Raw genomic sequence first — 100,034 nt, 5'->3', positions numbered from 1 at the left:
GATTATGTCGAACTTTATTGATGAAGCGGAGCGTCACGCCGAACTTTATGATGCTTACACCCCCCGTCGGCGTCTTATCCTCGACATAATTGAGGAATCTCGCCGGGGAGCTCCTGGCAATGGACATGTGTATGAAAGGCTCGATGCGATTGGCGCAAGCGAGTCAGAAATTCACTGGCTAAAACGTACCGGCCATTTTTTGCCAGGTCTTTAAATTTATCGGAATCAGGAATCAAAAAAGGGACAGATTTATTTTCAGTTGGGGCAGTACCCGTCTATTTCCCACTATCCGGCTTGATGTGATTGATTGAATCGATCGAAGGCCCCTGCTTAACTGAGCAAGGATTTCAATCACGACTATTTGATTCATCGTTGAGGGCGTGCTGGCGCTAGTGCTAGGATGCTTTTGACGTCTGGTATGAATGCTCTTATTGTCTGTTTTATGGTTTGCTAGACCAAGGGAGAGCATCGCATGACAGATGGGTTTATTGTGACGGAGAAAATTACCAAGCCAATGGATGTCGGCGCCCGATTTAGCTTTGTGGCGCGAGGTGCTGAGCGAGAAACATAGGATCCTGCTTGACGTGATTTTGGGAGGTTATTGACTGGTATCGGCTTCATTTAATTCGTCAACGAATCACTTGGAATGGAACGGGGGAATGAAACCGACAGTCATTGGAGTTGCGGAACCTAATGTTATAAGTTGTTACTTTGTACAGATATGCTGCGTTAAATGATCAAATATCCATGTGAATACTTTGGTTTTCGAAAGGAACAAAGAGCCGCCCTTTGCGGTAGAAAGCGCGCGCCTTGGGTCCTGGCAGCAACAATAATTGGTTCAGGCATGGCATTCATCGACAGTACCGTCGTTAACGTGGCACTTCCAGCATTGCAAGCTGACCTGCACGCGACTGTTATTGATGTTCAGTGGGTTATTGCAGCCTATGCGCTTTTCCTTTCCGCGCTTCTTTTGGTGGGTGGGGCGCTAGGTGATCAGTTCGGTCGCCGGCGAGTCTATGCTATTGGATTAGTGCTTTTTATGTCGGCCTCAGTATGGTGCGGGCTGGCACCGACTGTTACGCAACTGATTATTGCGCGGGCTGCTCAAGGAGTTGGTGGTGCGTTACTTGTTCCAGGCAGTCTCGCAATTATCACTGTTTCATTCAGCGAGGGGGAACGGGCAAAGGCTATCGGTACGTGGTCAGGTTTTTCAGCTATGACTACTGCATTGGGTCCATTGTTGGGTGGTTGGTTGATTGACCATGCTTCCTGGCGTTGGGTTTTTTATATCAATATCCCGATTGGGCTAATCGGACTTTTCATCCTATTCACGTTTGTTTCTGAAAGCCGTGATGAAAAGGGTACGGCGAAATTGGATAAATGGGGTGCGCTATTTGCGATTCTTGGCTTAGGTGGCATTGTTTATGGATTAATCGAGTCGCCTATCCTAGGTTTTGGTCATCCTTTGGTAATAGGCGCTATTTCCGGTGGTGTGATCGCGCTAATCGCGTTTTTGTATGTGGAAAAATACGCATCAGCGCCTATGATGCCGCTTACTCTTTTCCATTCACGCTCATTCAGCGGCGCGAATATTCTCACATTTTTCTTGTATGCGGCCCTGGGTGGGGTATTGTTCTTCGTGCCATTTAATTTAATTCAGGTACAGGGATACTCTGCCTTTGCCGCTGGCGCAGCATTCCTACCGTTGATTGTATTAATATTTTTCCTTTCGCGATGGGCCGGCACTTTGGTAGACCGGTATGGTGCGAAGCGTCCACTTATCGTTGGTTCAGGAATCGCCACCATTGGGTTTGCTTTGTTAGCTGTCCCGGATATGGATACAAGTTACTGGACAGGCTTCTTTCCCGCCTTTGTTATTTTAGGTTTCGGCTTGGCTGTTACAGTAACACCGCTGACAACACTCGTGATGGGCGCGGTAGAGGAGAGTCGCGCTGGGATTGCCTCAGGTATTAATAACGCTTTATCCCGGACTGCAGGATTACTTGCTATCGCAGTTTTTGGCATCTTTGCTTTGAACAGTTTTAACAGAGGGCTCGACGTTCGTCTCACTGAAATTAATGTACCGCCTAAGGTTGTACAGGCACTTGACGAGCAGCGTTTCAGGCTTGCTGCGGCAGAGATTCCTGTCAATATTGACAAGCAGCAGAGAACCGCTCTTCGGAATGCGATTGACGAATCATTTATTGATAGTTTCCGTTTACTTATGATCATTGCAACTGCATTGGCCTTTATTAGCTGGATAACTGCTATTCTGACAATAGAGGGTCAGCAATCAAAAGCAAGAACCCAGTTGATGTGATCGCTTGAAGCGGTTGAAGGGCATGTCGTCGCCGGGCAATGGCTTCAGTCGTGGCGCGTCGTCGAGTCTGCTGTGGCGACGCATTAGGCCTTTTACCGCATAGTAGCCATCCGACCCAAATATACCGGGTTGGTACCAGTAAAAGTCCACCAACTCCAATGGAGATAACCAGAAGCCAACGAACGAGAAAGGTGTATCCAATCACGCCAAACAGGTAAGTGATCGCGGCAGTGATACCTAAATAGCATAGGATGCGCGGAAAGACGCGACCGCGCAGTGCAAGCACACTTACGACAAGTAACCAAAAGCCGATGGCACCATAAGTTAAGAATCCATCGGGAACGTCAAGGGTAAGTCCCGCGATTACATTGACCGCCTCTTGCCATGCGGGTTCGGCTTCAGGATAAAAGGGAATAATCTTTCGGTCGAAGGCGACCTCCATGAGATGACTACGGGCGTTTACCGCAAACCCCAGCATGGTAAGTACACCTGACCAGCGCACCAACCCACGGTTTTGGGCAAATACACTGTGAAAGATCGCCGGAACCGCGGCAAGCCAGACGATTCCGCTTATCACCCAACACTAGTGAAACGCTAGATGAGTGAAAGGTTTCTGAGAGAGCACGCTCCAGAATTCATGGGGCGTAACGTCAGGGGGCGCTTGCAACTCCGGCGGCATAAGCAGTGCCGTTATTCAGGCAGCTAGATAGGTCGAACCGACTACGATCGCGGCGAAGCCACCGAGACGCATGACGCTTTCATCGGTAATTCTGTGCGCTGTGTCTCTCATATCTGTATCGTGTAAGCCCTCAAGCGCCACAAAGTTGGTGAGGAGACTGAAATTATCTATTTATTGCGGTTCCCAATGCATAGGTAAATTGTCGTTTACGTTGAACTTACCTTTTCGTTATTGTTGCGAATAGTTCATCCAAGTTGAAAAGAAAAAGCTGGGTAGCAACATTAACCAAGTCCTGCGAGCACTGGGCCTGAGCAAACGTTTTTGTTTGACACAACTCAAGCCAGAGCGGTGGCAAGTCACTCATCCTGCTTATCATACCGCCCTCTACATCAGGGGCAGCATACAGCACCTTGCGTACACCGGAGGTACTTAATCGTACTAAACACATCGGGCAGGGCTCGAGAGACGAATAGAACGTGTAACCCTTTAGACTGGTAAGTTTTGGATTGGCATCTTCAAAGTGATCCATCACTACCATTTCAGAATGCCGATCACTCCGAAAGTACGGGTTGAACACCTCGTTGTGTCCTTGTGCAACTACGTCACCACCCTCATCAATTAAGATGCCCCCAACACCAAAATTGCCTCCGTCGACAGCCTCTAACGCTAAAGCACAAGTAAGCCAAACATATGCATCATCTGAAAATTCCGAACTCGGTTGGTAACCCACGAGAAATGCCTTACAGCTATCGATAATTTCAGTTGTTGGTTTAATCCTCGACAAACGTCGTTTCCCAAAATTCTGGATTTTCTCGCTATCGCACGTCACAGTGGACCTCCTGGGTTCGCTTTTTAATTTTTGACTCAGTTATTCGAAGCGAAGAATATTGATATTGGAGTATGGCTTAAATATGTCAAGCTACTCATATCAAAGCTTGAGGGCGCTGGGGATTATATTTCGCTTGCCGGCGGGGCCCGGTTTTTCATTAATATATCCCGCTTGATGCAATTGATTGAAACGGGTGCGGGCCGTTGTAGGGAATCATTTTAAGTACTAGGACGGCCACAAAAATCTAGAAGAAATATAGCGAAATAATGAATCGCTCTACAATAATCGAAATCATTGATGTTCTTGCTTTTGTCGGTTTTTTATTTCTAGCTTCCACGGGGATATTGCTGCATTACATTCTGCCGCCCGGTAGTGGCCGATGGGCCGAGATTTGAGGGCTAAATAGACACGAATGGGGCGGTATTCATTTTTGGATAGCCACCTTGTTTTTTGTCTTGTTATCCGCGCATCTCAACGCGGGGGTTAAGAAAACGGGTATGAGCATCGCGCATCGCAAAAGCGATGTGTATGTCAGCATTTGTTTGTAATGTGCGGCGCACTGATGATTTGGGCAAACTTAATGCGTTTTGGGGGCAGATTTGTGACAAATGCGCTGATGATTGGTAGTGTCGTGGGTGCGATTATCGGGCTTTTGCACGCCCGGCACGCTTATATCCAACAGGTCAGCGAATTTCCACAAAAGCTTATTGAGCAGCCGGTAGCGGTTAGAGACAGCGCCGGCTCCGTTTTCAGTGGTCAGGCAGTGGGCTTGTGATTTGCGCGAAAGACCCCATATTTAAATGGACACGGACATTTAAGCGTGCCTCATGGTTGGGCACATGGGTAAAAATAGTTGTGGCTTTTGGCTAAGGCTCGTGTATAGTGGCCGCGTCGCAGTGCACTTCTTGTCGTGAATTCGGAAGTCCCTCCAGTTTTTTCTGCAGCTACTCCCGCATTTTCAGTTTCAGGAACGAACTGCAAAATATCGCAATTCAAATAAACAGAGGTATTTCCGTGATGACAGGTACAGTAAAGTGGTTCAGTGAGAGTAAGGGTTATGGGTTCATTACCCCCGAGGATGGCAGCAAGGATGTATTCGTGCATCACTCCGCCATCGAAGGTGATGGTTTCAAGACCCTGGCCGAGGGCCAAAAGGTAACGTTCGAAGTCGAGCAGGGCGCGAAGGGTCCGTCGGCAGTGAAAGTTCAGGCGGCCTAAGGGTCAAGTACTGCGCAAGCAGGTTTTAGACGAAGACCCCACCACCCGGTGGGGTCTTTTTTTTGTGGCCGAAAAAACAGGGGGACGGAACCAATGGGTAGATATTCTTTACGGGCGGTACCCGTCTCTACCTCTTATAGCGCGCTTGATTTAATTGGTTGAGCAAATGGGGGTGTTGTCTTTCACGGGCAACGCCCGCATCAGAGGCTCATTCAGCCCGCAGCGCATCGAGTGGGTCCATTCGCGCGGCCCGCATTGCAGGTGCAAGCCCGGCCACCAGGCCGACGGTGATGGCGAGTGCGAGCGCGGCAGCCACATAGTGCCAGGCGATTTCAAGCGGAAGGGCGGGGGCAATCAGTTTGACAGCATAGACAATAGCCAAAGTCACGGCTACACCTAAGATTCCTCCGATGCTTCCAAGGACGACCGCCTCGCCAAGAAATAGGCGAAGGATGTGGGCACGGTTTGCACCCAGCGCGCGCAGCAGGCCGATCTCTGAGACGCGCTCTGTTACGGCAATGGTCATGATTGTCAGGATCCCGACCATTCCGACAATCAGTGATATCCCGCCAATGGCAGCGACACCTGCCGTGAGGATATTGAGGATGGTATCCAAGACCTCGAGCATTTTGTCCTGAGTAATGATTGTAAAATCTTCATCGCCGTGACGCGCGATCAGCAGGCGCCTGATATTACTTTCGATGCGCTTTACTGTGGTGCCCGACCGATAAAGTAGATCGATTTCCATGAGGCTCTCGCGATTGAACATTTCCATGGTCTTGCTAATGGGAAGATAAATCGTGTCGTCCAGATCAAAGCCCAGCAGCTGGCCTTTTGGTTCCATAACGCCGATCACCCGGTAGCGATCGCCGCCGACGCGGATGCGCTGACCAAGTGGATTGTGGGTGCCAAATAGCTCATCGCGCATTTTTGAACCCAGTACGGCGACTGACCGTGCCCGGTGAAAATCATCTTTCGGAAGAAATTGGCCGGTGCTAACCGGAATCTGCCACACTCGTGGCACTTCCGAACTGACGCCAAATACTGTGGTTCGCCTTTCCCGCGCGCCATATTCAACGCTGGCATTACCCTGGACGAGGGGGACAACGGCGATGATATCGTCGAGTTCGTTTAACGCAGCGGCATCGTCCACGGATAGGGGCCGTACCGTACTAATGGTTGCGCCGGAGATGCCGAAGGTGGTGGTCTTTCCCGGAACGACGGCGACCAAATTTGTGCCGAACTGGGTGAACTCCGCCAATACAAACTGCCGCACCCCTTCGCCGATAGACGTCAACAGCACGACGGCGGCTATGCCCACCAGAATACCGAGCACGGTAAGTACCGAACGTAGTCGGTGTGCGATGATTGAACCGAACGTCAGTCTCAAGAGGTCCGCAAACCGCATGTTTGTTACCGTTTATTGAGCGCCGCAACGGGCTCCAAGCGTGCCGCGCGGAGCGCCGGCAGGACGCCGAACACAAGACCTGTCACCACCGCGATACCGACCCCGGCGGTGACAGCCCAGAGCGGTACGGACAGCGGCAATGCCGGATAGAGTTGCTGGATAACTAATGCCGAGGTGAGGCCGATGCCAAGGCCGATGAGTGCACCGGTAAACGACAACAAAAGGGCTTCGACAATAAATAAAGAGCGAATCTGGCGGGACGGGGCACCCAGTGCGCGCAGCAGGCCTATTTCCTGAGTGCGTTGGGCGACGGCGACCAACATGACATTCATGATGAGGATCCCGGCAACTGCCAGGCTGATGGCGGCGATGCCTGCGACGCCCAGCGTTATCCTATTCAGCACCTTGTCAAAGGTTGCGATCACACTGTCTTGCGTGATGATCGTGACGTCGTCTTCGCCCTCATGACGCTTCATAATGATGCGTCGAATGTCTTCTTTCGCGGCAGCGATTCGCGCTCCGCCTTGTGCCTCGGTGAGGACACGAAACAGCGAAGGATAATCAAACAGGCTCTGGGCGGATGCCACGGGAATAAACACGATGTCGTCGAGATCCAGACCGATGGAGACGCCGGTTTCCGCCAAAACGCCAATTACCCGAAAACGGCGGTTGCCGATCCGCACTGACTCGCCGACGGCCCTAGCTGGCCCGAACAGTTCCTCGCGGACTGTCTGCCCCAGTACGCACACGGCACGCCCTCGTTTGGGGTCCATTTCGGGGAGAAAACTGCCCTGCGCGGCTCGCAGATGGCGGATGTCCTTGATCGCCCGCGTGGAACCGATAATCGTTACTTCCCGCTCAAGTCCCCTATACGCAACCGGGGCCGAGCCTACCACGATTGGCGCAACCCGCTGAATGTTGGGGCTGCGGAGCAATGCCATGGCGTCGTCAATCGTCAGGTCACGCGGCGTCTCACCAAACAGCGGTGGGTGGCCACCCGTCGTTTCCGAGCGCCCCGGCAGCACGATCACCATGTTGGTACCGAGCTCAGAAAATTCACCCGTCACATAGCGTCGCACACTGTCTCCAAGGGTCGTAAGTAGGATGACAGCCCCCACGCCAATCGCAACCCCGATCAGGATCAACACGGTCCGGAAGCGGTGGGTGTCGATGGCCCGCAGCGCATAGCCTAGAAGATCAAAGATCCGCATCAGTGGGTCTCTGCCTGCGTGTCCTCGCTGATATGGCCGTCCACCATGTGGATCCGCCTTGTTGCACGGTCACCCAGTTCCGGGTCATGGGTCACCACTATTACGGTCACGCCTTTTTCGTGTAACTCCTCGAGCAGTTCGACCACCTGACGGCCTGAAGCACGGTCGAGGTTGCCGGTCGGTTCATCGGCTAATACAACTCGGGGCTGCATGATGGTTGACCGTGCGATCGCAACCCGCTGTCGCTGTCCGCCGGATAACTGATCAGGTCTGTGCTCTGCCCGGTCAGCAAGTCCGAACGCTTTAACGGTCTCCGCTATGCGGCGCTTGCGTTCCGTAGGCGGATACCCAGCCAGGATCAGTGGAATTTCGATGTTTTGGGCCGCCGTGAGGCGAGGGATCAGGTGAAAGAACTGAAAAACGAAACCAATGTTTTCACGGCGGATGCGGGCTAACTGATCATCTGTAAGCTCTGTGACATCCTGTCCACTCATGCGGTACCGGCCGGTGGTGGGATGATCCAGTAGGCCGATGAGGTGGAGCAGGGTGGATTTGCCGGAGCCTGAAGGGCCCATGACAGAGATATATTCGCCCTCATCGATCTCAAGGAAGATATCGGTCAGCGCATGCACCTCCTGGTCGCCCAGTTGGAAGTTCCTGCATATACCCTCGAGCTGAATCACGGCGATGCTGCATTTCCAACAGACACTTCGGGCGTGACTCTCGCGCCGGCTTTTACCCCTTCGCGGCCCACAGACAATACGATCCGGTCTCCTTCCTTAAGACCGGATGCGACTTCCGTAAAATCCCAGTTGGAAAGTCCCGGCTCGAACTCGCTCTCCACCAGCACGCCGGAGGCTTCATCGAACAGCAGCACCCGGTATCCCTCCAGTACCGCCTGTGTCGGAATACGCAGGGCGTTGTCCCGAGTCTCCAGGAAGATCTCGATATCCGCGCTGTAACCGGGCAGCAGGCCGTGCAGGTTTTGGGGATCGCTCAGTTCAACCTCGACCTCGACGGTCCGCGCCTGCTTTTCGATATCCAGTACATAAGGCGCGATGCGCCGGACAGTGCTATTACAACGGTGACGGTCCGGAAACGCATCCAGGATCACGCAGGCACGCATCCCGACCTCGATCGGGGGGGCATCCACTTCGTCAATCGGCGCCGAGACGTAAAGACAGCTTATATCGAGCAGCTCGATTGCGGGCAGGGTGGGGATGCCGGCCGGGGAAGGCGTTACGTATTCACCGATCTCTGTGTTGACTTCTGCTACGACTCCGGCAAAAGGGGCGCGGATGATGGTCCGCTCCACCGCCTTGCGGACGACGGCGATCCGGGCCTCGCTGACCCTTGCTGTAGCCCTTGCCGCTTGGCAGCCGGCCCGTTTGGATTCGGCGTCGGTGAACGCGAGATCAACTTTTTCTTCAGAGATCAGTTTATCTTTCACGAGCTTTTGTAGCCGTTTCAGCTCACGTTCCGCACCCGCCGCGCGGGAGCAGGCCTCCACAGTTCTTGCCTCGGCCGCCGCCTTTTGCGCCGTCGCATACGTTACTTCAGCTTTCAGGTCTTCATTCCAGATTTCCAGCAGGAGCTGGCTCTTCTCCACGCTATCGCCCTCAGATACCGTCAATGTGCCTACTTCGCCACCCGCCGCAGGGGCCAGCATGGAACGACGGCAGGCCTTCACTGTGCCGACCCGGGTGTTTGACACGGTCGCTTCCACAGGGCCTGTTTCGACCGTATAGAGGGCTACGGCGATTGGTTTCGGACGGGTAAAGTACCAGCCGGTGAAGACAAGCCCCCCGATAACAAGGAGAAATACAAGCAGCCGCCATCCCATGTAGAAAAGCCCTCAGCAGTGTGTTTGTAATACGGTGAGCAAGTTCATCGTTCTTCTCCAACCGCGCATGTTACCGTATCGAGCCCGGTATCGCAGTCGCCCGGATCGTAACCCAACTTGATGAGGCTATTCTCTGTATACTTGTGTATTCTTTCGATCATTTCTTAATCTTTAGAAAAATTTCAAACCGAAGATTGACGGAAATTCAGCACGGTGGCAACACGGGCAGTGCCTGGGTTATCTCTCACTATTCCGCTTGATGTAATCTTTGCGTCGAATTCGATAGCCTTAACTGCCAGCAAGGGGCGCTAATGGAGGAAAGGGCTGATGGTGTGTCGGTCGAAGGAATTTCAATGCATGTAAGAATGACTAAGTATCTCCTTGTCGCTACCTTGCTTGCGGCCCTATCCGTCGCTGCCCAAGAGGATCAAGCGTCGCTGGATGCGCAAGAGGAGCAAGTATCGCGGTTGATTACTGTCTTCAATGCGTATCTACGAGGCGACTTTGGGGTAGCGGCTGGGGGGTTAAGAGTATTGGCTCGCGATGGTGATCCATTCGCGCAAGCGCTCTTAGGGGATATGTACGCTGAGGGCAAAGGTGTCCGACAGGACAATGCGGAAGCGGCAAAGTGGTATCGAAAATCGGCTGAGGGCGGACACTATTACGGACAACGCGAGTTGGCGGAAGCGTACTTTTCCGGGCAAGGCGTGCCAAAGGATCCCATCGAGTCACTGAAGTGGAATCGTATAGCGGCAGAACAGGGTGATGAAGTGTCTCAATTCAGAGTCGGTATGCAATACAAGGAAGGCAATGGCGTGCGCCAAAACTATACCGAGGCAGCCAAATGGTTCGCCATGGCAGCGGAACGCGGGCATCCCCGTGCGCAGTTCCACCTGGGTATGGCGTACTATGAGGGGCTCGGCGTTTCACAGGATTATGTTGCGGCGGCGGCCTTGATCCGCAAGGCCGCCGAGCAAGGCGTTCTTGAAGCGCAAGGAGCGCTCGCGGATCTGTATTATCTTGGCGAAGGTGTTCCGCCGGACTACATAGCGGCTTACGCGTGGGCGCAGGTGGCCACAGCGCGTGGGAACAAGGCGGCCAAACAAGTGCGCGATCGGGTGGCATCGCAAATGACGCTTGATCAGCTCGAAGCGGCCGAGGAACTTGCGGCGGAACAGATTGAAAAATACGGAAGTGAATAACTGAAAATGAGTTTAAGCTATGGTAATTCCCTTAACTATCCCGCTTTAAATGATTAGATATATCGCATCATTGTGATGTCACAAAATTAATTGGATGCGTTGGGGCAATTGATGGGTCTTGCGTAGTGGGGCAAGAGCTTCAATCGCGTTCCACCCGTTTTTATCAGAAATGTCTTTATAGGTTTAGAAAATGTATATAGCCATGAATCGCTTTCAAATTGTTCGGGGGCAAGAGGAAACGTTTGAACAAATGTGGCGCAAGCGAGACACCTATCTTTATGAAGTCCCGGGTTTTCGCGAGTTCCATCTACTTCGAGGTCAAAGCGAAGACGCCTATACCCTCTACGCGTCTCATTCAATCTGGGATTCCCGTGAAGCATTTGAAGGTTGGACGAAATCTGAAAGTTTTCGTAAGGCTCACGCCCACGCTGGCAGGGCAAAAGGAGTTTATCTAGACCACCCTCGGTTTGAAGGGTTTGAGGTCATTTTAAGGCAAGGTGGCACTGCCTAATTACGGCATCGAGTAGGATGCTCGTCAAAGTACGTGCGAAGGAGACAACGGGATGAGCCGTCCACCTCCAAAGCGAGGATAGGACTTCGGAGATTGCCGGCTCAACCCTGCGTCTTCTGTCGCCCCGAAATCGGAAAAACAGTACTTCTAGAATGTACAATTCGTACATCCCCATCCTAACCACTTGGCATGATGTGATGGGTTAATGCGATGGAAGCGCTTGCCGTCAATGGCAAAGGGCTTTAATCGCTGCTTTTTGACTCGTCGTTCGCTGCACGACGCCGGTAGTGTCGCCAGCCGCATCGTAGCAGGCCGTGACGTCCCGACTTTTTCACGGACTTGAACTGGGTCTCATCTAAGACGCGGTTAAACCCTGCCGCGAGATCCCATTGATTGCGCATCCATGCGATACCGCCGAACAAGCGGACAGCCCAGTAGATGGGATACCTTTGCCAGGCTGGCACCGACAGTACACCCATTGCTTCCAACATAATGGCATCCGCAGCCGGCCGCGGGCGGTTTTGATACCAGTAGAGCCAGTCATGAATAACGGACGCATTGCCATATTTTCCCCATCTCGGTATGGCCCACCACAACATGCGTGGTACCGATGCGAAATCAGTCATAAATCCAATTGCCAGATCGACGGTGTCACCGCTCCCTTCTTCCCCTACGTCGTAGCCGAATGGCCGTAGAGTTACCCAGGTCTTCCCGTCAGCCATAGGTGAGACAACGAGAGCGTCTGTGAAACGACTCATGTCATTTCCATTTTTGTTGCACGTCTATCTTACAGCCTAACATGCCACTTGAGCCGCGCAAGGTAAAAGGGGACGATCCTATCTTTCACTATCCCGCATGATGTAACTGGTTGTCTCGATTGACGGGCCTGGCCTTTACCGGACAGGGGCATCAGTTGCTCCTTGTAGTGCGCAATTGATTGGGTACACTCGGTAGTGCTAGGATGATTTGGAAAATTTTGACGACAAAAAGGAGAATTACAACCTGATTCAAGCTAACAGCAGCCGTCGTCCTGCATCGACGAGAGATGACGCTAACAAAAAAGCACAGATCTGAGTATTAATATCTTGATAATATTTTCCCTTCTATCATCGGTTAGCAAGAAAACATAACCGGAGTGCATCAATGGGATTATTTGGAAACAGCAAAAAAGAGATTAATCGAGTTTCCAATATAATCCGCAAGAGGATTATGGAAATTGATGTAATCATTAAAGAACGTGATGTGAATGGATTGCGCGATTTGTTAAAAAAGGAGGGCATTCAATATCAAGACGATGATCGATGGGTTAACTGGATGTATCCCGAGCTTCCTGACTTTATGTTTCATTATAGAAAGAAGGAATTTCTTGTAGATGGAAGAATGGCCTATGCTGGCGTTCAAATTTTCGGAGGAAACACACTTAGATACTCAGTTCAAGCGCCAAGTAAAAAATCAGCAGCTGGGCCTGCTGCGAAACGGTCTGCTAAGGCGCTTAAAAAGGCTTTATCATCGCATCCAGAGTTTTACGACTTGGATAAAGCGAAGGAAGAATTCGATAAGTCACTGAAAGGCCACTAGTGTAGAATGAAAGGGTGACAGATTCATTTTCGCATGTTATCGGAGGTAGCTTATGAGTGTGGATGAAGCGAATGATAAACCGGTAATAGAGTTGTCAGAAAACGGCCCATATCTCGTAAAGAGACTGACGGCGTTCCGAAATTCGAAAGGCGATAAACTCCAGACTAAAGACGTAATTGCTCTTTGCCGTTGTGGCGGCTCAGCGAACAAGCCGTTTTGTGACGGAACTCATACTCGGATTAATTTTTCGAGTGAGAACCTATCGGATGGCAGCATGGATAAGCGTGATGATTATGCCGGCAAAAATATCACGATCCATGACAATCGAGGCATTTGCTCGCACGCCGGAAAGTGCACCGATGGCTTGCCTTCAGTATGGCGCATGAGGGTCGAGCCATGGATTGATCCAGACGGCGCAGACGTTGAAGCTATCGTTGAAACCATTAAGCAATGTCCATCCGGCGCACTGAGCTATTCCATTGAGTCGATTGAGTACCGGGATCAAGTTCGAGATCCAGCGGTATACGTATCAAAGGATGGCCCGTATCATGTGATGGGTGGAGTTGAACTCAAAGATGTACATCGTGGTGACGGAGCTTCGGAAGAACACTACACACTGTGCCGATGCGGTGGCTCGAAGAATAAACCGTTTTGTGACGGCACGCATTGGGACATCAAGTTTCACGACGATGGAAACTAACAGGCAGAAAAGGGACAGAGTTATCAATGGCTACAGGGTGGTTTCTATTTAATCCGTCTATCAATACCTGGGATGCGGGTAAAGACAGGTTTATCTTCTGCAATCCGTGCGCGTGCTGCATCGCAATCAGTCATCTGACTTGTGCTCTTCATAAGTCAAGGGGGTGCGTTGTATGTGTATGTCGTTGATTTTTTGCATATCTATTTGCTCCTTTTGAACCAACTGGCTGATTGGGAATCTAATTTTCCTGAGGTCTGGTTAGATTGGCAACTTTCTTGAGAGGCAGGGCAGGGAGTGCGTGCCGTGGATTGAAGGAGGAGGTTGCGATGGAAAGATTCCTAATCACGTTGCTAGCTGTACTGATTCTGCTCTGGGTTCCCGCGAGTTATGCGGGCGGTGGGCATCACGGCGGTTATCATGGTGGGTACTACGGTGGTTATGGCTATCACGGTGGGTATCACCGTGGTCATCATGGTTACCGTAGCAGCTTGTTCATTAGTTTTGCGCCTTATTGGGGCCGCCCTTACTATTACCCACCCTATTACCCAGCGCCTGTCACTGTGCCAGTGCTCGCTGCGCCCGCCGTTTATGTTGAGAAGGCGGAACAGCAGCAACCGTATTACTGGTACTACTGCACGGATCCGGAGGGGTACTACCCCTATGTCAAACAGTGTGCACCGGGGTGGATGCAGGTCGTCCCCCGGAGTCAGCCGCGCTAATGGGCTGGTGCTGTTGTGAGCAGTAATTCGATCCTGTCGACGATTGGAGCTACCGTCTTGATCACGGCCTGCACGACGCTACCCAGTGGGCCGAGTGTTGTGGTGATGCCGGGAACCGGAATAACATTCGACCAGTTCCGCGAAAACGATTTATTGTGCCGTGAGTATGCCCATGCGCAATCAGGGGGCAAAACACCCGAGCAGGCTGCTACGGAAAGTTTTCAGAAGAGCGCCCTGACCGGCGCGCTACTGGGAACCGCGTTCGGAGCTGCTGTCGGTGGAGCAGAAGGTGCTGCGATCGGGGCGGCTAGCGGGTTACTCGTTGGCAGTGCAGCAGGAAGCAACACCGGGCACGTTTCAGCCGGCGCGGTACAACAACGCTATGACACGGCGTTTATCCAATGCATGTATGCCAAAGGCAACCGGGTGCCCGTATCAGGCCAGTTGACCGAGGCTTCTATGCCCAATCCGTATCCGCCACCACCACCACCACTGGCATCTACTCCCGCGCCTGCACCCGATTTCTACCCACTGCCGCCGCCCGATTTCACCGGGATTCCGCCCGACTTCACGGGGCCTCCCCCGCCAGGATCGTAAGGGCAAGCTGGCTTTAACCGTCCTGCTGTACCTGCCTGTTCAAGCAAACGATCCCTTTGAATGGTAAAAGACGGTAAACGCGAAACGCCGAACTCAATGTCATTGGTTGATAGGCATATTTGCTGAACGGATCGCGTTTTCTGTCCAGGTATTACACGTATTGAAAGCATGGTATTTGCCCGTGGCAAGATAAAAACGACTGCCTGAATGGGGCCCGCCACTGACGACCGAAGACCTACCATATTCGTCCCTCTCGAAACTGTCACTGATATAGCGAACTAGATTGTCGAACTCGGCTTCGGAGAATTGGAGTGTCGTGACATTGCTGCCCCGGTAGTACTGCTCTGGGGGTGCTGGAATCCCAACGACATACAGGACGCTTAGCGTGGGCGTGAACAAAGCTCGCAATGCTAATGTCAGCGTGGGTTTCTTTGCTTGATAAAACGCTTGGTCACCCCAACCGAATTCCAGGTAACGTGCTCGTGGAAAATCATCCTTTTCGGGTAATGAGGTGCATGGTAGGTCGCTCTTTTTTATGATGATTCCGCTGTGTAAACCATGATCGACGATATAGATGTCCTTTAAAGGCCCCATCTCGGAAGGGAGATTTGCTTCTTCAGTAGTGACAGAACACGCTGCACATGCAATAAGTATGATGAGGAGAGAATATGGAGGTCGCACAATGGCTAACCCATCGGCTAAGGCGTCATCGTTCGCCGTTGCGTTTAGCGGCGGTTGAGTAGTTGATTGAATGCTGGGGGCAAAACACCATGTTCTGTAATGCATGGAGACGGTGTACTTTAATCCTATTTGTTGAAATAATAAATTAGGCCTCAAAAGTAGCTTCGCAGCCCCTAAAAGGGGAAAATGCGTTGTGATGAACTGGCAGGTGTATATGATTGTTTGTACTGATAACTCGCTCTATACGGGAATCACCAATAATGTCGAAAGGCGATTGGTTCAGCATGCAAGTCAGCGTGGTGCTAAGTATTTCCGCGGGCGTCAACCAGGGCAGGTGGTGTACCTTGAAAGTGGGCATACGCGCAGTTCGGCGACTCAAAGAGAGGTAACGATCAAGAAAATGCGGCGAGTTGCCAAAGATCGCCTGATTGCATCAGCGGCGAATGAAGCCCCTGTTGTGAGGGAATTTCTATCGGGGTTGGCGGTCTCAGTAGATAAGGCATTACAACCGGAGACACGATGAAAAGGCGAAACTTGCTGATAGGCCTGGCGGCCGCACCTATGGTAGTCATGGTGGCACGGTACGGGTTTGCTGAAAGGCGTTCGGGAAGCTCGGTCGACATCGAAGAGCTTCAGAAGAACTGGATGGAATATCTGCCGGAAGGTGCAGATGTGGCGCTTGCGAAGGCACCGCTGATGCGGCCGGACGAGGAGTGGGAGAACATTCTGACGCCGTCGCAATATCGCGTGCTGCGCGAAGAAGGCACCGAGGGCGCCTTCACGAGTCCGTTGAACGACGAAAAGCGGCCCGGTATCTATGTCTGCGCTGGCTGCAGCCTGCCGCTGTTCACTTCGGCGATGAAATACGACAGTGGTACCGGCTGGCCGAGCTTCGTTACTCCGATCCCCGGCGCATTCGCTACCAAGAAGGACTACATATTGCTAATACCGAGGACCGAGTACCACTGTGTGCGTTGCGGCGGCCATCACGGGCATATATTCAACGACGGACCGCCCCCCACCGGTAAACGCTGGTGTAATAATGGGGTGGCACTGAGTTTTATTCCCAAGGCCGCCAAGGCCTGAAAAATAAACGGCATTTTACTCCCACCTATCCCGCTTGATGTGAATCGTTGAAGCGGCTCGCCGTTCATCGGCAAGGGCTGCAATCGCGCTTCTTTATCACAAAAACCTTCGAGTTAGTTAACCAAACCGCTGCAACGGCGCCGGGCAGTTGGTCTCGCTGGGATGTCCGCATCCGCTAACGGGTGCTCCCAAGCGCAGGCTGATTGCATCTTGATGGCTTTCGTCAGCGGTTTGGGATCAGTGCTCAAATTCGGCTTCCCGGGATAAATACGCTGGAAAGCGAGGCCGAAATAAGATATAAATCTAATCATATTTATATGTTTCTATCATTGATATGGTCAATATCAGGCGCATCGATTTGAACCTCCTCGTGGCCCTGGATGCCCTTCTGGATGAGTGCAGCGTCACCCGGGCTGCTGAGCGCCTAGCCCTCACGCAGCCGACGGTGAGCGGCATGCTGGCTCGACTCCGCGATATCTTTGATGATCCGCTTTTTGTGAGAACACAGCGTGGCGTATTGCCGACGCCACGTGCACAGGCACTGGCGCCGACGCTTAAAGCGTTGCTTGCCGATGCAACAGCGCTCGTTACGCCGGAGATCTTCGACCCCGAGACGGCCGAGTTAACGGTGTCCATATCAGCCAACGATTATATGCAGTTCGCGCTGGTGGTGCCCTTTATCGAAGAATTGCGGCGTCGGGCTCCAAAGATGGAGCTCGCCGTGCAGCCACTGGCAAACGGTGACCTGGCTACAGGACTCACGCGTGGTGAGGCGGACATTGCGATCACCATTCCAGAGTTTGCGCGCCCCGATCTGCTCTCACGCTTCCTTTATGAGGAGCGTTACGTTTGCGCGGTTCGAAAGGAGCATCCCATCAAGGGAAAGGCAGTGACACTCGATGAGTTCTGCCGGTTCGATCATGTGCTTGTACCACCGGATGGCGTGGCTTTCGAAGGTCCAACAGACGAGGCACTGTCGAAACTGGGCCTGAAGCGACGGGTAGCCATTTCGGTGCCGAGCTTTTTGATCCTCCCCGATATCCTGCAGACCGACGATCTCATCGGTGTCTTTCCAGAACGTTTGTTGCGAGGGCGAACTGGCGATCTCAAGGTCTTCGCGCCGCCGTTGAAGATACCCGGATTCCGTGTGATCGCGCTCTGGCATCCGCGCCTGAACAAGGACCCGGCTCACAAATGGCTTCGTGATTTGCTAGCCGCGGTGGCGCAAAATTTACTGCCTCCACAGCTCAAAACGGTTGGTACCAATTAAGAAAGGGATAAAAAGAGGTGAGGGTTGCTTTTTGTTACGTCACGCCGCTAGTGACGAGACTATATCCCAATTTTGTATATCCTGCTTGGTGTGAATAGGTATAAATTATCCCGAAATACTGTCCGTGCTTCTAACCACAAATATGTGAAACCACGCTAGGGAGGACGAAAACCATGGCGACATTTATCAGCCTTCTTAATTTCACCGATCAGGGGATTCGAAACATAAAGCAATCCCCGGATCGTGCGCAGGCATTTAAGGAAATGGCGGAAAAAGCCGGAGTTAAAGTGAAGGATATTTACATGACAGTGGGTAATTATGACATTGTCGTCGTTCTAGACGGACCAGATGATGAGACGGTGATGTCCGTACTTTTAAGTCTAGGCGCCCTGGGTAATGTGCGCACTCAGACCCTACGGGCCTTTTCTATTGAAGAAAGAAATCGAATCATCGCCAAGATGCCCTAGCACTGTTACTGCAGAACAAGCGGCAGGAGGAAATCCAGACACATCCTAATTGGAACGGGACGGCTTGTTTCTCCTTAAATTCTTTGCGGCGCCTTCTTCGACCTTTAAAGAATCAATACGTCAAAGAAGGGTACCAGTCGCCACGCCCGTCCGGGGTGGTGTCTAATACGTTCCATAGTGGCCACATAAGGTCCATGTGGCGCGCATTGCCTTCCACGTCGGCATACAGAAGTTCGGATCCCCAAAAGTGATGAACTGAACCGTCTCGCCTCACGAATACATTGGCCATCGGCATCTGCGCGCCTTCTGCGTCCTCGGCGAAGTAGTCGATGTGGTAACTGTTGTTTGCAGACGAGAGCAAATGTAAATCGTTCCAACCGCGCGCTTTCGCGAACTTAACGATCTGATGGATCGGCGAGCGTGCTACTACTGCGAAGTTGATACGCTGAGTGATCTGGCCAGCATTCCCATTGAGCCCATCGAGAAGCGAGCTGCACATGGGGCATGGCTCCTTCATCTTTGGCCCATACATGAAACCATAGAGGAACAGCGCGTCCTTTTCGCCTTCGAATAATTCCGATAATTTGATTTGGCGTACTTTGCCGTTGTCGTCAAGTTCCTCGAAGACGTAGTCTTCTCGGACCGCGCCTCCTAGTTGTAGCTTCCTGCGCAGGGCGGCTACGCGTTCGATCTGCTGTCTAAGCTCGATCTCCGCTTTCAGAAGGGTATCTCTAGCGTGGCGGTATTCAGGCGTTTCGTTCGGAAACTTGAGGTCTGTCATTATTGTCTCCGGGTCTATTACCAGTTGGCAGGAGCGCCCTATGGGGGCCAATTTGGACGAGTCGCTAATATTCTAAGGTTTTAATAGGGCCTTGCCCAGAATGGTCTCGACGACGATCGCAAATTCTATTCGCCTCTTGTACTCGCCCTTTATGCTGCAGTCGGCGCTGGAAAGATCAGCTTCTGGTAATCGATGATTGAAAACGAAGTAATATATGGAACTGATTTCAGATTCGCAGCAGACAGGGGGTGCCATGGAGATTTTGCATCGTGACGATCTGACACTGGGTGGCTTCGCCGGAGTGCGTGAGCATCGCTTGGTGATGGACCCGAAGGCCTTCGGGGATCAAGTAAACCCCGGTACCTGGCCGGGTGTCGGGAACTTTGTATATCTCGCCGACGCGCGATTTGCCCCCAAGGGGGAAACCAAGCTACACAGCCACAAGGAGATTGATGTGATCTCCGTAATGGTCGATGGGCGGATCGCGCACGAGGGCTCTCTCGAGCAGGGACAGGAACTCTCCGGTAATCAGGCGCAGGTTCAACGCGCCGGGGGCGAGGGATTTTCGCACAATGAGGTCAATCCTGATGACAGCATGAATCGGATGATCCAGATTTGGGTCCTCCCGGAAACGCCTGGACAACCCGCTGGGTACAAGCTCTATCAGCCAAAAGCGGGTGCGCTGACCCATGTTTACGGGGGAAAAGCCGATCAGGACGAGACGTTTGAAAGCCATACATTGATTGATGTTGCCCTGCTCGAACCGCGCCAGAACATCAAAGTAGACAGACCATTTCTTGGGTATTTGACCCGGGGCAGGGGGCTTGCCAACGATGAGACTGTCTCTGATGGCGATATGTTCCGAGGCAATCGGCTGGCATTCAACGCAACGGAAGATGTGCTGCTGATCGTCGTGCACGAAGTGGCGTGATTGGCCCACCGCTGGTGGGCGTCTTAACAGATAACAGAAAGTTATTATGCTTTTCTTTATGAATCGTTCTGGCGACCGGTTGAATTTTGTGAAGGCGTGTGGGTCAGAATGATCCGATGAAACGGCAACACCATAATGATATTCAAAAGGTTTTCGACAGCCATTTTCATATCATCGATAAGCGCTTTCCGCTTGTAGCTGATGATGGCTACTTGCCGGATGACTTTTCATGTGATGCTTACCTTGAACGGATACAGGGATTTGAGCTTATAGGAGGTGCTGTCGTATCAGCCTCCTTTCAGGCATTCGATCAAACGTTTTTATTAGCAGCACTTGATAAGCTTGGGCCAAATTTTGTTGGCGTTACCCAGCTTCCTAGTTCCGTATCTGATGAAGACGTGCTTGCCCTGGATGCTTGCGGGGTGAGAGCCGTGCGGTTTAATCTCGAGCGAGGGGGATCTGAGCGCATTGAAAATCTGGAGAGCTTGGCTAATCGCATTCATGAGCTCGCAGGCTGGCATGTGGAACTGTACGTAGATTCTACTCGTTTATCTGAAATCTTTTATATCCTTTGCAGGTTGCCGATGGTTAGTATTGACCATCTCGGCTTATCGAAATCGGGCTTTAATATACTGCTCAAATTAGTGGAACGTGGTGTTCATATTAAAGCGACTGGATTTGGGCGGGTTGACCTTGATGTTCGGCAGGCCATCAAAGAAATCTGTTTAGTTAATCCAGATGCTCTAATGTTTGGTACTGACTTGCCTGGCACTAGAACGAAGCGGCCATTCAGTGATGCAGATCTAGCATTGATAGACGGGTCTATAGATGAGGGGCTAATGGAAAAGATTCTTTTTAAGAACGCAGTCTCGCTCTATCGGCCTCGAACGATATCTTTGTAGTCATATTGGAACAGTGAGGAGATCAATTTTCGGTTCCTGTCACTCTAACTAGAGGTGGTGGAGACGAGAATCATCTGACACTGAGCATCCATTGCACAGACTCTTCAATAACTTTAGAGAATTGCCCTTTCTGAACTTGTCTCCACTTTCCATGCCCCGGAAAAACCCATTCCACATGCTCAAAAGCTTGCATCTTTTTGACGGATGCTATCTGCTCGTCCCATGAATACCAACAAGCCCTCCTAAATGATCCAAATCGATTTAAGTTCGGGATCCACGCATAATGATCTCCGGTAAATAGGAATTTCGATTCCCATAGTAACACGCAATGTCCTCGGGTATGCCCTGGGGTAAAGTAGATCTCTCCCGCATCAATATTATGAACCGTATTTCCCTCAAGTATGATTTCGGCATCTTTTTGCGCATCTGAATCAAATCTGTGAATGATGCGACTGGCGTTAAAATGCTTTGCATATTGTGGGGCATCGGAAACATCGTCTCGATGGGTCAAAAAAATATATTTTATCCCACCCATATTTTCGAATTTCTTAATGAGATCGGATATGAAGCGCGGCGAATCGATTAACCAATTGCCTGTGTCAGCCTTTATGAAATAGCTATGCGCCCCATAGGAATCGCGATGATTAAATCCATTTATATATACCCCCTTTGCAAGTTTGACGGGAAAGGACGCTCTTGCTGCGCCTAGATCCGTTCTGTCTCTCATCCCAATGGAGCCCACGGGACAAGCAAGCAACGCTTGCTTCACCAAGAACTCTTGTTTCTCATTTTGAGGCTGCCTTTTTACAAAAGCGTGGGTCCCAGTATCCCCAAACATATCAGGAGCATAATGGCGGCTGACGCCACAATTAATACAGGTTGAATCGACAAAATAATTTCCTTCTACGTTTTCTGGAAGGGCGTGCTTTGGATTAGCCATTTCATGTGACTCAATAGGGAACAGGGCTATTTTGCTTAATCTCGCACAGTTTGTCCTTAGTTAGATCTGTAAGATTGAATATCGTCGCTGATACCCGTTCCGTCGAGGCAGTTTAATCTCGGTGCTCCTCGCCACCTCAAAGCGGAACTAAGTGAACAGCCTCACCCATTGGCGGGTTTGATCTCTGACGTATACGAGGACATCGAAATGAATAAGCGCGCCATATCCGTAGTGTTGTGGTAGAGCGCTGTGGGGCCATCGCCGTCGCGATCCAGAAAGCCAAGCGCAACAAGGGCATCGAAGAAATCCCAGATCGCTCTGGGATGCAAGTCCACTACGGCTCCAAGGTCCTCACCTGTCATCGCCTTATCGCCCAGTCGTGTAAATACTTCGAGTTCTACAGCGCTAAGAAGGGCCTTAGATGTCCAGAAGCCAAAGCTGACTTCAAGAATATGGGATGGACCGTGTACATTGTTCATTTCATTCTCCCTGGATGCTGGTGCGTGAGCCCAGCACCTTGACCTGCATGCAACGTGGGGACCCATTTAAATTGCCTGGACAATTGTAGGAAATACCCCGACAGGAAGCAGGTTTTATCCTTTCCTAACGATCCCGGCGTTTGTGACGTCGGTCACACTTCACATCTAAACTCAGTGGCTTAACCTAGGATGCGTGAAGCCAGCTTCTATTATTAGAAGTCGGTAGACCAATGGTTCAAAAACCTTGGAGGTCCAAGCTACTACAATGGGATTCTGAGGCACCGCCTTCATTGGCACCTCAAACCATGGCTTGGGATTCGGTTTTTAACTACACAAGACACAAGAAGCCATGAAAGGATTGATACCACTTCTCAAAGTGTTTGGGTACGTCTGGGGCATCTTTGCGATGTTTCTCGTGTCATTTGGAATCGTCGGAATCTGGGCGACAGAAGGATTTTCTGAGGTACAGGCCGCTTTTAGCCCGTTAAATGCCCTTAACTGGATTATTGTTTTGATGACGGTGTTACCTGTATTTGGCGCCTTCCGACTTGTGGAACGACTGGAGAAGCGATCGAAAGAGCAATTGAGGCGATGGTGAAGTTCCCCGCTTCATCGCTTTAGCTAAACGTTCATTCCAATCAATAGCCCCGAACGGGAGATGGTTCTATGTCATCTCCAGCTATCCCGCTTTTTGAGACGTTCGTCACATTTGTGCTTTAAGGCGTGTGAATTACTTCACACTGCGTGTGAGCGTCAGTGACTAGCATTATGGGGTGTATCCCTTTGTTGAGGACGTGAGGGTTTGCAAATGAACATGCTAAAGTTTGCTTTTTTTGTGGCTGTCTTGGCCTTGACCAGCATGACAGTTAGCTCATGCGCAAGCGTCACTGCTCGGCCGGGCGCAACTGGAAAACAGGGTCACGGGCCGCCTCCCCATGCACCCGCCCACGGATATCGTCATAAGCACCAAGACGGTGTGGAGCTCGTCTTTGACTCAGGCCGTGGTGTCTATGTGGTGGTAGATATTCCCAATCATTACTATATTGACGGTCGCTATTACCGCCTGCGTGCTGATCAATGGCAAGTGAGCGCGCATTTCGATGGTCCATGGGGAGTGGTTGCCGAAGTGTCTCTTCCTCTGGGGCTCAAGACAAATTCGTCGGGCAAGCATAAGACAAAGAAGCACCGTGGCCGGAGCCACAGCGCTCACAAGACATAAGGACGGGCTTCAGTCTCCCGCTTGAATTGGTGTGTAAGCTAAATGATTTTCTGCATGTCTGGGGCCGCCAATTTGGAATTTGAGTCCAATATTCACGTGCTATCGAGGCAGCGGATACTTTTTATATAAATTATGACGACTGGCCACGCACATTATGTCACCAAGTCCGAGGTGCGTGCTACAGAGCGGATCGGGCACGCCTACGTGCCATGGACGTACGGTGGCGTAATCGATGAGGAGCTCAATAAGGGACCAAGTCTTTTATTGAGAGGACTCATGGTCTGCCTCTTTATAATAACTGCGGCTATCGTGGTGGGACCATTTGTACAGCCATTTCGTGATCAACTCGGCTTGTATCTTTATGTGCACGTTGCGCTGATCATCGGTGGCCTCTTCTGGTTATTTCGCAATTTGTTGCCGCCACCGTTCGAGGCAACGGAGCGAATGCGCCGGGAGTTTATGCGAAAGCTCCAGGACAAAACCCTGCAACGCCTTGGTCTTGACCCAAGTGGCATCTTGAATACTGCCCTAGGGGAAGATGGTGATACGCTCGAGATAATTGTCGCCGCTGATTGGCTTCAGCACCCTTATACAAAGCGCCTTCAGGACACGCAGGTCTGGTGGCGGCTATGGGCTGATGTGTATTCGCCCTATCATGGGTGGGATAGGGCGCTGATTAGATTGCGTGACGCCGAGGGCTTTGAGGCGGGCGGGTCCAAGCTGCAAGCCGGCTCGCTTATCTACGTTCGGGAAGGCCACAGGCCTTAGAACTGGCGCAAAAACCAGCAATGCCATAAGCCAGAAGTGGCTAAAGTGGATGTACACGCTGCTCCTCTTTGTTATTGCCGCTAATATGACTTATCACATGCTGGGCTGAAGCTACTGGCTTCTAAACGGCGCATGCTTGTCTGCGCCGGCCTTTGCCGACTCAGCTTCGGTTATTGAGTGTGGAAAGGGAAAAGGGTTCGATTCAGTGGATTACTTTCTTGGCGGTGCTCTCATACTCTTTGGCGCATTGATCGTTTTTGCCAGCTACGTGAGGCAAATAAGGAACTTCAAAAATCGGAAGAAGGAGAATGGCGAGTGGAGTTCACCGGCACCTTTTGTCGGGCCGCTTTTTATTATCGTCGGCTTATCCATGCTGGCTGTCGAGTTCTCAAATTGGATATTCTTGATGATTGTGCTGGACCCAGACACGGTCGTCACGATTTTGAGCATCCCTTATCTCATTAAAGGGTTACGTGAATAAGGGATACACTGGCGCCACAGGCGGCCCCCAATCCCACCGTTTCCGTGTATCATGGTTGCTAATGTCCTTACTCCCGGACATTCAAAATTTTTCCTTCAAATCTTTAGAAAAGCAAGTACGATGGATGAAAAAGCACAGGACCTGACCAAGGCATACAGTAATGAGAATTTTCTTAACAGCAGCGCAGCTCGATCACTGAGGATACTGGCTGAATATTTGGAGCCGCACAGCCGTTTGTCCCATTACGGAATCGAAGACACGATTGTATTTATGGGATCCGCGCGCTGCCCACCCCCTGGGAAGGCAAAGAAAGAGGTCAAAGCCGCTAAAGACGGGGATGGGGATTTGGAAAAGGCTAAACATCGCCTTGAGATATCGAAATACTATGAGTCAGCCAAAGCACTTGCTCACCGGTTGACCGATTGGTCAAAGAAATTGCCAGATGAACATCGGCGCTTTGTGGTCTGCACCGGTGGCGGGCCCGGAATCATGGAAGCGGCCAGTCAGGGAGCTTCGGAAGCCAAAGGCATGAATATGGGGCTCACCATCTCCATTCCTGAAAAGGAGTTTGCTAATCGATATGTTACCCGGGAGCTGGGATTTCACTTTCACTATTTCTTTATGCGGAAGTTCTGGTTCTTATATCTGGCAAAGGCCGTGATTATTTTTCCAGGGGGATACGGTACCCTCGATGAGCTCTTCGAGATCCTGACGTTGCTGCAGACCCGAAAGATCCGCAAACACTTGCCACTGGTACTCTTCGGTACTGAGTACTGGGATCAAGTGATCAATTTCGAAGCCCTCGTGCGATATGGCAGCATTAGTCCAGATGATCTGAAATTTATGTTCCGAACTGACTCGGTGGACGAAGCTTTTGACTTCATCACTCAGGAACTTAGCAAATACGGCCTTGAGGAGCGCGGCGCAATCCTTTAAGTTTATGGTAAGTGTGAAGGACCTATATTGGCAATATCGGACGATGCATTGTGAAAACGGAGCAAGCAAATGAAGAGTATCGCTTTGAACCGTTGGCTATTATTTATTATTGGAGCCTCCATCTTTTTGTCAGTATTGTGGTCTGAAGCACCAAGCGCGGGTGGTGACAACAAAAAACATCTCGTTACATTTGTTGACAGGGCAGCGAACTTGTTGAAAGCATAGGCGAGAAGAAAGTGTGTGAGGAATTCAAACAGCCGGGCAGTCAGTGGTTTCATGGAGATACCTACGTCTTCATTAATGACATGAACGGAGCCATTGTGTGTCATCCGGCCAATCCCGATTTTGAGGGGGCGAATATGCTGAGCCTCCAGAATTCCGAAGGCACGTTCGTGATTCAAAAGCTTATCGATGCCGTGAGGACAAAATCCTCCGGATGGGTTCAATATATGTGGCCAAAGCCGAGCGAAGGCAAACACGCAAAGAAATTAACCTATGTAACGAAGGTAGATTCAGGCGGGAGAGCCCTCGTCGTGGGCAGTGGCATCTATCTTGATTAAAAACTTGCGTTTGGATTCATCCTTGCTTCCATTGTTGTCCTGTTCGGATGATGGGGACTACTCGATTAAATAGGTCCCGAGGTGCGTCGGGGGGCATCGTGCCACCGCCGGTTATCTATGCGGGGGTATTTCTCACAGGTTATCTTTTGCACCGGAGCATGCCCATTCACTTTTTCCCAGACCGGTTGAGTCTTACCTTGGGATCGCTATTAATTCTCTTGTCGATTCCGCTAGTCGCACTCAGCTTTCGCGAGTTAATCTGCCAGCGGACAGCGATGAATATCGACAAGCCGGTTGCCACACTTGTTGTCACGGGTTCATTTCGTTTCACGCGCAATCCCATGTACCTGTCAGTGACGCTTTTATATTGCGGACTGGGTGTTTCTCTGGATCTCGCGTGGGTCATCCTGTTGCTGCCACTGGCACTTGTCATAGTGCATTACAAGGTCATCGTCAGGGAGGAAGTTCGCCTCGAGCGACAATTTGGACAGGACTATCTCGACTACAAAGCAAGCGTCCGAAGATGGTTATAAGTCACAGATACAATCGCTTTTCGAGCACTAGCATCGCAAACTGACTAAGGGTATTTATTTGCGCCGCCTAGCAATGGCAGCATATCTGGGATCGAGGTTCTATACTCTATCTGATCATAACCTATCCAAATAAATCTAATTGCGTGTAAAGCACCCGCTTGACGGCGGGAGATGATAAAAAATAGGGGGGGATACCTCCTGCAATGAGAAAAGCCTTACTTGCGACAATTATCATTGTTGCTTTGCCAGGCGCTGTGTGGGCGGATGCAGAGTCGGCTGCGGCTGCCTATCAAAGCGAACACTACGCCCTGGCGTTTCGAGAGTACAGGGCGCTCGCATTGCGTGGGGTACCTGAGGCGCAGTTCAATCTCGCACTGATGTACCGGCATGGCCGTGGTGTTCCGAAAGACTATGCTGAGGCGGTGAAGTGGTATCGCACGGCCGCTGATCAAGGAGTGCCCCAGGCGCAATTTAACCTTGCCGTGATGTACGAACGTGGCCTGGGAGTTGCGCAGGACTATGATGAGGCCGTCAAGTGGTACCACAAGGCGGCAGCCCAGGGGTTTGCATTAGCGCAATATCGCCTTGCCCAGATGTATCTTTCCGGTCAGGGCGTTCCGCAGAATGATGCGCAAGCGCTCATGTGGACCCACATGGCGGCGAAGCATGGACACGCGAAGGCGCAGAGTGATCTCGCTTATCGGTATGCGACGGGGCAAGGCATCCAACAGGACGACGCTGAAGCTGCAATCTGGATCCGGAAAGCAGCTGAGCAGGGTATTGCGGTGGCGCAAAATGATCTCGGCTACATGTATGCGACAGGACAGGGTGTCCAGCAGGATTATAGTGAAGCAGCGATTTGGATCCGAAGGGCCGCTGAGCAGGGGATCGCTGATGCTCAGCATAATCTTGGCTACATGTATGAGGTAGGTCAAGGCGTTCCACAAGATTACTCGCAGGCGGTTAAGTGGTATCGCAAAGCGGCCGAGCAAGGTTATGCAGAGGCACAAAATAACCTCGCAGGTATGTACGTGACCGGTCGGGGCGTACCGATCGACGGTGTGCAGGCGTATGCCTGGTCGGCCGTTGCCGCGGAAGCCGGATATGAAACGGCTCGCACGAACCGTGACCGCATCGCAGCACTGTTAACCCCAGAGCAAATCGATGAGGCAGAGAAACTGTCAAAGGAATTGTCGATGCAGTACGGGAGATAACTCAACGCCCCACATTTGGGTGACACGCCAACCGACTGAATAACCTAGTTCGATCCCGCACCACTTGGCCAAAACACTCGCGAAGCTCATCACGATTCTGTCACTGCTCGTGACGATGGGACTTATGGTCTATTCAGCCCAACCCTGGGGCGATAATTATGCATATCAAAATATTGCTGGCTATATCCTTTTGGGGGTTTTCCTTGCCTGGGCCGCCTCACCTTATGTGATACTTTGGTTGTTAAGCAACAAGGCGGTCGATGATCGAGTGTCGGTCCTGACGATCCTGGGTGGGACGGTTCTAATCTGCGGGCTCACCCTTGCCTTACTCATTGACACGGTCTTTATCCACATCGATGCACAGGGTGGTTTGGTCTTTCTTTTCCTACCTATCTACCAGTGGATGGCGCTAGGGATCTTGGGTTTGCTGTGTTATGTGATAGGGCGCGCGCGGGCTACATAACGCAGGGAAACGCTTGCAGCCATCTAGGTTTTGGATGCGCTGATATTAGGTGACCCCAGGCAAATTGTCTTGATTAGGTATCCTTTACAAATACGAGATAAACTGATCTATCATCGCTCTCCATGGTAAGGGTTGAGTCTTTCAGGTACATCTGTTGAACAGATTTCAGGGATTTCAGGAACTTCGTTTCTTGGCTCATGAGCTCCGGCGGCCCAGCCATCAAGGTTGTGCCGAATCCGGGCTCGCTCCAGGTGATATTACCGTCTTTACTCATCTCAAGGTTTCCGAAGTAACGGTTGATCGACGCTGATCCCGCCACCTTCCCATCACCAGTGTATAAGAACGTGACGGTAGCATCAGGGAGTAACGGGACACCATCATTATTTACGATCATCTGAGTAAGGCGCCACTCGATGCCTGCGATCGTGTTAAGGTTACTTGGTCCAACCTGAACACTATTGGACTCAGGCTGAGAAGTGTTGGACTCGGGTGAATTACAACCTTGTAGGAGCAAAAATAAAACCAGTATTGTTAATCCAATTCTGTTCATTTCCATTTGTGGCAAGTTCCAAAAGGAATGATGTGTGTTGTTAACTGAACTTAGGTGATAACTACACCAGAGCTATCAGATCCCCTCGTTCACGACTACACGACCTTCATATTAAACTTCTCTGCGAACGTGACATAGAGTGTCGGCACGACGACAAGTGTTAACACCGTTGACAAGATCAAGCCAAATATCATTCCATTGGTCATAGGGGCCCAAAGGGCGCCGCCAAATAGTGAAAGTGGTAGTAATCCACCAATCGTGGTGAGACTTGTCAGTATGATCGGGCGCATACGTAATCGGCCTGCCTCAGTCACAGCAGTGCGCAATGATTGACCATCGGCTACTCTGGTTTCGATAAAATCAATAAGAATGATGGCGTTATTGATAACGATGCCTGCCAGAGCGAGTACTCCGAGCATTGCCATAAATCCCATTGCCCAGCCCGTGATCAGCAGTCCAATTAGCACACCGATCATGGCCAACGGAATCGTGATGAGAATGATCAGAGGTTTGAGAAATGAGTTGTACTGCACAGTCAGCACGAGGATTATCAACACCATCGCAATGCCAATCGCGCGAACGACTTGCGATTGGGCTTTAGCAGTCTCTTCCTGTTCGCCACCCTGTTCGAGTCGGTAGCTAACAGGCATGGCCGCGACCATTTCCTCCAGGCGAGGCTTGATGCGTGAGGCAATGGTGTTGGCGAGAATGCCTTCGTCAACCCGTGAACCTACAGTGACTGTGGGTATGTTGTTACGGCGCGCCACAACTGCCGGTTTCCAAGTTGGCACGACTTTGGCGACGGAGGCCAGAGGCACCTTGCCAAACGCTCCGTTCACAAAGATTCCGGACAGATCATTTAGATCCTTGCGTTTCTCGCGCAGTGTTCTCAGCACAACGGGCACGAGATGATCTCCCTCGCGATAGGTGGTTAGGTGTGCGCCAGAGAGTAGCGATTTTGTTGTCAACGCGACATCAGCGTTGGTAACACCAGCGAGATTGGCAGCATACGGGTTGATCTTCACTTCGACCTGGTATCCGGTAGCTCCCCAGTTGCTATAGGGGCCATCCGTGCCAGGGGTCTTTTTAAAAATCTTGATCATGTCTCGGCTTTTTTTTCTTAATATATCGGCATCTGGGCCACTCAAACGAAACGCTACCGGATCTTTAATCGGAGGTCCTAACATATAAAGGTCAACGGTAATGCGCGCTTGGTGGATCTTAGCTACTTCTCGGCGGATGTCCTTGGCGTATTCCTTGGTGTATTTTGAATCTGTCGTATTCACAAGTAGGAATGCAAAGTACGGATAGTCGTACTCAGGCGCTTGGGTCAGTATGAGGCGTGGACCTCCCGTACCCACGAAGCTGACCACATTAGCAAGGCGCTCTTCTTTCAAACCGTCTTTAATAACTGGGCTTGTCTCGAGAAGTATCTGTTCGACGTGCTTGGCGATGTCAGCCGTCATAGCGATAGGTGAACCTTCGGGCAGCCAAACCTTGACAAAGAACTGATCGCGAAGCGCCGATGGGAAGAATTGGGACCCGATGATCGGAAGCAGGAGGAGGCTCCCGGCGAATACCGTCAGGGCAGAGCCCAGTACGATTCCCTTGCGCTCCAGTGACCAACTTATGATTCGATCATATAGCGGTGGACCTACGGGTGACTCTTGCGGCGCCTGCCTCTTATCAACGGCTGGGGGCTTCAGTAGCCACGCGCTCATGATCGGCGTCACCAGAAGCGCTACGAAGAAACTTGAGGCGAGAGTGACTGCAACGACCACCGGGAGACTCCCCACATACTCCCCGACGTTGCCAATGATCGTCAACATGGGGAGAAATGCGAATATTGTGGTCAATGTCGACGTCAAAATAGGTATAGCGAGATTCTGGGCGCCCTTGATGGCGGCTTCCTGTTTGGGCATGCCTGCCCGAATGAGACGGAACGTGTTGTCGGAAACCACGATAGCGTTGTCCACCACCATGCCAAGCGCGATGATCAGGGCTGCGATCGAAAACTGCTCCAATTCGATTCCAAAAATCGGAACTACCGCGAAAGCACAGATCATGGACAGCGGCACGGCGGTAGCCATGATAAGTGCGGGGCGCCATCCCATTGTTACTAGGGCAACACCGAGGACGATAATCGCGCCAAGGAGCAGATTTTTCTGGAAATCCTGAAGCCGAGTATTGACCTGTCGGGGCAGATCATTGATGTGTGTGAGTTGAATGTCGGGTGGGAGCACAAGGTCCTGCAGGCGAGTGAGCACCGCATCTACCGTCTGGCCCATCTCAACGACGTTACGGCCACTTTTCATCGCGATGCCGAGCACTAAAGAAGGCTGGTGCGGCGTTTCTGGATCTGTGAACCGGGTTAAGGTTCGAGGCGGCTCTTCGTAGCGCCGCTCGATACGAATGGGCAGGTCACCAAGGCGCACCGGTAGGTTGCCATCGAGACGGCTCACAACAAGCTCGTTCATCTGGGTTACCGAGGTAAACTCGCCGGTCGGAACGACTGCGTATCGCACGCGGTCCGTGTCCAATTCGCCACCAGGTTCAACTATATTTCGTGCTTCAAAAATGTCTCGAAGCTGACTGGCAGTCACGTTGATCTTCGCCCAGTCAGCGCTGTCGACTTCAACGTAGATACGCTCGGGTTGCACTCCCCAGAACTCCACCTTGGCTACTGATGGGATGAGCTCGAGCTCGTCTTCGATTAGTTCCGCAAAGATCTCAAGCTGGCGTGGTGTGTATGGTCGCTCAATTCGATCTTGTCCGGGGATCGGTATTTGGTACAGGGCGAGCACAACCGCATACACATCTCCATAGTCAGAATTAACAAAAGGGGGATTCGTACCCTGGGGTAACCTAGTCCGAACGGGTTGCACTTTAGCGCGCACGTCGTCCCATACCTGGTCTGTATTGCTCACGTTGTCATCGACGGTTACTTCAATTATTGAGAGGCCCACCAACGAGATGGACTTGATCTCGTCGACTTCCGCGATCTCAGCGATGGCCTTCTCCAGGGGATCTGTGATGAGCTCCTCCACCTTAGTGGCGGGAGCCCCTGGCCAACTGGTGATGACCAGGGCGTCACGGATAGTAATCTCCGGATCCTCACGGCGAGACATGGTTGTGAAGTTGAAGAGACCGACGCTAAGAAGGATGCCTACAAAGGCAAGGACGACGGACCGATGGGTAAGCGCAAACCGTGGAAGGTTCATCTGGGCAAAGTTTCTTCGCCAACAATGGTTACCGGTTGGCCGTCAGACACGTAGTGCACGCCGCTCACGATGATCGGGACACCTGATACGATCCCGTCGCCCTCGATGCGGCGGAGCTCATGATAGGTCTCGTGGACCGAAACGTCCTTTGGCCGCGCTATGTTCTCTTCGACGACAAAAACAACGTGCTTACCGTCGAGCGTAGTAATGGCATCTACTGGGACATACAGGCCTTTGGGGGTGGCATGCAGTAGAAACTTGACGGGTACCAGATCGCCTGGGCGCAAGAGCCACTGGGGTCGTCCGATGGCAAGGCCATCCAGGTGCTTCGTCTTGGGCTCGATTACGAGGAAATCTCCTTCGCGCAGATCACCGCTGTCTTTCAGACTCCGAAAGTTCCACTTGATCACTGAGAAGTAGTCGTCACCGAGAACCACCTCCACCTTGTCGGGTAGATGTTTGCCAACGGCGCTACGCTGCGCACCCGCGTGGAAACTCACCCCGGGTAAGCGAAGCACGTAGGTTTTCCCACCTTCGAGGTAGACGCTGGCGGTATTAATAAACAGTTCACCTTCCTCGCCACGGTAACGCCTTACGACTGGAAGGAAATCTGTGACGACGGGGAGCCCTTTCGTCTCTGGAGCGAATTGCTCGACTCGACGACGCTCATTACGCGTCATGAGATCGATGCGAAACGTCCGCGTATCCGGATCGGCGACGGCGCCCTTTTCGTAGACGATGGCATTCAACTGTGCGGGCTCGCCGTCTGGATCGACGGGGTCTTTCGGATAGATGATCGCTCGATCACCGGTCTGGATGCGCCGATCCGCATCGGCCGACACTGCGACCTGTACCTGGATGGGATCCATTAAACTCAAGGTCACGACAGGCATGCCCGCCTCAATGACGGCTCCTTGCGTGACGTGAATGAGCGTGATGCGACCCGAGAACGGCGCCACCAGGTCACAGTCTTCGAGATCTTCTTGGGCTCGCCGCAGGTCTTCTCCGATCTCGTCGATCTTGGCTTCGGTAGACTCCATCTCAGCACGTTTCAGTGCGATGGCGGCTTGGGCGGCGGCTACGGCGCTTTGGCTCTGGGCGATACGGGCCACCATACTGTCGTAATTGCTTTGGGCGTCGTCCACGGCCTGTTGCATGCCTGCGCCGCCTGCCAGGATACGTTGCTGACGATCGAGGGTTTGTTGTGCCAGCGTTAGCCCAGCCTCTGCGTCCTTGAGCCGCGCTTCAGCTGCCTCGAGGTTGGATGGTGCGACCTGTTCCACGTCGATACGCTGGGCGTCGCGTTGCTTGATCAGTGCATGGAGACGTGCTTGCAGGGCCTGGACCTGGAGACGGTAGCGGGTGTCATCGATCTTCGCGATGAGATCGCCGGACCGGACCAGCTGTCCGTAATCATCGTAGGCTGGGCCCAGGACTTCTTTGCCGAGGTCGAGGACTGCCAACAATCGCCCGCCGACTTCGAACCCGACCTTCTCCTCGCGGTAGAGGCTGACCGAACCCGTTAGATGTGACTCGCGGGAAAAGTCACGCTCGAGAAGCCTCAGGACTGTAACCGGCCGAGGTTTGACGGCAGGGGCCTGGTTACCCGGGTCCTCGCTGCACCCAGCGCATATGACACTTATCGTAAAGACAGCGATCGTTAAAAGGCGACTCTGCATTCCCACAAACCTCAGCCTTCGTGGCATTCGACAATGGATGTGTGAATGGCGCAGACCATTTTTTAGGACATGTTATCACAAGGGCCGCTAATACAACCAATCAGATCATTGGGAGGGAACGGTCATGTTATAATGAAACTCGAAGTACCTAATCAACTTCAGGGGAAAAATAACCAAACCCAAATAAAGTAGAGAGATAGTAATGAGACTTAGCACGCCTATTGTTCTTGCAGCACTCACCATCGCTCTAACACTTTTCCCACTCGTGGGGTCAGCTAGTCATGATCGACCCCCTGCCAATGCAAAGCCGCTATCTGAGATCGGCAGGACGCTTGAAGATCAGGGTTATGACACCATTGTTGAAGTTGAATTCGAAGACGGCGTTTGGGAAGTCGAACGTTTTAGAGACGGAAAGAAACTGGAACTGAAAGTCGATCCAGTCTCCGGTGCGATAAAGTCACAACGATCCGACTAACGCAATCGTTCTTTTGGCGATGCTGGGCGGGCAATGATGACGCCGCGGCGCGCGGGATGGCGGCTGACATGTTCAGCGACGTCCTCCGCGGTGAGGATGACCTGCTGGTGGAAGCTTGAGGCATGGAGGATGCGGGCCACATCATCAGGTCCGCGATCGATAAAGCCGACGTGGGTAACCATAAGACCAGGCTTTATGCCGACGACGGCAACGATATCGCCATCCTGAAGGGCATCCTTAAGCGCGATAAGTTCTTCACCATTAATAACCCGGTGCTGGCGCCCGCTTAGCCGGGATTCTGTATGAGCAATTGCCTGAAACACTGTCGGATCTGCCAGCGCCGGATAGTGCGTGGCATGTGTGGTCATGAAAAAGAAAGGCTGTTGGGCGGGTTCGCCACCAAGCTCGGCAGCGAGCGGCACGAGACGCTGGCGTTTCATGTTATCGTCAATCCAGTCGGTGAAGTAATGCAGCCTTGAGGAATAGGTATTCATCGTCCCATTCCGATAACGAAATGCTTCGAGCTCGCGTAAAAAGCATACCTCATTACGCTTGTCGGTCCAGGTGCACCGGGCCAGCGCCAGGGTGCTCTCAATGAGTGAGACGCATTGAAATGTTTCGAGGTTGACGCGTAATGTTTCCGGTGCGGCCGTCTGTGGTGCATTGCGATACGCTGATCCGAGATGAACCTTCGCGGCCCGGGTGGTGAGTTCGCCGAAGGCCTCATCATTGCGCCGAGGTCCGACGGTGCTATACCAGCGTCTAAGTAGGATCGCTTGCGTGGGGTCGAGCTGGTGCGGCGCAGCCGAACGTGTCGATGTGGCCACTCCATGAGGTTCAGCCTCGCTTGCCTCGCAGACAGGCGTCATGGTGCTTGCGACAGCAAGGAGCAGCGTGCAAAGGGCAACAGTCGTCCGCGTGGCGTCCATGATAGTTATTCTAGGATCTCTACGACGCGAGTGCACGTCGTTGTTGGGATCTAAGCTATTATAATTGGACCTATTGTCGGGAGGTTCAGCCAGATAAGTGGATTGTTGTCAGGTGGGCTGATGCGTTAGGGGTGCCATAGATAAGAGTGAGGTTGGTTTTCGGTTAATGAATTTGATTTGGCTAGGCCTCGTCTTCCTCATTATCCTTTCGTTTGTATGGGTTTTTAGATGGATACGAGAAAATAAGAAAGCGCGACAATTACAGAAGCAAATGACGCGCAATGCGCTATCAATGTTGAACATCATCCTTGTCTCGGCCAGGAACGCTGACACGGGCGCGTTAGCCGAGGAAAGGCAAAACGATGAGTATTTAATTGGCTACATGGCAGGCATTGCAAGTGCCTGTGTAACGGCTGCTGCTGACCTGGCCAGTTTGCGAGTTAGAACAGGTGATCAGTCACGGTATTTGAATAAGTTTTTGGATACCTACTTCCTTGGAGAGGCGCAGGTAATCATTAATTCCTTCAAGTCGCAAGCGCGTGACCCAAATAGCACCTATGCTACTGCGCAAATTAGAGCCGAGACGGACATGGCAGGTTTCTGGCAAGCCTTAAGAGATGGATTTCCAAGCAAATTGGACCCTGATGCCGCTTTACTCTGTCCGGGGCTAGTCGCCCATCTTGGGCGGGAGAGCATGGCCATAATTCCAACCGTGGATCGTCAGATCATATTTAAGGAGATCTTCGAGCAGTATCAATGAGCGGAGGCATGGGTTCGGTCTATCCACAGGGAGTGGAGGGGATCATCATATTTGTACAATCGCACGCTCAAATCCGGCTAACCGGATGACATATGTTGACTATTGGATAGACACATTATTCAGGAGATAAACCAGATGCTTACTATTAACCCAGGGGAAGTCAATGAGATCGAAGATTTCGTAGACCTCATGCGCCAACAGTTCTTCGACGCGGTACTCAAGGCAAGTATTGAAATCAAAGCACAGAAATTAAAGCCAAAAGCGCTTGATACCACGTTTGAAGATCTGCAGAAGAAATGTGAACGTTGTGAAATTGCGGAGAAGGCCCTACAGATTGGCGAGACACAAACCCGCGACTGGCATGATCGCCTTTTAGAACGAAAGAATGAGGTAGAGCATAAGATATAGGCTCACGAAGAATGGCTTAGGAATAAAGCAGGACGCATGCAGGCTGATGCGGATGTGCTTCGCGAGATCCTTGTGGAGCTAGGTGCCATGCGCTATGAGGCTGGTGTTGATCCGACCGGAATGCGGGGAGGTTAGTTCCGGTTGCAGGTGGCGAAGCAATCGTTATCATGGGGAATTTATAGCGTGCGCCTTGTCTTGATCGCCCTTTATACTGACGAGGCAACGTGAATGATAATGAACTATTAATACGAGTAGGATTGCGGCTGGTGCGTCAAGATTGTTTTTATTGCCCCGAGATGAGTTCCAGACTATCAATTGGGACGTCGCGCCGCATATAGTCAAAAAAGTGCATTGCTGTATCTGAGAGACGCAATACTTCAACGGTGACCGGCCGCCCGGCCGCCTCGGCATTTTGCAGGTAGGAGAAGAGCGTCTCTACATCACTATAGCGTTTGCCGTCGACGGTCGTTACGACGTCGTAAGGCTGAAACTCCAGAACCTCTCCGGCTGTTCCCCGTTCAACCTCATGAATCAAAAGACCATTATTGGTACCCAAGGCCGTGGCGTCTCGTAACGTATTGGGACCGATAAGTATTCCGGATACCAGGATCCCAACGCGTTCGGTGAGGAGCGGGGAGGGCGCGAGCCGCCCTTGGATAACGCGCTCGCTTCCGTCCCTTTTTATCCTAAGACGCACATTTCCCAGATGTCCGCGAAGGGCATGGATGAGGTCCCCCTCGTGAATGATCGCGCCGGAATCCCTTTCAACGCCCACGATCTCATCGCCAGGCTGCAGCGCAAGCGTGTTGTCCGGCAAATAACTTCTGCCGACGATGAGCGCCTCGCGATCCAGCGGAGGTTCAAGGAAGATCACAGGTAAATTCGGTGGTGATGGGTCCTGATCCCTCTGGAGCATCTTCAACACACGACACGCGAAGACCATGGGGATCGCGAAATTTGTGTTTTGATCTCCCTTTTCAGCCCGTCGGGCGGCATTGATGCCAACGACCATGCCGGACTCCATACTGATGAGCGGTCCACCCGAATTGCCCGGGTTGATTGCCGCATCGGTCTGAAGGATTCGACCTTGGTTGTCGTCCGACGTGCCTGATACGATCCCACGGGTTCCGGTGAAGTCAAGTCCATAGGGATGGCCGAACGCGCCAACCGGGTGCCCAACCGATGGCAGCTCGTCACAGTTCAATGGCGCCGCCACGAATTCACCCTGAATTTCCGACATGTCGATTTCCAATACCGCAAGATCAAGATAGGGATCAACATAGATCTTTCGCGCATTAACAAAGGGTAGATTCTTAAATGCGACACCGATCACGGCCGGTGATCGTCCCACGACATGAGCGTTGGTCATGAGCCACCCTCGGTCTGCATCAACGAGAAATCCAGCCCCCTTTTGGGAACCCTTGTTATCTCGAATAAATGCAGTGGTGATGCGACCGCGGATCTTGACTGTGTAGGTAGTGGCACTGCGGAAGACCTCTTCCGCATCGCGCGCCGAAGCGTAATCCGAGATCACTAATCCGGATAGCAGGATGATGCTCATCATCAATGCGGGCATCGACTCAAACCATATGGATTGACGGTATCGGTCATTGTTAATTATCAGGTCGTTTGACATCACTTGGTGATATATGATTGCTCTGCTTGAGTACATAGTACCGAATGTCGCGGGGCACTACACCATTGGATTGGGTTCGAGCCGTCTGGTCGGCTTTTTGTTCATTCTTGCATTATTGCAAGCAGGTTGAGGCGCTGGGAGCACTCTGGCAACATGTTTCAAAACCATTGGAGGACTGTTCATTGATGATAAGGGCATTCATCGCCATCACCATGCTGATGGCTGGCCATACGCTAGCGGCTGATGAACGGCCAGATACGCTGTTCCAGTATTCGACGATCAACGCGCTACTGAACCAGCTTTACGATGGCGACATGACGTTCGAAGCACTTTTATTTTATGGGGATACTGGACTCGGTACGGTGAATGGCCTCGACGGTGAAATGATAGCACTCGATGGCGTCTTCTATCATGCACGCGCAGATGGGCGTGTCTATCAACTTGCCCGTAGGCGTCAAACACCCTTTGCCGTAGTTAAGTTTTTTGCAGCTGATCACACGGCGCCATTGCCCCCTGCACTGGACTACCAGGCGCTTCAGGATCACCTCGCTGAACTTATCGAGAATGCCAACTTATTCCAGGCATTTCGCATTGATGGGCTCTTCAAGTCCATCACAATGCGAACCGAATCTAAACAGAGCAAACCTTATCGACCACTAGCAGATATCATGAAAGAAGAGATTACATTTTCGTATGAGGATGTCGAGGGCACGCTGATTGGCTTTTATGTACCGACTTATATGAAAGGGCTAAATATACTTGGATATCATTTTCATTTTATCAGTTGCGATCGCACGCGCGGTGGTCATGTCCTCGCCGTCGTGACGGGAGAGGGCACCATTGCGATTGACCAAACCGCAGCTTTTCTGATGGTTCTTCCAGAAGTCGAAGGATTTGCGGATCTGGATCTAAGTGGCGATCGGGAATTAATTCTGCAGCAGATCGAATCAGTTAATAAGTAATTCCACGCGAAATGGCTACCTATTCGGATTTTGATTGGGTTGAACTACAAGGAAATTAGAGCAGATTGGGGAAAACGAGGATTTACTTGTGATATCTGGATCGACCCACCTGGGCAGGTATGGCCAGATTTTATCCACAAAACAGATGAATTAGTGATGCTAATTGAGGGCGAAATGGAGTTGTCATTTCTTGGTAAGACGTTGCGTCCCGAGATAGGCGAAGAGATGCTAATCCCGGCAGGCGCGAGGCATACAGTGATAAATATCGGCAAGACAACAAATCGTTGGTACTACGGCTACAAAAAGACGGCGTAGACAGGATCTAGTAGGAAAGTAAAGGAATCACGCACGCGATCTTGTAAGATTTAGATCTGATCTTTTATCAGGGCTGGAGGGATTGGATGGTATTAGTTCTCTGGACCACAGCACAATGCATCTTCTGGCTCGTCTCTGCGTTCGACCGGGATCCCAGCTTTTTCCAATCGATCCATGAATCCCTCGCGCCATCCGGGCGAGAGTGCTGCGATCCGGACTGCGCGTTCGCAGGCTTTCAGATTATTTGGATCATAGTAATATAAGTGACATATCTCGTGGACGGTCATCTCTTCAGGGTCCTTTCTGACATATTCAATCGTATCACCGGGACCGACTTCTCCTTCCTCCAGTACGCGGAAATAGAAACCAACTCGACAGCTTCGGAGAAACAGCCTGGGGAATTTAGGATTGTTCATCTTAATCCCGAGCCTGAAACAAGGGACGCGCGGTTGCGTTACTTCGACGACCGCACCTCCGATGCGAAAGACGTCGCCAACATGGATGTCCTCTTCCAGCATCCCTTCGACGGTGAAATTCTCCCCGAATTGGGGGATCTTGAAGTCGTCGCGACCTAGTTCTCGCTTCCAGTGCTCGTAGTTTTCAATTGTGTAGACACAGACGGCTTTGTAAATTCCGCCGTGGCCTTTGCGGTCTATTTGCTTATCTCCGTTTAGATTTAAGGTACGAAGCATGACCCGGCCGTCGACTGATTGTTTGAAAATCCCTGTCGCAACCGTTTTTCCTTGGTATGGGACCTCCTTTCCCATTGAGACACTGACGGAAAGGAGGTTCATGTGAGTAGGGGAGTTCGTTGCAGAGGTATATGTCTAAAGACGCGCACAGAATATGCCTTGCGTTTTGAGATCTATCTCACAATGGCGTAGTAGATCACGTACAGCCAGGAAAGGATCCCGTGGAATATTGCCCAGAGAACGGATTTGTTGACAGACCACGAAATCGCGATCGCAAGTGCCGTCCCCATACCGATACCAAAACGGGCTCCTTCGGCTCTGTATACGTAGATGCTGCTGCCGTTCATCGAAATTCTCCCTTCTTTTTGATCAAGGTCTCAGTCGCACCGACTGTGTCGTTAGATGTCTATTCTTGTCGAATCTTTGTGTCTGCGTTACCAGGAATCCCAGTAGACCTCGGTACAGGGTTCCTCGGCAAGCACCTTGTCGAAGCGCCTATCTTCGATCCGTAATGTTCGCATAGATGCAAGCATGGATCGACCAACCCGGTAATTATGGCCGGGTTCCGCATTAAATTCTAAAGTAGCCTGGCAGTAGTTCATCCAGTCGAACAGATGCGCGGTAACCAAGTGTTTGCCAGGTGGAACCTGTACTTGATAGGGGAGCTGATAGAAGTCAGATAGATTGCTGCTACCAAATGACTGGCCGTCAATCTTCTGGATACGTGTATCACTTCCGTAAGGGAAGGAGTGGCTCCCGTCAATGACGGCGAGCCCTTCCTGCCCCAATTGTAGCTCCTCATCCATCGTAAGCTTCGGTCGTGTCCAAGGTTTTGAGCATCCGAATATGACGAGTCCAGTTAGTATGACCAGGATGCCGAAGCAGAGACGGGTTATTTTTGGCATGAGACAGGTAATCCTCGGGATCTACACCTATCAGAGTATGATGAACGCTTGGACTAGCGCCGATATTAGCACCTTAGGCGCAGCCCGCATCGAATTACTATATGTTATCAGACATCGCGAGATTGATACATGACGTAAACAAGCAGCCCATCGACACTGCCAATCCACTGTGACGTTACCCTACTTTTTGTCGGGTTCTTGCATCAGCTGGTGAAACAAGCTGGATTCCCGCTTATAAAAGCCTTCCGTGTGATATGTATCGGCAAGACTGAGCAGTTCATAATCAAGATGGTGGCAGAGTTCATGCAGTAAAGTGCGGAGGAATGTTCGGAATGCGACGATGCGCTTGTGTTGAGCAGTGCGCATCCAGAGTTGAATTTTTGGGCGTTCTCCTTCATCTGGTAGATACTGTCCGTGCAGTTCACCCCAGTCGTCATGGGGACGTACAGCGAGTACCTCAACTTCAATTTTGGGCACCTTGAGCTCATTCGTGATCCCATTGGCAAGTCTCTGACAGATCGATCGGATGAGGCGCTTGTTTTCCGTCTTCAGGGCTCCAGCTAACTCTTCAACCAGTGGCTGCAACGATGTTGCGCCAGGTAACCGGATAGCGCCGACCTCATCACTTTGGCGGTAGATTTTCTTTTTCGCTGGCGAGAGGCGCTTGTAATAGGCGAAGACCATAGTCCTGATGATCGATCAGTTCAATATCGAGGTGGCAGCGCACGTATGACGTTCAACCGCTGCGCATGTTCGCAACGTACGCGCCTGTGCAATTTGTGCTACATCACGATGAACCCAATGGATGCTGTCAGCCTCTTTCAAACTAAACTAATGTCGAATATTCCACTCGATCCGTTGCAGAAATCGCCCCCCGCCAGCCGTTAGGGTACACGTTTATCCAGCGATGGAGGCGCTCATCAAATCGTACTTCCGTCTGATTAGGGCCCAGCGCTGCGACAAAAATACCGACATTCGCCGTTGAGATAGCACCGCGATTCGGAGCGAATGCTTCCAGATAACCCGTCTCTTCCTTAACCATGGACATTCCAAAATTCGAAAAGGCGAGTTTTGCGGCTTCCTAGACTTGTTCATAGTTGGCGTCGTAGGTGCGAGAAGGCATGGGATCGTCAGCATAGCCGGCTGGCGAGAAGGTCAGCATTGGGATGGATATAACAACAAATGTCGCGAGCTGGCGACGGGTGACAGCTAAATCTTTAGCGCGCATCGTTGCCGGGAGCATGTTTGCCGGCCAAATAGTAACGCCTCTCACATCGCCGTCAAGTGAAGTTCATCTGCAGAGGTAAGAAAAACCCCGCCGGAAGGCGGGGTCTGAAATGGCAAGACTCTCCTCGGGGTTCGGGAGTTCTTGTGTTGCTCCGTTTACCGGTGAGTTACAGCTAATAGATTCACCATGTGATGCCCTTTGTGGTTACTAACGCGTCACTTCTTGGTCAAGACGTTGCCCAGCTGGCCGGCAAGCCAGCCATAAATTGCGCCAGTAACCAGTGAGAGTGCAATAACCAGCGTCGGATTGCCAAAATGGCCGCCGGTTAAAACGTCAAATACCATCACATCGGGCGTCTGCAGGTAAAAGGCGAAGGTGCTGGCATAGCCCAAGACACTGGCTGGGATCGCCGAGAGGATCGCGATATGAGCGGCCAGACACATGCCCATCACGGTCAGACCCACAACGATTGCGCCCCAAACGGGCAGGGAAAGGGGCTCAGCAAGCGGAATGATAAGGATGAGCACTGCTGCAAGCCACGCCCAGATGACACCATGAACATTACAGATGATCCCTTTTTGCAGTGCGGCATTATCACCCCCTAGCGCAAAAAAGGTGGCCGCGCCAACAAACATGCCCCAGATCACAAGAAATCCCCCCAGTGGGCCCAACGCCAACCACGTCGCGACTCCTCCGAGGACACCAATACTGATCGAAAGTGCGACAAGACTTGTCATCGTGATAGCCCCCCTATGAAAGCAAATGAACGGAACAACCCGGGAAACCCGGGTATTTCCAGATGCCCATCATCTGCCATATTTTTGACGATATCAACTGGAAATACGGCCGCGTTATGGCCTTCTGCGGCGCCAATCACCAAAGAAGCGACCTCGATCCGACGGTGATCCTAAGCAGTCTGATAGTGAGGGCGGTGCATCAGAGACGTAAGGCACGGGGGAAGATTCCTCCGTTTGATGTTCTCAAAGGATTGCCTTGGGAGGTATTGAGCTGGTGCTGGCCGCTTAAATGGGGTGGGTTGGTGACTCACCAGAGAAGGCAAAGACCCGTGGACGGGACGTTGGGCCCGATGTCCGTCGTTGATAATCGGGTAAACTCTGGGCCGAAATGGCGAGGGGAGAGCCGTGGGAATGCCCTATGATGGGATGCCCTAAGGTGCTCGTCTACAGGGGGCCCGGCGATATTCAGGTGGCCACGGCGTTGCCCCCGGGGCCCGCACGGTACATTGTAAATCAGGACGCGGACTGACCCGACCCGACCCACATGTTGAACTGAGGGCTATGGAGACGTCTGATACACAAGCGCTGGCTGCACTATACCCAACTGAGAGCAAGATAATTAATCTATCGCTCGCTGTAGCATTGGCACTCTTGGGTATCGGCATTTTTGCGCCAATGCTGACACTTCAAAAGTTCTATCTATTTTCAAATAAGGTATCGCTGGCATCGGGGCTGCTCCAGCTTTTACAAGAAGGACAAGTTTTCCTATTTGTCTTGATATTTGCGTTTAGCATTATTTTTCCGTTTTTTAAGCTTTTTCTACTATGTAAGGTGTGGAACGGCGATACAGGGGATCGCGAGCGCCATGAAAAACATCTCCATTGGATTGCCCAGTACGGTAAGTGGTCCATGTTGGACGTGTTTGTTGTGGCAATTCTTTTGGTTACAGTGAAACTCGGGGTGATTGCTGATGTTGAGGTGCATTATGGTTTGTACGCATTTGCAGTGTCGGTCGTTATTACGATGTTTATTACGGCGAGAATCGCGATCGTCATTAATACATTGGCAGGCGCGCGATAGGTTTTTGGAGGAGTTAGCGATACCTTGCTGGAGCATCCCATTGGTCTATCTAGAATCGCTATGTAATTATTTTCTCTCTAGGACGAGAAATCATGCAGTTGGGGCTAAAGGGCACGCATGTTTGTGGCAAGATTGATCTTTCTTACTTTCTTATTTTTTATGTAGTTGTGTTATTCAGTGTTGGGGGCCATGCGGCACAACCCAGGTCAACTGATGAGCGATTGATCCAGGGGCCCGAGGGACTTTACCGCGTGGAAGGCACAATGAGCCTGGGTCCTAAATGCAAGGACATTCCTGACTTGCCTAATTGGCGCGGCTACGTTGAGATTTCAGACGGGGCTCCAGGATATGCGGTCAGGTTAGAGATCGGTTGCGGGAATAAAATCCATGCCCATTGTACTGCTACTGTGCCGAACGGAAGCCAAACTGCCCGGTGTCAAACGCGCATGGTACGTATTGGTGGGCTCTATGGTAGGCTCATCTGCCGAGCGTCTGTCTCAAAGGGAAACGTGGAGCCGTCGGCCTATAAGAATTGGTGTTCACAGTCGCGGAAATGATGCACGGTGCGGTGCACTGTTTACTTTTCGTTGCCTATGCCGTATTGATATTTGATTAAAACAAAATCCAGTGTCTAGCTGCTTGTGGAGCGATTTGGTTTAGCGCCTTGATGTAGATTAATTTTCTTGTCGAGCAAGCAAGAAGCTGGTCACAGTGTAAAGGGTCGCGCTCGACGAAATTAACTAAAATTTCTCAAACGCATTTTCGACCTTTTGAAGGAACCTATTGCGACTATCCACAGTTGTGCGGTCCATATTATAGAGTGCCAAGTAGAGATGACGGGCGCCCTTACTGAGCAAAGGCTTGAGGCCGCGGAGCAGGATCGTTTTAACAGGGTGGCGCATATACAGTTGCACAAACCACCAAGGCGCGCCATAGGTTGTGACAAACGCGAGTTTCCGGATGTGTTGCAGTCCCGGCTGCAGTGGCCCGCCGTTTCCATTTAAATGAAAAGCCACCCCGGGCAGCCAGACGCGCTCCAGGTAGCCCTTCAGGATCGCTGGCATGCCATGCCACCAGGTAGGGAAACAAAATACCAATGCCTCGGCCCAGCGAAGATTATCGATATATGCCTGGACCGTTTCTGTGTTTTGGCCAGATAGAAAGTATTTTACTCGCTCGTCATGGCTCAGCGTAGGTTGAAAGTTTTCTCGGTAGAGGTCGGTGTCGATGACCTCGTGATCTTTGCGCCTGAGGGTCTCTAAAATGCGCTGATGGATGGCGTTGTTAAAGCTGTCTTCAACGGGATGCGCATAGATAACTTGGATCCTCATGGATCGTATTCGACGTGCACTTGATAAGGGTTTGTGGACCCGGTTCTACGGATATATTCCCTAAATTGTAGTGTAGTAGCCGACCCGCCCGATTTAAGCAACTGCACGTGGCCGGATACGTTGGCTGCTTGTGACTCGTATGATTTTATTCCACGGTGAAATATAGGCGATCAATGACTATCCCATCTTCCGTCACGACCTCGACACGCCACTGGCCGGTCCACTCAGGTGAAATATTCTTAGCACTCCACGTCCGCCAATTCGAATTACGGACAGGAAGAGATACTTCCCCGACTAAAAAGTTTCCGTAATACCACGTATGTGTGATAAACGTATCTTCCGTGGCGCCAACGACGCGGGTAAACGCATACAGTTTATCCGCAAACGCAGGGAATGTCGTATCGACTCCCTGGGGTACGCGGTCATCGACCGAGGTAGCGATAACAGCATCGTGGACTTCAAGCTCTCCAGCTTGTAAAGCAGTCGGAATCACTAGGGCCGCGGTTAAAACTACAGCCAAAAATGAGACATTCGAACGCATGGCCTTCAACCCCCCATCTGAGTTAGTTTGTTTAAGTTTATCAGAAAATGGCGATTACGCTCGTCAAATTCTACTAAGGCGCACTGGTTCGGTCCGTCGAAGAGCGGTCAAAGGTAGTTGAGGAGGTCTCGCTCGAAGTTTGGAAAGTACGTCGAGATTACGGTGATATCGAAGTGGGAAAGAATGGATTCTTTCGGCTCACGATCTAGTAGGAATTTAAACGCTGCCTCAACACATTCCGAGGGGCTTACCTTTGTGCCGGTGAGTTCCTTGTAGGTTGACTGGCGCATGGTGACTTGATGCTGCGTATGGCCATTGGTTTCCTCAATGGTCACACTGAATTCCATGAGTTCAGCATTTCCCGTCTGTTGGACATTGATCATGTGTCATTACTCCACTCAGGGTGGCCGTGTAGCGGTATTGACGCATTCAATTGATGGCAATTCAGTGCCGGGGTATATCAATGACAAGTCGATCGCCTTCGTGGCGTATTGTTGTCCCAAAGCGGCGGGATAGCCGGATAATGCGATGTTGGATAGCCTTGAAATCGTCATCTATTGCCCGATTGACCTGCATATGATGAATTTTGAGGGGCACTAATTCAATACGCTCGATGCGTCGTGATGTGATGGTGACAATAAACAAGATCTGCTCGTCATTCCTCAACAACGGATCCACGTAGTAGTCATCGATAAGATCTCCGGTGTCATAGAGGATAAGCTTTCCCTTGTACAGCTCGATACCTTGGAAGATGTGGGCACTATGGCCATGGAATATATCGACACCGGCATCGATGGCTCGGTGGGCGAATTCAATAAATTCCTGACTCGGTATCTGGCGCATATTTGGACCCCAGTGTATAGACAGGATAATCAAATCTGCGCCCAGATCCTTAACAGATTGAATCCCTTCCTCAATCAGACGAATATTTTCTTTTTCTACGTTAACGCGGATGATGTTAGTCCCGGGCGAGTTGGGGCCGGCCCTATATTCGCGAAAATGATCAGCATAGGCAATGACGCCGAGTTTCTGGCCCTTAACTTCGATGATAGCCGGTTGGGTTGCAGCGTCGATGTTTTGGCCAGCGCCGGCGTGCGCGATGCCATACTCATCCAGGTATCTAATCGTTTCAAGTAAGGCAGGTCCTTGAAAATCCATTGCATGGTTATTTGCCAGGGTCACGTAGTCAATGCCGGCGACCGTTAACGCTTTTACAGCGGTTGGTGACGCCCGAAAGTAGAAAACACGTTTTGGATAGAATGGTTTGCCATCTTTTGCAATAACGCATTCTAAATTGACTAATGTGATATCCGTCCCGTTGAGTAGGGGTATTGTATCCCCCCAAATGTAAGCCGGCCCCCTTTCTTGAATCACGGTGTTTACGAGCCTTCCTAGCATGACATCTCCTGCAAAAGCGAGCCGAATGCGTGAATCGTTGGCTTCTGAATTTGTTGGTGGCTGTGATGACGCTGCCGGATCATCCGCTTCTATCGATGCGGAGGCGTTGATCCATACGGCGCACAGAAAAAATGCGATGGGGATGATGGTTCGCATTACGCTTGTGTGAAGAATGCCTCTTAGTAGACGAGGCCTCGCGTTGCCGTGACCTCAGACGATAGTATGATGGTGAGACCTTTATTGGACGGAGATTAACTCGATGTCGAAGATGAGTATTTCATTGGGCCCAATCGCAGCGCCCGCGCCGCGCTCGCCATAGGCGAGTTCTGTCGGAATGTACAGCTGCCACTTGGAACCTTCGCTCATCAGAGGCAGTGCCTCTTGCCAACCTTTGATGACATTGGCGATCTGCAGAGTGGTCGGCTCGCCACGTTTATATGAGCTATCAAACTCATTACCGTTGATCGTCGTACCGCGATAGTGAACAACAACCGTATCATCCGCGGTCGGCTGCTTTCCGTTTCCTTTCTCTAATACTTTATACTGTAGACCGCTTGGTAGCACGACGACGCCGTCTTTGCCTTTATTTGCTTCTAGGAATTCCTGTCCTGCCTCGTTATTCTGCTGTGTAAGTGCTTGCCGCTCCTCTTTTTGCTTGTCCTGATAGGACTTGGTAACAGCCTCCATCTCTTCCTCGGAAAGCTTTGATGCCGTGCCGCTTAATATATCTTCAATGCCTTCTGCGAATGCTGCCGGGGCGACGTTGACGCCCTGCCGTAATAGACTTTGACCGATCTGCCTTCCGACGGTATAGCTAAACTTCTGCTTCTCAGTGGTCAATTCAGCTGCACTTCCAGTCAGCGGACTAAGGCACAATATCAATAGATTAATGACAAGCAATATGTTGATCTTCATGGTCATAACTCTAATGCGGTGATGAATCCTAGTATGGCGTGTGCTAGAGCGATCGTGTAGTTAGGAAGTCGATTACTGATCGCGGCGGACGCAATTTACAGGTGACGTCGGCATTCACTAAAGCGACGCACGGGAACAACGTCATCTTCCCACAGGTGGAACGGCAATCCAAGCCGATTGGCGCGTAACGGCGCCAAATACAGCTAGGATAAAAAGTGAAGGGGAAGCATCGTTGGCACGCGATGGAACAGTTTCTTCAGACCGTATTTTCCATCGGGTATCTAAGGGGCTGGGCAGAGCATGCGCTTAGGCTTACGATAGTAGGAGAGGAGCTTCTGTATTTCAGATTTCAGTACAGGGTAGGGGAAACCGAAAGCCGGATCATGCCATTACCTGATTATCAGCAAGGGAGCATTGTAAATCTAATGAGCTCTATCGTCACCGCACTTGGAGGAGAGTCAGTTTTGTATCCACCATTGCCCGAGGCGGAAAAGGCTAATTTAGGAGACGATAGGAATGTTGTCCTGTTCGTGATTGATGGTCTGGGGTACGAGTATCTAACGAGGAAAGGTCAGGATAGTACATTAGGACAATACCTTTGTTGCCGGATCACTTCTGTCTTTCCAACCACCACAGCGAGTGCTATTACGACGTTTTTCACAGGCTGTGCACCTCAGCAGCACGCGCTCACCGGCTGGTTCACCTATTTTAAGGCGATTGATAGTGTTGCGGCCGTGCTACCTTTCAGGGCACGGGCAACTTGGGTCTCATTGCGGGAACTAGGGCTTGAGCCAGATGCTGTGTTTGATCAGCCATCTGTTTTTGAACAGCTTAACGCAGCTTCGTATCTCGTATTGCCTGATCGAATTATCGATTCCGAATATACCCTCGCCCATAGTGGGCCGGCGGCGCGGCGCGCCTTCGTTTCGCTATCAGACTGCTTCCAGTGCATCTATAACATTCTGTGTGAACAAACGGGACGAAAATATATCTATGCGTATTGGTCGGAGCTGGACGCCTTGGCACATATGTTTGGTGTCGATAGCCCGCAGGTATCTGACCATTTTACTGAGCTTGATGCAGCGTTTGCCGCGTTTTTGTCTAGGATTCAGGATAATCGGACGACCGTCATTGTCACCGCCGATCATGGCTTTGTTGATTCAAAACCAGAAGAAATTATCCAATTAGCCGATCATCCTGAACTGGCGGAAACTCTGATGAAGCCGCTCTGCGGTGAGCCCAGGGTGGCATATTGTTATGTACATCCGAAAAAACGTGATCAGTTTGAGATATATGTCGCGACGGAAATGTCAGAGTATGTATCGCTTTTTCGGAGCGAGGAGCTTGTTTCTGCGGGTTATTTCGGTCACGGTGATCCACATCCCGAACTCTTTGAACGTATCGGAGATTATGTCCTTATCACAAAGCAGCGCTACGTAATCAAGGATCGGTTACCGGGCGAGCACGCCTATCGGCATGTCGGCGCTCATGGCGGCGTTAGCGATGAAGAGATGTATGTTCCTCTCATTATTGCTAATCTTTGAGGGCAAGCGCGCATGTCACTACTATTGACGTTAATCTCAACATACTGTTTGTTATACGGCGCCGGAATCCCTTAGCAATTCGTATATCCGCTCTGCAATTTGCCGATAGCCTTTGGCGTTTGGGTGGATCGGATCAGATTTCAAAGAAGGATCAGCTAATACATCGGGCAAAATATCTCCGTCATAGGGCAGGTCGAACTCGTCTGCCAACTCTTCGTAAAAGCTGGCAGATCTTAGGAATAGACCAGGTTTCGGCACACCCAGGAGCACAACGGGGATCCTGCGGTTCTGGGCCAGATGAATCATTTTGCGAAGATTCTCTTCGGTCTCCGCCGGATCTTTCTTCCGGAGCATATCGTTTCCTGCATGGCAGAGGATCAGTAGGTCCGGCTGGTATCTGTTCAAAAGCTGGGGTAATCGCTTCAATCCTTTCACCGATAATTCGCCCGATACGCCAGCGTTAATCACATTGCGCCCGGTCAACTGTGCCAGCACGGCCGGATAACTTTGGTCATTGTTCGCGCCGATTCCAACCGTAATGCTGTCGCCAAACGCCAGAATCGTAGCATCGTAATGGAGTTTTGGTAGGGAAGTTCTGTCGGATGAGCAACCATATAACAACGCCAATGCGCATAGCGCTGCGAGTACGCAAGGCAACCGCAGCGCCTGTTTATGCCAGCTCATGTGAGAATTCAATGCTCGGTGTGTGTTCATTGGTGTAGAATTTATCCGACAGCGGTTTTAATTCATCTGACCAAAGTGGGTCACGGATGATGACGCGCGCGAGAGTTATCTGCGTTTTCTCAGTTGAATGGGCGGGTAATAGATTCCCATAAACTCGCGCTCCCACCACTGTTCATGTTCCCGTCTCAATTGTGGATCAGCGTATTTGTACTCATAGAGGAGGGCTCTTACATAGGTTGGTGGCTTTTCTGGAAAAGGATTTTTCTCTAAGAGATCGAGTACATTAGGAGAATTCTGTAATAAGCGAAAAAGAAAGTTCCCAAACCACGGATTTCGGCTCTGATCGCTAAGTGCTGCGAACCACATCTGCCAGTCTAGCCGCGGCTGATGGGGAATATTCCATTGTGGGCGTCTCTGTAGGCTGCCTGGCTTGTATTTGAATTCGTATTCGCGCCAGTTTTTGCGGTCATATGATCCCTCCACGATAATTTCTGGCCGCGTGGTGGTCATCACTGCAAATAGCCCGTATGGGTTAACTACCATAAACGGATCGAACAGCTTTGTCACTGCAGCAGCAAAATGGGGCGCCGGCGTTTTAGTCACGGTACTCCAGAGCTGAAATCCACTGATAAAGATAATGACGCATGCTATTCCTGCTACAAAACCCGTATACGCCTTCGAAACTACGCCTGATTGAGTCCAACGGTGAATTATTTGTTGGACCGAATTTGGGGTGAATTGTCTGAGAAAGGCGTCGTCAAATAGAAAGACGCATAATCCGATCGTTAATAAATTAAAGAAGTTGTAGTTGCCCGTAAGGATGATTGTGAGCTGGAAAAGTATAATAACGTAGCCTGCAATAAATCGGATCCTTCTGGGAGCGAAAATGAAGAATGGAATAATCAGCTCGGCTACGAAAGTGCCAGCCACAGATGCGGTGTGAAACCAAGCCGGCCAGTGATGCACGTACCACGCGATCCATGTCGGCAGTGGCTGCGTTTCGTAATGATAATTCAACGCGCTGAGGTCAGCCCAAGTAGAGTCATTACTCAATAATTTTACGGCGCCTGAAAGCAACATAAAGCGAAACAGAAGCCAACGATACAGCCACACAACGATGTGTGAAGCTGGCGACAGAAGAATTGCGAGAAAACCTGCTTCCAAAAGCAGGAGATCCCATTGGAACGCCATAAATAGGTGCCCTGCATAGAACAGTGACAAATAGAGAATAAAGGTTGCGATTAGGGACAGGCGTAGCAGGAAATTAAAAACGATGAACAAGGATAAAATAGCACCTAGGATGCAAATAGATTGCAGAAAAAAATCGCTGGCATTTAGCCAGAATAAAGTTGGTACTCGCCAATATCGTTCGATTCCATATTCGCCTTTCAATTGAGCAAGGTATTCGTGGAATGGAATGATGCCGTTGCTGCCGACGAGTCCCAATATTTGAATCCCAATTGAAATAAATGCGCATAAATAAACCAAACCAAGTAACCGCAGGAACGTCCAGTTTACAATCGTAAAACTCGCTGGTTCCAACTCGGGACCCCACAACAAAATGGAGAGTCGGTGGAATAGCGATCGGTGGCGTGAGATAAACAGGTAGGCGAACTCAGAAATCCAGGCAAAGCCTGGAAGCTTTTTGTAGAGCCGCAGCCAGAACTGTTTTCCCTTTGCGTAACTCAGTGTCTTAAAAGACGCTTCGGCACCACTGCAAATTTCTCCGTCCGGGGAGACGAACTGAATTGCATGCTCGAAGTCGTGAGGTGGAATGTCAGGGAATTCGCGTGCAACAGCTTGATAGGGTCTGTATTCAATGGACTCTCCCGTGAGTTTGTCCCAGTAACGTACCCAGTATCGACAAAATCCGCAGTCACCGTCGTAAATCAAAAGTGGTCGATTACGGGAAGGACGTGCCATGGTCGTGTCGATTCTCCTGGGTGTTCTTGAAGCGCACGGAATTCTTTATGTTACTGGCTCCGAGAGGGTGTTTTCAGAGTGGCAGGTAAATGGGGACCGACTTGGCGGCTTGGTGGGACGAGAAGCCATGCGCTGAGCTCGTTAGATAAGTCGGTACCACGCCGTAAGATTGTCATGTTTTACATAAATGAGATCGTATAATCTATTGATTAAAGAGTCTGTATGTATTTTTTTAGCAGCAGCACGTAGGAGGAGAATGAAATGCGCTTGAGCCGATGGGTTTTGATTGTTTTGACGCTTTGCCCCTGGGTGGCGGCAGAAGCAGAGCAGTGCGAGCCCACGCCAACAATGGCTATGGGGACTCACCACAAGGACGGCGCCCGTTTTAAGGTAGATATCAGCACTGGGCTCTTTGTCAGCGGGCGTGTCCTTGAGGCAACGACGTGCCGGCCGATAGTGGGCGCCAAGATCGAACACTGGCAGACGAACACAGAGGGATTCTATACCGATCGGCTACGGGCCTATCTGTACTCCGATGTGGAGGGCGCATACCGTTTTGAGACAGAGTGGCCTGGCGCTGCAGTGCCTCATATTCATTTTATTGTCAGTTCCGAGGGCTACCGGACGCTCGTTACCCAATGGGTAGGAAGAGACCCCATCGCGGAGATCCATTTGGATCTTGTGCTCCAACCAATTAATGAGTGAGATGCCGTCCATACGCTAATTAACCAGCGGATGGACAGGTGTGAGATCGCTTTCCCGCTATCTACTGGCCTTATTTTGCCAAATAGACGCTAGCCTTAGATAATCAGCTAATCAGGCTTAAGAATGGTGATGACGTTTTAGATTTCCGAGTGTGTGATCGATGGGTCAAGAGACAATTTCCCATGTAATCGGTTTTGATGATGCGCCCTTTCCACCCAATCATCGAGGGAATGTCCGGGTGGTCGGAGCGGTGTATTCGGGATTACGCCTTGAGGGTGTATTAAGCGGCAAGGTGCGTCGCGATGGGGTCAACGCAACGCGTACGTTGATTGAGCTTGTCTCACAGTCGCGGTTCCATGCTCATATTCAGGCGATCATGATTCAGGGGATCGCCTTTGCTGGCTTTAACGTGGTTGACCTCAAACGGTTGAACAAGGAATTGCAGACCGCAGTTATGGCCATCGTCCGTAGGGCGCCGAATATGGAGATTATTCAGAAGGCGTTGCTCAATAATGTGCGAGGCGGACGTGCCAAGTGGGCGCGTATCAAGCGTGGGGGTCCAGTTGAACCGGCGGCTGGCGTCTACGTGCAACGGGTGGGTATTTCGCGTGAGGCAGCCCGTGAACTCATCTGGCGCCTAGCCGTAAACAGTAAGATTCCGGAACCATTACGTACAGCCCACCTAATCGCAGGCGGCATCGAGGTCGGTGAGTCTCGGCACAGGGTATAAACGAGAAACAAGACATCCGTAGAGCTCGCCCTCGTGCGCAAGCCTTAACAGGTCAAGTGTAAGGTTGCTACGATGGTTGCTGCATCTTGTTGCAGCTTATTAAATAGCTTTACTGCCTCGCTGGTCCGGGCTGAATGGACTTTGATGCCGTGTGACTCTAGGAATGTCCTTGTTTGATCGGGTACGTCCATCCGCCCGAAGTAACCCGTTCCGATCACCACAACGTTGGGTTTTGCTTCGACGACATCGTGGAGGTCTTCGATCTGCAGGCGATGTCCTTCATTTCGCCACCAGGATGAGTCGACCCTTTGAGGATAAATGATGACATCTGACGTATACGCCCTTCCGTCGATATCAATCTTTCCAAACGAGTAGTCCGTAATCTTCATAATCAAATGCGGATACGTCACCGGGCTTTGACTGCATCAAGGCTTACAACTGGCTCATTTCCTATCACTTCAGCACTGTGTACAGTAGCTTTCGGGACGAAGAGATAGTCACCCGCCTCCAAAATGATCGTTTTTCCTTCTATGGCCATCTGGAATCGGCCGGATAGAATTGCGTCGATTTTGTCGACTTCATGGGTATGGTCAGGAAAATATGTGCCGGGTGGATAAACGTAATGGAAAACGTCATAACCTAATGCCAGCAACTTATCTCGGAAAGCTGCTTCCGTCAATGCCCCGTCGGTTTCTGTGTTCCAGTGCTCAAGTCTCATGAGAGACTGACGTAACTCCTGACACGTTTTGGGTACATTATAGTGTGTTATTTCGCTTTTGGGTTCGATGCGTTCAATGCTCGGCATCAGGATGCCATCATGATTGTGTGCTGTTCTTTTAGCACACTCTATCGTTAACGTATCTCGGCGGTGATGGAGCCGAATTTATTCAGCGTCTTCGCGCCTGGTGGGCGACTCGCGAGACTGGCAATGATAATCGCAAGAAAAGACAATGCAAAGCCGGGCACCAGCTCATAGAGATCAAAGATTCCGCCTTGGAGTTGTTTCCAAATCATCACGGTAAGACCACCGGTTATAATGCCGGCTAAAGCCCCAATGCGAGTCATACGCTTCCAGTAAAGTGACAGAATCAGCGTGGGTCCGAAGGCAGCACCTAACCCGGCCCAGGCGTATGCAACGAGTTCAAGCACCTTGCTATTCGGGTCAAGGGCCAATCCAAAGGCGATGACAGCGATGAGAATCACGGCGGCCCGCCCAACTCTCACGAGCTCCCGCTCGCTTGCATTTCTTCTGAACAGCGCCTTATAGAAGTCCTCGGCCAAAGCGGATGACGACACAAGTAATTGGGAGTCTGCCGTGCTCATGATGGCCGCAAGAATGGCCGCTAGACAGATGCTCGCTGGTATGGGATGAAAAAATGCCTCGACGAGCACCATGAATACCGTTTCAACATTGGCGCCTTCAAGCGGGGCGTTTGTAAGGTAACCAATGCCTGCGACACCGACGAGTATGGCGCCCATCAGCGTTAACCCTGTCCAACTGATAGCAATGCGACGGGCCCCTGCAACCGCTTGTGTTGAACGAATGGCCATGAATCGGGCCAGAATATGAGGTTGTCCGAAATAGCCAAGCCCCCAGCCGAGCAAAGAGAGGATTGCGATGGCCGTGATCATATTCCCATCGCTGGATGTGAACACGTCAAGTAGTGCAGGGTTGCTGTCGCTCATGGCACCGATCATCGCCTCCCACCCACCGAGCTGGATGATGGCCACGATGGGCACGGCAACAAGCGCCAGTGCCATCAACAGGCCCTGGACCAGGTCCGTCCAGGAGACCGCCAAAAATCCGCCCACCGACGTATACAGCAGGATCACCCCCGTCCCTGCTGCGACGGCCCACCTATAGGGCATGTCAAAGACCGTTTCAAACAATTTTCCGCCGGCAACGAGTCCAGCGCTCGTGTAGAAAAAATAGAAAAGCAGGATAAAAGCCGCCGATACCACCCGCAATACCTTTGTGTTGTCCTCAAACCGATGCTCGAAGAACTCGGATAGGGTCAGCGCATCATCCGCGGCAGCACTGTATGCACGCAGGCGGGCGGCAACAATTCGCCAGTTCAAATAGGTACCGATAAGGAGCCCCAGGGCTATCCACCCGGCCTCGAAACCTGCAAGGTAGGCATAACCCGGCAAGCCGAGCAATAACCAGCCGCTCATATCGGATGCGCCGGCACTGAGCGCACTGACCCATCGGCCTAATCTGCGGCCGCCGAGTATATAGTCGGCAAGATTTCTGGTCCGACGATACCCAAGCCATCCAATCGTAAGCAGGATAACTACATAAACGACGAACGTGAGGATAATGGTCGCTCTATCCTCAAGCATGGGTTTTGCGAATTCTATGGAAACAGCGAGCGATCAAATTGCTTTCCTGCACGGAAAGTAAATTTGTCGCGGTATGTAACCTAACAACGCTTCTTCGCAGAACGCTTCTATCTCTTCCTTAAGCGATTTACGATACGAAATCATGCCATTAACGTCTTCGGAAGCGGCGGCAAAAAGTTTTTCGTCAGGGTAAAGGCGAGACATAGTTCGGTAAAATGGGCGCGGAAGGCGGAATGAGCCTAAACTTGCAGAGTGCAGGCTATCCGCGTTAATTTTTTCGAATACCTGGTCAAAAAGGCGTCGATACTGTTCCTTATAGTCTTCATGAAATATTAATGGGTCAAACCGTACTCCAAGCTTCCAGCCACGTTTTTGAAGTTGTGCCATTGCTTCAATGCGCCGATCCACAGACGGCGTTTTATGTTCAAGGACGGTAGCCAGTTCAGCTGGTGTGAAGCTCATGGCGACAACACAGTTTTTGACGGGTTCCAAGGCCATGAGCCGCCGTATCTGAGTACTCTTTGTTCGCAACTCGATCCAAGCGTTGGGCAAGCCTCTAAAAAATGGAAGAAAATGATCCACAAACCCAGTAATCGGTTCAAGCGCGAGGCTATCGCAGTCATACCCAGAGAAGAAAAAGACATCCTTATCCGGTAGTTGTTTCATCTTCTTGGCAATGGCATCTGTGAAATCCTCGTAATTAACAAACACGACGTAATGCGCCGATCGGAACATACCTTGCAGGAAACAATAACGGCAGTCGTACAGGCAATTGAGCATATGGGAGAAATAAAAATTATATTCACTGCCAATTCCATAATCTGTTGGTGCCTCTAGGATATAATGATCAAACTTGTTAGCGAGAATTAATGCGGGACGGCGCTTCTGTAAGCGGAAGTTCTGGGCCTTGCGATTAAATACCTCGCTGTAACGATCGCAAGCGATTTGAACAGCTTCAGGAAACCGCGCGCAGATCTGTTGGGCTCTTGGATGGGCTGCAACTTCGCGTTCTATGTAGATCGTGTCGATCATAGCTAAGGGCGTCAGCCATAGTTCACGGGTAGCGTATCGATTCGTGCTTGTAGGAACCGCAAGATCTCGGCACTTGTGGTTAGGTCTTCTAGCCCTTCACACCACGGATCATAATCCGGCGCAAGAACTTCTACCCGTTGTAGCAAATTATGAAGGATGTTTCGCTGGCAGAATGTGAAATGCCAGCGATCGAGGTATGCGTCGAATCCTTTTGGATTTGAGCTGAGCTTATTTAATTCAGTTTCCAAGGCTTGTAACTGAGCAATGATATGGTTGATCGTATTGAGATTCTTTTCGATCAGACCTGGGACGGCTTTATTGAAGAGATGCGTAGCGGGCGTCTTCCGATTGTCGGAGATGACTTTGTAACAGTGAACCAACTCCGCGGTGGAATAACGAATGGCACTTGCATAAAACCCAGAGGCCTCCATGTCATAGACACCAGGATCTCGAAAGGTTGTATTAGGGTTATCGACAGTACACACGTCATCTGTAGAGCACGGCGGTTTAAAGGTAATCTGCGGATACCAATTGTGTCTGCTCTGGATGTCCGTGACGCGATGGGCCAATAGTCCTCGACCAACCGCATATTCCGCGTGGCCGGCCACGCCAATGTTTAGCCAGGCCTCGATGCCTTTTGTTCCCTGGTCGCTCCGCGATGCGTCCGTAGCAGCGGCAGCGGCCCGCTTGCCGATGCCCGAGATAGTCAGGGTGAGCTCATCCTTTTCAAAGACTGGAAGTTGTGTGCACTTGCGATTGCGCTTCAGGTTAAAGTGATCGATGAGGGGCTTAGCCTCTGAGCGCAGCGCGACGATGAGATGGATCATTGACTTTCAGACGTGCTGTCCATCAGCGGGTATTTTTGCAAGGCCGCAGTAATGAATGCTTGCCACGTGCTGTCAGGCTGCCAAACTTTATGGAGCCCTGCTAGGGCGCGATCAAGAGGTATTCTTTGTCGAATAACCTGATATAGACACATGAACGCGGACACCCTCATATTCAACGCACAATGCACAAAAATGTTTTTCCCCCTATTCGCATCCATTACATCGAAAAACTGCTCCAGTTTTTCCAGTGTTGGATCGTCAAACGCAACGGGTATGTGCGTATAGGTAAGCTCGTTGGATAGGACCAGTTCCTCTTCATTGAGTATCGCATGCGGCGAATTGGCCTCGGCTAAGTTAATAATAAGTTCGAATCCCGCTTCTTTAATATCTGCGAACTGTGCTTTTTCAGGCTGGCCCGCCGTGCCAATGGTGTCTGTCAGACGATAATAGTTGCGTATGGCGTTTAGCGATGATGTGCTCATCGGCGAGATTTTACCTATCAAGCAAGTATGGACATCAATGGCCTTTTATTCGTTGTATCTTCGGTCAAGTACCGGCTTCGGATCGCCTGAAATTCAGCGATTTCTTTCACCTTACTCCTTTTCCGTGCACCGTTTAGGTAAATCTGAATTTTATCATCGAGCATGTCGATCGCTGCGCGCCTATCATCCGGACGCAGGTGATTGGATTTGATAATGTTGTCCAGTGCCCGGATTCGGAAGCGATCCATTCCCCAGTATTTCCGGGACAGCTGGTCCACATGTCCTCCGTACTTGATGGTCAGAGGTTCATCGATATATAGGACGGGCAATTCGGCGGTTATCCGAAGCCAGAGATCGTAGTCTTCACAAACTGGCAGGGATTCGTCAAATAATCCGATCTGGTCAAAGATGGAGCGGTGGATCATCACCGACGAAGGCGAGATGATGCAAAGTCGCAGACAGTGCTTAAAGACCTGGCCTCCGTACTTACGATGTTTGTGCATCGGATTTACCCGCCGGCCATGGCGGATCCAGATTTCATCTGTGTGAATGATTCGATGTTGTGGGGGATCCGTAAGTCCAGCAAGTTGCCTTTCGAGTTTTCTTGGCAGCCATTCGTCATCGGAATCAAGAAATGCTAACCATTTTCCCAACGATTGTTGAATTCCCAGGTTGCGAGCTGCGCTAACGCCTTTCCTGTCTTGTCGTAGGTAACGGATTTTCGGATTGCATTCATGCACGCATCTTGCCGTTCCGTCCGTAGAACCGTCATCGACTACAATTACTTCGTTCGGCAGGCGTGTCTGCTTATAGACAGAGTCCAAGGCACGCCGCAGAAGTCTCGCTCGATTATGTGTCGGGATGATGACTGAGATGCTCGTCAACATAGGCAGCATCGTTACTGGTAGCTTTGCGGGTTTCGATGCGGAGGATTAAATAGGTGCACCTTTCGGTATTTAAACAGCGGGATGAAAGCCATACCTGCAATGAAGCCGCTGATATGGGCGAACCATGCGACGCCACCGGCATCAGAGTCGCTCATCGCTGAATAGAGTAGTTGTAGAACGAACCAGAACACGAGCACCCAGAATGCGCGCATAGAGACTGTTGTTAATAGGATGCCTATGGGGACCAAAACCAGGATTCGGGCGTGGGGATACAATAAAAGATATGCGCCGAGGACGCCAGAAATGGCACCGCTCGCCCCAATCATCGGGATGGTCGACGTTGGGTTTCCCATTGCCTGGCCTAATGCTGCGACGATACCACAGAGGAAATAAAAGGCCAGAAAGCGGCTATGTCCCATCGCGTCTTCCACATTGTTACCAAATATCCACAGGTACAGCATATTTCCAAGCAAGTGCATCCAGCCTCCGTGGAGAAACATGGAGCTAATAACCGTCACTTCAGGCGGGACCAGTGCAAGCTCGCCGGGTAACTTGGCCTCGTCGAATAAAACGCTGGGAATTAATCCTAGACTGAGAACAATGCGTTGAAAACCATCAGGGCCAAGCGCAACTTGCCACAGGAAGATGAGGATGGAGGTTCCAATGAGGCTTACGGTAACAATCGGCGGGATGCTGGTTGGATTGTCGTCATGCAGCGGGATCACATTGGACGCCTTTAAATTCTAGTCCTGATGCATTCTATTGATTTCTGGGGCCCTGGCGACGGCTGTACCCGGTCAGTTCCACATAGCCTCGGCCGTGTATTGGATCATCGCCATGGGTACCCCCAAACTCCACCGCGCCTTCCCAGTAGCGAACTGAAAGATTCAGTTCCTGCTCAGCTAGCACGGGTCGGATTTCTAATTCCAGTTTTTCGATCGGTATCGTGAAGCGCCAGCGTGCCGGGTAACGGATACCATCGCGAGGACTTTGCCAATAGTCAAGGATCTTGATCTGCACTGCATCATGCGTCAAATGAAGGGCTGTGCCACTGGGGGTGACTAACGTTCCGGCACTGTAAGGGTCGGTGCTACCATCATTCCGTCTCAGCCGATAAAACATGATCTCGTGCCCATCGGAGAGTTGCAGTGCAAACCAGTCCCAGCCAATCTGATCGGCGCCAAGGGCACTTGTGCTCCACTCACGGTCCATCCAGCTTGCGCCCACCACCTCGAACGTTTCAGAACCGATGCGCACCCTTCCGCGTGTGGGCATTCGGGTTAGCGAATAGTAATACGAGGCATTTCCCGGTTTGGCATTCTTTTGACTGAATCCGCGCTGGCCATGCAAAACGACTGGTTTGCCTTGGTCCAGTCTGAGTTCGATTGCAACGTCGCCATCTGCGGCACTTAAGTTTACTGGAAAGCCTTGTGTCTCGCTTGAGCGAACAAACCAGTCTTCAAGCCATATGTGAACGGGTTGAGCTTGTGCACCGGCAAGACCAAGGGCGCTGCGACTAAATCGCTCAAAGGCGTAGAATTGCTTGCCGTCGACGTCGGTTAAAGCAAAATGCGCCATGTAGAGCTGATTAGTTCGCCAAGCGGAGTCGTCGACTGTCTTTGTTGGTGTCAGTGCCACCCTGAAGAACGTCAGCTCGAAACCAAACGGTCGCCCCTCAGACGTAATCACGTTACCGGTAAAATACCACCACTCTGTGCGGTAGCCTTCGTGGGGGCCATGATCGGTTGGGAACGCAAATTGGCGGGGGCGGGTGGCCTGGAAGAATCCTGATGTGTTTTGGCCGTCCAGGGCCTCGTTGATTGTGTAGGTGTCACGTGCTGGTTCATTATTGCTCAACAACCATAGACCATATGCCAATCCAGCGATGAGTGCTGCACAGGTGAGTGCGCTGATACTTATCGATACAAGGCTGTGTTTATGGGGCATAGCGCGTTATTCCTGCCGTAGCATTTCTGCTGGCCGTGCCCGCGCCATCTTGAAAGCGGGATAGATGCCCGCCAGTATTGCCGCTGCAAGCGCCATCACCATGCTCTGCACAAGAATACCGGAGCTGACATAGACGTCCATGGTCCAGCCGAATGAGCGCTGATTGATAACGAAGATCAGGGCAAGTGCGAGGACAATGCCTACTGGAAGGGCTAGCAGCCCTGCGACCAGCCCCATTAGCCCCGTCTGCGAGAGAATTAAACCCCAAAGTTGTGGCGGCGTGAGGCCAATCGCACGCAGCACGCCAAATTCACGGGTGCGCTCTAACTGTAGGGACATCAGCGCGCTGAAGACGGCAACGAAAGCAATCAGTGCTGTAAGAAATCGGAGCACCTCGGTGATTGCGAAGGTCCGGTCAAAGATTTCCAAGGAGGCCTCCCTGATCTTTCGGCTTGACACGATCTGGAGTTCTTGGTGCGGGCCTGCGACGCGGTGCAGGACGTCCTTCATATCGCTTAGTGTGGTCCCTGGATTCAGATAGATTCCAATTCCGGAAACATTTTGATCGCTCCAATAAAGTTCGTAGGTGCGATGGCTCATCGCGACAACGCCCTGATCTGAGCCATAGTCGTAGTAAACACCGGCAATGCGGAAGCCTCGCTCACCCTTGTCCGTCCTTAGCCGCAGAATTGAATCAACACCCAGACCATGATGGTAGGAATAGGGTTCGGAGATAAGGACGGCTTCCTGATCTTCAAAGGCGGGCCAGATTACGTCGGCATCTCCGTCCTTAAAGCGAAAGCCAGCGTAGGAACGAGGGGATAGTTTGTATGCCACGATCTCGGTAATCCCGTGTTTTGATTCGATGTGTGCACGCCGCACCGTACTCGAATCCGCAACACCAGGGGCTGAACTGATCCGTTCAACCAAGGCAGGGGGCATATTCCCTTGAGGTGGGCTTGCGACAGGACGCGGAAGCGAAACGTAGAGATCGGCCCTCAACACGGTCTCGAGCCAATCGGCTACCGATAGACGAAAACTGGCGATCATGATGCCGACACTCAAGGCTACTGACACGGCAACCATCAGAGCGGCGACTGCGACGGCGGTGCGAGAGAGTGACGCGAGTACGGAGCGCGCCGCAAGGCGACCGACGAGTCCAAACACGCGACTGAATGCGGGTTGACACAAGCGAACCAGTCCAACGGTAGCCGCGGGGCTCAACAGGGTCGCACCGAGTAGCAAAGCAAAGAGCCCAGCGAATCCAAGCGCAAGACTCTGGCTCGGGAGCAACAGGGCCGCCGTGCCAAACGCCACCACCAACAAACCACTCAAGGCACTATGTTTCACTAGATGCCGCACCTTGGTCTCAATCAGAGACCGGTTCATTGCCACTCTGGGTGGAACGCTAGCCGCCTCGTAGGCAGGCACCCATGCGGCGAGCGCGGTGACGCCGAGACCTAATAGTACAGCTGCGGCGAGTGTAAACGGAGGCACGGCGAGCTGCCGTACCGTAATAACAAAGTAGAGGTCGTTTATTGTCTGTGTGACCAGTCGTAAAAGTCCATGGCTAAGCACGATCCCAAGTAATAAGCCACATAGTGTGCCAACAAGCCCAATGAAAAGGGCTTCAACCAGAATAAGTTGAAAAATTTCTCTGCGCATTACTCCGAGTGCACGCAGATTGCCGATGAGTTCGCGACGTTGAATCACGACGAATGTCATGGTGTTGTAGATTAGGAACATGCCGACGAACAGTGCCAGTAGGCTGAGTGCCGTGAGATTCGTTTGAAAGGCGTGCGTCATCTGCTGGACAGCCTGCGTGCGTATGCCAGTAGAAACCAACTCCAGGTCAGGTGGTAACATTGCACGAAGCTTCTTTACAGTGGCGTTACCTTGGCGGCCCGTTGGTAGGATCAGGTCAACGCGGCTGAGTCGACCCGGGATTCGAAGGAGTGCCTGTGCGGTTGAAATGTCGGTAATAAGAAGGTCGTCCAAGCCGGCATTGGGCGCACCGTTGCCCGATGTGATGAAACTAATAATCTGAACAGCGGCGGGCTCTGCACCAATCCGTAACTTCAAGGTGTCACCCGGTTTGAGGCCTATCTCGCGGGCTGTGGCTGTCCCCAGCAATGCGGTGTTGGGCTGTGTAACCAACCTCGCCACATCAATTTCTGAACCTCGCCCAAAATGTTGCCAATATGGCCGAAATGGGGGCTCCTCAAAAGGATCCACGCCCAGCAGTTTTAACGTGCGTCCTGGATCACCAGGAACGTAGACGTAGCCCTCTACGACCGGCGCCGCCGGTTGGATGCCTTCATTTCGTCTGAGTTGTACGTAGAGTGCTTCGTCAACGCCTGCCGGCCCACCGATGATTTGGTGGGTCGCCTTGCCGATGACCATTTCGGTGGACAGGGTAAAGGCGCGCTTTGCGCTGGCCTCAGCAAGATTGATCGCCACTACCACGGCAACGCCAAGGGCGACGCCAAGGGCGGCCAAACCTGGTTGCCAGGGGTGAGAGATCAGGTAGCGCCGACTGGCCCGCCAGAGGATCCTGTTCACGATTTTGCGTTGTCCTCTACAAGCTGGCCGTTACGGATATTCAAGATCCGATCGGCTATGCCGACGACCTCCTTACTATGGGTGCCCATGATCATGGTTTTTCCGGTCTGTCTTGTTAGCCGGTCAAGGAGATCCAGAACGTCGCGCCCAGTTTCCAAATCCAGGTTCCCAGTTGGCTCGTCGGCAAGAATTAAAAGTGGATCGTGTACCAGTGCGCGAGCAATCGCGACGCGCTGCTGCTCGCCGCCCGACAGCCCCTCCGGGAAACTCGTGGCACGGTCACCGAGGCTAACTTCTTCAAGCAGACCTAGTGCCTTGTCACGCATCTCTGAGTCCATACGGTTGTTCAACTCTATCGGCAGGAGTAGATTTTCCTCAACCGTGAGTGTGGGGATGAGATTAAAAAACTGAAAGATAAATCCGATGTGGCGGCGCCTGAATAATGTGCGTTCCTGTTCCGACAACTGGGTAATCTGAGTAGAATTAATAATGACATCGCCCGCAGTCGGCTCGTCAATGCCACTTATTAGATTAAGCAATGTGGATTTCCCCGAACCACTCCTACCGAGCAGGACAATTAGGGCGCCTTTGTTGAATTCTGTATTGACATCGCGAAAGACAGCATGCTCACGTTTTCCTTCCTGATAGATCTTGGTCAGGTTCCGCAGTTCTATGAGCGGGCGTTCTGTCATACTTGGATTAATGAAGTCTGGTAGTTAAAGTGGTGATGGCTAGCCCCAACCGTACATGCTAGAGCTTTGCCACATTGTTAGCCTGGATCTTGATAAATAATATTAAGTGTACAGGCACAACTCCGTTCATGTTGCGGTAACCGTTGATAACGGTTCTGTCTGCGAGCTTGCCGTGATAGTAAAACGATACCGTAGCGTTTTCGATTCATTGGATTGTGTATCAAAGGAGCGTTCGGTAAACGTTACGTTTCCCTGTTTATCTATCAACAGAACTGTTGACGAACGTGTACCGTAATGCGCACTACTGATGAACCGTGCTGAGAGCATCCGTTCCATATCAAGACTAACACCTGTATCCGGCAAGCGATAGTCGTTTGCTATTGAACGGTCAGCGAGTATATCCAAAATTCGTTCAGGATGAATATTCTTTTCCTTTGATATTAACTGGTGTAACGCCGCCTTTCCTTCTTCGACCTTTAACCAGGGTGTGTTCAATAGATGGTTACTCATCCCATAAAGACCTGATGATAGGGATCGAACTTCATCATTTCGATTGCAGTAATACCAGATATCGGATGCCTTACCTAAAATCAGGTTAAAATAGTTGTATTGATTCCGCTTGCGCGAAAGCTGTTGAAGATACGCTAAGGGCTCAGCGAAACCAAGAAGGAAATCGCGTACAACGATTCCACGGGACAGCGCCTGGAGTCTATCGGATGATGGATCACGATAATTGCTCACCGCTGCGAATCGGCCATTACGATGAATTCCGAGCCAAGTACCGCCATGGCGCAGATCTCTACCAGCCAGCATATTTGGGGCATCTGTCCAGAAACTAGCGGGTGCAGTTGGACGCTCGTAGAATTCGTCTCGATTAGCTCCGAGAACGAGACTGTAGACAGGATGTTCCTTATTTGAAAATAGGATCAGGCACATGTTATGTCTATCGAATGACGTTCAGTTGAAGGATAATCGGTCGTGTTGGATTGTTGGCACATTGACTGCATCAGCATACCATGGCGTCTGATTTCGAGACTATAGGCATCGAATGCATGACAAATAATGGAAATTCGGAGTATTAACGGAGAGGTATGTTTGGATTCTAGCGGGCCTTGAGTGTTTTGTCGTACGCAGGGCGTGGTCCTCTCGTGTGCACGCGGATAAATTTTTTACGCACCTCATTGAAACCGGATACGCTGACAATTTGAAGATGGTCAAGGCTATTGGATAAGAAACGGCAGAACACGCTGGGTCATGGCGATGAAGAATAACGAGCGGCTTAAAGACAAGACTGCGGTCATTACCGGTGCCAGTAGGGGGATAGGACGCGCTATTGCGCAATTATTTGCGAGTCATGGCGCCCATGTCGTGGTTAACTACAAGCGTTCGAAGGCAATGGCTTCAGAGGTGGTACGCGAAATTGAGGTGGACGGGGGGCGCGCCGTGGCAGTGCAAGCTGACGTCTCAAAGGCTGATGATATTGATCGCCTTTTTGAGACCGCGCTCGAAGCGTTGGGGAAGATTGACATCTGGGCGAATGTCGCTGGAGCCGATATCTTGACCGGCGCTGGCGCGAAGCTTTCCGATATAGATAAGCTAGATCAACTGATCGCAGTTGATCTGCGTGGCACCATACTGTGTTGCTGGCGCGCGGCGCCTTTGATGAAGCGGGCTGGAAGCGGCGTAATCCTAAACATGTCGTGGGATGCAGTGCTACAGGGCATGAAAGGACGAAATCCAGCGATATTCGCTGCAGCAAAAGGGGGCATCTTAGGATTTACTAAGTGCCTTGCCCGGTCATACGCGCCTGAGGTACGGGTCAATGAGCTTGCGCCTGGATGGATAGAGACCGCCTTCGCACAAGATGGAATGACGGAAGATGCGTACAAGGCCGTTTTAGAGAGCACGCCGATGAGACGGTTTGGCCGGCCCGAGGACGTCGCTGGCGCTGCACTGTATCTTGCTTCAGACGAGGCATCGTTTGTTACAGGTCAGACCATTCGAATCAACGGCGGCCAGGTGTTGTAGGTCGTAGAGTGCATGGGAGCGCCTCATTGACCCCAAAAGAACGAAACCCATGGGCGATTGCCGTCCTTAGCCTTCGGAAGAGCCTTTTAAATATTCCTCAACTAATAGTTCAGGGTGTTCGCGCGGTACAGCAACCCGGTACCAGATAAACGGGAATAGCGGGTTCGGTAGCCAGTAGAGCCAGCCAAGATTTTTGACTTTTTGTCCATTCTCAAGCGCGAGATCCAACCAGAGATAAAAGAATTTGTAAGGGCAAAAGCCTGGTACGAAGTTGGGTTTTAAACCCTTTGTTAACAGGTACTTTCGGCCGATATAGAGGTTGCCCTCAAAGGGCGTGATGCCTCACCCAAGCGGTCCCTCTGCAAGCGGGGTTCCACTTGAACGATGGGTAATTCGGACAAACTTTTTCGCCATCCTAAGTATTTAGATACATAAATACGTGTTTTATCGTTTCAGTAATGGACAAGCGAGTGTACGCGGTGTTTTTCCAGTTTTTGTCGCCCCTTAAGGTCATCGAGTTCCATCACAAAGGCGCAGCCTGCGACCTCAGCGCCCATTTTTTCAATGAGTTCACAACTTGCAGCGGCTGTGCCCCCGGTGGCAATCAGATCATCCACGAGCAGTACCCGATCCTGATCAGTGAGCGCGTCGATATGCACTTCCAAGGCAGCAGATCCATATTCCAGATCATAAGAGACCCGGTGCACGTCGAATGGGAGTTTCCCCGGTTTTCGCATGGGAACGAAACCAATCCCGAGTTCCCAGGCAATCAAGCTCCCGAAGATAAAACCACGCGCTTCAATGCCGACTACGACTGTCAGCCGTTCCCCGAGAAATGGATGAAGCAATTGGTGTACAGCTAGTCTTAATGTGGCTGCATCTCTGACAAGTGGTGAGATGTCTCTGAATACAATGCCGGGTTTTGGAAAATCCGGGATATCCCGAATCTTGGCTTTCAGGCGTTCCAATGTTAGATCTCCTGTAGCAAACTTAATTCGGAATAATAACTGCTATGAAGCCAACGTGACACTCGGAAAGGCCCATGATGCGGAAGCCTTCTTTGATTTTCCACAAAAGCCCAATGGGCGCGACGGATCAATCGAAGATCCTACTTGATACACCGTTTTAGGAGATGACTCATGAAGGTAAATGAATTAGTGCAACGATATGGACCTATAGTTGGGCGCATCTTGCTCGCGGCAATTTTTATCGTTGCCGGCATGAATAAGCTCTTGAATTTCGGCGGGACGGTAGCGTACATGGAGAGTGCCGGCCTACCTATGGTTGAGGTCTTGCTCGTGGCAACGATCGTCATCGAACTGGGGGGTGGTCTGATGATCGCGCTCGCTTGGAACGCCCGTTGGGCAGCCCTGGCCATTTTTCTGTTTATTATTCCGGTAACCTTGATATTTCATGACTTCTGGACAGTGGAAGGTCAGGAGATGCAGAACCAACTGAATCATTTTATGAAAAATCTCGCCATTATGGGGGGGATGCTGTATGTCATCGTAATGGGCTCAGGCCCCTACAGTGGCAGCGGTGCGGTGCCGGCTGGCCCCTAGTGGCGATCCCGCCTCCATTACGGCGCAGTGCCGTTTTGATCTCCCATAGCAAGGCAAGTGCAGTGAGTGTCTGTGGCAGAAACGATCCGTGAATTAAGGAGGAACAGATGAATCTTGTTGGGTTTATGAAACGGTATGGACCGCTCGTCGGCCGGCTATTGCTTGCGAGTATCTTTATCATTGCGGGATTAGAAAAGATTGCGGGCTTCGACGGCACGGTGAAATTCATGGCGAGCAAGGGATTACCGATGGTAAACCTGCTGCTCGTTGCCACGATTATGATCGAGCTCGGCGGGGGGCTACTGATAGCACTCGGCTGGCATGCGCGGCGGGGGGCGCTCGCGATCTTTCTGTTCATTATCCCCGTAACCCTGGTCTTTCACGCCTTCTGGACGTTTGAGGGTGCTGAGTATACTCACCAGATGCACAGTTTCCTGAAGAATCTCGCAATCATGGGGGGCATGCTCTATATCATGGCGGCAGGATCCGGCCGGTACAGCCTAGGCAGCGGTGATGAGTCGGCATCGCTGACGAGAATATGATAATGGGCCGTTAGCCAGGACGGGTTGGGTGATGTTCGAGATATTCGGCTAATTCGCCATGAGGCCGTTTGCTGCCATTCTTGAGGAGGCTGAGTTCCAAGCGGGCGGCCCTGATGCGCTTGAGGCCCAGCTGCCTCAGCCTAAGTCGGGCGATGCGTTGCGGTCGATGGGCGACGATCGTTATCTGTCCATCATGTCGCAACGCATCTTCCGCGCAGGCCTCAAGCACAGCATGGTGGACGCGAGATGGCCTGCGTTCGAGGCTGTTTTCTTTGATTTTGAACCTGGGCGCGTGCAGCAGATGAGCGACGAAGCACTGGAGGCTCTATTAAGTGATAAGAGGCTGATCCGACACTGGGGCAAAATCAAGTCGGTACGGGCCAATGCCACTGTGATACATGAAATAGCGGCGGAGAAAGGGAATTTTGGCACTTATTTGGCTAACTGGCCCACTGAGCGGATCGTTGATCTGTGGGCGGATCTCGCCAAGCGCTGCTTACAGCTGGGCGGGAATTCGGCGCCGTATTTCCTGCGGATGGTGGGGAAGGATACCTTCATACTCACAAAAGACGTGGTGCGTGCACTCAATCGATGGCGGGCTTTCGACGGCGAACCAAAGCGCAAAGCGGACCAGAGTACGGTCCAGACGGCCTTCAACCACTGGGCCCGCGAGGCTAATCGACCGCTATGCCAGCTGAGCCGAATCCTGGCGTTATCGGTGGGTTAATTGCGCTGGGGCTGTCAGCCTCGTCGAACGCTGCGTTGGACACCCTATATATAGAGAGGGGGCTTGGGTTTTGCATAAAGGTCCGGGAGGAGCGGTCTCACGCGATCTGTCATCGCTATAGATAAGGAGTCATTTTGCTTGGTTTTTGGCCTTATCTAATACCTAGTATGAAGTTCCATCCGCAGCTTATTATTTTTAAAGAGGAATTCAGGAGGGTCAGCGCCCGCCCAGGGTAAAGATCTTGGTTAGATGGGCCTTGGCGTTGCTTGGCGTCGACTCGGCTAGCATTAGGCTCAAGTTGACATCTCCTATATATAAGGTGGCCTCGCTTGCTGAATGTGGGGCTTGCTGCCAGGCGGGCGGCCGCAAGATGCGGATTTCCAGGTAGGCTAGGCCGAACCTGTCCCCTAAGGCGCTGCGGGCGGCTATTTGAGGCGGGTGCCCTTAGACGCGCCGTGCTTAAGGGCACAATTATTTCATTAATGTGTTTTACTAAATATATAGTATAACCTCCCGTAATGTAATACATTGTTCGCTTCAAAAGCGATGGCCGTTGCAGAGTTTCGCTTCTACGAAGAACTGAACGACTTTCTTCCTGTTGAAAGGAGAAAGTGCCGGTTTGTCTACTGTTGCGCCGAGCGCGCCACCGTTAAGCACGCCATCGAGGCACTCGGTGTGCCCCATACCGAGGTGGAAATCGTGCTCGCTAACGGCGAGTCTGTGGATTTCACCTACACGGTCAAGGAGGGCGATTTTATTAGCGTCTATCCGCAGTTTGAGTCGCTTGATGTGGGACCCGTGCTGCGGGTTCGAAAAGACACCCTGCGCGAGCCTCGGTTTATCGCCGATTCGCATCTTGGGGCCTTGGCAAAGAAGCTGCGCATGCTGGGCTTCGACACGCGCTATGAAAACAATTACAGCGACAGGGACGTCGCCCAGATCGCGGTTGCTGAGCACCGGATCGTGTTGACGCGGGATCGCGACTTGCTCATGCAGCGGGTGATCACGCACGGGTGTTACGTGCGGGCTAATAAGCCCCGGCAACAATTGGAACAAGTGTTGTCCCGGCTTGACTTGTATGGGTTAATCGCACCGTTTACGCGGTGCATGTGTTGCAATGAGACGCTCACGCCTGTGGGAAAAGATACCGTTGTCCATCGATTACCGCCGAAGACCAATGAATACTATGAGCATTTTTGGGTCTGCACGGGCTGTGACCGGGTGTATTGGAAGGGCTCACACTATCGACGCATGCAACAGCTGATTGGCGCACTTGAGAGACAGGCCGACGATGGTTTGCCGCAGCAGTGAGCGGGGCATAAAGCTGGAGGACGTCACGTGGCCGGTGGTGCAAAGCCACCTCGATGCAGGTGCAACGGCGGTGTTACCGGTCGGTGCGGCATGTAAACAGCATGGACGCCATCTGCCGATGAACACCGATCGCCTGCAGGCAGATTGGTTTGCGGATGAGCTTTCAAATGCTGCATATGTTGTCGTCTGGCCACCCGTGGGATACGGGCATTATCCAGCGTTTGTCGACTACCCGGGTAGCTGCAGTGTCTCCTATGACACGTTCAAGTCCAGTATTTGCGAGATTTTGAATGGCATTTCGCGAGCTGGCGCGCGCGCCATCGTCGTCTTGAATACCGGCATTAGTACGATCGGGCCATTGAACGCAGCCATAGAGCAGATTGGTACGGGCCGAGGCATTACGCTTGTTAACATCTACGATGGGCCCGATTTCCGCGAAGCGGCTCAGCGAATCACAGCCCAGCCCTGTGGCAGCCATGCGGATGAGCTTGAGACCTCGATCATGCTGGCCATCGCGCCGCACCTGGTACATATGGAAAAGGCTGAGACATGCATATTTGAGATGACCAGTGGCCCATTAAATCGCACGGATCCGAAAGGACCGAATTATTCGCCAAGTGGCGTGTACGGTGATCCGACGCTTGCGACTCGAGAGAAAGGCGAGATCCTGGTTAAGGCAATTCTTAGCGATCTGATGAAAGCCGTAGGCGGTGCCGACAGCCCACCTTGAGTGCTGTGGCGCCTAGGAAGCGTATCTTGCAGATGAGCATCGTGATGTGAAGGCTAATGTCCTCTCGGTGGGTGTGGTCTTCCTGACAGGTTTGATCACGTGACGGTGGACATTCCATCACGTCACAGCTGGGACGTCACGCCCCGCGAAGCAAAATCCATCCAGGAACAGCTTAGAGGCGAGGTTATCAAGGAAGACAGACTGGATCCGGTGCGCTTTGTGGCCGGCGTGGATGTTGGATATGAGGCGAGTGGTCGCATTACCCGAGCGGCTATCGCCGTGCTCACATATCCAATGCTTGAACTGCACGAATGTGTCGTGAGACGCCGACCCACCACCTTTCCCTATGTGCCTGGATTGCTCTCGTTTCGAGAGATTCCGGCCGTACTTGAGGCGATGGAAGGAATAGAGCAGTTACCGACGCTCATACTTTGCGATGGGCAGGGATATGCCCATCCACGTCGCTTTGGTCTGGCTTGCCATCTTGGGGTGTTGACCGGAATTGCCAGTATTGGCGTTGCGAAGACGCTGTTGGTCGGTTACCACGACGCCGTGTCGAATAAACGGGGCGCATGGCAGCCCCTGCGTGACAAGGATGAAGTCATCGGCGCCGTGGTGAGGACGCGTGCCAATGTGAGACCTGTCTATGTATCAATCGGCCATCGAGTGGGTCTGGACTCCGCGATCGACTTTGTTATGACCTGCACCGGGCGCTATAGACTGCCGGAAACTACGCGTTGGGCTCACCGGCTAGCGTCGGGGGCGCCGAAAAAGGGGCACTAAAGGCAGGGGACTACCCGCAGACATCCCGGTTATGGGTGCGCTATGCTTTTGGATAGTGTCGCGGTGAGCCGCGATAGATGTTACTGATCCATTTCAGGTATAAGCTGGCGGGGTCAGAGAGCATTGGTAGAGAATTCCGTGAGCAGTGCGCGATCCAACAGGCATCGACCCGGTACAATTTGGTTCATTTTGAGTGTTGCTGGACTTGCATTCTTCGCATCGCACAGCGCATTCGCAGATAGACGAGGAGAGGGTATTCAGATGGGTCTTTCACTGACATCGTCGGCATTCAGTCAAAATGGGGAAATCCCGTCCGCGTATACCTGTGATGGCAAAGATATCTCACCGGCGCTGTCGTGGTCCGATATCCCCCAGCGAACACAGAGTTTTGTGTTGATCGTTGACGATCCGGACGCGCCTGATCCGGCTGCGCCGAAAATGACGTGGGTGCATTGGGTATTGTATAACCTGCCTGCATCGGCGCCCGGATTATCCGAAGCCGTCTCGACGAAGGATCTGCCTACCGGTACCAAGGAGGGACGCAATGACTGGCAGCAGACAGGCTATAAGGGGCCGTGCCCACCCATCGGACGCCATCGATATTTTTACAAGCTTTATGCGCTCGATGTCATCTTAGAAGACCTTAGTAAGCCCACCAAAGCAGAGTTGGAGGCCGCCATGGAGGAACACATTCTGGCCAAGGCCGAGCTCATGGGGACTTATCAACGCAGTCGATAGTGGCTGGTGTCGCTTAGGCCCGTTGCTGTGCGTCAGACCGATGTCTAAGGCGCTCTACCAGGTCGGCGATGACCAGGCACTCGAGTCCAAATGGCAGGTAACCCATGTAACCTACGAGCGGCATCTCAAAGATCTCGTAGCGCTGTACAAATGGGATGGAATAGATCCACTTGGCGTAGCTCAAATAGTTAAACATCTCCCAAAACAAGCCACATATGAGCGCCGCGATGGCAGGCAGGTAGACCGGGCGCCAGTCGCCGTCAGCTAGCGGGGCAAATACCGTGCGTTCGCCCAGGACCACCTGGACAGAAACGATGAGCAGCAAGGGTGTAATCCAAATGAGGGGAAACAGGTAATCGGGCCAGATCGGAAGCCCCACAAGGCCACAGCAGGCGATCACAATAGTCAAGCGCGCGCCCCGCGGTGATGGTGGGATCGTGACGCGCCATCTGAGGCGCCGCTCGGCGAGCTGTGGGAACGATTTTACCCATGCCAGGGTACTGATGACGGCTGGCAGGACAGTCGAGAAGGCTAGACTTGTGTGCAGTGTGTATTCGCCCGGGCCAAAGCTTTCAATTCCAATGTAATACCAGTTCTGCACAAACCGGTTTAGATATTCGAAGTACCACCAAAACAGAACACTGGCTGGGAACAAGGCCAATAAGGAACCTGGTCTGTGAGTGACGAGCGACGCTTGGGTCCGTCGGTAGACGAGCGCATTGATAAGCACAATGTAGGAAAGCCACAAGGGAGTGAAGGTGAACTGTTGCAGCGGTCGAAACCAAGCAAATCGGCTCCAGGCCAGCATCCAGAATACGGCGAGCGACATGAGCGCAAGCCAACCCCACCACGGCATGGATCTTCGCGACACGCTGGGTCTTGATGGGGCTGCTGCGTCAGGGATTGCTAGGAATACGATCCAAGCCAAAAGCACGAACCCGCTGAGTGCTGCCATGATAAAGAGTGGCCAGGATAACGTAGCATGTGCGACGTAGCGGGTGACGGGAGGAAATTCGAGGTAGACAGTCAGGGGTTTTCCGGTGAGCAGTACGCCGACGAGTGGCGCACCGAGCAACAGCGCGCATACGGCAAAGAGTTTGAAGATGAAATACTGTCGCAATCGAAAGCGACCTGACTCGGTGCAATGGCTCGAGTGATGTTGGCGCTCTGATATAGGGTTCTAGCATGCTTTGGGCATTAAAGACAACATAATAGGGCAGCGACATGCTGGCGCCCCTTAGAAACGCGCTGCGTTCGTCTGATGGCCATTCACGGTTGAATGCACAAGTATTCGCTGCCTGTTAACATTGCTTGGATATATTTTCCCGCACACTGTAAAACTGATCGGAACGTGTGTACGCGTATGCTGACGTTAAGAGTTCTTCTCGTCTGCCAGCTGATTTTGACCTTGTCTTCGATGCCGTTTCTGGTATCTGCCGCCAATGATTACGCCGAGGCCCGGAGGAGAATGGTGATGGAGATCAGGGCCGATGTGCGTGCGACCAGCACGGAAATTGGAAAATCAGATCTGAGCGAGCGCGTCATGGAAGCGATGGCAACCGTTCCCCGCCACGAATTCGTTCCTTCCAACGTCCGTAAATATGCCTACGTTAATAGGCCATTGCCGATTGGTTACGGACAGACCATTTCGCAACCCTACATCGTCGCATTGATGACTGACGTTGTGAATTTGGATGGTAACGGTGTAGTGCTCGAAATTGGAACAGGTTCGGGATACCAAGCGGCGCTGTTGGCTAAACTCGTCAAGCAGGTGTTCACGATTGAGATCATTGAGGAACTGGGCCAGCAAGCGAGCGAACGTCTGCAACGGCTAAATTATCAGAATATCACAACACGTATTGGTGACGGATACTACGGTTGGGAACAAAATGCCCCCTTCGATGCCATCGTGGTCACTGCAGCGGCCGGGTATATTCCTCCGCCTCTCATCGATCAACTCAAGCCCGGCGGCAAAATGGTGATCCCGGTTGGCAGCGGTTTTATGACTCAATATTTGGTGTTGGTTGAGAAGAATATCGACGGAAAGATCACTACAAGAGAATTATTACCGGTTCGCTTTGTTCCATTTACCGGGGGACACTAACGTTGTGGACGCGCAATCTTGACTAGAGGGGCAGACGCAAGCGGTCAAAACTCTCAACCTTCAGTTCCCTTTCTTATCTCCATCGGACTGATCTCTGCGCTCACGCTTGCGTACGAGATCTTGTTGATGCGTATCTTTTCGATCATCCTATGGCATCATTTCGCCTACATGATGATCAGCGTCGCATTGCTTGGCTTCGGAGCGAGCGGAGCGTTTCTTTCGCTCACCTTCCATCGTTTATCAAAGAACTTTCCGGTCGCCTACGTAGTTAATGGACTGTTTATTGCAGTGTTCATGTTGGTGGGCGTGCTATTGGCACAACATGTCCCATTCAATCCGCTTGAGATCTTGTGGGATTACCATCAGTGGTTATGGTTGCTTGTACTTAATCTGTTGCTTTTTTTCCCATTTTTTTTTGCTGCTAACTGTATTGGTCTAGCGTTGTGCCGGTTTACTGGATCGATCCACAGAATATATGGAGTCAATCTTGTTGGTGCTGGCGGGGGCGCATTGGGAATCATCCTCTTGTTGTTCATCTTTGCGCCCATGGATGCAGTGAAATTTCTGGGTGCCGTTGCCGTGATCGCATCCGCTGTGTCCTGGATCGGGTTGAGAGGGCAACCTCGATGGCTGGGCACGGTTTTAGTCCTCATCGCCGTGCTATTGCCAATTGGGTTGCCAGAACGATGGATGGAAATCACACCAATCCAATACAAGGGATTAAGTCAGGCGCTCCAGGTCATCGGTGCGGATAGCATTGATGAGCGATCAAGTCCCTTGGGTTTGGTCACATTGGTGGAGAGCCCGATCATTCCATTTCGACATGCCCCGGGTCTGAGTCTGAATAATCAAAGCGAGCCGCCGCCACAATTGGGACTTTTTACCGACGGCGACTCGTTGAGTGTCATCACGCGATATAACGGCGAGACGGATCAATTAGCTTATTTAGATTTCCTACCTTCGGCGCTGCCTTACCATTTGCTGGATACACCCCGTGTTCTGATTCTTGGTGCAGGCGGTGGGGCAGATGTATTGCAGGCCCTTTATCATGATGCCCGCGAGATTGATGCTGTCGAGCTCAACCCTGACATTGTTGATCTCGTGCAACATGCCTATGCCGATTTTGCAGGCGGGCTGTACAACCTTGATCCCGTCCATGTTCATGTTGCTGAGGCTCGAGGCTATGTCGCCAAAAGTGATCGTCATTTTGATTTGATTCAGGTTGCCTTGCTGGATGCCTTTAATGCTTCGTCTGCAGGCTTGTACGCCCTTAGCGAGAGTTATCTCTATACGGTTGAAGCAGTGCAGACCTACCTGCAGCGGCTCAAACCAGAAGGGATGCTAGCGATCACTCGCTGGGTCAAGCTTCCACCGCGGGATGGCGCCAAACTCTTTGCAACAATTGTGACGGCGCTGGAGCAGATGGACGTTAATGATCCTGAAGATCGCATCGTGTGGATTCGCGGCTGGAAGACGAGCACCTTGTTGGTTAAAAACGGGATATTTACGAATGAAGAGATTGGGATCATGCGCGCGTTCTGTGATTCACGCTGGTTTGACGTCGCTTATTATCCGGGGATGCAGGCTCAAGAAGCAAATCAATACAACATACTGGACCAAGCATTCTTCTTTGAGGCAGCGTCGAATCTTTTAGGTGATGAGCGTGATAGTTTCATTGAACGGTATAAGTTCGATATTACGCCCACAACGGATGATAAACCGTATTTCTTCAAGTTCTTCAAATGGGCCATTTTGCCTGAGATCCTAGCATTGCGTGGGCGCGGCGGTCTGTCAATGCTTGAGCTCGGCTATTTAGTCCTTATTGCGACGTTGCTTCAGGCAGTGCTTGCAAGTTTTGTATTGATATTGCTACCGCTTGTGGTCAGGAGACGTCACGAGGTGATAGAAGATGTGAAATGGCAACAGAGTGGGCGCGTGTCTTTGTATTTTTTTGCCGTGGGTTTAGCCTTTCTGTTCATCGAAATCGCATTCATCCAGAAATTCATCTTATTTCTCAGTCACCCGTTATATGCGGTGTCGGTTGTACTAGCTGGGTTCCTCTTTTTTGCCGGTCTTGGCAGCATCTTTGCAGGAAGGCGCAGCCATGGGGTTGGAAATCAAAGCGTGCTATGGCCGATCGGCGGGATCAGCTTGGTCGCGCTCAGCTACCTCGTTGTGCTTCCCGGAATATTTGTTTGGTTAATGCCGATGGCAGACGCGGCAAAGGTTGCGATTTCTCTGCTATTGATCGCGCCGCTCGCGTTTTGTATGGGGATGCCCTTTCCAATGGGACTATTGCGCGTCGCTAATGTCGCACCGGCGATGATTCCGTGGGCTTGGGGCATTAACGGTTGCGCTTCAGTGATCAGTGCAGTACTCGCAACCGTGTTGGCGATTCAGTTTGGCTTTATGACAGTCATCCTGCTGGCGCTCTGCCTGTACGGGGTGGCTGCAATTAGCTGTCCACGTCCTGCGTCTGCATGATCGTGATCCCGCCAAGTTTTGTTCATTCTGAGGTGCAATTGCCGCGTGCATCAATGAAAATAGAAGGTAATGTTTAGGTAGGTCAATGATTGAGGGTTTTGCGATGAAGAAAATACGGCTGGCGTTCTTAATGGTGATCTGGCTGGCATGGAACGCCTACGCAGAATCGGGGGTGATCTACGAAAAGTCCGTCCACCAGCCCATGGATGTAGTGTACGACACGGTTTACAAGTCGCTAGAGGAGGCTGGCTACTACGTGATATTCGAGGCCAATATGGGCAAGAGCCTTGCTCGCAACGCGGAACGATGGGGAGAGGACTATAACCGCAACCAGCTCGAAGGGATCCGGAGCATGGTATTTTGCAATCCCTGGTATACCAACCAGGTCAGCAATGCGGATCCTCGCATGCTTGCCCTCTGTCCGTTGAGCATAACGATCATTCACAAACAGGGGGTGACTACGATCCTTTTTAAACGCCCGTCTGTTGTCGCCGAGGGTAGTCCGGCAGAAGAGCTATGGTGGGAGGTCGAGAACGACGTAATCAATGCGATCGAGGCGGGCCTAGCCGACTAGTGTGGATCGGTGGCCTCGAACGGTTCGAGTGCTTCCTCTACCTGCCGCGATTGCACCCGATCGGTCAGGGTTGTGTAGTCAACCTTGCCTGTACCGAGTATCGGTAGGGCGTCGATGATCATGATGGTTCGTGGGATATAAAGCTCGCCGATGCCGCGTGCACGTGTCACTTCAACGAGATCCCTGCGTTCTGCTTCCTCGTAGTCCGTAACAAGAATGATTCGTTCCCCTTTTCTCTTGTCTACCAAGCTGACAGCAGCGTGGGTGCCGTTGGGCCAGGCCTTGCGAGCCACTTCTTCGACGGTTGATAGCGAAACCATCTCGCCACCAATCTTGGCAAATCGCCTCGCGCGTCCCACGATTGTGATAAAGCCGTCTTTATCGACGTGTACGATGTCGCCGGTGTCATACCAACCTTCGCCGCGCTCTGTCGAGGGAGGTGTCAGCTTGCCTTGGTTGCCATGCAAGAGATAGCCTTTCATGATGTTGGGGCCACGCACGACGAGACGCCCACCCTCTGTCATGCCAGGGACTGGCGCCAAATACCAGTCCATGCCAATGACGAAGCGCCCGACGGTACCAGGCTTGTTGCCCATATAGTTGTTTACGGAAATTGCGGGACTCGCTTCCGTGACGCCATATCCTTCCAGAATGCGGATACCAAACTTATCCGCCCAGATGCGGCGGGTGTCATCCTGCAGCTTCTCCGCACCGGCCACGACATGGCGCATGGAGTAAAAATCATACGGGTGTGCATAGCGGGCGTAGCCGGCCAGGAACGTGTTGGTTCCGAATAGAATCGTTGCACCAATCTGGTATGAGATCTCCGGTATCAAGCGATAGTGCAGTGGTGACGGGTACAGAAAGACCTTGCTTCCCTCTAAGAGCGGCAGCAGTACCCCGACTGTAATGCCAAAGGAATGAAACATAGGTAAGGCCAAAAACACGATATCACGTGGCGTGAAGTCGATGTAACAGTGCACTTGTGCGCAATTTGCCAGTAGATTGCTGTGTGACAATACCACGCCTTTGGGAAGGCCCTCTGAGCCAGAGGTGAAGAGGACCAGTGCGGGGTCATCCGGCGTCACTGTGCCTCTGATCCGTTCGAAGGTTAGGCGCGGAAAGTACCCTGCGATCACTGCCGCAAACTTGTGTCTCAACGAGAGGCCTGCTCGTACGTCTTCCAGGTAGTACACATTAACCTTGTCCCGGAGCAGGGCTACGCTATCTTCGAGTTCTGCGCTCTCAATAAAACGCCGCGACGTGTATACCGAACGCAGCTCTGCTGTTTGACAGGCCCTTAACAGTCCCTGGGGGCCAACAGTAAAGTTCAGCATCGCGGGCACACGGCCCCGACACTGCATAGCCATAAATGTAGTGATGTTCCCGATAGCGTTGGGTAGTAGGATACCGACGCGTTCTCCCTGTTTCGTGTGCTGTGCGATGGCACGAGAGAGCATGAATGCGCGCGTAATCAATTGTCTGTATGTCATTGGATGACGGTCCATGTCTTCGGCAATAACATGCGAACTGCCAAAGTGCGTCGCAGCGTCTAACAGTGCCGCAAAGATCGTAGTGCGGTGATTCCGGGTGCTGAAAATCATCTGCTTCATAATGTTTTCAAAAACATCTCTGGCAGCTTTTCTACGGGCACGACCACGAATTTGCGAGGGTACTTCAATTCGAGTGGGCGGCAGTATTGTGATTGTAATTTTTGGGAACCATGAAATCGGAATGCGCCCGCGGAGATATGAGAAGGGCGTGAATTGTGCACCTTCGATACCGATTGGCAATACCATCGCGCCTGATTTTTCGGCAACCATGCCGGGACCTTCATAGATCTTCATTAAGGATCCCGTTACGGTGATGCGCCCCTCAGGAAAGATGATCGCTTTACGATCGGATTTAAGAAACTTGATCAATGCCTTCATGGATAATGGGTTCGTTGGGTCGATGGTAAACAGATTTACGAACGGCACGAATGGCTGGAGGTACCATTTCTTAGCCATCTTTATGTTGATGGCAAACGTTGGATGGCCAGGTAGAAAGACAGCGAGCAACATCCCGTCCAACAACGAGGTATGATTCGCCACGATGAGTACGCGATCACCAGCGGCATGGTAGTGTTCGAGCCCAATCACTTTGACCCGGTACAGCAGCTTCAACAGAGGAAGCAGCAGTATTCGAAGCAGATCCGTCATGTATTATCCTTCATACTCCAATTTACCGGCTTGAGTCTTTCCAGGCGCGAATTGCGCCAAATACCTCAGCACCTCCAGATAGCGGTTTCCCTGCGTAGGACTCCGCAGCCGCGATGACCCCGGGGACATCAGTCCGCAAAAAGGGGTTCGTTAACAGTTCCGTTGCCATGATGTCAGGTACGGTGGGTAAGCCGTTCTCACGCAACCGCTGTGTAGTTTGGATGCGCGTCTTAATATCTGTATTCCCAGGTTCTACCATCTGCGCAAACCTTAGGTTGGACAAAGTGTATTCATGGCCGCAGTAGAGCTTGGTATCATTTGGTAATTTCGCTAGTTTTGTTAGTGAGAGATACATTTGCTCGGCAGTGCCCTCGAACAATCGGCCACATCCAGCAGTAAACAACGTATCGCCGCTGAAAAGCATACCATGTCCGTAGTAGGCGATAGCGCCGGCAGTGTGACCAGGAACATCAAAAATTGTGAAGGAAGCATTGAGGGCGGTAAGTTTGACTTCGTCGCCTTCGGTAAGCCCGTTGGTCTTGCCATGAAATGATTCTGTGTCAGGACCGTAGACCGGAATCGTGTAGTGGTCTACCAGCGCCTGGATTCCGTTGACATGATCCCAGTGATGATGCGTGATTAAGATGGCTTCAGGATCAAGTCCCGTTTCCTTTAACGTCGTTAAAACGGGTGCCGCATCGCCCGGATCGACGATCGCAACGCGCTTTTCGGCATCTTGCTGAATCAGCCAAACATAGTTGTCCTTTAATGCAGCGACCGGCGTGATCTTGAACATGAGATCATGCTCGCAGGGAATGAGCGTTGGGTCAACGATGGCTGGTCGCCATGGCCTCTGAAGGGTTATTCTGTTGTCCGCCAATGGGTGAAATGCACTACGATGAGTTCTTTGCTTAATGATCGCCCCGGTTCGAGCGTTCGGACGCGGCTGAACCAGTGGCTTTCTGATTATCCCGGTCTCAGTCTGGTGGAGGGGGAATCTCAACAGGTTAGTGAGGTTCTGCCCGATCTGTTCGGCTACCACATTATACAAATTGGTTGGCTTGGCACGGTGGACCTACTTGCCTCCAGCCGTGTCTCCCATCGGACCGTTATCAATACCCATCCAGGAGAGGCCACAAGAGACTGCTCTGGGCCCATCTGTTTAAGTGGAGCATTGCCGCTCGTATCCGAAAGCGTCGATGTGGTCGTCTTGCCACATTTACTTGAATTTGAACCCGATCCTCACCAAGTTTTGCGTGAGACCGAACGCATCCTCATCGGAGAAGGCCATCTCGTCATCCTTGGCTTTAATCCATGGAGCTTGTGGGGCCTCTGGCGCACGGTGCTTGCTTGGCGAGGCGAGCCGCCTTGGTGTGGCCGCTTTTTCGGGATTGCCCGCATAAAGGACTGGCTGGCACTTTTGGGTTTTGACATTATCAAAGCTCGTCGATTCTATTTCCGCCCACCGTTGCCTAGTGAAAGGGTCATGAGTAAGCTTGAATTGCTTGAGCGCATAGGACGGACGTGTTGGCCATATCTGGGAGGCGCGTATATCGTCGTTGCGAAGAAGCGCGTTGCGACGGTGACGCCTGTCAAGACATCATGGCGCGCTCACCGCCAGATCATTTCATCCGGGATTGCTGAGCCGAGTACGAGGGGAATTAACAATGTTTGAGGATGATACAATGTCCCCAGCGGTGGCGGAGTGAGTGGGCGCTGTGGTGGAGATCTTCACTGACGGTGCTTGTCGCGGAAATCCGGGGCCGGGCGGTTGGGGAGTGCTATTACGATATAACCGAAAAGAGAAGAAGCTCTACGGTGGCGAACCTGATACCACCAATAATCGCATGGAATTGCTGGCTGCGATAAAGGGCCTTGAAGCATTGAAGCGGCCATGTGCGGTTCGACTTACTACCGATTCGCAATATGTTAAAAACGGGCTTACTGAATGGTTGCCAAACTGGAAACAGCGGGGATGGAAGACAGCAGCTAAAAAACCGGTCAAGAATGCTGACCTTTGGCAGCGTTTGGAGGCGGCGGTAGACCGTCATGACGTTGAATGGCGATGGGTGAGGGGCCACAGTGGACACGCCGAAAATGAGATTGTCGATCAGCTTGCCAATCAGGGCATCGATGAGTTGCTGTATGAGCGTTGAGTCATCTATGTACTTAACAGTAGAGGGACAGGATGAGACAGATTGTGCTTGATACTGAAACGACGGGTCTTGAGCCGTCTCAGGGTCACCGCATCATTGAGATCGGATGTGTTGAAACCATCAATCGCCGAATCACTGAGCGGCGCTACCAGCAATATCTTAATCCCGAGCGGGAGATTGATGACGGAGCGTTTGAAGTGCATGGGATCAGTATTGCGTCGCTGGCAGACAAACCGCGCTTCCCCGAAATAGCGGGTGATTTCATTGACTTTGTGAAAGGCGCGGAGCTAATCATTCATAACGCGCCGTTTGATGTTGCCTTTATCAACTACGAATTGAGCCAGTTAGGGCCGGAGTGGGGCCAGATTGAAGACTATTGCACCATACTGGACACTCTGGCACTCGCACGTGAACTGCATCCGGGTCAGAAGAACAGTCTTGATGCGCTGTGCAAAAGGTATGGTGTCGACAACTCCCAGCGCGAACAGCACGGTGCGCTGCTGGATGCAGAGATTCTGACGGATGTTTACCTGGCGATGACAGGGGGCCAGGCCAAGTTATCGTTAGACCGTGGAAACGTGGGTGTCATCGGGAGTAAAGAGAGCCCCCGACGCTTTGATGGCGAGCGTCCACAATTGCGTGTGATCGCGCCGACAGACTCGGAAGTTAAGGCTCATCAAAGGTGCCTGGCAGCCATTGAACAGGCGAGCGGTGGGAAATGTCTCTGGAACAGGTATGAAGCAGACGAGGGTGTGACTCATGCAAGGCGTGATCCTTCAGAGTAACGTCGCAGCCACTCGATGTCAGTGCGAGATATGGCGCCCCGGTTGCCTCGTCACATATTCCGGTTACGGGCATTAATTAGTTGACTGGGCGGCGACCTCTTGGGCCATCCTCTGCAACTCGCCCTTTTTAAATAGGTCGAGCGTAATATCACAACCGCCAATTAACTCGCCGTTGATGAACACTTGAGGAAAGGTTGGCCAATTTGAATAGTGCGGTAGGTTCGCACGGATCTCTGGTTCTGCAAGTATATCGACGTAGGCAAACTCAACGTTACATGCCTTGAGCGCCTGAGCGGTTTGCATTGAGAAGCCACACTGTGGCGCATCGGGCGTCCCCTTCATGAAAAGGACAATGGGATTACCTTCGATCTGATCTTTGATTCGTTGTATGACGTCCATCGTTCTACCTCATGTGGTCACGGGCTATAGCGATTTGTATGCGCATTGCGACCCGAAATTTAAAATTAGTCTAGGCGTTTCGGTTTCAGAAAGGAAGACCTAGTGGGTTGGGACCTGATGATGCTAAAGCAGATGAGAGGCGTTTGAGTGGGGCAATGCGATCATCTATTCCCTGTTTGAAAGACCCCAGCCGCCGCCGCCCGCTGTCTTGATAGTCAGGCGATCGCCGCGCCCGGCAATAAAACTCACCTTGGCCGGTAAGGGATGGTCGTTCAATAGGTTCACTCCGCACTGTCCATCGCTACCCCCGTTAAGTCCCCATGGCGCATGGAACCTGCGTTCGGTCAAGAGCGTCACTGTGGTGTTGGCAAGGAACTCATATTCGCGTTCCAGCCCATCGCCGCCGGCGCGTAACCCTAAACCACCTGAATTATCCCGCAGTGTGTACCGCCTGATACGCAATGGATAGTACATCTCGACTACTTCAACGGGCGTATTGAGGGTGTTTGTCATATGGGTCTGCACGCCACTTAAGCCGCCACCGTGGCGGCCAGCGCCCATCCCACCGCCCAGCGTCTCGTAGTAATCCCAGTTGTCGGAACCCATGGCGACATTGTTCATACTCCCGTGGCTCGCGGCAGGGATGCGCTCGGGCACTGCCTTGGCCAGCGCTCCCAGAACGACATCGACCACGCGTGTGCTGGTCTCTACATTACCAGCTGCCACCGCTGCCGGCCGCCGGGCATTCAGGAGGCAGCCCTTAGGGGCGTTCAGGGTAATGGGGCGAAAACTGCCGGTGCAGGCCGGGGTGTGGGGAGGCATAAGACAGTGAAATGTGTAGTAGACGGCGGCGGCGGCCACCGACAGCGGGCAGTTAATATTGCCTCTCACCTGTTTTGCTGTGCCGCTAAAGTCCACATGAATGCGCCTAGGCGACACTGTTATAGCGATCTTGATTGGGATATCGCCGCGCCCGTACCCGTCGTCATCCATCACGTCCTGGAACCGATAGGTGCCGCTCGGGATATTGCTGAGACCGGCGATGGCAAGTGATTCGGCGTAGTCGTTGAGGGCACCCAATGCGTCGCCGTATGGGCCTTGACCCATGCGGTTAACTAAGTGATTGAGCCTTTTTAGGCCGACGAGATTCGCGCTAATCTGGGCGGCCAGATCCCCGCGCCCGATGGATGGATTGCGTGTTGTGCTGAGGATGTGTGTGAGCAATTCCTCCGAAATCTCGCCATCTCGCATAAGGTAGCTAGGCGGAATGATCAACCCTTCGTCTTCTAAGGTGTCAGCGAGCGGCATGGAGCCCGGAGTGCGGCCGCCAATATCAGCATGATGGGCACGGTTAGCAACAAATCCCAGGTGACGGCGCTGGCCGAACAACGGTGCGATGAGGGTGACATCGGGGAGATGGGTGCCCCCGAGATAGGGATCGTTAAGAATGACCATAGTGCCTTCCTGCCAGTCAAGGCGCCCGATAATGTCAGCCATGGCGTAGGCCATGCTCCCGAGGTGTACGGGGATATGGGCAGCTTGGGCACAGAGTTGGCCGGCCGCATCGAAGACCGCACACGAGAAATCCAAGCGATCTTTAATGTTCGGTGAGAAGGCGGTCCGTCTGAGGACAGCCCCCATCTCTTCGCAAACGAATTGTATGCGGCTGGAGAAAAGGCTAAGTTCGACCGGATCCATAGGCTTTGGGCTCAAGGCTTAGCCCGTGGCGGGCAATATCGCGGTCCCGCTTGCCGCCAATGAGTTGGCGGTGAAATCACTTGCATTGAATGAGCAAACTTGATAACTATTTAATCCATCGTGGCCGTGGGCGACCTGTATCGCGAACAATCGAAAATGGGTTAATATCCACCGGGGGGAATGCAATGAACCCACTTAACTCCATCACAGGCACCATCATTTCCGGAATTGTGTTGGCGATCATTCTTGTCTTTATCGTCAAGGCGATTGCAGGCGTCTAAATCATAACATGCGGACGCTAGATGCTTCGGGGGGCTGAATTATGGACTGGCTAGTACTAGATCGCTGGTTGCACATTATCGCAGGTATTACCTGGATTGGGCTTTTGTACTATTTCAACTTTGTGCAGGCGCCCGCACTGAATACGGCTGCTGCGGACAAGGATGGTCCGGGTCCTGCCGCCATCGGCAAGTACGTAGCGCCATTGGCACTTTTGTGGTTCCGCTGGACAGCCCTGGTGACATGGCTTGCTGGCGTGGCCTACCTTGAGATGGCTCCGCAGTACAGCTCTGTAGATGCATTTTTGCTTTCAGGGTATAACGCAACAATCGGGATGGGCGCCTGGCTTGGCACCATCATGTTATTCAATGTGTGGGTGCTTATATGGCCCAATCAGAAGAAAGTGCTTGGCATGGTGGAAGCAAGTGATGAGGAAAAGGCTCGAGCCAAGCGGACAGCGTTCCTAGCATCCCGTACCAATGTACTGCTGTCGATTCCTATGCTGCTTTTTATGGTCGCGGGGGCTCACGGGCTGCCTTTCTAAATACCTTTCTGATCCAGTGGTTCGTTTAGCCCGGCATCAGGCCGGGCTTCTCATTTTTAGGAAAGGCATTTTATAGATTGACGAGTGATTTTGACCTAACGAGTTACAACATAATTCAATGAGTGACGTCTTAATGGCAAACTACAGGCGATTACCCGTAGCCTTCGAACGCGGTGCCGGTGCCTGGCTGTGGGATGAGCAGGGCAACCCATATCTCGATGCCCTGAGTGGGATCGCGGTCTGTGCCCTGGGGCATGCGCATCCGGCAGTTAGCGAGGCGTTGTGTAAGCAGGCTAGCCAGCTCACCCATACGTCTAACCTTTACGGAATTCCACTCCAGGAAAGGCTTGCATCGCGCTTGACGGTGCTTTCAGGCATGCAGAACGCCTTTTTCTGTAATTCTGGGGCGGAAGCGAACGAGGCGGCGATTAAAATCGCACGCGTCTATGGGCATCAGAAGAACATCAGTCGCCCGGTCGTGGTCGTGATGGAAGGGGGTTTCCACGGACGAACACTTGCCACCTTAAGTGCCACAGGGAATCGAAAGTTCCAGGCAGGATTCGAACCGCTGGTAGCGGGATTCCTGCCGGTGCCCTACAGTGACCTTGAGGCGCTGCACGAGCTGGGCAACCAGTGTGCCGATGTGGTCGCCGTGTTGCTAGAACCCATTCAAGGGGAGGGCGGGATCGTCGTGCCGAGTGAGGGGTATCTCCGCGGTGTCAGGGGACTGTGTGACGATCGGGGCTGGTTGATGATGCTGGATGAAGTGCAGACCGGGATGTGTCGAACCGGCCGATGGTTTGCGTGCCAGCACGCGGGCATCCTCCCGGACGTGATGACGCTGGCGAAGGCGCTTGGTAATGGCGTCCCCATCGGCGCCTGCCTTGCGCGCGGAAAAGGCGCCGAGATGCTGCAACCCGGTACGCACGGTTCGACCTTCGGGGGTAACCCCTTAGCATGCCGGGCTGCATTGGCGGTTATCGAAACGATGGAACGCGATGAACTGGCAATGCGGGCGGCGGAACTCGGTGAGCGGATGCTGTCGCGGTTTAGGCACGTGTTGAGAAACGTCAAGGGGGTGAAGGAAATACGCGGTCAAGGTCTTATGATTGGCATCGAATTGGACCGGCCCTGTACAAACTTGGTGAGTATGGCACTTGAGCGCAAACTGCTCATCAACGTCACTGAGGGAAACGTTGTGCGCTTGTTGCCTCCATTGATAATCAGTGATACTGAAGCTGACCAGATCGTTGATGTCGTCTCTGAGGTCATTTCCATCTATCTGCAGGGTGCGCACAGGGGCGTCCAATGAAAGCGCGTCATTTCCTTCGTTTGACGGACATCGCATCATCGGACCTGGAGCAGCTTGTTCAGCGCGCAATCGAGCTCAAATCTATGCAGCGTAAAGGCAGGCGCTATCGCCCGCTCGAAGACCGAGTGCTCGCGATGTTGTTCGAGAAGTCGTCGACGCGTACCCGCGTGTCGTTTGAGACAGCAATGATTCAATTTGGTGGTGATGCCATTTTCCTGTCACCCGACGACACCCAACTCGGACGCGGCGAGTTGCTTGAAGACACTGCTCGTGTGCTTTCACGCATGGTCGATTGCATTGTGGTGAGGACCTTTGAGCACGAAAAGCTCGAACGATTCGCGGCGCATGCTCAGGTCCCGGTCGTTAATGGGTTATCGGATACGTTTCATCCTTGCCAACTGCTGGCTGACATGCAGACGTATTATGAGCACCGCGGACCCATACGAGGGAAGCAGGTGGCATGGGTAGGTGATGGTAACAATATGTGCCATTCCTATATTAACGCCGCATTACAGTTTGATTTTGCACTGAACATAGCTTGTCCGACAGGTTATGAGCCTACTGCTGACATCGTGGCCAAGGCATCGGGTCATGTTCAACTTCTTGATGATGCTAATGCGGCGGTTCGGGGTGCCGATCTCGTGGCGACTGATGTCTGGGTAAGCATGGGCCAGGAACAGGAGACCGAAGAGCGTTCACGTGTCTTTGGCCCGTATCAGGTAAACGCCGCGCTGATGTCCCTGGCGAAACCGGACGCGTTGTTCATGCATTGCTTGCCTGCGCATCGGGGTAAAGAAGTGACGGCTGAGATCATAGATGGACCGCATAGTGTCGTGTGGGATGAGTGTGAGAATCGCCTTCATTCACAGAAGGCACTTTTGGAGTTCCTGATCGCAAGCTGATCCTTCATGTATTTCGAAATGAGAAGCAGGCGTTTACGGGCGCATGGCTGGCGATAGGTTGCGTGAGAGCGTTTTGGCTACAATGGGATGTGTCGAATTAACTAGGGTGCTATGCATTTTTTGCTGAGTAATGATGATGGCTATCAGGCGCCGGGGATCCAATGCCTGGCGGAGGCCCTTTCAGCAATAGGTGAGGTTTCAGTCGTTGCGCCCGATCGGGATCGCAGCGGTGCCAGCAATTCCCTGACACTCGATGTGCCCATCCGCGCGCAATATGCGGATGATGGCGTCATCTACGTAAACGGCACACCGACGGACTGCGTTCATTTAGCCATCACCGGACTGCTCGATAAAGAGCCCGACATGGTAATCGGCGGAATCAATGCAGGTGCTAATCTCGGGGATGATGTTTTGTATTCAGGTACCGTTGCGGTGGCCATGGAGGGGCGCTTTCTCGGCTATCCTGCGATGGCGGTCTCTTTAGCGCATGATCAAGCGACGCATTTCGAAACTGCGGTCGACGTCGTGAAGTTTCTGATCAACGGTATGTGTTCCCGCCCCTTGCCACCTGATACCATCCTTAATGTCAATGTGCCTGATCTCCCATGGAACCAACTCGCTGGATTTCAAGTGACACGACTTGGGCACCGGCATAAATCCGAGCCAGTGATCAAAGCGAAGGATCCGCGCGGGCGGCCGATCTATTGGGTTGGCCCTCCAGGAGCCCAGCAAGACGCGGGATCTGGTACCGATTTCTTTGCCGTACAAAATAACTACGTTTCCATTACACCTTTGCAAGCTGATCTTACTCGTCACGGCGTGCTCGACGCGGTTGCCGAGTGGTTAAAGGACATGCCGATTGATGAGCGCTGACTATCGTGGCATCGGCATGACATCGCAGCGATCCCGTGATCGGCTGATACGGTGTCTTCGCGAAATGGGTATTCAGTCTGCTGAGGTCTTGGAGGCTATACGCGACATACCCCGACACATCTTCGTCGATGAGGCTTTGGCGAGCCGTGCCTACGAGAATAATGCCTTGCCCATAGGTCACGGGCAGACCATCTCTCAACCGTACATTGTTGCGCGTATGACGGAAGCACTGCTCGATGGTGGTGCGATGGAGAAGGTATTGGAGATTGGTACTGGTTGTGGTTATCAAGCAGTAGTCTTAGCCCGATTGGTAGGCAAGGTCTACAGCGTGGAGCGTATCGAGGCGCTGGCGCGCAAGGCGCGTGAGAAAGCCAGAATGCTTAAGTTTCGCAATATTCGAATCGATCATAGTGATGGCAACCAGGGCTGGCCCGAGTATGCGCCCTATGATGGAATCGTCGTCACCGCAGCACCGCTCGGTGTCCCAGAGGTACTCTTGGATCAACTTGGGCCCAGTGGGCGCTTGGTTATTCCTGTTGGGTTACCAGGCGAACAGGAGTTGTTTCTGATCTCGAGAACGGAAGAGGGGTTTCATGAGGAGCGGTTGGATTGGGTTAGCTTCGTCCCGATGTTAGAAGGGGTCGGATGAAATAGCATGCGGGTACGAACATCAAGCAAGGGAAATTATTTCGGTTTGTGTTTTATCCTCACGGTGGGATTGAGTGCCTGCATGAGTACCGGCCATGTGCCCATTGCGACTAACGAACCCGAAGCGCCTGTGGCGGTATCGAAATCGCCTCCAGCGCCGCCAACCAAAAGTGTATCGCCTGACACCGGGGGAGCACGAGCAGGCTATCATGTTGTGGCAGCAGGGGAAACACTGTATTCGATTGCTTGGCGATACGGACAGGACTACCGTGATGTGGCTCGTTGGAATCGTATATACAAACCGTACGTAATCCACCCGGGACAAGTTGTGCGCCTGACTCCGCCTAAGATCAACACGACTCGCCAACACGCTGCAGCAAAAAAAACCACTATACACCCGAAGCCAGCACGGACACATTCACCGGTCAAACCCAAAGCGTCGACTTCAAAGGCCAAGAAAAAAACTCAGTGGGGAACGATTAGCTGGCAATGGCCCGCCAAAGGTTCGCTTTTCAAATCAAATTCTCTGTTTGCAGAACGAGGTCTTGATATTACCGGGCGCTTTGGAGAGGCGATATCTGCAGCGGCCCCGGGGCAAGTTGTCTACAGTGGTGGTGGACTTATTGGCTATGGAAAGCTTATTATCATCAAACACAGCGAAACATATCTCAGCGCCTACGCGCACAACAGCAAAGTGTTGGTCAAAGAAGGGGACAGAGTAAGGACCGGGCAGCACATTGCAAGTATGGGTAGGGGCACCAACGGGCAAGCCATGTTGCATTTTGAGATTAGGCAAAATGGGAAGCCTGTTGACCCACTCAGATATCTTCCAAAACGCCAACTCTAGGTCAGAGTAATCTCATGGCAAATCCGCGAGACAGACGACAGGGTGAAGCCCCCGTTAATGACGTGTTGCCTTTGGATGAGGTCGCAGATGAGAAATTGGTGGAAGAAATTGACGGGGCAGAAGATGACGAAGTTGATGATCAGCCGAGCGATGAGAAGGAATCGAGTGCAAAAAAAAAGGGTTTTCAGCCTGGAGAGATCCCCCAAGGCGATCTAGATGCCACCCGCTTGTACCTTAGCGAAATCGGTTTCTCGCCGCTGCTGACAGCGGAGGAAGAAGTACATTTTGCGCGACGTGCCCTACGGGGTGACGAGGAAGCACGCAAGCGCATGATTGAGAGCAATCTTCGCTTAGTGGTGAAGATTGCAAGGCGTTACATGAATCGGGGGCTTGCCCTTTTGGATCTGATAGAGGAAGGTAATCTTGGGCTAATGCGGGCCGTCGAAAAATTCGATCCAGAACGGGGCTTCCGTTTCTCTACATATGCAACTTGGTGGATACGCCAGACAATTGAACGTGCGCTTATGAACCAGACACGCACCGTGCGTTTGCCGATCCATGTCGTCAAGGAAATCAATATCTATCTCCGCGCCGCTCGCAAGCTTGCTCAGACGCTTGACCGTGAGCCAAGCCCGGAGGACGTTGCGCAAATGCTGGATAGACCGCTAGATGAGGTGAAGCGCATGCTGGGGCTTAATGAACGGGTAGCGTCCGTCGATGTTCCATCTGGCCACGATTCCGAGAAATCGTTGCTTGATACTATTCCCGATGAACATAATCTTGATCCGTCACTCTTGTTGCAGAATAGCGATGTTCAACGCCATATCGACATTTGGTTGTCCCAATTGAGCGAGAAGCAGCGCGCCGTGGTAGAGCGCCGGTTTGGTTTATATGGGCAGGAAGTTGCCACGCTCGAACAGATTGGTAATGAACTTGGTGTGACTCGGGAGCGAGTTCGTCAGATACAGCTTGAGGCAATCAAGCGGCTTCGACAGATACTAGAGCGGGAAGGATTCTCAGTCGATGCCTTATTTACGGAAGACTAGTCGATTATCATCAGTAGGGCGGCGGCCACCCTGCGCCCCTCTGCCATCAACACGTTGTAACTGCGGCAGGCTGCCCCTGTATCCATAATTTCGATTCCGATATTTCTTGTCGTGATGGGCAGAATTACGTCAGGGGCAGGGAAACGCAAGTGGGCCCCAGTGCCGATAAGGACGATTTCTGGATTCAGCGTTAGGATGGAATCAAAGTGCTCAGGCGCGAGATGATCAAATGACTGCGGAGGCCATTCACGGATGAGTTGTTTTGGTGTGACGACAACGCTGCGTGTCAGCGTTTCTTCGTTGATTATGATGGCACCGGCAGCATAAGAGCGAATTCGGAAGTTGCCCTCCTCGCCAGTGTCCAGCTCTAGTTTCAATGGTATGACCTCGGCCGGCGCAATCGTCAGGTAGGCGTAAAGTATATCCTAGCGATTTTGGTCCGGGTATTGGGGAGGGTGTATGAGGATCATCTTATTGGGTGCTCCAGGTGCGGGAAAGGGCATCCAGGCAAACTTCATCACAGAAAGGCTGGTAATACCGCAGATATCAACCGGTGATATGTTAAGGGCTGCGGTGAGGGCAGAAACGCCATTAGGACTTGATGTTAAGAAGATAATGGCCACGGGTGCCCTGGTGTCTGACGACATCATCTTACAGCTTGTAAAGGGCCGTATTCAGAAGGATGACTGCGCCAATGGGTATCTATTCGACGGCTTCCCACGCACCATCGGCCAAGCGAAAGGCATGGAAAATGCGGGCATTGGCATTGATTATGTCATCGAGATCGACGTGAGTGACGATGAGATCATCGAGCGTCTCAGTGGTCGTCGCATACATCCGGCATCGGGACGCACCTACCATGTGGTATTTAATCCACCTCGAATTGAAGGGCAGGATGATGTGACTGGCGAGCCGCTAATTCAACGCAATGACGATCGAATGGAAACGGTCAAAAAACGCCTACAGGTTTACCATGATCAGACAGAACTGCTTGTTGTATATTACAAAAAGTGGGCTGTAAGCGGCGCGAATGAAGCGCCCAAGCATGTCCGTATATCGGGTAGCGGGGGTATTGAACAGGTGCGGGAACGCATTTTTGCCGTGCTCGATAATGCTTATAGGACTTAAAAAATATGCGCCCATTTTCGAATGGAGTTTGTTATTTGGTGTAGCGCCGATAATATGCTCGCGATATTGTAATAACTAATTTTGAATTTAGGGTGATATGTATCTAGTCGGATCTTCCAAAAGACATTAAATAAAGAAAATAAAAATTTGACATGAAGTGAAAAATTTCTACTATAATAATTTGCACATTACAGGTTTGTGTTGTATATAAGTGTTTGGGCAAACTCACTAAAGGTGTTAAGGGAGTTTTATTATGGCAAAGAGAACTGCGAAGAGACGTGCTTCAAAGAAGCGAAAGACCGCTAAAAAGAAGACAACTGCTCGCAGGAAACCGGCAGTGAAGAGAAAGGTGAAGAGAAAGGTGAAGAGAAAGGCCACGAAGAAGCGGGCTGCTAAGCGGCGACCTGCGAAGAAGAAGGCTAGGAAGAAAGCAACGAAGAAACGGGCTGCTAAGCGGCGACCCGCAAGGAAGAAGGCCAAGAAGAAGGCCAAGAAGAAGCGGGCTGCTAAGCGGCGGCCGGCTAAAAAGAAGACCGCTAAGAGGCGAGCCAAAAAAAAACGTAAGTAAGAAGGGTGCGGTACTAACGGCCAAGCAGCTCAAGGCAGAAGCCAAAGAGCACAAGGAAATGGCCGAAGCCAGGGCGGTTGAGATATTCCTAAGGAAATGGGAAAGGGAATATGATCGCAGTCAGGAGGCGAAAGCGAAGATCGCTGCGAGAAAACAGCGTCAACGCGAATACGCCAGACAGCTGGTGAAGAAGGCCGCAGCCAAAGCCTGACGTCAGTATCGGTCGACGTTAGATGAACTGATTGGCCCCATGGCAACATGGGGCCTTTTTCTTTAGCTATTCTGGCGGAATTGTTTGGGCGATATTGGCCTGATGGGCTTGCCTAGCCAAGGCGATATCTCCTGTCCTTGCGCCGTTCTTTTTTTCAGCAGTTACCTAGACCGATTCTATTTTTTTAGAAGCCTCGCGTTCGACATCGACAACCATGCGATAGGTATTGATGAAGCTGTCCGGATTGAGGGACATGGATTCGATGCCTTGCAGGACAAGCCAGCGGACGATCTCGGGGTAATCTGATGGCGCTTGTCCACATATGCCAACGTATTTTTTGTGTTTTCGGCAGGCGGAGATTGCCATTTCCATGAGCGCTAGTACCGCCTCGTTGCGTTCATCAAATGCCTCGACGAGTGTGGAATCCCGGTCAACGCCCAGGGTCAACTGGGTAAGGTCATTCGATCCAATCGAGAAGCCATCGAAATGTTCAAGAAATTCGTCAGCGAGCAGGGCATTTGCCGGAATCTCACACATCAGGTAGATTTTCAGACCGTTTTCACCGCGGCTGAGGCCATGTTTTGCCATGAGTTCCAGGACGCGGCAGCCCTCGGCTACTGTACGAACAAAGGGGATCATCAACGCGAGGTTTGTAAGCCCCATCTCGTTCCGTACCTTCTTCATGGCGGCACATTCTAGTGCGAAACACGCTGAGAACTGGTCGGATGGGTAGCGTGAAGCGCCGCGAAAGCCAAGCATTGGGTTCTCTTCGGTAGGCTCGAACTCGGCACCACCGATTAGTGACGCATACTCGTTCGATTTGAAATCGCTCAGGCGTGCAATGACTGGCCTCGGATAGAACGCACAGGCTATGGTGCCGACACCTTCAGCGAGTCGATCAATGTAAAACTGTTCACGGCTTGGATAACCTATACAGGTCTTATCGATAGCAGTTTGCAGAACATCGTCTAGGCCGTCATATTCCAATATTGCTTGGGGATGCACGCGGATGCTGCTGTTGATGATGAACTCCAAGCGAGCGAGCCCAACGCCGGCGCACGGTAACTGCTGTAGCTCGAATGCCTTCTCAGGATTACCGAGGTTTAGCATCAGCTTGGTTTTCGGTTTTTCTTTTTCTATCAGCTCGATTCGATGCTTCTCGTATTTTAATATTCCTTCGTAGACATAGCCTGTGTTTCCTTCGGCACAGGACACTGTAATCTTGTCCCCTGAACGGATAATCTTGGTTGCGTTGGTGCACCCGACCACGGCGGGTATGCCAAGCTCGCGTGCTACGATTGCCGCATGGCAGGTGCGTCCACCGCGGTTCGTGACAATCGCGGCGGCAATCTTCATCACGGGCTCCCAATCAGGGTCTGTAATATCAGTGATTAAGATTTCGCCTGGTTGCAATTCAGCCATGTCACTCGTATCGTGAATAACGTGGGCCTTGCCGGCAGCGATCTTGTTGCCGACACTTTTGCCGGTGGTGATCACCTTGCCAGTCTCATGGAGCCGATACTGCTCGTAAATGAACTTATTTTTGTGGATTTGGACGGTCTCTGGGCGCGCCTGAAGGATATACAGGTCCCCATCTTCACCGTCCTTCGCCCACTCGATATCCATGGCGACGTAATGGCCCATTCGATCTGAATAGTGTTGTTCGATCAGCACGGCATATCGTGCCAGCTCGAGGATTTCATCGTCTGATATGGCAAAACGTTCGCGTTCTTCGTGTTTGACGCGGACGGTTCGCGTAGAAAGTCCAGCAACGGAATCCTCTGTATAGATTATCTTCGAGGATTTCCGGCCCAGATGCCGACTTACAATCGGCCTATGACCTAACGCCAGCGTAGGCTTAAACACGTAAAACTCATCAGGGTTTACTGTGCCCTGGACGACGTTTTCCCCCAAGCCATAGGCTGCACTGATAAAAACGACGCCACGAAATCCTGTCTCGGTGTCCAAACTGAACATGACGCCTGCCGCGCCCTTGTCAGCACGTATCATTTTTTGTACGCCGATGGACAAGGCAATTGGAACATCGGCAAATCCTTGGTGTATTCGATAGGAGATGGCTCGGTCAGTGAACAGTGAAGCAAAAACTCGCTTGCAACTTGCGAGCAGATTAGTGCTCCCTCGAATATTTAGATAGGTTTCCTGTTGACCAGCAAAGGATGCATCAGGGAGATCTTCGGCTGTGGCCGAGCTGCGCACGGCCACATCGGGATCGGGACTGTATCTTCTCGCCAGTTCCTCGTAGGCAGCGCAAATCTCCTCACCGAGCTCCTTCGGCATTTCTGCATGCATGATCCATTGCCTTAGACGGGCACCGGTGGATGCCAAGGTCGTAACATCACCGGGGGGCAAAGCATTAAGCAGCTCACGGATACGGTCTGCCAACTTATTGTGAGTAAGATAATAGTTATACGCTTCGGCAGTGATGGCGAAGCCGTCGGGCACCTTTACACCGTTACGGGTTAGTGATGAGACGAGTTCGCCAAGTGAGGCATTCTTACCGCCCACGAGTGCGACTTGATCGGCGGAGAGTTCTGAGAACCAGCGAATATACTTCATATGCTTGATCGTACCGGGTTAATGCGATGCACTCCAAGGCATGAACGTTAACTATTTGCCCAGTGCTTGGTCTTGACGGCAGATGGACTGTCCGCTGCCCGCATCAACTGTTCGACAGGCTCTCGCCGGAGATCTGTGCCAGAGAGGCAGGACTAAAAGAACTCAGTCGTATACCGCCAGGCCGTTAGTGGCTCATCATCCGTGGTGATTCCTGCTTTCCTTTTCAGTTCCCGCAAGAAATCCGCCGGGTCCGGCAGGGAATCCCATACAGCGGGGAGAAAGGTGGCCCTAAGTTCGCCTTGCTGAATAATTAATCCGTCAATACCGGGGCGTAATTGACGGAGCAGATCAGGTTCTGAGACAAATTCAATGGCTATATTGAGTGAGAGGATGGAAATCTTGACCTGCAGTAAATCCAATTCATCTTGGGTGAGTGGACTGAAACGTGGATCCTGGAAGGCGGCAGCAAACGCGTTGCGAGCTGTATCTTCCACCAGCGGTCGGGTCGCCTCAAGCGTACCGATGCATCCCCGCAGCCGATCTTCTTTGGTCAAGGTGACGAAGCTTCCATGGCACTCACGCAATGCCTCTGGATAGTCATCCGGTGTCGGCAAAAGGGGCGCGCTGCATTCTAAGCCGTGGTAGATGGATTGCCAGGCAACATCCAACAGGCTTTGACGAAGACTCGTGTCAAGCAATTTCATCCTAACCAAAAGCATAGGCACCATAGCCGACGACGCGGTCGTGTGATCCTGCGGTATCGCCCGAATTGCGAAGATCGAGCGTCGTCGCACTCAACCCGAGTTCTCCCGCCAGATAGAGCAATCCGCTCACCGCTACGCAACCACACGCCTGTTTGGAACCAATATCCTCATAGCGCAACGTTTCGATGGCCTGTGACGTGCTGCCATCGATTTGCATGGCCGTATCGTAGTCATGGTAGTGGCTCAGATCGGAACTAATCACTATCAGGGTCTCTGGGCCGCCCCAGAGCACTTTTAGGACTTCGCTGACCTCATGTGGCGCGGCGTCGCCGACGACCAGCGGAACCAGGGTAAAGTAGTCCAACACCGTCTGTAAGAAGGGGAGGTGGACCTCCAAACTGTGTTCTCCAGCGTGGGCAGCGTCCATAAGCTGGACCTGCGGTAGTTTGATTAACTTTCTAATCATCTCCTGGTCTAGTTCAACACAGCCTAACGGCGATTCGAACGCGTCTGACGTGCTGAGCGCGAGGCCTCTGAGGTAGATCCGATGGGCAGGCCCGAGCAAGATAACGCGGTGAATGCGATTATGGGCCGGCGTGAGGCAGGCGTAGGCCGATGCCGCCACGGGTCCCGAGTAGATATAACCTGCGTGGGGCGCAATAATGGCTTTGGGTACTGGCACGCTCACATGGGCTCGGGCTAAGTATTGCAGAACCGATTGCTGCAATGCCTCGGGATCGTCGGGATAAAAATACCCAGACACGGCTGGAGGACGGATGTTATTCATCTATTGAGCGGGCCAGCGTAGCATAGCAGACAGCGAAGCCTTTCAATTTTAGTCTAAAGTATAGATAGTATAGATAGCTAACATATCCCATGCATAAGGTCATGAACACCACAGCCAATTCGGTCGTACCCACGCGCTATTGGCATCGGCTTGATGATGGGCGCATTCAGTGCGACATGTGTCCACGTTTTTGTAAGCTTCGTGAGGGGCAACGGGGGATGTGTTTTGTCCGTGCCTGCCAGGATGACGAAATCGTGCTAACGACCTACGGTCGTTCCAGCGGATTTTGTGTGGATCCCGTTGAAAAAAAGCCCCTCAACCATTTTTTACCGGGCACACCGGTGCTCTCCTTCGGAACAGCAGGCTGCAATCTGGCGTGTAAGTTTTGCCAGAACTGGGATATCAGTAAGTCGCGAGAGTTCGATACCCTGGCTGATGCGGCATCGCCGGAACGCCTTGCCCAGGCAGCTCTTGAACTTGGGTGCCGGAGTATCGCATTTACCTACAATGATCCGGTGATCTTTCATGAGTATGCGATTGACGTGGCGCAGGCATGCCACGAGGTCGGCATTAATGCTGTGGCAGTTACCGCGGGTTATGTTTGTGATGAACCACGCGTCGAGTTCTACCGTTATATGGACGCCGCCAATGTTGACCTGAAGGCCTATACGGAACGCTTCTATAAGTATGTTACTGGCGGCAGTCTGCAGCCGGTGTTGGATACGCTGGTCTATTTAAAGACCGAGACGTCTGTCTGGTTTGAGATCACCAATCTTTTGATCCCGGGCGAAAATGATTCGGAGAGGGAGCTTGAGGAGATGACCCAATGGGTGGTCGAACACCTTGGGCCGGATGTGCCAATGCACTTCACGGCATTTCACCCGGATTGGAAGATGATGGACAAGCCGCATACACCGCCTGCAACCCTGACGCGGGCGCGAGCGATAGCAATGAAGAACGGCGTTCACTTCGCCTACACCGGAAATGTCCATGATACAACCGGCGGGAGCACGCTGTGCCCACAATGCGGCACGGTACTCATTGAACGGGACTGGTATGTCATAGGCGCTTGGAATCTTTCTGATGATGGGCATTGTCTCTGCTGCAATTACCAGTGCCCTGGGGTTTTTGAGGGGGCGGCCGGGTCTTGGGGCGCGAAGCGAATGCCTGTGCGCTTGTCGGCTTAAGGATTGATGCCTAGGCATCTCATGGCATGGGTGTGTCGCGCGCGGCGTTTTCCTTGATAAAATTGTGCCTCGGCGGTAGTATCCGCGACGCCAGTTGCGGGGTGGAGCAGTCTGGCAGCTCGTCGGGCTCATAACCCGAAGGTCGCAGGTTCAAATCCTGCCCCCGCTACCAGATTTCCTTTAACATTCAATAAATTAGATTTTTCCTCTTCAATTCCTACGGGGTTCGTACAAATCGAATCCCACACGCCCGCTAGATCGTCCAACTCGACCTGGTTTTTCTCCAGCCAGCGAGCGTAGTGTTTGGCCATGACTTCAACACCGTTCCCCATCTGATTTGCGATCCAACCTAGAGGTTTATTCCGCTCAAACATCAAACTAGCAAACCCGTGCCTGAGCATTTCAGGCGATCTGTAGTTCACTCCCGCAGCTTTACACGCATAACTCCAATGTGCCTCCCTAAATGCTTTATCAGATGCCCACGGTTCTGCTGTTAGCGGGTTTTCAAAGACGTGCCCGTGCTGTTTCATGTAGGTATGGATTTTTTGGCTGTTTAAGGCCGCTAGAGCCGGTTCTGCGAGGTCAACGATTCTTACCCTACCCGTCTTAGTGTCTTGCCGTTTAAAGCGGACTACCGCCTCCTGAATGCTTGCTTTGCGTTTCACTAGGTTAACGTGACACCACTTCAGCGCAATCATCTCTGACGGCCTTAATCCCGTGAAGAAATTAAACTGTGCATAGTTTCTGCACTGTTCGTATCGGAGTCTTGCCACAACCGCCTTCACCTCACTGACGTGGAATGGTTCAGGCTCTCTTGGACGGTATCTTCTGGGCTGAATGTCCTCAAACGGGTTATAAGCGATTTCACGGCGCCTGAGGGCGCGATTTATGGTTTGTCGCAGGGGTGTAAGCAGGTTATTGATGGTTCTTCCGGATCTTCCTTCAGCTTCGCG

General features: G+C 51.9%; 114 protein-coding genes and 1 tRNA gene. 63 read left to right on the top strand and 52 right to left on the bottom strand.

All coding sequences use genetic code 11. The features are described from left to right. On the top strand, positions 1–214 hold a 214-nt coding region (locus tag O6944_09270), incomplete at its 5' end, for a hypothetical protein (protein MCZ6719324.1). Positions 215–733: 519 nt separating this feature from the next. Continuing rightward, positions 734–2,320 (top strand): MFS transporter, encoded by a 1,587-nt coding sequence (locus tag O6944_09265; GenBank protein ID MCZ6719323.1) that lies wholly within the window; start codon positions 734–736, stop codon positions 2,318–2,320. Here the strand turns inward: O6944_09265 and O6944_09260 are convergent. Together O6944_09260 and O6944_09255 are read right to left on the bottom strand one after the other, a co-directional pair. Then, positions 2,268–2,897: a hypothetical protein gene (locus tag O6944_09260; GenBank protein ID MCZ6719322.1), complete on the bottom strand. Its 630-nt coding sequence runs from the start codon at positions 2,895–2,897 to the stop codon at positions 2,268–2,270. The genes O6944_09265 and O6944_09260 overlap by 53 nt on opposite strands. Positions 2,898–3,216: 319 nt before the next feature. Beyond that, on the bottom strand, positions 3,217–3,783 hold the full coding sequence (locus O6944_09255; protein MCZ6719321.1) for a nucleoside deaminase: 567 nt from the start codon (positions 3,781–3,783) through the stop codon (positions 3,217–3,219). 311 nt (positions 3,784–4,094) lie between these two features. Here O6944_09255 and O6944_09250 point away from each other — a divergent pair, with 311 nt between their 5' ends. The 3 genes from O6944_09250 to O6944_09240 all read left to right on the top strand — a co-directional run bounded on the left by O6944_09250 (position 4,095) and on the right by O6944_09240 (position 5,046). After that, positions 4,095–4,223 carry a hypothetical protein gene (locus tag O6944_09250; GenBank protein ID MCZ6719320.1) on the top strand — a complete coding sequence of 43 codons (129 nt, stop codon included), beginning with the start codon at positions 4,095–4,097 and terminating at the stop codon, positions 4,221–4,223. A 206-nt stretch (positions 4,224–4,429) separates the two neighbouring features. After that, positions 4,430–4,603 (top strand): hypothetical protein, encoded by a 174-nt coding sequence (locus O6944_09245; protein ID MCZ6719319.1) that lies wholly within the window; start codon positions 4,430–4,432, stop codon positions 4,601–4,603. Between the two features lie 233 nt (positions 4,604–4,836). Further along, positions 4,837–5,046 carry a cold-shock protein gene (locus O6944_09240; GenBank protein MCZ6719318.1) on the top strand — a complete coding sequence of 70 codons (210 nt, stop codon included), beginning with the start codon at positions 4,837–4,839 and terminating at the stop codon, positions 5,044–5,046. 208 nt (positions 5,047–5,254) lie between these two features. Here the strand turns inward: O6944_09240 and O6944_09235 are convergent, their stop codons facing one another. From O6944_09235 to O6944_09220, 4 genes are read right to left on the bottom strand one after another with little or no spacing between them, the layout of a single operon-like run. Further along, positions 5,255–6,454, bottom strand: coding sequence for an ABC transporter permease (locus O6944_09235; GenBank protein MCZ6719317.1), 1,200 nt, complete (start codon positions 6,452–6,454; stop codon positions 5,255–5,257). 5 nt (positions 6,455–6,459) lie between these two features. Beyond that, positions 6,460–7,665: an ABC transporter permease gene (locus O6944_09230; protein MCZ6719316.1), complete on the bottom strand. Its 1,206-nt coding sequence runs from the start codon at positions 7,663–7,665 to the stop codon at positions 6,460–6,462. Beyond that, entirely contained in the window at positions 7,665–8,348 is a 684-nt protein-coding gene (locus O6944_09225) for an ABC transporter ATP-binding protein (protein MCZ6719315.1), read from the bottom strand. Before O6944_09225 ends, O6944_09230 begins: the two co-directional genes overlap by 1 nt. Next, on the bottom strand, positions 8,345–9,508 hold the full coding sequence (locus tag O6944_09220; GenBank protein MCZ6719314.1) for an efflux RND transporter periplasmic adaptor subunit: 1,164 nt from the start codon (positions 9,506–9,508) through the stop codon (positions 8,345–8,347). Before O6944_09220 ends, O6944_09225 begins: the two co-directional genes overlap by 4 nt. Before the next feature lie 365 nt (positions 9,509–9,873). On the opposite strand from O6944_09220, the gene O6944_09215 reads away from it, so the two are divergent. Further along, a complete protein-coding gene (locus tag O6944_09215) occupies positions 9,874–10,710 on the top strand; it encodes a tetratricopeptide repeat protein (protein MCZ6719313.1) in 837 nt (278 codons plus the stop codon). A gap of 190 nt (positions 10,711–10,900) precedes the next feature. Next, the gene (locus O6944_09210) at positions 10,901–11,221 is read left to right on the top strand and encodes an antibiotic biosynthesis monooxygenase (protein MCZ6719312.1); all 321 of its coding nucleotides are present in this window, start codon (positions 10,901–10,903) and stop codon (positions 11,219–11,221) included. Between the two features lie 242 nt (positions 11,222–11,463). Here O6944_09210 and O6944_09205 read toward each other — a convergent pair whose 3' ends face one another. After that, complete coding sequence (locus O6944_09205; GenBank protein ID MCZ6719311.1) at positions 11,464–11,979, bottom strand: DUF1353 domain-containing protein; 516 nt, start codon at positions 11,977–11,979, stop codon at positions 11,464–11,466. A 385-nt stretch (positions 11,980–12,364) separates the two neighbouring features. On the opposite strand from O6944_09205, the gene O6944_09200 reads away from it, so the two are divergent. The 4 genes from O6944_09200 (at position 12,365) to O6944_09185 (ending at position 14,815) form a co-directional block, all read left to right on the top strand. Beyond that, positions 12,365–12,799: a hypothetical protein gene (locus O6944_09200; protein MCZ6719310.1), complete on the top strand. Its 435-nt coding sequence runs from the start codon at positions 12,365–12,367 to the stop codon at positions 12,797–12,799. A 52-nt stretch (positions 12,800–12,851) separates the two neighbouring features. Then, positions 12,852–13,499 (top strand): CDGSH iron-sulfur domain-containing protein, encoded by a 648-nt coding sequence (locus O6944_09195; GenBank protein ID MCZ6719309.1) that lies wholly within the window; start codon positions 12,852–12,854, stop codon positions 13,497–13,499. Between the two features lie 326 nt (positions 13,500–13,825). Beyond that, on the top strand, positions 13,826–14,218 hold the full coding sequence (locus tag O6944_09190; GenBank protein ID MCZ6719308.1) for a hypothetical protein: 393 nt from the start codon (positions 13,826–13,828) through the stop codon (positions 14,216–14,218). Positions 14,219–14,233: 15 nt separating this feature from the next. Continuing rightward, positions 14,234–14,815 carry a YMGG-like glycine zipper-containing protein gene (locus O6944_09185; GenBank protein ID MCZ6719307.1) on the top strand — a complete coding sequence of 194 codons (582 nt, stop codon included), beginning with the start codon at positions 14,234–14,236 and terminating at the stop codon, positions 14,813–14,815. Positions 14,816–14,914: 99 nt separating this feature from the next. Here O6944_09185 and O6944_09180 read toward each other — a convergent pair whose 3' ends face one another. Then, the gene (locus O6944_09180) at positions 14,915–15,409 is read right to left on the bottom strand and encodes a DUF2459 domain-containing protein (protein MCZ6719306.1); all 495 of its coding nucleotides are present in this window, start codon (positions 15,407–15,409) and stop codon (positions 14,915–14,917) included. A 283-nt stretch (positions 15,410–15,692) separates the two neighbouring features. Between O6944_09180 and O6944_09175 the strand changes: the two genes are divergently transcribed. The 4 genes from O6944_09175 (at position 15,693) to O6944_09160 (ending at position 18,319) form a co-directional block, all read left to right on the top strand. Then, positions 15,693–16,019: a GIY-YIG nuclease family protein gene (locus O6944_09175; GenBank protein ID MCZ6719305.1), complete on the top strand. Its 327-nt coding sequence runs from the start codon at positions 15,693–15,695 to the stop codon at positions 16,017–16,019. A 173-nt stretch (positions 16,020–16,192) separates the two neighbouring features. Continuing rightward, positions 16,193–16,582 carry a peptide-methionine (R)-S-oxide reductase MsrB gene (msrB, locus tag O6944_09170; protein ID MCZ6719304.1) on the top strand — a complete coding sequence of 130 codons (390 nt, stop codon included), beginning with the start codon at positions 16,193–16,195 and terminating at the stop codon, positions 16,580–16,582. A 334-nt stretch (positions 16,583–16,916) separates the two neighbouring features. After that, positions 16,917–17,852: a LysR family transcriptional regulator gene (locus O6944_09165; GenBank protein ID MCZ6719303.1), complete on the top strand. Its 936-nt coding sequence runs from the start codon at positions 16,917–16,919 to the stop codon at positions 17,850–17,852. A gap of 173 nt (positions 17,853–18,025) precedes the next feature. Continuing rightward, entirely contained in the window at positions 18,026–18,319 is a 294-nt protein-coding gene (locus tag O6944_09160) for a GYD domain-containing protein (GenBank protein MCZ6719302.1), read from the top strand. 112 nt (positions 18,320–18,431) lie between these two features. On the opposite strand, the gene O6944_09155 is transcribed toward O6944_09160, so the two are convergent. Then, a complete protein-coding gene (locus O6944_09155) occupies positions 18,432–19,100 on the bottom strand; it encodes a DUF899 family protein (GenBank protein ID MCZ6719301.1) in 669 nt (222 codons plus the stop codon). 253 nt (positions 19,101–19,353) lie between these two features. On the opposite strand from O6944_09155, the gene O6944_09150 reads away from it, so the two are divergent. Together O6944_09150 and O6944_09145 are read left to right on the top strand one after the other, a co-directional pair. Further along, positions 19,354–20,031, top strand: coding sequence for a pirin family protein (locus O6944_09150; GenBank protein MCZ6719300.1), 678 nt, complete (start codon positions 19,354–19,356; stop codon positions 20,029–20,031). 116 nt (positions 20,032–20,147) lie between these two features. Continuing rightward, the gene (locus O6944_09145) at positions 20,148–20,933 is read left to right on the top strand and encodes an amidohydrolase family protein (GenBank protein MCZ6719299.1); all 786 of its coding nucleotides are present in this window, start codon (positions 20,148–20,150) and stop codon (positions 20,931–20,933) included. Between the two features lie 70 nt (positions 20,934–21,003). Here O6944_09145 and O6944_09140 read toward each other — a convergent pair whose 3' ends face one another. Next, positions 21,004–21,873, bottom strand: coding sequence for an MBL fold metallo-hydrolase (locus O6944_09140; protein ID MCZ6719298.1), 870 nt, complete (start codon positions 21,871–21,873; stop codon positions 21,004–21,006). Positions 21,874–22,034: 161 nt separating this feature from the next. After that, positions 22,035–22,352 (bottom strand): hypothetical protein, encoded by a 318-nt coding sequence (locus tag O6944_09135; GenBank protein MCZ6719297.1) that lies wholly within the window; start codon positions 22,350–22,352, stop codon positions 22,035–22,037. 349 nt (positions 22,353–22,701) lie between these two features. On the opposite strand from O6944_09135, the gene O6944_09130 reads away from it, so the two are divergent. The 9 genes from O6944_09130 (at position 22,702) to O6944_09090 (ending at position 28,526) form a co-directional block, all read left to right on the top strand. After that, positions 22,702–22,950: a hypothetical protein gene (locus O6944_09130; GenBank protein ID MCZ6719296.1), complete on the top strand. Its 249-nt coding sequence runs from the start codon at positions 22,702–22,704 to the stop codon at positions 22,948–22,950. A 210-nt stretch (positions 22,951–23,160) separates the two neighbouring features. Continuing rightward, positions 23,161–23,571, top strand: coding sequence for a hypothetical protein (locus O6944_09125; GenBank protein ID MCZ6719295.1), 411 nt, complete (start codon positions 23,161–23,163; stop codon positions 23,569–23,571). A 132-nt stretch (positions 23,572–23,703) separates the two neighbouring features. After that, complete coding sequence (locus tag O6944_09120) at positions 23,704–24,339, top strand: hypothetical protein (GenBank protein ID MCZ6719294.1); 636 nt, start codon at positions 23,704–23,706, stop codon at positions 24,337–24,339. Positions 24,340–24,544: 205 nt separating this feature from the next. Next, complete coding sequence (locus O6944_09115; protein ID MCZ6719293.1) at positions 24,545–24,820, top strand: hypothetical protein; 276 nt, start codon at positions 24,545–24,547, stop codon at positions 24,818–24,820. A gap of 120 nt (positions 24,821–24,940) precedes the next feature. Further along, the gene (locus O6944_09110) at positions 24,941–25,756 is read left to right on the top strand and encodes an LOG family protein (protein ID MCZ6719292.1); all 816 of its coding nucleotides are present in this window, start codon (positions 24,941–24,943) and stop codon (positions 25,754–25,756) included. A 236-nt stretch (positions 25,757–25,992) separates the two neighbouring features. Further along, positions 25,993–26,316 carry a cache domain-containing protein gene (locus tag O6944_09105; protein MCZ6719291.1) on the top strand — a complete coding sequence of 108 codons (324 nt, stop codon included), beginning with the start codon at positions 25,993–25,995 and terminating at the stop codon, positions 26,314–26,316. Between the two features lie 98 nt (positions 26,317–26,414). Next, positions 26,415–26,849, top strand: a complete 435-nt coding sequence (locus tag O6944_09100) for an isoprenylcysteine carboxylmethyltransferase family protein (protein MCZ6719290.1) — start codon at positions 26,415–26,417, stop codon at positions 26,847–26,849. 203 nt (positions 26,850–27,052) lie between these two features. After that, positions 27,053–28,063 (top strand): tetratricopeptide repeat protein, encoded by a 1,011-nt coding sequence (locus O6944_09095; protein ID MCZ6719289.1) that lies wholly within the window; start codon positions 27,053–27,055, stop codon positions 28,061–28,063. A gap of 64 nt (positions 28,064–28,127) precedes the next feature. After that, entirely contained in the window at positions 28,128–28,526 is a 399-nt protein-coding gene (locus O6944_09090; GenBank protein ID MCZ6719288.1) for a hypothetical protein, read from the top strand. A 73-nt stretch (positions 28,527–28,599) separates the two neighbouring features. Here the strand turns inward: O6944_09090 and O6944_09085 are convergent, their stop codons facing one another. The 3 genes from O6944_09085 to O6944_09075 form a co-directional block, all read right to left on the bottom strand. Continuing rightward, positions 28,600–29,076, bottom strand: coding sequence for an META domain-containing protein (locus O6944_09085; GenBank protein MCZ6719287.1), 477 nt, complete (start codon positions 29,074–29,076; stop codon positions 28,600–28,602). Between the two features lie 95 nt (positions 29,077–29,171). Continuing rightward, a complete protein-coding gene (locus tag O6944_09080) occupies positions 29,172–32,297 on the bottom strand; it encodes an efflux RND transporter permease subunit (GenBank protein ID MCZ6719286.1) in 3,126 nt (1,041 codons plus the stop codon). Continuing rightward, entirely contained in the window at positions 32,294–33,976 is a 1,683-nt protein-coding gene (locus O6944_09075; protein ID MCZ6719285.1) for an HlyD family efflux transporter periplasmic adaptor subunit, read from the bottom strand. The genes O6944_09080 and O6944_09075 overlap by 4 nt, the downstream gene beginning before the upstream one ends. 202 nt (positions 33,977–34,178) lie before the next feature. On the opposite strand from O6944_09075, the gene O6944_09070 reads away from it, so the two are divergent. After that, the gene (locus O6944_09070) at positions 34,179–34,451 is read left to right on the top strand and encodes a PepSY domain-containing protein (GenBank protein ID MCZ6719284.1); all 273 of its coding nucleotides are present in this window, start codon (positions 34,179–34,181) and stop codon (positions 34,449–34,451) included. Here the strand turns inward: O6944_09070 and O6944_09065 are convergent. Beyond that, a complete protein-coding gene (locus O6944_09065) occupies positions 34,448–35,380 on the bottom strand; it encodes a DUF1460 domain-containing protein (protein MCZ6719283.1) in 933 nt (310 codons plus the stop codon). The two genes, O6944_09070 and O6944_09065, sit on opposite strands and share 4 nt — an antisense overlap. A 166-nt stretch (positions 35,381–35,546) precedes the next feature. Here O6944_09065 and O6944_09060 point away from each other — a divergent pair, with 166 nt between their 5' ends. Further along, positions 35,547–36,140: a hypothetical protein gene (locus tag O6944_09060; GenBank protein MCZ6719282.1), complete on the top strand. Its 594-nt coding sequence runs from the start codon at positions 35,547–35,549 to the stop codon at positions 36,138–36,140. Between the two features lie 135 nt (positions 36,141–36,275). Continuing rightward, a complete protein-coding gene (locus O6944_09055; protein MCZ6719281.1) occupies positions 36,276–36,548 on the top strand; it encodes a hypothetical protein in 273 nt (90 codons plus the stop codon). Between the two features lie 283 nt (positions 36,549–36,831). Here the strand turns inward: O6944_09055 and O6944_09050 are convergent, their stop codons facing one another. Further along, the gene (locus O6944_09050) at positions 36,832–38,184 is read right to left on the bottom strand and encodes a trypsin-like peptidase domain-containing protein (protein MCZ6719280.1); all 1,353 of its coding nucleotides are present in this window, start codon (positions 38,182–38,184) and stop codon (positions 36,832–36,834) included. Positions 38,185–38,369: 185 nt separating this feature from the next. On the opposite strand from O6944_09050, the gene budA reads away from it, so the two are divergent. Next, entirely contained in the window at positions 38,370–39,146 is a 777-nt protein-coding gene (gene budA / locus O6944_09045; GenBank protein ID MCZ6719279.1) for an acetolactate decarboxylase, read from the top strand. 39 nt (positions 39,147–39,185) lie between these two features. Then, the gene (locus O6944_09040; protein MCZ6719278.1) at positions 39,186–39,461 is read left to right on the top strand and encodes a cupin domain-containing protein; all 276 of its coding nucleotides are present in this window, start codon (positions 39,186–39,188) and stop codon (positions 39,459–39,461) included. A 92-nt stretch (positions 39,462–39,553) separates the two neighbouring features. On the opposite strand, the gene O6944_09035 is transcribed toward O6944_09040, so the two are convergent. The 3 genes from O6944_09035 to O6944_09025 form a co-directional block, all read right to left on the bottom strand. After that, a complete protein-coding gene (locus tag O6944_09035) occupies positions 39,554–40,255 on the bottom strand; it encodes an MOSC domain-containing protein (GenBank protein ID MCZ6719277.1) in 702 nt (233 codons plus the stop codon). 71 nt (positions 40,256–40,326) lie between these two features. Then, complete coding sequence (locus O6944_09030; protein ID MCZ6719276.1) at positions 40,327–40,500, bottom strand: hypothetical protein; 174 nt, start codon at positions 40,498–40,500, stop codon at positions 40,327–40,329. Positions 40,501–40,587: 87 nt separating this feature from the next. Next, the gene (locus tag O6944_09025; protein ID MCZ6719275.1) at positions 40,588–40,959 is read right to left on the bottom strand and encodes a hypothetical protein; all 372 of its coding nucleotides are present in this window, start codon (positions 40,957–40,959) and stop codon (positions 40,588–40,590) included. A 67-nt stretch (positions 40,960–41,026) separates the two neighbouring features. Here O6944_09025 and O6944_09020 point away from each other — a divergent pair, with 67 nt between their 5' ends. Next, entirely contained in the window at positions 41,027–41,191 is a 165-nt protein-coding gene (locus O6944_09020) for a hypothetical protein (protein ID MCZ6719274.1), read from the top strand. Positions 41,192–41,238: 47 nt separating this feature from the next. On the opposite strand, the gene O6944_09015 is transcribed toward O6944_09020, so the two are convergent. The 4 genes from O6944_09015 to O6944_09000 all read right to left on the bottom strand — a co-directional run bounded on the left by O6944_09015 (position 41,239) and on the right by O6944_09000 (position 43,023). Continuing rightward, a complete protein-coding gene (locus tag O6944_09015) occupies positions 41,239–41,742 on the bottom strand; it encodes a hypothetical protein (protein ID MCZ6719273.1) in 504 nt (167 codons plus the stop codon). Positions 41,743–41,884: 142 nt separating this feature from the next. Next, positions 41,885–42,106: a hypothetical protein gene (locus tag O6944_09010; GenBank protein MCZ6719272.1), complete on the bottom strand. Its 222-nt coding sequence runs from the start codon at positions 42,104–42,106 to the stop codon at positions 41,885–41,887. 33 nt (positions 42,107–42,139) lie between these two features. Then, complete coding sequence (locus O6944_09005; GenBank protein MCZ6719271.1) at positions 42,140–42,301, bottom strand: hypothetical protein; 162 nt, start codon at positions 42,299–42,301, stop codon at positions 42,140–42,142. 200 nt (positions 42,302–42,501) lie between these two features. Continuing rightward, the gene (locus tag O6944_09000) at positions 42,502–43,023 is read right to left on the bottom strand and encodes a DUF1097 domain-containing protein (GenBank protein MCZ6719270.1); all 522 of its coding nucleotides are present in this window, start codon (positions 43,021–43,023) and stop codon (positions 42,502–42,504) included. Positions 43,024–43,584: 561 nt separating this feature from the next. On the opposite strand from O6944_09000, the gene O6944_08995 reads away from it, so the two are divergent. Then, positions 43,585–44,103: a paraquat-inducible protein A gene (locus O6944_08995; protein ID MCZ6719269.1), complete on the top strand. Its 519-nt coding sequence runs from the start codon at positions 43,585–43,587 to the stop codon at positions 44,101–44,103. Positions 44,104–44,843: 740 nt separating this feature from the next. Here the strand turns inward: O6944_08995 and O6944_08990 are convergent. The 5 genes from O6944_08990 to O6944_08970 all read right to left on the bottom strand — a co-directional run bounded on the left by O6944_08990 (position 44,844) and on the right by O6944_08970 (position 48,288). Next, entirely contained in the window at positions 44,844–45,434 is a 591-nt protein-coding gene (locus tag O6944_08990) for an NAD(P)H-dependent oxidoreductase (GenBank protein MCZ6719268.1), read from the bottom strand. Positions 45,435–45,579: 145 nt separating this feature from the next. Further along, entirely contained in the window at positions 45,580–45,975 is a 396-nt protein-coding gene (locus O6944_08985; GenBank protein ID MCZ6719267.1) for a DUF2914 domain-containing protein, read from the bottom strand. A gap of 107 nt (positions 45,976–46,082) precedes the next feature. Further along, positions 46,083–46,358, bottom strand: coding sequence for a hypothetical protein (locus O6944_08980; protein ID MCZ6719266.1), 276 nt, complete (start codon positions 46,356–46,358; stop codon positions 46,083–46,085). Positions 46,359–46,419: 61 nt separating this feature from the next. Further along, positions 46,420–47,529, bottom strand: a complete 1,110-nt coding sequence (locus O6944_08975) for a CapA family protein (protein ID MCZ6719265.1) — start codon at positions 47,527–47,529, stop codon at positions 46,420–46,422. 81 nt (positions 47,530–47,610) lie between these two features. Continuing rightward, a complete protein-coding gene (locus tag O6944_08970; GenBank protein ID MCZ6719264.1) occupies positions 47,611–48,288 on the bottom strand; it encodes an FKBP-type peptidyl-prolyl cis-trans isomerase in 678 nt (225 codons plus the stop codon). Between the two features lie 242 nt (positions 48,289–48,530). On the opposite strand from O6944_08970, the gene O6944_08965 reads away from it, so the two are divergent. Next, complete coding sequence (locus O6944_08965; protein MCZ6719263.1) at positions 48,531–49,832, top strand: alkaline phosphatase family protein; 1,302 nt, start codon at positions 48,531–48,533, stop codon at positions 49,830–49,832. Positions 49,833–49,883: 51 nt separating this feature from the next. Here the strand turns inward: O6944_08965 and O6944_08960 are convergent, their stop codons facing one another. Next, positions 49,884–50,516 (bottom strand): arylesterase, encoded by a 633-nt coding sequence (locus tag O6944_08960; GenBank protein ID MCZ6719262.1) that lies wholly within the window; start codon positions 50,514–50,516, stop codon positions 49,884–49,886. A 105-nt stretch (positions 50,517–50,621) separates the two neighbouring features. Continuing rightward, complete coding sequence (locus O6944_08955) at positions 50,622–52,439, bottom strand: lipase maturation factor family protein (protein MCZ6719261.1); 1,818 nt, start codon at positions 52,437–52,439, stop codon at positions 50,622–50,624. Between O6944_08955 and O6944_08950 the strand changes: the two genes are divergently transcribed. From O6944_08950 to O6944_08940, 3 genes are all read left to right on the top strand, one after another. Then, positions 52,438–52,575, top strand: a complete 138-nt coding sequence (locus O6944_08950; protein ID MCZ6719260.1) for a hypothetical protein — start codon at positions 52,438–52,440, stop codon at positions 52,573–52,575. The two genes, O6944_08955 and O6944_08950, sit on opposite strands and share 2 nt — an antisense overlap. 125 nt (positions 52,576–52,700) lie before the next feature. Next, positions 52,701–53,144 (top strand): hypothetical protein, encoded by a 444-nt coding sequence (locus tag O6944_08945; protein MCZ6719259.1) that lies wholly within the window; start codon positions 52,701–52,703, stop codon positions 53,142–53,144. A gap of 160 nt (positions 53,145–53,304) precedes the next feature. Then, a complete protein-coding gene (locus tag O6944_08940) occupies positions 53,305–53,874 on the top strand; it encodes a DUF99 family protein (GenBank protein ID MCZ6719258.1) in 570 nt (189 codons plus the stop codon). A 44-nt stretch (positions 53,875–53,918) separates the two neighbouring features. Here the strand turns inward: O6944_08940 and O6944_08935 are convergent, their stop codons facing one another. The 12 genes from O6944_08935 to O6944_08880 all read right to left on the bottom strand — a co-directional run bounded on the left by O6944_08935 (position 53,919) and on the right by O6944_08880 (position 65,582). Further along, entirely contained in the window at positions 53,919–54,263 is a 345-nt protein-coding gene (locus O6944_08935) for an Mth938-like domain-containing protein (GenBank protein ID MCZ6719257.1), read from the bottom strand. A gap of 17 nt (positions 54,264–54,280) precedes the next feature. Continuing rightward, positions 54,281–54,679, bottom strand: coding sequence for a cupin domain-containing protein (locus O6944_08930; protein MCZ6719256.1), 399 nt, complete (start codon positions 54,677–54,679; stop codon positions 54,281–54,283). Between the two features lie 47 nt (positions 54,680–54,726). After that, a complete protein-coding gene (putP, locus tag O6944_08925) occupies positions 54,727–56,217 on the bottom strand; it encodes a sodium/proline symporter PutP (GenBank protein ID MCZ6719255.1) in 1,491 nt (496 codons plus the stop codon). A 33-nt stretch (positions 56,218–56,250) separates the two neighbouring features. Continuing rightward, complete coding sequence (locus tag O6944_08920) at positions 56,251–57,249, bottom strand: DNA photolyase (GenBank protein ID MCZ6719254.1); 999 nt, start codon at positions 57,247–57,249, stop codon at positions 56,251–56,253. Between the two features lie 11 nt (positions 57,250–57,260). Next, positions 57,261–58,076, bottom strand: coding sequence for a hypothetical protein (locus tag O6944_08915; GenBank protein ID MCZ6719253.1), 816 nt, complete (start codon positions 58,074–58,076; stop codon positions 57,261–57,263). After that, positions 58,073–58,558 carry a protein tyrosine phosphatase family protein gene (locus O6944_08910; GenBank protein ID MCZ6719252.1) on the bottom strand — a complete coding sequence of 162 codons (486 nt, stop codon included), beginning with the start codon at positions 58,556–58,558 and terminating at the stop codon, positions 58,073–58,075. Before O6944_08910 ends, O6944_08915 begins: the two co-directional genes overlap by 4 nt. Before the next feature lie 17 nt (positions 58,559–58,575). Further along, positions 58,576–59,445: a glycosyltransferase gene (locus O6944_08905; GenBank protein ID MCZ6719251.1), complete on the bottom strand. Its 870-nt coding sequence runs from the start codon at positions 59,443–59,445 to the stop codon at positions 58,576–58,578. A gap of 11 nt (positions 59,446–59,456) precedes the next feature. Then, positions 59,457–60,170 carry a rhomboid family intramembrane serine protease gene (locus O6944_08900; protein ID MCZ6719250.1) on the bottom strand — a complete coding sequence of 238 codons (714 nt, stop codon included), beginning with the start codon at positions 60,168–60,170 and terminating at the stop codon, positions 59,457–59,459. Positions 60,171–60,204: 34 nt separating this feature from the next. Next, complete coding sequence (locus O6944_08895) at positions 60,205–61,392, bottom strand: carotenoid 1,2-hydratase (protein MCZ6719249.1); 1,188 nt, start codon at positions 61,390–61,392, stop codon at positions 60,205–60,207. A gap of 6 nt (positions 61,393–61,398) precedes the next feature. Then, complete coding sequence (locus O6944_08890; GenBank protein MCZ6719248.1) at positions 61,399–63,954, bottom strand: FtsX-like permease family protein; 2,556 nt, start codon at positions 63,952–63,954, stop codon at positions 61,399–61,401. Next, positions 63,951–64,646 carry an ABC transporter ATP-binding protein gene (locus O6944_08885; GenBank protein ID MCZ6719247.1) on the bottom strand — a complete coding sequence of 232 codons (696 nt, stop codon included), beginning with the start codon at positions 64,644–64,646 and terminating at the stop codon, positions 63,951–63,953. The genes O6944_08890 and O6944_08885 overlap by 4 nt, the downstream gene beginning before the upstream one ends. Before the next feature lie 126 nt (positions 64,647–64,772). Further along, positions 64,773–65,582, bottom strand: coding sequence for an NRDE family protein (locus tag O6944_08880; GenBank protein MCZ6719246.1), 810 nt, complete (start codon positions 65,580–65,582; stop codon positions 64,773–64,775). 324 nt (positions 65,583–65,906) lie between these two features. Between O6944_08880 and O6944_08875 the strand changes: the two genes are divergently transcribed. Next, complete coding sequence (locus O6944_08875; protein ID MCZ6719245.1) at positions 65,907–66,674, top strand: SDR family oxidoreductase; 768 nt, start codon at positions 65,907–65,909, stop codon at positions 66,672–66,674. Between the two features lie 452 nt (positions 66,675–67,126). Here O6944_08875 and O6944_08870 read toward each other — a convergent pair whose 3' ends face one another. Further along, positions 67,127–67,642 carry an adenine phosphoribosyltransferase gene (locus O6944_08870; protein ID MCZ6719244.1) on the bottom strand — a complete coding sequence of 172 codons (516 nt, stop codon included), beginning with the start codon at positions 67,640–67,642 and terminating at the stop codon, positions 67,127–67,129. A gap of 171 nt (positions 67,643–67,813) precedes the next feature. Here O6944_08870 and O6944_08865 point away from each other — a divergent pair, with 171 nt between their 5' ends. The 7 genes from O6944_08865 (at position 67,814) to O6944_08835 (ending at position 73,067) form a co-directional block, all read left to right on the top strand. Next, on the top strand, positions 67,814–68,236 hold the full coding sequence (locus tag O6944_08865) for a DoxX family protein (GenBank protein MCZ6719243.1): 423 nt from the start codon (positions 67,814–67,816) through the stop codon (positions 68,234–68,236). Between the two features lie 107 nt (positions 68,237–68,343). Beyond that, positions 68,344–68,778, top strand: coding sequence for a DoxX family protein (locus O6944_08860; protein MCZ6719242.1), 435 nt, complete (start codon positions 68,344–68,346; stop codon positions 68,776–68,778). 58 nt (positions 68,779–68,836) lie between these two features. Then, positions 68,837–69,505 (top strand): DNA-3-methyladenine glycosylase I, encoded by a 669-nt coding sequence (locus O6944_08855; protein ID MCZ6719241.1) that lies wholly within the window; start codon positions 68,837–68,839, stop codon positions 69,503–69,505. 546 nt (positions 69,506–70,051) lie between these two features. After that, positions 70,052–70,816 carry a twitching motility protein PilT gene (locus O6944_08850; protein MCZ6719240.1) on the top strand — a complete coding sequence of 255 codons (765 nt, stop codon included), beginning with the start codon at positions 70,052–70,054 and terminating at the stop codon, positions 70,814–70,816. Further along, positions 70,797–71,546, top strand: a complete 750-nt coding sequence (locus tag O6944_08845; protein MCZ6719239.1) for a creatininase family protein — start codon at positions 70,797–70,799, stop codon at positions 71,544–71,546. Before O6944_08850 ends, O6944_08845 begins: the two co-directional genes overlap by 20 nt. A gap of 105 nt (positions 71,547–71,651) precedes the next feature. Beyond that, positions 71,652–72,329, top strand: a complete 678-nt coding sequence (gene nfi / locus O6944_08840) for a deoxyribonuclease V (GenBank protein ID MCZ6719238.1) — start codon at positions 71,652–71,654, stop codon at positions 72,327–72,329. A gap of 261 nt (positions 72,330–72,590) precedes the next feature. After that, on the top strand, positions 72,591–73,067 hold the full coding sequence (locus tag O6944_08835; GenBank protein ID MCZ6719237.1) for a YbhB/YbcL family Raf kinase inhibitor-like protein: 477 nt from the start codon (positions 72,591–72,593) through the stop codon (positions 73,065–73,067). 13 nt (positions 73,068–73,080) lie between these two features. Here O6944_08835 and O6944_08830 read toward each other — a convergent pair whose 3' ends face one another. Next, a complete protein-coding gene (locus tag O6944_08830; GenBank protein ID MCZ6719236.1) occupies positions 73,081–74,187 on the bottom strand; it encodes a hypothetical protein in 1,107 nt (368 codons plus the stop codon). 297 nt (positions 74,188–74,484) lie between these two features. On the opposite strand from O6944_08830, the gene O6944_08825 reads away from it, so the two are divergent. From O6944_08825 to O6944_08815, 3 genes are all read left to right on the top strand, one after another. Then, positions 74,485–75,171 carry a protein-L-isoaspartate(D-aspartate) O-methyltransferase gene (locus O6944_08825; protein ID MCZ6719235.1) on the top strand — a complete coding sequence of 229 codons (687 nt, stop codon included), beginning with the start codon at positions 74,485–74,487 and terminating at the stop codon, positions 75,169–75,171. A 126-nt stretch (positions 75,172–75,297) separates the two neighbouring features. Beyond that, positions 75,298–77,655, top strand: coding sequence for an SAM-dependent methyltransferase (locus tag O6944_08820; protein ID MCZ6719234.1), 2,358 nt, complete (start codon positions 75,298–75,300; stop codon positions 77,653–77,655). Positions 77,656–77,758: 103 nt separating this feature from the next. Then, entirely contained in the window at positions 77,759–78,229 is a 471-nt protein-coding gene (locus tag O6944_08815; GenBank protein ID MCZ6719233.1) for a DUF302 domain-containing protein, read from the top strand. On the opposite strand, the gene O6944_08810 is transcribed toward O6944_08815, so the two are convergent. Together O6944_08810 and gloB are read right to left on the bottom strand one after the other, a co-directional pair. Next, the gene (locus O6944_08810) at positions 78,226–80,430 is read right to left on the bottom strand and encodes an AMP-binding protein (protein MCZ6719232.1); all 2,205 of its coding nucleotides are present in this window, start codon (positions 80,428–80,430) and stop codon (positions 78,226–78,228) included. The genes O6944_08815 and O6944_08810 overlap by 4 nt on opposite strands. A gap of 22 nt (positions 80,431–80,452) precedes the next feature. Further along, positions 80,453–81,226 carry a hydroxyacylglutathione hydrolase gene (gene gloB, locus O6944_08805; GenBank protein ID MCZ6719231.1) on the bottom strand — a complete coding sequence of 258 codons (774 nt, stop codon included), beginning with the start codon at positions 81,224–81,226 and terminating at the stop codon, positions 80,453–80,455. A 6-nt stretch (positions 81,227–81,232) separates the two neighbouring features. Between gloB and O6944_08800 the strand changes: the two genes are divergently transcribed. From O6944_08800 to dnaQ, 3 genes are read left to right on the top strand one after another with little or no spacing between them, the layout of a single operon-like run. Then, a complete protein-coding gene (locus O6944_08800) occupies positions 81,233–82,105 on the top strand; it encodes a class I SAM-dependent methyltransferase (GenBank protein ID MCZ6719230.1) in 873 nt (290 codons plus the stop codon). 43 nt (positions 82,106–82,148) lie between these two features. Next, complete coding sequence (gene rnhA, locus O6944_08795; protein ID MCZ6719229.1) at positions 82,149–82,586, top strand: ribonuclease HI; 438 nt, start codon at positions 82,149–82,151, stop codon at positions 82,584–82,586. A gap of 32 nt (positions 82,587–82,618) precedes the next feature. Beyond that, positions 82,619–83,371, top strand: a complete 753-nt coding sequence (gene dnaQ, locus O6944_08790; protein ID MCZ6719228.1) for a DNA polymerase III subunit epsilon — start codon at positions 82,619–82,621, stop codon at positions 83,369–83,371. A 72-nt stretch (positions 83,372–83,443) separates the two neighbouring features. Here dnaQ and grxD read toward each other — a convergent pair whose 3' ends face one another. After that, positions 83,444–83,770 (bottom strand): Grx4 family monothiol glutaredoxin, encoded by a 327-nt coding sequence (gene grxD / locus O6944_08785; protein ID MCZ6719227.1) that lies wholly within the window; start codon positions 83,768–83,770, stop codon positions 83,444–83,446. Positions 83,771–83,935: 165 nt separating this feature from the next. Then, entirely contained in the window at positions 83,936–85,468 is a 1,533-nt protein-coding gene (locus tag O6944_08780) for a hydantoinase B/oxoprolinase family protein (protein MCZ6719226.1), read from the bottom strand. A gap of 322 nt (positions 85,469–85,790) precedes the next feature. Here O6944_08780 and O6944_08775 point away from each other — a divergent pair, with 322 nt between their 5' ends. The 7 genes from O6944_08775 (at position 85,791) to rpoS (ending at position 91,919) form a co-directional block, all read left to right on the top strand. Beyond that, positions 85,791–86,291 (top strand): urate hydroxylase PuuD, encoded by a 501-nt coding sequence (locus O6944_08775; protein MCZ6719225.1) that lies wholly within the window; start codon positions 85,791–85,793, stop codon positions 86,289–86,291. Between the two features lie 118 nt (positions 86,292–86,409). Further along, positions 86,410–87,603, top strand: coding sequence for an aspartate aminotransferase family protein (locus O6944_08770; protein MCZ6719224.1), 1,194 nt, complete (start codon positions 86,410–86,412; stop codon positions 87,601–87,603). Next, positions 87,600–88,505 carry an ornithine carbamoyltransferase gene (gene argF / locus O6944_08765; GenBank protein MCZ6719223.1) on the top strand — a complete coding sequence of 302 codons (906 nt, stop codon included), beginning with the start codon at positions 87,600–87,602 and terminating at the stop codon, positions 88,503–88,505. Before O6944_08770 ends, argF begins: the two co-directional genes overlap by 4 nt. Before the next feature lie 111 nt (positions 88,506–88,616). Further along, positions 88,617–89,378, top strand: coding sequence for a 5'/3'-nucleotidase SurE (gene surE, locus O6944_08760; protein MCZ6719222.1), 762 nt, complete (start codon positions 88,617–88,619; stop codon positions 89,376–89,378). Continuing rightward, positions 89,368–90,027, top strand: coding sequence for a protein-L-isoaspartate(D-aspartate) O-methyltransferase (locus O6944_08755; GenBank protein ID MCZ6719221.1), 660 nt, complete (start codon positions 89,368–89,370; stop codon positions 90,025–90,027). The genes surE and O6944_08755 overlap by 11 nt, the downstream gene beginning before the upstream one ends. A gap of 81 nt (positions 90,028–90,108) precedes the next feature. Beyond that, positions 90,109–90,873: a peptidoglycan DD-metalloendopeptidase family protein gene (locus O6944_08750; GenBank protein ID MCZ6719220.1), complete on the top strand. Its 765-nt coding sequence runs from the start codon at positions 90,109–90,111 to the stop codon at positions 90,871–90,873. A gap of 14 nt (positions 90,874–90,887) precedes the next feature. After that, on the top strand, positions 90,888–91,919 hold the full coding sequence (rpoS, locus tag O6944_08745; protein MCZ6719219.1) for an RNA polymerase sigma factor RpoS: 1,032 nt from the start codon (positions 90,888–90,890) through the stop codon (positions 91,917–91,919). On the opposite strand, the gene O6944_08740 is transcribed toward rpoS, so the two are convergent. Further along, positions 91,916–92,296 (bottom strand): Mth938-like domain-containing protein, encoded by a 381-nt coding sequence (locus O6944_08740; GenBank protein MCZ6719218.1) that lies wholly within the window; start codon positions 92,294–92,296, stop codon positions 91,916–91,918. The genes rpoS and O6944_08740 overlap by 4 nt on opposite strands. An 82-nt stretch (positions 92,297–92,378) precedes the next feature. Here O6944_08740 and adk point away from each other — a divergent pair, with 82 nt between their 5' ends. The 3 genes from adk (at position 92,379) to O6944_08725 (ending at position 93,826) form a co-directional block, all read left to right on the top strand. Next, complete coding sequence (gene adk / locus O6944_08735; protein MCZ6719217.1) at positions 92,379–93,047, top strand: adenylate kinase; 669 nt, start codon at positions 92,379–92,381, stop codon at positions 93,045–93,047. Between the two features lie 253 nt (positions 93,048–93,300). After that, on the top strand, positions 93,301–93,615 hold the full coding sequence (locus O6944_08730; GenBank protein ID MCZ6719216.1) for a hypothetical protein: 315 nt from the start codon (positions 93,301–93,303) through the stop codon (positions 93,613–93,615). Positions 93,616–93,673: 58 nt separating this feature from the next. Next, positions 93,674–93,826: a hypothetical protein gene (locus tag O6944_08725; protein ID MCZ6719215.1), complete on the top strand. Its 153-nt coding sequence runs from the start codon at positions 93,674–93,676 to the stop codon at positions 93,824–93,826. Positions 93,827–93,991: 165 nt separating this feature from the next. Here O6944_08725 and ppsA read toward each other — a convergent pair whose 3' ends face one another. From ppsA to amrB, 3 genes are all read right to left on the bottom strand, one after another. After that, entirely contained in the window at positions 93,992–96,403 is a 2,412-nt protein-coding gene (ppsA, locus tag O6944_08720) for a phosphoenolpyruvate synthase (protein ID MCZ6719214.1), read from the bottom strand. 152 nt (positions 96,404–96,555) lie between these two features. Beyond that, on the bottom strand, positions 96,556–97,107 hold the full coding sequence (amrA, locus tag O6944_08715; GenBank protein MCZ6719213.1) for an AmmeMemoRadiSam system protein A: 552 nt from the start codon (positions 97,105–97,107) through the stop codon (positions 96,556–96,558). Between the two features lies 1 nt (position 97,108). Beyond that, positions 97,109–97,894: an AmmeMemoRadiSam system protein B gene (gene amrB, locus O6944_08710; GenBank protein ID MCZ6719212.1), complete on the bottom strand. Its 786-nt coding sequence runs from the start codon at positions 97,892–97,894 to the stop codon at positions 97,109–97,111. Positions 97,895–97,995: 101 nt separating this feature from the next. On the opposite strand from amrB, the gene amrS reads away from it, so the two are divergent. Continuing rightward, complete coding sequence (gene amrS, locus O6944_08705; GenBank protein MCZ6719211.1) at positions 97,996–99,081, top strand: AmmeMemoRadiSam system radical SAM enzyme; 1,086 nt, start codon at positions 97,996–97,998, stop codon at positions 99,079–99,081. A gap of 95 nt (positions 99,082–99,176) precedes the next feature. Next, positions 99,177–99,253 (top strand) — tRNA-Met (locus tag O6944_08700). Positions 99,254–100,034 lie beyond the last annotated feature (781 nt).

Source organism: Gammaproteobacteria bacterium, assembly GCA_027296625.1.
Classification (GTDB): domain Bacteria; phylum Pseudomonadota; class Gammaproteobacteria; order JAKEHO01; family JAKEHO01; genus JAKEHO01.
Note: the sequence above shows the minus strand (reverse complement) of the source record. Positions and strands in the feature narration are given on the sequence as shown.

Coding starts and splice junctions, on each gene's coding strand:
- O6944_08935 (MCZ6719257.1), bottom strand. CDS start 54,263: ATGAAGATTACGGACTACTCGTTTGGAAAGATTGATATCGACGGAAGG.
- O6944_09065 (MCZ6719283.1), bottom strand. CDS start 35,380: ATGGACGCCACGCGGACGACTGTTGCCCTTTGCACGCTGCTCCTTGCT.
- O6944_08930 (MCZ6719256.1), bottom strand. CDS start 54,679: ATGCCGAGCATTGAACGCATCGAACCCAAAAGCGAAATAACACACTAT.
- amrB (MCZ6719212.1), bottom strand. CDS start 97,894: ATGAATAACATCCGTCCTCCAGCCGTGTCTGGGTATTTTTATCCCGAC.
- putP (MCZ6719255.1), bottom strand. CDS start 56,217: ATGCTTGAGGATAGAGCGACCATTATCCTCACGTTCGTCGTTTATGTA.
- amrA (MCZ6719213.1), bottom strand. CDS start 97,107: ATGAAATTGCTTGACACGAGTCTTCGTCAAAGCCTGTTGGATGTTGCC.
- O6944_09155 (MCZ6719301.1), bottom strand. CDS start 19,100: ATGACAGACCTCAAGTTTCCGAACGAAACGCCTGAATACCGCCACGCT.
- O6944_08770 (MCZ6719224.1), top strand. CDS start 86,410: ATGAGTGACGTCTTAATGGCAAACTACAGGCGATTACCCGTAGCCTTC.
- O6944_09205 (MCZ6719311.1), bottom strand. CDS start 11,979: ATGAGTCGTTTCACAGACGCTCTCGTTGTCTCACCTATGGCTGACGGG.
- O6944_08815 (MCZ6719233.1), top strand. CDS start 77,759: ATGAAGAAAATACGGCTGGCGTTCTTAATGGTGATCTGGCTGGCATGG.
- O6944_08920 (MCZ6719254.1), bottom strand. CDS start 57,249: ATGATCGACACGATCTACATAGAACGCGAAGTTGCAGCCCATCCAAGA.
- O6944_08850 (MCZ6719240.1), top strand. CDS start 70,052: ATGGCCGTTGCAGAGTTTCGCTTCTACGAAGAACTGAACGACTTTCTT.
- O6944_08990 (MCZ6719268.1), bottom strand. CDS start 45,434: ATGAGGATCCAAGTTATCTATGCGCATCCCGTTGAAGACAGCTTTAAC.
- rpoS (MCZ6719219.1), top strand. CDS start 90,888: ATGGCAAATCCGCGAGACAGACGACAGGGTGAAGCCCCCGTTAATGAC.
- O6944_09160 (MCZ6719302.1), top strand. CDS start 18,026: ATGGCGACATTTATCAGCCTTCTTAATTTCACCGATCAGGGGATTCGA.
- dnaQ (MCZ6719228.1), top strand. CDS start 82,619: ATGAGACAGATTGTGCTTGATACTGAAACGACGGGTCTTGAGCCGTCT.
- adk (MCZ6719217.1), top strand. CDS start 92,379: ATGAGGATCATCTTATTGGGTGCTCCAGGTGCGGGAAAGGGCATCCAG.
- O6944_08845 (MCZ6719239.1), top strand. CDS start 70,797: ATGGTTTGCCGCAGCAGTGAGCGGGGCATAAAGCTGGAGGACGTCACG.
- ppsA (MCZ6719214.1), bottom strand. CDS start 96,403: ATGAAGTATATTCGCTGGTTCTCAGAACTCTCCGCCGATCAAGTCGCA.
- O6944_08750 (MCZ6719220.1), top strand. CDS start 90,109: ATGAGTACCGGCCATGTGCCCATTGCGACTAACGAACCCGAAGCGCCT.
- O6944_09135 (MCZ6719297.1), bottom strand. CDS start 22,352: ATGAACAATGTACACGGTCCATCCCATATTCTTGAAGTCAGCTTTGGC.
- O6944_08775 (MCZ6719225.1), top strand. CDS start 85,791: ATGGACTGGCTAGTACTAGATCGCTGGTTGCACATTATCGCAGGTATT.
- O6944_08780 (MCZ6719226.1), bottom strand. CDS start 85,468: ATGGATCCGGTCGAACTTAGCCTTTTCTCCAGCCGCATACAATTCGTT.
- O6944_09145 (MCZ6719299.1), top strand. CDS start 20,148: ATGAAACGGCAACACCATAATGATATTCAAAAGGTTTTCGACAGCCAT.
- O6944_09190 (MCZ6719308.1), top strand. CDS start 13,826: ATGGAAAGATTCCTAATCACGTTGCTAGCTGTACTGATTCTGCTCTGG.
- O6944_09055 (MCZ6719281.1), top strand. CDS start 36,276: ATGCTTACTATTAACCCAGGGGAAGTCAATGAGATCGAAGATTTCGTA.
- O6944_08875 (MCZ6719245.1), top strand. CDS start 65,907: ATGAAGAATAACGAGCGGCTTAAAGACAAGACTGCGGTCATTACCGGT.
- O6944_09200 (MCZ6719310.1), top strand. CDS start 12,365: ATGGGATTATTTGGAAACAGCAAAAAAGAGATTAATCGAGTTTCCAAT.
- O6944_08885 (MCZ6719247.1), bottom strand. CDS start 64,646: ATGACAGAACGCCCGCTCATAGAACTGCGGAACCTGACCAAGATCTAT.
- O6944_08730 (MCZ6719216.1), top strand. CDS start 93,301: ATGGCAAAGAGAACTGCGAAGAGACGTGCTTCAAAGAAGCGAAAGACC.
- O6944_09050 (MCZ6719280.1), bottom strand. CDS start 38,184: ATGTCAAACGACCTGATAATTAACAATGACCGATACCGTCAATCCATA.
- O6944_09085 (MCZ6719287.1), bottom strand. CDS start 29,076: ATGAACAGAATTGGATTAACAATACTGGTTTTATTTTTGCTCCTACAA.
- O6944_09010 (MCZ6719272.1), bottom strand. CDS start 42,106: ATGTCCATGGTTAAGGAAGAGACGGGTTATCTGGAAGCATTCGCTCCG.
- O6944_09140 (MCZ6719298.1), bottom strand. CDS start 21,873: ATGGCTAATCCAAAGCACGCCCTTCCAGAAAACGTAGAAGGAAATTAT.
- O6944_09095 (MCZ6719289.1), top strand. CDS start 27,053: ATGAGAAAAGCCTTACTTGCGACAATTATCATTGTTGCTTTGCCAGGC.
- O6944_08965 (MCZ6719263.1), top strand. CDS start 48,531: ATGGAACAGTTTCTTCAGACCGTATTTTCCATCGGGTATCTAAGGGGC.
- O6944_09000 (MCZ6719270.1), bottom strand. CDS start 43,023: ATGACAAGTCTTGTCGCACTTTCGATCAGTATTGGTGTCCTCGGAGGA.
- O6944_08950 (MCZ6719260.1), top strand. CDS start 52,438: ATGGTCGTGTCGATTCTCCTGGGTGTTCTTGAAGCGCACGGAATTCTT.
- gloB (MCZ6719231.1), bottom strand. CDS start 81,226: ATGTTCAAGATCACGCCGGTCGCTGCATTAAAGGACAACTATGTTTGG.
- O6944_09005 (MCZ6719271.1), bottom strand. CDS start 42,301: ATGCTCCCGGCAACGATGCGCGCTAAAGATTTAGCTGTCACCCGTCGC.
- O6944_08980 (MCZ6719266.1), bottom strand. CDS start 46,358: ATGATCAATGTCCAACAGACGGGAAATGCTGAACTCATGGAATTCAGT.
- O6944_08975 (MCZ6719265.1), bottom strand. CDS start 47,529: ATGCGAACCATCATCCCCATCGCATTTTTTCTGTGCGCCGTATGGATC.
- O6944_08810 (MCZ6719232.1), bottom strand. CDS start 80,430: ATGACGGATCTGCTTCGAATACTGCTGCTTCCTCTGTTGAAGCTGCTG.
- O6944_08855 (MCZ6719241.1), top strand. CDS start 68,837: ATGAGGCCGTTTGCTGCCATTCTTGAGGAGGCTGAGTTCCAAGCGGGC.
- O6944_09195 (MCZ6719309.1), top strand. CDS start 12,852: ATGAGTGTGGATGAAGCGAATGATAAACCGGTAATAGAGTTGTCAGAA.
- O6944_09025 (MCZ6719275.1), bottom strand. CDS start 40,959: ATGGATGAGGAGCTACAATTGGGGCAGGAAGGGCTCGCCGTCATTGAC.
- grxD (MCZ6719227.1), bottom strand. CDS start 83,770: ATGGACGTCATACAACGAATCAAAGATCAGATCGAAGGTAATCCCATT.
- O6944_09020 (MCZ6719274.1), top strand. CDS start 41,027: ATGCCGAAGCAGAGACGGGTTATTTTTGGCATGAGACAGGTAATCCTC.
- O6944_09080 (MCZ6719286.1), bottom strand. CDS start 32,297: ATGAACCTTCCACGGTTTGCGCTTACCCATCGGTCCGTCGTCCTTGCC.
- O6944_08725 (MCZ6719215.1), top strand. CDS start 93,674: ATGGCCGAAGCCAGGGCGGTTGAGATATTCCTAAGGAAATGGGAAAGG.
- O6944_09215 (MCZ6719313.1), top strand. CDS start 9,874: ATGACTAAGTATCTCCTTGTCGCTACCTTGCTTGCGGCCCTATCCGTC.
- O6944_09035 (MCZ6719277.1), bottom strand. CDS start 40,255: ATGAACCTCCTTTCCGTCAGTGTCTCAATGGGAAAGGAGGTCCCATAC.
- O6944_09265 (MCZ6719323.1), top strand. CDS start 734: ATGATCAAATATCCATGTGAATACTTTGGTTTTCGAAAGGAACAAAGA.
- O6944_08860 (MCZ6719242.1), top strand. CDS start 68,344: ATGAATCTTGTTGGGTTTATGAAACGGTATGGACCGCTCGTCGGCCGG.
- O6944_09220 (MCZ6719314.1), bottom strand. CDS start 9,508: ATGGGATGGCGGCTGCTTGTATTTCTCCTTGTTATCGGGGGGCTTGTC.
- O6944_09130 (MCZ6719296.1), top strand. CDS start 22,702: ATGAAAGGATTGATACCACTTCTCAAAGTGTTTGGGTACGTCTGGGGC.
- O6944_09235 (MCZ6719317.1), bottom strand. CDS start 6,454: ATGCGGTTTGCGGACCTCTTGAGACTGACGTTCGGTTCAATCATCGCA.
- O6944_09060 (MCZ6719282.1), top strand. CDS start 35,547: ATGAATTTGATTTGGCTAGGCCTCGTCTTCCTCATTATCCTTTCGTTT.
- O6944_09175 (MCZ6719305.1), top strand. CDS start 15,693: ATGAACTGGCAGGTGTATATGATTGTTTGTACTGATAACTCGCTCTAT.
- msrB (MCZ6719304.1), top strand. CDS start 16,193: ATGCGGCCGGACGAGGAGTGGGAGAACATTCTGACGCCGTCGCAATAT.
- O6944_08960 (MCZ6719262.1), bottom strand. CDS start 50,516: ATGAGCTGGCATAAACAGGCGCTGCGGTTGCCTTGCGTACTCGCAGCG.
- O6944_08970 (MCZ6719264.1), bottom strand. CDS start 48,288: ATGAAGATCAACATATTGCTTGTCATTAATCTATTGATATTGTGCCTT.
- O6944_08945 (MCZ6719259.1), top strand. CDS start 52,701: ATGCGCTTGAGCCGATGGGTTTTGATTGTTTTGACGCTTTGCCCCTGG.
- O6944_09110 (MCZ6719292.1), top strand. CDS start 24,941: ATGGATGAAAAAGCACAGGACCTGACCAAGGCATACAGTAATGAGAAT.
- budA (MCZ6719279.1), top strand. CDS start 38,370: ATGATAAGGGCATTCATCGCCATCACCATGCTGATGGCTGGCCATACG.
- O6944_08835 (MCZ6719237.1), top strand. CDS start 72,591: ATGGGTCTTTCACTGACATCGTCGGCATTCAGTCAAAATGGGGAAATC.
- O6944_08915 (MCZ6719253.1), bottom strand. CDS start 58,076: ATGATCCATCTCATCGTCGCGCTGCGCTCAGAGGCTAAGCCCCTCATC.
- O6944_09150 (MCZ6719300.1), top strand. CDS start 19,354: ATGGAGATTTTGCATCGTGACGATCTGACACTGGGTGGCTTCGCCGGA.
- O6944_08865 (MCZ6719243.1), top strand. CDS start 67,814: ATGAAGGTAAATGAATTAGTGCAACGATATGGACCTATAGTTGGGCGC.
- O6944_09230 (MCZ6719316.1), bottom strand. CDS start 7,665: ATGCGGATCTTTGATCTTCTAGGCTATGCGCTGCGGGCCATCGACACC.
- O6944_08800 (MCZ6719230.1), top strand. CDS start 81,233: ATGCTCGCAGGGAATGAGCGTTGGGTCAACGATGGCTGGTCGCCATGG.
- O6944_08895 (MCZ6719249.1), bottom strand. CDS start 61,392: ATGCCCCATAAACACAGCCTTGTATCGATAAGTATCAGCGCACTCACC.
- O6944_08905 (MCZ6719251.1), bottom strand. CDS start 59,445: ATGTTGACGAGCATCTCAGTCATCATCCCGACACATAATCGAGCGAGA.
- O6944_09180 (MCZ6719306.1), bottom strand. CDS start 15,409: ATGGGGCCTTTAAAGGACATCTATATCGTCGATCATGGTTTACACAGC.
- O6944_09210 (MCZ6719312.1), top strand. CDS start 10,901: ATGTATATAGCCATGAATCGCTTTCAAATTGTTCGGGGGCAAGAGGAA.
- O6944_09075 (MCZ6719285.1), bottom strand. CDS start 33,976: ATGCAGAGTCGCCTTTTAACGATCGCTGTCTTTACGATAAGTGTCATA.
- O6944_08910 (MCZ6719252.1), bottom strand. CDS start 58,558: ATGAGCACATCATCGCTAAACGCCATACGCAACTATTATCGTCTGACA.
- O6944_09250 (MCZ6719320.1), top strand. CDS start 4,095: ATGAATCGCTCTACAATAATCGAAATCATTGATGTTCTTGCTTTTGTC.
- O6944_08995 (MCZ6719269.1), top strand. CDS start 43,585: ATGGAGACGTCTGATACACAAGCGCTGGCTGCACTATACCCAACTGAG.
- O6944_09030 (MCZ6719276.1), bottom strand. CDS start 40,500: ATGAACGGCAGCAGCATCTACGTATACAGAGCCGAAGGAGCCCGTTTT.
- O6944_08825 (MCZ6719235.1), top strand. CDS start 74,485: ATGCCGTTTCTGGTATCTGCCGCCAATGATTACGCCGAGGCCCGGAGG.
- O6944_09165 (MCZ6719303.1), top strand. CDS start 16,917: ATGGTCAATATCAGGCGCATCGATTTGAACCTCCTCGTGGCCCTGGAT.
- O6944_08755 (MCZ6719221.1), top strand. CDS start 89,368: ATGAGCGCTGACTATCGTGGCATCGGCATGACATCGCAGCGATCCCGT.
- argF (MCZ6719223.1), top strand. CDS start 87,600: ATGAAAGCGCGTCATTTCCTTCGTTTGACGGACATCGCATCATCGGAC.
- O6944_09070 (MCZ6719284.1), top strand. CDS start 34,179: ATGAGACTTAGCACGCCTATTGTTCTTGCAGCACTCACCATCGCTCTA.
- O6944_08880 (MCZ6719246.1), bottom strand. CDS start 65,582: ATGTGCCTGATCCTATTTTCAAATAAGGAACATCCTGTCTACAGTCTC.
- O6944_09125 (MCZ6719295.1), top strand. CDS start 23,161: ATGAACATGCTAAAGTTTGCTTTTTTTGTGGCTGTCTTGGCCTTGACC.
- O6944_09120 (MCZ6719294.1), top strand. CDS start 23,704: ATGACGACTGGCCACGCACATTATGTCACCAAGTCCGAGGTGCGTGCT.
- O6944_08820 (MCZ6719234.1), top strand. CDS start 75,298: ATGCGTATCTTTTCGATCATCCTATGGCATCATTTCGCCTACATGATG.
- O6944_08955 (MCZ6719261.1), bottom strand. CDS start 52,439: ATGGCACGTCCTTCCCGTAATCGACCACTTTTGATTTACGACGGTGAC.
- surE (MCZ6719222.1), top strand. CDS start 88,617: ATGCATTTTTTGCTGAGTAATGATGATGGCTATCAGGCGCCGGGGATC.
- O6944_08985 (MCZ6719267.1), bottom strand. CDS start 45,975: ATGCGTTCGAATGTCTCATTTTTGGCTGTAGTTTTAACCGCGGCCCTA.
- O6944_08940 (MCZ6719258.1), top strand. CDS start 53,305: ATGGGTCAAGAGACAATTTCCCATGTAATCGGTTTTGATGATGCGCCC.
- O6944_09015 (MCZ6719273.1), bottom strand. CDS start 41,742: ATGGTCTTCGCCTATTACAAGCGCCTCTCGCCAGCGAAAAAGAAAATC.
- amrS (MCZ6719211.1), top strand. CDS start 97,996: ATGAACACCACAGCCAATTCGGTCGTACCCACGCGCTATTGGCATCGG.